118 protein-coding genes (1 of these 118 cut by a window edge) are annotated in these 109,915 nt (G+C 68.2%); 50 read left to right on the top strand and 68 right to left on the bottom strand.

Going from position 1 to position 109,915, the window contains the following annotated elements:
* From EYR15_RS14235 to EYR15_RS14225, 3 genes are all read left to right on the top strand, one after another.
* A protein-coding gene (locus EYR15_RS14235) for an LLM class flavin-dependent oxidoreductase (protein WP_131004225.1) crosses the window boundary here: on the top strand, window positions 1–393 show its 3' portion. 624 nt of this gene lie to the left of the window's left edge; 393 of the gene's 1,017 nt are visible here — the last part of the coding sequence; its start codon lies off the left edge, out of view; its stop codon occupies window positions 391–393.
* A gap of 347 nt (window positions 394–740) precedes the next feature.
* Window positions 741–2,027, top strand: coding sequence for an oxalate/formate MFS antiporter (gene oxlT, locus EYR15_RS14230; protein ID WP_131004224.1), 1,287 nt, complete (start codon window positions 741–743; stop codon window positions 2,025–2,027).
* A 108-nt stretch (window positions 2,028–2,135) separates the two neighbouring features.
* A complete protein-coding gene (locus EYR15_RS14225) occupies window positions 2,136–3,449 on the top strand; it encodes an MFS transporter (RefSeq protein WP_131004223.1) in 1,314 nt (437 codons plus the stop codon).
* Between the two features lie 12 nt (window positions 3,450–3,461).
* Here the strand turns inward: EYR15_RS14225 and EYR15_RS14220 are convergent, their stop codons facing one another.
* Together EYR15_RS14220 and selD are read right to left on the bottom strand one after the other, a co-directional pair.
* Window positions 3,462–4,634 (bottom strand): amidase, encoded by a 1,173-nt coding sequence (locus EYR15_RS14220; protein WP_131004222.1) that lies wholly within the window; start codon window positions 4,632–4,634, stop codon window positions 3,462–3,464.
* A gap of 20 nt (window positions 4,635–4,654) precedes the next feature.
* Window positions 4,655–5,704 (bottom strand): selenide, water dikinase SelD, encoded by a 1,050-nt coding sequence (gene selD, locus EYR15_RS14215; RefSeq protein WP_131004221.1) that lies wholly within the window; start codon window positions 5,702–5,704, stop codon window positions 4,655–4,657.
* A gap of 91 nt (window positions 5,705–5,795) precedes the next feature.
* Between selD and EYR15_RS14210 the strand changes: the two genes are divergently transcribed.
* The 5 genes from EYR15_RS14210 to EYR15_RS17205 all read left to right on the top strand — a co-directional run bounded on the left by EYR15_RS14210 (window position 5,796) and on the right by EYR15_RS17205 (window position 8,744).
* Entirely contained in the window at window positions 5,796–6,017 is a 222-nt protein-coding gene (locus EYR15_RS14210; RefSeq protein ID WP_131004220.1) for a TOBE domain-containing protein, read from the top strand.
* Window positions 6,018–6,083: 66 nt separating this feature from the next.
* On the top strand, window positions 6,084–6,626 hold the full coding sequence (locus EYR15_RS14205) for an SspB family protein (RefSeq protein WP_131004219.1): 543 nt from the start codon (window positions 6,084–6,086) through the stop codon (window positions 6,624–6,626).
* Between the two features lie 90 nt (window positions 6,627–6,716).
* Window positions 6,717–8,108 carry a class II fumarate hydratase gene (gene fumC / locus EYR15_RS14200; RefSeq protein WP_131004218.1) on the top strand — a complete coding sequence of 464 codons (1,392 nt, stop codon included), beginning with the start codon at window positions 6,717–6,719 and terminating at the stop codon, window positions 8,106–8,108.
* A 64-nt stretch (window positions 8,109–8,172) separates the two neighbouring features.
* Window positions 8,173–8,364 (top strand): DUF4169 family protein, encoded by a 192-nt coding sequence (locus EYR15_RS14195; RefSeq protein WP_131004217.1) that lies wholly within the window; start codon window positions 8,173–8,175, stop codon window positions 8,362–8,364.
* A gap of 146 nt (window positions 8,365–8,510) precedes the next feature.
* Window positions 8,511–8,744 (top strand): ribbon-helix-helix domain-containing protein, encoded by a 234-nt coding sequence (locus EYR15_RS17205; RefSeq protein WP_245498334.1) that lies wholly within the window; start codon window positions 8,511–8,513, stop codon window positions 8,742–8,744.
* Here the strand turns inward: EYR15_RS17205 and EYR15_RS14185 are convergent, their stop codons facing one another.
* Window positions 8,745–12,326, bottom strand: coding sequence for an AsmA family protein (locus tag EYR15_RS14185; RefSeq protein ID WP_131004215.1), 3,582 nt, complete (start codon window positions 12,324–12,326; stop codon window positions 8,745–8,747).
* 152 nt (window positions 12,327–12,478) lie between these two features.
* Between EYR15_RS14185 and EYR15_RS14180 the strand changes: the two genes are divergently transcribed.
* The 5 genes from EYR15_RS14180 (at window position 12,479) to EYR15_RS14160 (ending at window position 18,767) form a co-directional block, all read left to right on the top strand.
* Window positions 12,479–12,955: a thioesterase family protein gene (locus EYR15_RS14180; protein WP_131004214.1), complete on the top strand. Its 477-nt coding sequence runs from the start codon at window positions 12,479–12,481 to the stop codon at window positions 12,953–12,955.
* Window positions 12,956–13,110: 155 nt separating this feature from the next.
* A complete protein-coding gene (locus EYR15_RS14175) occupies window positions 13,111–15,480 on the top strand; it encodes an ATP-dependent helicase (protein WP_131004213.1) in 2,370 nt (789 codons plus the stop codon).
* 34 nt (window positions 15,481–15,514) lie between these two features.
* Window positions 15,515–16,390, top strand: coding sequence for a 50S ribosomal protein L11 methyltransferase (locus tag EYR15_RS14170; protein ID WP_131004212.1), 876 nt, complete (start codon window positions 15,515–15,517; stop codon window positions 16,388–16,390).
* A 147-nt stretch (window positions 16,391–16,537) separates the two neighbouring features.
* Window positions 16,538–18,358, top strand: a complete 1,821-nt coding sequence (locus tag EYR15_RS14165) for an aminopeptidase P family protein (RefSeq protein WP_131004211.1) — start codon at window positions 16,538–16,540, stop codon at window positions 18,356–18,358.
* A gap of 37 nt (window positions 18,359–18,395) precedes the next feature.
* Entirely contained in the window at window positions 18,396–18,767 is a 372-nt protein-coding gene (locus EYR15_RS14160) for a DUF423 domain-containing protein (RefSeq protein WP_131004210.1), read from the top strand.
* Here the strand turns inward: EYR15_RS14160 and EYR15_RS14155 are convergent.
* Window positions 18,669–19,997 (bottom strand): AmpG family muropeptide MFS transporter, encoded by a 1,329-nt coding sequence (locus tag EYR15_RS14155; protein WP_245498330.1) that lies wholly within the window; start codon window positions 19,995–19,997, stop codon window positions 18,669–18,671. The two genes, EYR15_RS14160 and EYR15_RS14155, sit on opposite strands and share 99 nt — an antisense overlap.
* A gap of 205 nt (window positions 19,998–20,202) precedes the next feature.
* Here EYR15_RS14155 and ssuC point away from each other — a divergent pair, with 205 nt between their 5' ends.
* The 10 genes from ssuC to EYR15_RS14105 all read left to right on the top strand — a co-directional run bounded on the left by ssuC (window position 20,203) and on the right by EYR15_RS14105 (window position 29,118).
* Window positions 20,203–20,970 carry an aliphatic sulfonate ABC transporter permease SsuC gene (ssuC, locus tag EYR15_RS14150; protein WP_131004209.1) on the top strand — a complete coding sequence of 256 codons (768 nt, stop codon included), beginning with the start codon at window positions 20,203–20,205 and terminating at the stop codon, window positions 20,968–20,970.
* 12 nt (window positions 20,971–20,982) lie between these two features.
* A complete protein-coding gene (locus tag EYR15_RS14145; RefSeq protein ID WP_131004208.1) occupies window positions 20,983–21,804 on the top strand; it encodes an ATP-binding cassette domain-containing protein in 822 nt (273 codons plus the stop codon).
* Entirely contained in the window at window positions 21,801–22,349 is a 549-nt protein-coding gene (locus EYR15_RS14140; RefSeq protein ID WP_131004207.1) for an NAD(P)H-dependent oxidoreductase, read from the top strand. The genes EYR15_RS14145 and EYR15_RS14140 overlap by 4 nt, the downstream gene beginning before the upstream one ends.
* A 54-nt stretch (window positions 22,350–22,403) precedes the next feature.
* Complete coding sequence (locus EYR15_RS14135) at window positions 22,404–23,360, top strand: sulfonate ABC transporter substrate-binding protein (protein ID WP_131004206.1); 957 nt, start codon at window positions 22,404–22,406, stop codon at window positions 23,358–23,360.
* Window positions 23,357–24,535, top strand: coding sequence for an FMNH2-dependent alkanesulfonate monooxygenase (ssuD, locus tag EYR15_RS14130; RefSeq protein ID WP_131004205.1), 1,179 nt, complete (start codon window positions 23,357–23,359; stop codon window positions 24,533–24,535). Before EYR15_RS14135 ends, ssuD begins: the two co-directional genes overlap by 4 nt.
* Window positions 24,532–25,971 carry an FAD/NAD(P)-binding protein gene (locus EYR15_RS14125; RefSeq protein WP_131004204.1) on the top strand — a complete coding sequence of 480 codons (1,440 nt, stop codon included), beginning with the start codon at window positions 24,532–24,534 and terminating at the stop codon, window positions 25,969–25,971. The genes ssuD and EYR15_RS14125 overlap by 4 nt, the downstream gene beginning before the upstream one ends.
* A 176-nt stretch (window positions 25,972–26,147) precedes the next feature.
* Entirely contained in the window at window positions 26,148–27,113 is a 966-nt protein-coding gene (locus EYR15_RS14120; protein ID WP_342635548.1) for an MBL fold metallo-hydrolase, read from the top strand.
* Between the two features lie 85 nt (window positions 27,114–27,198).
* Window positions 27,199–27,975 carry an NAD kinase gene (locus EYR15_RS14115; protein ID WP_131004202.1) on the top strand — a complete coding sequence of 259 codons (777 nt, stop codon included), beginning with the start codon at window positions 27,199–27,201 and terminating at the stop codon, window positions 27,973–27,975.
* 46 nt (window positions 27,976–28,021) lie between these two features.
* Window positions 28,022–28,567, top strand: a complete 546-nt coding sequence (locus EYR15_RS14110; protein ID WP_131004201.1) for a response regulator — start codon at window positions 28,022–28,024, stop codon at window positions 28,565–28,567.
* A gap of 11 nt (window positions 28,568–28,578) precedes the next feature.
* A complete protein-coding gene (locus EYR15_RS14105) occupies window positions 28,579–29,118 on the top strand; it encodes a hypothetical protein (protein ID WP_131004200.1) in 540 nt (179 codons plus the stop codon).
* Between the two features lie 3 nt (window positions 29,119–29,121).
* Here EYR15_RS14105 and EYR15_RS14100 read toward each other — a convergent pair whose 3' ends face one another.
* Together EYR15_RS14100 and EYR15_RS14095 are read right to left on the bottom strand one after the other, a co-directional pair.
* Window positions 29,122–30,261: a DUF2336 domain-containing protein gene (locus EYR15_RS14100; protein ID WP_131004199.1), complete on the bottom strand. Its 1,140-nt coding sequence runs from the start codon at window positions 30,259–30,261 to the stop codon at window positions 29,122–29,124.
* Complete coding sequence (locus EYR15_RS14095; protein WP_205741655.1) at window positions 30,258–31,331, bottom strand: lytic transglycosylase domain-containing protein; 1,074 nt, start codon at window positions 31,329–31,331, stop codon at window positions 30,258–30,260. The genes EYR15_RS14100 and EYR15_RS14095 overlap by 4 nt, the downstream gene beginning before the upstream one ends.
* 134 nt (window positions 31,332–31,465) lie before the next feature.
* On the opposite strand from EYR15_RS14095, the gene EYR15_RS14090 reads away from it, so the two are divergent.
* Window positions 31,466–32,017 carry an aldolase/citrate lyase family protein gene (locus EYR15_RS14090; RefSeq protein WP_165455508.1) on the top strand — a complete coding sequence of 184 codons (552 nt, stop codon included), beginning with the start codon at window positions 31,466–31,468 and terminating at the stop codon, window positions 32,015–32,017.
* A gap of 3 nt (window positions 32,018–32,020) precedes the next feature.
* On the opposite strand, the gene EYR15_RS14085 is transcribed toward EYR15_RS14090, so the two are convergent.
* Window positions 32,021–32,620, bottom strand: a complete 600-nt coding sequence (locus EYR15_RS14085; RefSeq protein WP_131004197.1) for a flavin reductase family protein — start codon at window positions 32,618–32,620, stop codon at window positions 32,021–32,023.
* A 1-nt stretch (window position 32,621) separates the two neighbouring features.
* A complete protein-coding gene (locus tag EYR15_RS14080; protein ID WP_131004196.1) occupies window positions 32,622–33,191 on the bottom strand; it encodes a nitroreductase family protein in 570 nt (189 codons plus the stop codon).
* A 259-nt stretch (window positions 33,192–33,450) separates the two neighbouring features.
* Here EYR15_RS14080 and EYR15_RS14075 point away from each other — a divergent pair, with 259 nt between their 5' ends.
* Complete coding sequence (locus EYR15_RS14075) at window positions 33,451–34,548, top strand: hypothetical protein (protein WP_245498329.1); 1,098 nt, start codon at window positions 33,451–33,453, stop codon at window positions 34,546–34,548.
* 6 nt (window positions 34,549–34,554) lie between these two features.
* Here the strand turns inward: EYR15_RS14075 and hisI are convergent, their stop codons facing one another.
* Complete coding sequence (gene hisI / locus EYR15_RS14070) at window positions 34,555–35,007, bottom strand: phosphoribosyl-AMP cyclohydrolase (protein WP_131004194.1); 453 nt, start codon at window positions 35,005–35,007, stop codon at window positions 34,555–34,557.
* Window positions 35,008–35,060: 53 nt separating this feature from the next.
* Window positions 35,061–35,711, bottom strand: coding sequence for a GTP cyclohydrolase I FolE (folE, locus tag EYR15_RS14065; RefSeq protein WP_131004193.1), 651 nt, complete (start codon window positions 35,709–35,711; stop codon window positions 35,061–35,063).
* A 206-nt stretch (window positions 35,712–35,917) separates the two neighbouring features.
* Between folE and EYR15_RS14060 the strand changes: the two genes are divergently transcribed.
* Window positions 35,918–36,355: an iron-sulfur cluster assembly scaffold protein gene (locus EYR15_RS14060; protein WP_131004192.1), complete on the top strand. Its 438-nt coding sequence runs from the start codon at window positions 35,918–35,920 to the stop codon at window positions 36,353–36,355.
* Window positions 36,356–36,364: 9 nt separating this feature from the next.
* Here the strand turns inward: EYR15_RS14060 and EYR15_RS14055 are convergent, their stop codons facing one another.
* Window positions 36,365–37,078 (bottom strand): acid phosphatase, encoded by a 714-nt coding sequence (locus tag EYR15_RS14055; RefSeq protein WP_131004191.1) that lies wholly within the window; start codon window positions 37,076–37,078, stop codon window positions 36,365–36,367.
* Window positions 37,079–37,125: 47 nt separating this feature from the next.
* On the opposite strand from EYR15_RS14055, the gene yidD reads away from it, so the two are divergent.
* Window positions 37,126–37,476, top strand: coding sequence for a membrane protein insertion efficiency factor YidD (yidD, locus tag EYR15_RS14050; protein ID WP_131004190.1), 351 nt, complete (start codon window positions 37,126–37,128; stop codon window positions 37,474–37,476).
* Window positions 37,477–37,533: 57 nt separating this feature from the next.
* Complete coding sequence (gene thrS / locus EYR15_RS14045) at window positions 37,534–39,546, top strand: threonine--tRNA ligase (protein ID WP_131004189.1); 2,013 nt, start codon at window positions 37,534–37,536, stop codon at window positions 39,544–39,546.
* Window positions 39,547–39,599: 53 nt separating this feature from the next.
* On the opposite strand, the gene EYR15_RS14040 is transcribed toward thrS, so the two are convergent.
* The 3 genes from EYR15_RS14040 to EYR15_RS14030 all read right to left on the bottom strand — a co-directional run bounded on the left by EYR15_RS14040 (window position 39,600) and on the right by EYR15_RS14030 (window position 41,197).
* Window positions 39,600–39,851 carry a hypothetical protein gene (locus EYR15_RS14040; protein WP_131004188.1) on the bottom strand — a complete coding sequence of 84 codons (252 nt, stop codon included), beginning with the start codon at window positions 39,849–39,851 and terminating at the stop codon, window positions 39,600–39,602.
* Window positions 39,852–39,869: 18 nt separating this feature from the next.
* On the bottom strand, window positions 39,870–40,301 hold the full coding sequence (locus EYR15_RS14035) for a CBS domain-containing protein (RefSeq protein WP_131004187.1): 432 nt from the start codon (window positions 40,299–40,301) through the stop codon (window positions 39,870–39,872).
* A gap of 86 nt (window positions 40,302–40,387) precedes the next feature.
* Window positions 40,388–41,197, bottom strand: coding sequence for a rhomboid family intramembrane serine protease (locus EYR15_RS14030; RefSeq protein WP_131004186.1), 810 nt, complete (start codon window positions 41,195–41,197; stop codon window positions 40,388–40,390).
* Window positions 41,198–41,414: 217 nt separating this feature from the next.
* On the opposite strand from EYR15_RS14030, the gene EYR15_RS14025 reads away from it, so the two are divergent.
* The 3 genes from EYR15_RS14025 (at window position 41,415) to EYR15_RS14015 (ending at window position 43,711) form a co-directional block, all read left to right on the top strand.
* A complete protein-coding gene (locus EYR15_RS14025; RefSeq protein WP_131004185.1) occupies window positions 41,415–42,020 on the top strand; it encodes a PAS domain-containing protein in 606 nt (201 codons plus the stop codon).
* 94 nt (window positions 42,021–42,114) lie between these two features.
* On the top strand, window positions 42,115–42,714 hold the full coding sequence (locus tag EYR15_RS14020; protein WP_131004184.1) for a PilZ domain-containing protein: 600 nt from the start codon (window positions 42,115–42,117) through the stop codon (window positions 42,712–42,714).
* 361 nt (window positions 42,715–43,075) lie between these two features.
* The gene (locus EYR15_RS14015) at window positions 43,076–43,711 is read left to right on the top strand and encodes a transglutaminase-like cysteine peptidase (protein ID WP_131004183.1); all 636 of its coding nucleotides are present in this window, start codon (window positions 43,076–43,078) and stop codon (window positions 43,709–43,711) included.
* 134 nt (window positions 43,712–43,845) lie between these two features.
* On the opposite strand, the gene EYR15_RS14010 is transcribed toward EYR15_RS14015, so the two are convergent.
* The 10 genes from EYR15_RS14010 to ccmI all read right to left on the bottom strand — a co-directional run bounded on the left by EYR15_RS14010 (window position 43,846) and on the right by ccmI (window position 53,417).
* Window positions 43,846–44,376 (bottom strand): gamma carbonic anhydrase family protein, encoded by a 531-nt coding sequence (locus tag EYR15_RS14010; protein ID WP_131004182.1) that lies wholly within the window; start codon window positions 44,374–44,376, stop codon window positions 43,846–43,848.
* A gap of 24 nt (window positions 44,377–44,400) precedes the next feature.
* A complete protein-coding gene (locus EYR15_RS14005) occupies window positions 44,401–44,700 on the bottom strand; it encodes a DUF6949 family protein (protein WP_131004181.1) in 300 nt (99 codons plus the stop codon).
* An 86-nt stretch (window positions 44,701–44,786) separates the two neighbouring features.
* A complete protein-coding gene (locus EYR15_RS14000) occupies window positions 44,787–44,996 on the bottom strand; it encodes a DUF3126 family protein (RefSeq protein ID WP_131004180.1) in 210 nt (69 codons plus the stop codon).
* A gap of 128 nt (window positions 44,997–45,124) precedes the next feature.
* Window positions 45,125–46,570: a sensor histidine kinase gene (locus tag EYR15_RS13995; protein ID WP_131004179.1), complete on the bottom strand. Its 1,446-nt coding sequence runs from the start codon at window positions 46,568–46,570 to the stop codon at window positions 45,125–45,127.
* Window positions 46,554–47,246 carry a response regulator transcription factor gene (locus EYR15_RS13990; protein WP_280987321.1) on the bottom strand — a complete coding sequence of 231 codons (693 nt, stop codon included), beginning with the start codon at window positions 47,244–47,246 and terminating at the stop codon, window positions 46,554–46,556. The genes EYR15_RS13995 and EYR15_RS13990 overlap by 17 nt, the downstream gene beginning before the upstream one ends.
* Before the next feature lie 214 nt (window positions 47,247–47,460).
* Window positions 47,461–49,029, bottom strand: a complete 1,569-nt coding sequence (locus EYR15_RS13985) for a Do family serine endopeptidase (RefSeq protein WP_131004178.1) — start codon at window positions 49,027–49,029, stop codon at window positions 47,461–47,463.
* Window positions 49,030–49,182: 153 nt separating this feature from the next.
* A complete protein-coding gene (locus EYR15_RS13980; RefSeq protein ID WP_131004177.1) occupies window positions 49,183–49,737 on the bottom strand; it encodes a cytochrome c-type biogenesis protein in 555 nt (184 codons plus the stop codon).
* Between the two features lie 55 nt (window positions 49,738–49,792).
* The gene (locus EYR15_RS13975) at window positions 49,793–51,784 is read right to left on the bottom strand and encodes a heme lyase CcmF/NrfE family subunit (RefSeq protein WP_131004176.1); all 1,992 of its coding nucleotides are present in this window, start codon (window positions 51,782–51,784) and stop codon (window positions 49,793–49,795) included.
* A complete protein-coding gene (gene ccmE, locus EYR15_RS13970) occupies window positions 51,781–52,284 on the bottom strand; it encodes a cytochrome c maturation protein CcmE (RefSeq protein ID WP_131004175.1) in 504 nt (167 codons plus the stop codon). Before ccmE ends, EYR15_RS13975 begins: the two co-directional genes overlap by 4 nt.
* An 11-nt stretch (window positions 52,285–52,295) precedes the next feature.
* Complete coding sequence (gene ccmI / locus EYR15_RS13965; RefSeq protein WP_131004174.1) at window positions 52,296–53,417, bottom strand: c-type cytochrome biogenesis protein CcmI; 1,122 nt, start codon at window positions 53,415–53,417, stop codon at window positions 52,296–52,298.
* A gap of 239 nt (window positions 53,418–53,656) precedes the next feature.
* Here ccmI and EYR15_RS13960 point away from each other — a divergent pair, with 239 nt between their 5' ends.
* Both EYR15_RS13960 and EYR15_RS13955 read left to right on the top strand, forming a co-directional pair.
* Window positions 53,657–54,742 carry an NAD(P)/FAD-dependent oxidoreductase gene (locus tag EYR15_RS13960; protein WP_165455507.1) on the top strand — a complete coding sequence of 362 codons (1,086 nt, stop codon included), beginning with the start codon at window positions 53,657–53,659 and terminating at the stop codon, window positions 54,740–54,742.
* Window positions 54,739–56,412, top strand: a complete 1,674-nt coding sequence (locus EYR15_RS13955) for an FAD-dependent oxidoreductase (RefSeq protein ID WP_131004172.1) — start codon at window positions 54,739–54,741, stop codon at window positions 56,410–56,412. The genes EYR15_RS13960 and EYR15_RS13955 overlap by 4 nt, the downstream gene beginning before the upstream one ends.
* Before the next feature lie 2 nt (window positions 56,413–56,414).
* On the opposite strand, the gene EYR15_RS13950 is transcribed toward EYR15_RS13955, so the two are convergent.
* From EYR15_RS13950 to EYR15_RS13920, 7 genes are all read right to left on the bottom strand, one after another.
* Window positions 56,415–57,875 (bottom strand): ATP-binding protein, encoded by a 1,461-nt coding sequence (locus EYR15_RS13950; protein ID WP_131004171.1) that lies wholly within the window; start codon window positions 57,873–57,875, stop codon window positions 56,415–56,417.
* On the bottom strand, window positions 57,872–58,540 hold the full coding sequence (locus EYR15_RS13945; protein WP_131004170.1) for a response regulator transcription factor: 669 nt from the start codon (window positions 58,538–58,540) through the stop codon (window positions 57,872–57,874). The genes EYR15_RS13950 and EYR15_RS13945 overlap by 4 nt, the downstream gene beginning before the upstream one ends.
* Before the next feature lie 69 nt (window positions 58,541–58,609).
* Complete coding sequence (locus tag EYR15_RS13940) at window positions 58,610–58,873, bottom strand: PepSY domain-containing protein (protein ID WP_131004169.1); 264 nt, start codon at window positions 58,871–58,873, stop codon at window positions 58,610–58,612.
* Between the two features lie 258 nt (window positions 58,874–59,131).
* Window positions 59,132–59,716 (bottom strand): hypothetical protein, encoded by a 585-nt coding sequence (locus tag EYR15_RS13935; protein ID WP_131004168.1) that lies wholly within the window; start codon window positions 59,714–59,716, stop codon window positions 59,132–59,134.
* Window positions 59,717–59,737: 21 nt separating this feature from the next.
* Window positions 59,738–60,160: a hypothetical protein gene (locus EYR15_RS13930; protein WP_131004167.1), complete on the bottom strand. Its 423-nt coding sequence runs from the start codon at window positions 60,158–60,160 to the stop codon at window positions 59,738–59,740.
* Between the two features lie 3 nt (window positions 60,161–60,163).
* The gene (locus EYR15_RS13925; protein WP_131004166.1) at window positions 60,164–60,559 is read right to left on the bottom strand and encodes a hypothetical protein; all 396 of its coding nucleotides are present in this window, start codon (window positions 60,557–60,559) and stop codon (window positions 60,164–60,166) included.
* Window positions 60,560–61,010: 451 nt separating this feature from the next.
* Window positions 61,011–61,700: an NlpC/P60 family protein gene (locus EYR15_RS13920; protein WP_131004165.1), complete on the bottom strand. Its 690-nt coding sequence runs from the start codon at window positions 61,698–61,700 to the stop codon at window positions 61,011–61,013.
* 113 nt (window positions 61,701–61,813) lie between these two features.
* On the opposite strand from EYR15_RS13920, the gene EYR15_RS17010 reads away from it, so the two are divergent.
* Window positions 61,814–61,975, top strand: coding sequence for a hypothetical protein (locus tag EYR15_RS17010; protein ID WP_165455506.1), 162 nt, complete (start codon window positions 61,814–61,816; stop codon window positions 61,973–61,975).
* A 40-nt stretch (window positions 61,976–62,015) separates the two neighbouring features.
* Here the strand turns inward: EYR15_RS17010 and EYR15_RS13915 are convergent, their stop codons facing one another.
* The 16 genes from EYR15_RS13915 to EYR15_RS13840 all read right to left on the bottom strand — a co-directional run bounded on the left by EYR15_RS13915 (window position 62,016) and on the right by EYR15_RS13840 (window position 76,748).
* Window positions 62,016–63,542, bottom strand: a complete 1,527-nt coding sequence (locus EYR15_RS13915) for an SGNH/GDSL hydrolase family protein (protein ID WP_131004164.1) — start codon at window positions 63,540–63,542, stop codon at window positions 62,016–62,018.
* Between the two features lie 12 nt (window positions 63,543–63,554).
* Window positions 63,555–63,908, bottom strand: coding sequence for a hypothetical protein (locus tag EYR15_RS13910; RefSeq protein WP_131004163.1), 354 nt, complete (start codon window positions 63,906–63,908; stop codon window positions 63,555–63,557).
* A gap of 74 nt (window positions 63,909–63,982) precedes the next feature.
* Window positions 63,983–65,470, bottom strand: a complete 1,488-nt coding sequence (locus tag EYR15_RS13905; RefSeq protein ID WP_165455505.1) for a DUF2793 domain-containing protein — start codon at window positions 65,468–65,470, stop codon at window positions 63,983–63,985.
* Between the two features lie 205 nt (window positions 65,471–65,675).
* Complete coding sequence (locus EYR15_RS13900) at window positions 65,676–69,608, bottom strand: baseplate multidomain protein megatron (RefSeq protein ID WP_131004161.1); 3,933 nt, start codon at window positions 69,606–69,608, stop codon at window positions 65,676–65,678.
* A 124-nt stretch (window positions 69,609–69,732) separates the two neighbouring features.
* On the bottom strand, window positions 69,733–70,224 hold the full coding sequence (locus EYR15_RS13895; protein ID WP_245498327.1) for an NlpC/P60 family protein: 492 nt from the start codon (window positions 70,222–70,224) through the stop codon (window positions 69,733–69,735).
* On the bottom strand, window positions 70,217–71,089 hold the full coding sequence (locus EYR15_RS13890) for a DUF2163 domain-containing protein (RefSeq protein ID WP_131004159.1): 873 nt from the start codon (window positions 71,087–71,089) through the stop codon (window positions 70,217–70,219). Before EYR15_RS13890 ends, EYR15_RS13895 begins: the two co-directional genes overlap by 8 nt.
* A 40-nt stretch (window positions 71,090–71,129) precedes the next feature.
* Complete coding sequence (locus EYR15_RS13885) at window positions 71,130–71,753, bottom strand: DUF2460 domain-containing protein (protein ID WP_131004158.1); 624 nt, start codon at window positions 71,751–71,753, stop codon at window positions 71,130–71,132.
* Between the two features lie 120 nt (window positions 71,754–71,873).
* Complete coding sequence (locus tag EYR15_RS13880) at window positions 71,874–72,419, bottom strand: phage tail tape measure protein (RefSeq protein WP_131004157.1); 546 nt, start codon at window positions 72,417–72,419, stop codon at window positions 71,874–71,876.
* Window positions 72,420–72,431: 12 nt separating this feature from the next.
* Entirely contained in the window at window positions 72,432–72,575 is a 144-nt protein-coding gene (locus tag EYR15_RS13875; protein WP_245498333.1) for a phage tail assembly chaperone, read from the bottom strand.
* 20 nt (window positions 72,576–72,595) lie between these two features.
* A complete protein-coding gene (locus tag EYR15_RS13870) occupies window positions 72,596–72,967 on the bottom strand; it encodes a gene transfer agent family protein (protein ID WP_131004155.1) in 372 nt (123 codons plus the stop codon).
* Window positions 72,968–73,110: 143 nt separating this feature from the next.
* Complete coding sequence (locus tag EYR15_RS13865; protein ID WP_131004154.1) at window positions 73,111–73,521, bottom strand: phage major tail protein, TP901-1 family; 411 nt, start codon at window positions 73,519–73,521, stop codon at window positions 73,111–73,113.
* A 26-nt stretch (window positions 73,522–73,547) separates the two neighbouring features.
* Window positions 73,548–73,958: a DUF3168 domain-containing protein gene (locus EYR15_RS13860; RefSeq protein WP_131004153.1), complete on the bottom strand. Its 411-nt coding sequence runs from the start codon at window positions 73,956–73,958 to the stop codon at window positions 73,548–73,550.
* Window positions 73,955–74,278 (bottom strand): head-tail adaptor protein, encoded by a 324-nt coding sequence (locus tag EYR15_RS13855; RefSeq protein ID WP_245498326.1) that lies wholly within the window; start codon window positions 74,276–74,278, stop codon window positions 73,955–73,957. The genes EYR15_RS13860 and EYR15_RS13855 overlap by 4 nt, the downstream gene beginning before the upstream one ends.
* Window positions 74,275–74,808, bottom strand: coding sequence for a head-tail connector protein (locus tag EYR15_RS13850; RefSeq protein WP_131004152.1), 534 nt, complete (start codon window positions 74,806–74,808; stop codon window positions 74,275–74,277). The genes EYR15_RS13855 and EYR15_RS13850 overlap by 4 nt, the downstream gene beginning before the upstream one ends.
* Before the next feature lie 73 nt (window positions 74,809–74,881).
* Window positions 74,882–76,150 carry a phage major capsid protein gene (locus EYR15_RS13845; RefSeq protein WP_131004151.1) on the bottom strand — a complete coding sequence of 423 codons (1,269 nt, stop codon included), beginning with the start codon at window positions 76,148–76,150 and terminating at the stop codon, window positions 74,882–74,884.
* A gap of 70 nt (window positions 76,151–76,220) precedes the next feature.
* A complete protein-coding gene (locus EYR15_RS13840; protein WP_131004150.1) occupies window positions 76,221–76,748 on the bottom strand; it encodes an HK97 family phage prohead protease in 528 nt (175 codons plus the stop codon).
* 73 nt (window positions 76,749–76,821) lie between these two features.
* Here EYR15_RS13840 and EYR15_RS13835 point away from each other — a divergent pair, with 73 nt between their 5' ends.
* Window positions 76,822–77,133 (top strand): hypothetical protein, encoded by a 312-nt coding sequence (locus EYR15_RS13835; protein WP_131004149.1) that lies wholly within the window; start codon window positions 76,822–76,824, stop codon window positions 77,131–77,133.
* A gap of 4 nt (window positions 77,134–77,137) precedes the next feature.
* Here EYR15_RS13835 and EYR15_RS13830 read toward each other — a convergent pair whose 3' ends face one another.
* From EYR15_RS13830 to EYR15_RS13800, 7 genes are all read right to left on the bottom strand, one after another.
* A complete protein-coding gene (locus tag EYR15_RS13830; protein ID WP_131004148.1) occupies window positions 77,138–78,301 on the bottom strand; it encodes a phage portal protein in 1,164 nt (387 codons plus the stop codon).
* Between the two features lie 73 nt (window positions 78,302–78,374).
* Window positions 78,375–78,539, bottom strand: a complete 165-nt coding sequence (locus EYR15_RS13825; RefSeq protein WP_131004244.1) for a type II toxin-antitoxin system HicA family toxin — start codon at window positions 78,537–78,539, stop codon at window positions 78,375–78,377.
* A gap of 26 nt (window positions 78,540–78,565) precedes the next feature.
* On the bottom strand, window positions 78,566–78,814 hold the full coding sequence (locus tag EYR15_RS13820; protein ID WP_131004147.1) for a DUF1902 domain-containing protein: 249 nt from the start codon (window positions 78,812–78,814) through the stop codon (window positions 78,566–78,568).
* A gap of 148 nt (window positions 78,815–78,962) precedes the next feature.
* Complete coding sequence (locus EYR15_RS13815; RefSeq protein WP_131004146.1) at window positions 78,963–80,282, bottom strand: DNA-packaging protein; 1,320 nt, start codon at window positions 80,280–80,282, stop codon at window positions 78,963–78,965.
* On the bottom strand, window positions 80,236–80,700 hold the full coding sequence (locus EYR15_RS13810; protein WP_131004145.1) for a hypothetical protein: 465 nt from the start codon (window positions 80,698–80,700) through the stop codon (window positions 80,236–80,238). The genes EYR15_RS13815 and EYR15_RS13810 overlap by 47 nt, the downstream gene beginning before the upstream one ends.
* Window positions 80,701–80,798: 98 nt before the next feature.
* A complete protein-coding gene (locus tag EYR15_RS13805) occupies window positions 80,799–83,039 on the bottom strand; it encodes a putative bifunctional diguanylate cyclase/phosphodiesterase (protein WP_131004144.1) in 2,241 nt (746 codons plus the stop codon).
* Window positions 83,040–83,231: 192 nt separating this feature from the next.
* The gene (locus tag EYR15_RS13800) at window positions 83,232–83,852 is read right to left on the bottom strand and encodes a DsbA family protein (RefSeq protein ID WP_131004143.1); all 621 of its coding nucleotides are present in this window, start codon (window positions 83,850–83,852) and stop codon (window positions 83,232–83,234) included.
* A 180-nt stretch (window positions 83,853–84,032) separates the two neighbouring features.
* Between EYR15_RS13800 and minC the strand changes: the two genes are divergently transcribed.
* The 5 genes from minC (at window position 84,033) to EYR15_RS13775 (ending at window position 88,448) form a co-directional block, all read left to right on the top strand.
* Window positions 84,033–84,755, top strand: coding sequence for a septum site-determining protein MinC (gene minC, locus EYR15_RS13795; RefSeq protein ID WP_131004142.1), 723 nt, complete (start codon window positions 84,033–84,035; stop codon window positions 84,753–84,755).
* Window positions 84,756–84,809: 54 nt separating this feature from the next.
* Window positions 84,810–85,625: a septum site-determining protein MinD gene (gene minD, locus EYR15_RS13790; RefSeq protein ID WP_131004141.1), complete on the top strand. Its 816-nt coding sequence runs from the start codon at window positions 84,810–84,812 to the stop codon at window positions 85,623–85,625.
* On the top strand, window positions 85,622–85,891 hold the full coding sequence (gene minE / locus EYR15_RS13785; RefSeq protein WP_131004140.1) for a cell division topological specificity factor MinE: 270 nt from the start codon (window positions 85,622–85,624) through the stop codon (window positions 85,889–85,891). The genes minD and minE overlap by 4 nt, the downstream gene beginning before the upstream one ends.
* A 177-nt stretch (window positions 85,892–86,068) precedes the next feature.
* Window positions 86,069–88,207 (top strand): histidine kinase dimerization/phosphoacceptor domain -containing protein, encoded by a 2,139-nt coding sequence (locus EYR15_RS13780; RefSeq protein WP_131004139.1) that lies wholly within the window; start codon window positions 86,069–86,071, stop codon window positions 88,205–88,207.
* Between the two features lie 88 nt (window positions 88,208–88,295).
* Window positions 88,296–88,448 carry a DUF3309 family protein gene (locus EYR15_RS13775; protein ID WP_131004138.1) on the top strand — a complete coding sequence of 51 codons (153 nt, stop codon included), beginning with the start codon at window positions 88,296–88,298 and terminating at the stop codon, window positions 88,446–88,448.
* 7 nt (window positions 88,449–88,455) lie between these two features.
* Here EYR15_RS13775 and EYR15_RS13770 read toward each other — a convergent pair whose 3' ends face one another.
* Both EYR15_RS13770 and EYR15_RS13765 read right to left on the bottom strand, forming a co-directional pair.
* Window positions 88,456–88,875: a DUF2147 domain-containing protein gene (locus EYR15_RS13770; protein ID WP_131004137.1), complete on the bottom strand. Its 420-nt coding sequence runs from the start codon at window positions 88,873–88,875 to the stop codon at window positions 88,456–88,458.
* 57 nt (window positions 88,876–88,932) lie between these two features.
* Window positions 88,933–89,262, bottom strand: coding sequence for a hypothetical protein (locus EYR15_RS13765; protein ID WP_131004136.1), 330 nt, complete (start codon window positions 89,260–89,262; stop codon window positions 88,933–88,935).
* 78 nt (window positions 89,263–89,340) lie between these two features.
* Between EYR15_RS13765 and EYR15_RS13760 the strand changes: the two genes are divergently transcribed.
* Window positions 89,341–89,556, top strand: coding sequence for a SlyX family protein (locus EYR15_RS13760; protein WP_131004135.1), 216 nt, complete (start codon window positions 89,341–89,343; stop codon window positions 89,554–89,556).
* A 202-nt stretch (window positions 89,557–89,758) separates the two neighbouring features.
* Entirely contained in the window at window positions 89,759–90,070 is a 312-nt protein-coding gene (locus EYR15_RS13755; RefSeq protein WP_131004134.1) for a hypothetical protein, read from the top strand.
* A 66-nt stretch (window positions 90,071–90,136) separates the two neighbouring features.
* Here the strand turns inward: EYR15_RS13755 and EYR15_RS13750 are convergent, their stop codons facing one another.
* Window positions 90,137–92,065: a DEAD/DEAH box helicase gene (locus EYR15_RS13750; RefSeq protein WP_131004243.1), complete on the bottom strand. Its 1,929-nt coding sequence runs from the start codon at window positions 92,063–92,065 to the stop codon at window positions 90,137–90,139.
* Window positions 92,066–92,270: 205 nt separating this feature from the next.
* On the bottom strand, window positions 92,271–93,101 hold the full coding sequence (locus EYR15_RS13745; protein WP_165455504.1) for a LytTR family DNA-binding domain-containing protein: 831 nt from the start codon (window positions 93,099–93,101) through the stop codon (window positions 92,271–92,273).
* 133 nt (window positions 93,102–93,234) lie between these two features.
* Between EYR15_RS13745 and EYR15_RS13740 the strand changes: the two genes are divergently transcribed.
* Window positions 93,235–94,047 carry a MipA/OmpV family protein gene (locus tag EYR15_RS13740; protein ID WP_165455503.1) on the top strand — a complete coding sequence of 271 codons (813 nt, stop codon included), beginning with the start codon at window positions 93,235–93,237 and terminating at the stop codon, window positions 94,045–94,047.
* A gap of 148 nt (window positions 94,048–94,195) precedes the next feature.
* On the opposite strand, the gene EYR15_RS13735 is transcribed toward EYR15_RS13740, so the two are convergent.
* The 5 genes from EYR15_RS13735 to EYR15_RS13715 form a co-directional block, all read right to left on the bottom strand.
* Window positions 94,196–94,795 carry a hypothetical protein gene (locus EYR15_RS13735; RefSeq protein WP_131004131.1) on the bottom strand — a complete coding sequence of 200 codons (600 nt, stop codon included), beginning with the start codon at window positions 94,793–94,795 and terminating at the stop codon, window positions 94,196–94,198.
* 53 nt (window positions 94,796–94,848) lie between these two features.
* Window positions 94,849–95,607 carry a hypothetical protein gene (locus EYR15_RS13730; protein WP_131004130.1) on the bottom strand — a complete coding sequence of 253 codons (759 nt, stop codon included), beginning with the start codon at window positions 95,605–95,607 and terminating at the stop codon, window positions 94,849–94,851.
* Window positions 95,608–95,629: 22 nt separating this feature from the next.
* Window positions 95,630–96,214: a Swt1 family HEPN domain-containing protein gene (locus EYR15_RS13725; protein WP_131004129.1), complete on the bottom strand. Its 585-nt coding sequence runs from the start codon at window positions 96,212–96,214 to the stop codon at window positions 95,630–95,632.
* Between the two features lie 3 nt (window positions 96,215–96,217).
* Window positions 96,218–96,898, bottom strand: a complete 681-nt coding sequence (locus EYR15_RS13720; protein ID WP_131004128.1) for a DUF5343 domain-containing protein — start codon at window positions 96,896–96,898, stop codon at window positions 96,218–96,220.
* Between the two features lie 146 nt (window positions 96,899–97,044).
* The gene (locus EYR15_RS13715; protein ID WP_131004127.1) at window positions 97,045–97,518 is read right to left on the bottom strand and encodes a YcgN family cysteine cluster protein; all 474 of its coding nucleotides are present in this window, start codon (window positions 97,516–97,518) and stop codon (window positions 97,045–97,047) included.
* 594 nt (window positions 97,519–98,112) lie between these two features.
* Here EYR15_RS13715 and EYR15_RS13710 point away from each other — a divergent pair.
* From EYR15_RS13710 to EYR15_RS13700, 3 genes are read left to right on the top strand one after another with little or no spacing between them, the layout of a single operon-like run.
* Complete coding sequence (locus tag EYR15_RS13710) at window positions 98,113–100,227, top strand: transglycosylase domain-containing protein (protein ID WP_131004242.1); 2,115 nt, start codon at window positions 98,113–98,115, stop codon at window positions 100,225–100,227.
* Window positions 100,227–100,805: a DUF1214 domain-containing protein gene (locus tag EYR15_RS13705; protein ID WP_131004126.1), complete on the top strand. Its 579-nt coding sequence runs from the start codon at window positions 100,227–100,229 to the stop codon at window positions 100,803–100,805. Before EYR15_RS13710 ends, EYR15_RS13705 begins: the two co-directional genes overlap by 1 nt.
* Window positions 100,802–101,365 (top strand): DUF1254 domain-containing protein, encoded by a 564-nt coding sequence (locus EYR15_RS13700; RefSeq protein WP_131004125.1) that lies wholly within the window; start codon window positions 100,802–100,804, stop codon window positions 101,363–101,365. The genes EYR15_RS13705 and EYR15_RS13700 overlap by 4 nt, the downstream gene beginning before the upstream one ends.
* A 6-nt stretch (window positions 101,366–101,371) precedes the next feature.
* On the opposite strand, the gene EYR15_RS13695 is transcribed toward EYR15_RS13700, so the two are convergent.
* Window positions 101,372–102,157 carry a hypothetical protein gene (locus tag EYR15_RS13695; protein WP_131004124.1) on the bottom strand — a complete coding sequence of 262 codons (786 nt, stop codon included), beginning with the start codon at window positions 102,155–102,157 and terminating at the stop codon, window positions 101,372–101,374.
* 457 nt (window positions 102,158–102,614) lie between these two features.
* On the opposite strand from EYR15_RS13695, the gene EYR15_RS13690 reads away from it, so the two are divergent.
* The 3 genes from EYR15_RS13690 (at window position 102,615) to EYR15_RS13680 (ending at window position 105,882) form a co-directional block, all read left to right on the top strand.
* Entirely contained in the window at window positions 102,615–103,730 is a 1,116-nt protein-coding gene (locus EYR15_RS13690) for a DUF2336 domain-containing protein (protein ID WP_131004123.1), read from the top strand.
* Window positions 103,731–103,838: 108 nt separating this feature from the next.
* Window positions 103,839–104,843 carry a flagellar motor protein MotA gene (locus EYR15_RS13685; RefSeq protein WP_205741654.1) on the top strand — a complete coding sequence of 335 codons (1,005 nt, stop codon included), beginning with the start codon at window positions 103,839–103,841 and terminating at the stop codon, window positions 104,841–104,843.
* Window positions 104,844–104,859: 16 nt separating this feature from the next.
* Window positions 104,860–105,882: a peptidoglycan -binding protein gene (locus tag EYR15_RS13680; protein WP_131004122.1), complete on the top strand. Its 1,023-nt coding sequence runs from the start codon at window positions 104,860–104,862 to the stop codon at window positions 105,880–105,882.
* 31 nt (window positions 105,883–105,913) lie between these two features.
* Here EYR15_RS13680 and EYR15_RS13675 read toward each other — a convergent pair whose 3' ends face one another.
* Window positions 105,914–106,324, bottom strand: a complete 411-nt coding sequence (locus EYR15_RS13675) for a GNAT family N-acetyltransferase (RefSeq protein ID WP_131004121.1) — start codon at window positions 106,322–106,324, stop codon at window positions 105,914–105,916.
* Window positions 106,325–106,329: 5 nt separating this feature from the next.
* On the bottom strand, window positions 106,330–108,156 hold the full coding sequence (locus EYR15_RS13670; RefSeq protein WP_131004120.1) for an ABC transporter transmembrane domain-containing protein: 1,827 nt from the start codon (window positions 108,154–108,156) through the stop codon (window positions 106,330–106,332).
* Between the two features lie 213 nt (window positions 108,157–108,369).
* On the opposite strand from EYR15_RS13670, the gene rpmE reads away from it, so the two are divergent.
* A complete protein-coding gene (rpmE, locus tag EYR15_RS13665) occupies window positions 108,370–108,600 on the top strand; it encodes a 50S ribosomal protein L31 (protein ID WP_131004119.1) in 231 nt (76 codons plus the stop codon).
* A 125-nt stretch (window positions 108,601–108,725) separates the two neighbouring features.
* Here rpmE and rcdA read toward each other — a convergent pair whose 3' ends face one another.
* Together rcdA and EYR15_RS13655 are read right to left on the bottom strand one after the other, a co-directional pair.
* Window positions 108,726–109,250 carry a protease adaptor protein RcdA gene (gene rcdA / locus EYR15_RS13660; RefSeq protein ID WP_131004118.1) on the bottom strand — a complete coding sequence of 175 codons (525 nt, stop codon included), beginning with the start codon at window positions 109,248–109,250 and terminating at the stop codon, window positions 108,726–108,728.
* A gap of 313 nt (window positions 109,251–109,563) precedes the next feature.
* The gene (locus tag EYR15_RS13655) at window positions 109,564–109,764 is read right to left on the bottom strand and encodes a DUF1192 domain-containing protein (RefSeq protein WP_131004117.1); all 201 of its coding nucleotides are present in this window, start codon (window positions 109,762–109,764) and stop codon (window positions 109,564–109,566) included.
* Between the last annotated feature and the right edge of the window lie 151 nt (window positions 109,765–109,915).

Here is a 109,915-nt window from a genome sequence, read left to right as displayed (position 1 = left end):
AAGAAGGACGAGACCGGCGAGCCCTTCCATGTGCAGCAGGCCAAGCAGATCCGGCTCTATCGCGATGCTTGGCGAGAAGCGGGACATGCGCGGACCCCGCGCGTTTCGGTCTCGCGCTCGATCTTCGCGATCATGAACGATGAGGACCGGGCCTATTTCGGGCGCAGCGACGGCGACGATCAGGTCGGAATCATCGACAATATGCGCGCGATCTTCGGCCGGTCCTATGCGGCCGAGCCCGACAAGCTCGTGGACGAGCTTAAGGCCGACGAAGCGATCGCCGAGGCCGACACGCTGCTCCTCACAGTCCCGAACCAGCTCGGCGTCGCGTACAACGCGCATGTGATCGAGGCCATCGTGAAGCATGTCGCGCCTGCGCTCGCGTGGCGCTGAGGAACCCGCGAACGCATAGCGTCACGATCGGTCGAGAGCCTGGTCGGCTCACGAGCGCGGCGCGGCGGCTCGCTGCGTCCTCGCTCCCAGACCGAGAACTTTGCTCTAGCTCCTCCAAGAGCGCGTCAGCACGAGGACGAGAGCGCCGTGGAAGCAATTGCGGCTAACCTACTGTCTCTTCTCGCAGATCGATAATGGACGCCGGTCAAGTAGCACGCCTGCTTAGCCGCCTGTTCGCATAGCTTGGCCACTCCGCTCCGCGCCACTGGTATCTTGCATGCCAGAAGCGCCGGTGCATTAATCCCGGGATCAGCGACCGACAGAGATCGCGATAAAGGGGTATAGGGATGGAAACTCAGGACGCTTCCGGCGCCAAATGGCGGCAGCTCGCCTTAGGCGTGGTCTGCATGGCGATGATCGCTAATCTTCAGTACGGCTGGACTCTCTTCGTCGACCCGATCGACCAGAAGTACCATTGGGGCCGGGCGGCAATTCAGATCGCATTCACGGTGTTCGTCGCGACCGAGACCTGGCTGGTTCCGATCGAGGCCTATTTCGTCGACCGTTACGGCCCGCGCATTGTCGTGGCGTTCGGCGGCGTGATGATCGCGCTGGCGTGGGTCATCGACGCCAACGCAAGCTCGCTGTGGATGCTGTATCTCGCGGCCGCGATCGCCGGCATCGGCGCGGGCTCGGTTTACGGCACCTGCGTCGGCAACGCGCTGAAATGGTTCCCTGATCGCCGCGGCCTCGCAGCCGGCGCGACCGCGGCCGGCTTTGGCGCCGGCGCCGCGCTCACTGTCGTTCCGATTGCGAAGATGATCGCGTCCAGCGGCTATGAAACGGCATTCCTGACTTTCGGCCTGATCCAGGGCGGCGTGGTCTTCTTGCTCGCCTTCTTCCTGCGCAAGCCGAGCGTTGCGATGCCGATGCTGCGCAAGAGCCTGAAACTGCCTCAGAGCAAGGTCGACCGCCGTCCCGCGGAGGCGATCCGCGCCCCAGTTTTCTGGGTGATGTATGCGATGTTCGTGATGGTCGCGTCCGGCGGCCTGATGGCGGCGGCGCAGATCGCGCCGATCGCCCACGACTTCAAAGTCGCCGACGTGCCGGTGAGCATGTTCGGCCTTCAGATGGCGGCGCTCACCTTCGCCATCTCGCTGGACCGCATTCTCGATGGCGTCGGCCGGCCGTTCTTCGGCTTCGTCTCCGACAATATCGGCCGCGAAAACACGATGTTCCTGGCTTTCTCGATCGCCGCCATCGCAGTCATCCTGCTCCTGACCTTCGGGCACAATCCGATCGTCTTCGTGCTCGCCTCCGCGCTCTATTTCGGCGTGTTCGGCGAGATCTACAGCCTGTTTCCCGCCACCTGCGGCGACACGTTCGGCTCGAAGTTCGCGGCGACCAACGCCGGGCTGCTCTACACCGCCAAAGGCACGGCCGCCTTCCTGGTGCCCGTCGCCAGCATGATCTCGGCGGCCTATGGCTGGTCGGCGGTCTTCTCGCTCATCATCGGACTGAACCTCTGTGCGGCGGCGCTGGCCATCTTCGTGCTGAAGCCGATCCGCACGCGCTATCTCGAGGCTGGGATCGCCGCGGAGCCATCGACGAGCGCGGCCGCGATCATGCGCTGAAGCATGCCGATGTCGGCTCCGGACGCATAGCGCCGGCGCCGTCCTGCGGATAAATCAACGCCGTCGCGGCTATCGTCGCGGCGGCGTTTCGTTTCAGGACGCTCGCTGATGGCTCAAGCTGACCTGCATCCGCTCGCTTCCGCTGGTCTTCCCGACGCGCTCGCGCGGCGTGGGATCCACTATGGCTGGGTGGTCGCGCCGGTCACCTTCCTCGCGATGCTCGTCACCGCTGGCGCCGTCGGCGCGCCGGGGGTCCTGATTGCGCCGCTCGAACGCGAGTTCGGCTGGGAGACCGCCGACATCTCGGCCGCTCTTGCGGTGCGCCTCGTGCTGTTCGGCTTGATGGGACCGTTCGCCGCCGCCTTCATGAACCGCTTCGGCGTGCGGCGCGTCGCGACGGTCGCGCTGACGATGATCGCGCTGGGCGTGTTCGGCTCACTCTGGATGACCGCGCTCTGGCAGCTGTTCCTGCTTTGGGGGATCGTTGTGGGCCTCGGCACCGGACTCACCGCGATGGTGCTCGGCGCGACGGTCGCGACGCGCTGGTTCAAGGCGCGACGGGGGCTCGTTCTCGGCTTGCTGACCGCCAGCACGGCCACGGGCCAGCTCGTCTTCCTGCCGCTGCTGGCGGCGTTGACCGACAGCGTCGGCTGGCGCGGTGCGCTTGTGCTGGTGCTCGCCATGTTGCTCGCTGGCGCGCTCGCGATGCTGTTTCTGATGCGCGATCATCCTGCCGACGTCGGGCTGCCGGTCTATGGCGACGCCGCCGTCACCCTTCCGCCAGCGCGGCCGGCGAGCTTCGGCGCGATGCTCGCCTCCCCGCTCCTAGCCTTGGCCGAAGCCTCGCACACTGCCACGTTCTGGGTGCTGTTCGGCACCTTCTTCGTCTGCGGCGCGAGCACCAACGGACTCGTGCAGACGCACTTCATCTCGCTGTGCGGTGATTTCGGCATGGCGCCGGTGGCGGCTGCGAGCGTGCTCGCGATGATCGGCGTGTTCGACTTCGCCGGCACCGTTGGTTCCGGCTGGCTCTCCGACCGCTACGACAGCCGCTGGCTGCTGTTCTGGTATTACGGGCTGCGCGGGCTTTCGCTGCTCTATCTGCCGTTCACCGATTTCAGCTTCTACGGCCTCTCGATCTTCGCAATGTTCTATGGGCTGGATTGGGTCGCGACCGTCCCGCCGACGGTGAAACTCGCCGCGGACAGGTTCGGCGATCGCGCCAATCTCGTGTTCGGCTGGATCTTCGCCGGGCATCAGCTCGGCGCGGCCACCGCCGCCTATGGAGCGGGTCTCAGTCGCACGCTTCTGGAAAGCTATCTGCCGGCGTTCTTCGTAGCCGGCGCGCTCTGCCTGTTCGCGGCCGCGGCTGCGCTCGCAATCAACAAACACGCGCCAGCCACAATTCCGGCGGCCGCCTAGCTATCCCGTCCGTCAGCGTCCGATGGCGACAGCGAGGTCGAGCAGCGCCTCGTCGCGACCGCGCGCGGCGAGCAGCGAAATCCCGACCGGGCAGCTTTCAAAGACGCCGAGCGGCAGGGAGATCTGCGGCATGCCCGCGTGGCCCGCCGGCGAAAGCATCTCGAGCGCCTTGGCGCGGAAAAGGTTGAGCTCCGGCTCGGGCGTGCCGCGCAACGGCGCTATCCCCGGCGTCGTCGGCAGCACGAGGACGACGTCCTCCGAAACGAGATCCTCCATCCGCGAACGGATCTCGGCGCGCGCCCCTTGTGCGGCTCCGATCTCCTCCGGCGTGAGCTTCGAAGCCGCCTCGAAGCGCTCCTTCACGCCCGGTCCGAATCGCGGCTGGACCCGCGCGACCCATTCGCCATGGGTCGCCCAGGCCTCGCTCGACTGGATGATCCGGAACACGTCGCGCCAAGCGGACGCCCGCTCGCCTGCGATCACGACCTTTTCGACATTTCCGAACAGCGCGGAAATTCTGGCGACGGCCGGCGCCAGCGCTTCGCCGACGCCCGGCTCGACCTTCGCGAACAAATCCTCGGCGATCAGCAGCTTCCGCGGCGCGCTTTGCTCGCGATAGTTCGGGAGCATGACGCGGCCGATCGTGCGGAACAGCTCCGCCTCGCGCGCGAACCAGCCGACGACGTCGTAGCTCGGCGCGAGCGCAACCGCGCCGTCGATCGGGACGCGACCGTGCGTCGGACGAAGACCGTAGAGCCCGCAATAGCTCGCAGGCAGGCGGATCGAGCCGCCGGTGTCGCTGCCGATCGCGAAATCGACGAGCCCGGCGGCCGTCGCGGCGGCGGAGCCGGAGGACGATCCGCCGGGGATGCGCCCGGGCGCCGCGACGTTTTCGGGGGCGCCGTAATGCGCGTTCTCGCCGTTCAGGCTCCAGGCGATTTCGTCGGTGTGGGTCTTGCCGACCAGCCGGGCGCCCGCGTCCAGCAGACGCTGCGCGATGGGCGCTGTAGCGGTTGCCGCTTCGTGGCTCGTGAGCCAGTCCGGATTGCCGGCGCCGGTCCGCACGCCCTCAAGATCGAACAGATCCTTCAGGCCGAAGCTCAGGCCCGCGAGCGGACCATCAGGAGCGCCCGATCGCTCGACAAGGCCGTGGGCTACGAACGCGCGAACGGCGTCGTCGATCATGAATGCGTCTCCGAATGAAGTCAGATGCGGACGGCGACGGCCGGCGCGCCGTCGTCGAGCTTGCCGATGATCGCCGCTTGCGAGAAGCCCGCGTCGTGGCAGAGCCGGAGAATCGCGTCGGCGGCTTGCGGCTCGACCGCGATCAGCAGGCCGCCTGACGTCTGCGGGTCGCATAGCAGACCGCGCAGCGTCGCTGGCGCGTCCTCGGGGATCGAGACGGCCTCGCCGTAGCTCGCCCAGTTCCGGGTCGCCGCGCCTGTCGAGAAACCCGCGTTCGCGAGCGCCAGCGCGCCGTCGAGCAGCGGCACGGACGAAGCGTCGAGCCGGGCGGCAAGGTTCGATCCGCGGCATATCTCGAGAAGATGACCGAGCAGACCGAAGCCCGTGATGTCGGTCATCGCATGAACCTCCGGGCGCTCCGAAAGCTCGGCGCCGATGGCGTTGAGCCTGGTCGTCGAGGCGATCATCGCGGCGTAGGCGTCGGCGCCGAGCGCATCCTTCTTCATCGCGGCTGAAAAGACGCCCACCCCGAGGCCCTTCGTCAGGATCAGCCGGTCGCCGGCTTTGGCGCTCGCATTTCGCAGCGCCTTGTCCGGGTGGACGATGCCGATCGCGACGAGACCGTAGATCGGTTCCGGCGAGTCGATGGAGTGGCCGCCGACCACCGGCACGCCCGCGGCCGCGCAAGCCGCGGCGCCGCCGGCCAGAATGTCCTGGACCGTCTCGACCGGCATTACGGAGACAGGCATGCCCACCAGCGCCAGGGCGAAGAGCGGCTTACCGCCCATGGCGTAGACGTCGGAGAGCGCGTTGGTCGCGGCGATCCGGCCGAAATCAAACGGATCGTCGACGATCGGCGTGAAGAAGTCGGTTGTCGCGACGATCGCCTGGCTGTCGTTCAGCCGATAGACGGCGGCGTCGTCGGAGGTCTCCGTTCCGACCAGAAGATCGGCGCATGGGATCGGCTGCGGCATCTTCTTCAGGATGTCCCGCAGCACGGAAGGCGCGAGCTTGCAGCCGCAGCCTCCGCCATGAGCCATCGCCGTCAGCCGCGTCGGACGATCGTCCATCGCATCGTTTCTCCCTGGGCGTCCGTACGCCATTATCGTCGGGCGCGTATCTGCGCCATATTATCGGGCCGAAGCCAATCGGGAGGCCGGGATGAAACACAATGCGCGGAACGACATTCCCGCCGAAGTGGTGGAGATCAAGAAGGGCGGCGTGATGGCCCAGGTCACCGTCCGGCTGAAGGGCACGGACTACCGGATGTCGTCGGTCATGACGCTGGATTCGCTAGAGGATCTCGGTGTGACGGAAGGCTCCACAGTGCGCGTTGTCGCCAAGGCGGTGAACGTTCTGCTGGTCGCCGATGACGCCGGCTAGAAGAAGTCGGGCCGCGACGAGCCGTCACCGTGTTTTCCCGGCCGCGAATCCTACTATGTACCGCCCATGAACACGCCGCCGCCAACGCCGCCGTCGCAGGATTTCATCCGCTACGATCTTCTGACCCAGAAGGCGTTGCGCGGCGTGGTGCACGACGTGCTCGTCATGGTCGCCCGCGACGGCGCGCCCGGCGATCACCACTTTTACATCTCGTTCCGCACGACGGACCAGGATGTCGGCCTGTCCTCCAGGCTTCGGCAGAAATATCCGGCCGAGATGACCATCGTGCTCCAGCACCAGTTCTGGGACCTCGAAGTCTCCGACGAGGGCTTCGAGGTCGGCCTTTCCTTTCAGAACGTGCCGGAAAAGCTGGTCGTGCCGTTCACGTCGATCACCGGCTTTTTCGATCCGTCCGTCCAGTTCGGGCTCAAATTCGACAACCCGGATGCGGTCGAGGCGACCGAAGGCGAGGAAGCAACGATCGAGACCTTCCCGATCCCCGAAGCGTCCGACGCCTCTGAACCGGCAGAGACGCCGGACCCGGTGGATGGCGGCGGCTCCGAAGGCGGCGCTCAGGTCGTCAGCCTGGACAAATTTCGCAAGAAGTAGGGCTGCCTCCGCCCCGTGACGCGGGGCAAGAACGCGTGCTAGCAAGCCGGGCCGCATGGCGCGCCTGTCTCAGACCGCGAGAGCCCTGACATGACCGCGACCCGCACGGAAACCGACAGCTTCGGCGCCCTCGAGGTGCCAGCCGACCGCTATTGGGGCGCGCAGACCCAGCGTTCGCTGCAGAACTTCAAGATCGGCGGCGAGACCATGCCGAAGCCGCTGATCCGCGCGCTCGGCATCATCAAGCAGTCGGCGGCGCAGGCGAACAAGGATCTCGGCGTGCTCAAGCCCGAGCTGGCCGACCCGATCGCCGCAGCCGCTCAAGCCGTGATCGACGGCGAGCTCGACGACCACTTCCCGCTCGTCGTCTGGCAGACGGGTTCTGGCACCCAGTCGAACATGAACGCGAACGAAGTCGTATCGAACCTCGCGATCGAGACGCTCGGCGGCGAGATGGGCTCCAAGAAGCCGATCCATCCGAACGATCACGTCAACATGAGCCAGTCGTCGAACGACACCTTTCCGACCGCGATGCATATCGCCGCCGCCGAAGAGATCGTGAACCGGCTGATCCCCGCGCTCGAACATCTCGAGAAAGCGCTCGACGACAAGGCCAAGGCCTTCGAGCACATCATCAAGATCGGCCGCACGCATACTCAGGACGCGACGCCGCTGACGCTCGGCCAGGAGTTTTCCGGCTACGTCGCCCAGGTTCACTTCGGCGTCGTGCGAGTCAAAGAAGGGCTGCAGCACCTCTTCCCGCTTGCGCAGGGCGGCACGGCGGTCGGCACAGGGATCAACGCCAAGGTCGGATTCGCCGAGGGCTTCGCCGCGAGGGTCGCCGAGATCACCGGCCTTCCCTTCGTCACCGCGCCGAACAAGTTCGAGGCGCTCGCGGCCCACGACGCCTATGTCTATGCGCACGGCGCGCTGAATGCGGTGGCGACCGGCCTGTTCAAGATCGCGAACGACATCCGCCTGCTCGGCTCCGGCCCGCGCTCGGGCCTCGGCGAATTGAAGCTGCCGGAGAACGAGCCGGGCTCTTCGATCATGCCGGGCAAGGTCAATCCGACGCAATGCGAGGCGCTGACGATGGTCTGCGCCCAGGTGTTCGGGAACCAGGCGACCGTCACCTTTGCGGGAAGCCAGGGCCATTTCGAGCTCAACGTCTACAAGCCGGTGCTGGCCTACGCGATGCTGCAGTCGATCCGGCTGATCGCGGACGCGGCCGTCAGCTTTGCTGACAATTGCGTGGTCGGCATCGAGGCCGATGAAACGCGCATCGCCGACCTGATGAGCCGTTCGCTGATGCTGGTCACCGCGCTCGCGCCGACGATCGGCTACGACAACGCCACCAAGGTCGCGAAAACCGCTCACAAGAACGGCACGACTCTGCGCGAGGAGGCGGTCAAACTCGGCTTCGTCACCGCCGAGGAATTTGACCGCGTCGTTCGTCCGGAGCAGATGATCACTCCGGGCTGAGCGACGGGCGCGACATATCGTCGGCCGCTCGATTTTTACGGCGCAGGCGTGTATGACCGAGCTCATGGACGAGATCGTCAATCTCCGCCGGGCGCGCAAAGAGCGCGTGCGGGCGGCGTCGGAAAAGCAGGCGGCGGACAACCGCCTCGCTTTCGGCGTCTCGAAAAAGGACAAGCGTGCAGAGGCTGCCCGTCGCGCCCTCGAGGAGCGGCGGTTGGACGGACATTGTCGCGATAGCGGGGGCAACGCGAAATGATCAACACTGGAATAGAGATCGACGTCGCTGGCGCGACGTCCGAAGGGACTTTGCTGACCGTACCGTCGCAAGGCGCGGAAGGTGTGGTCGTTCAGGGAATCCTTGGAGGACGCGCGACCGGAGCAGCGGCCGAGCCGACGCCCGACATCGTCAAGCGTTCGATCGTGGTGGCCGGTCACAAGACCAGCGTCAGCCTCGAGGATGCTTTCTGGACGGCGCTCAAGGACATCGCGAAAGAGCGGCGGCAGTCGTTACGCGGGCTCGTGGCGGAGATCGATTCCGGCCGACGCGGCGGCAATCTGTCGTCCGCCGTGCGTCTTTTCGTGCTCGACCATTACCGCAGCAAGGCGGGAGCCGCGCTCAGCGTCTCCGGGATCTGATCAGCGCGACAGCGGGCTGATCACCATCGGTAGCGGGAGCGCGGGCTCCGGCCGCGTTTGAGGCGCATCGCCCCTCACGGCCGGAGGGACGCTCTGCGGCTGATCCGGCTTCGAGGCGGGTTGTGGCAGGGCGTCGAGCAGCGCCTTCGTCTCCGCCTCCTGTTTCCTGCGCTCGGCGTCCGCCCTCTTCTCGGCCTCCGCGCGCTTGCGCGCCTCCTCGGCCTTTGCGGCTCGGGCGGCATCCGCCTTTTCGCGCGCGATACGGGCGCGATCGCGCATCTCCGCCTCCATGGCCTCGATGCGCTTGGTCTCCCGCTCGACGGCTCGCACCGACAGCCAATTCACGAGTCCGGTGGCGTCGACGCGCCGCCGCGGGCCGGACAGCGGGCCCTCGAAGGAGACGCCGACCTGCGGCGCGTCGCGAGAGGGCGCGGCGAGCATGAGATCGGCGTCGAGCCAGAGCCGCGGCAGGTCGAGCGTCGCGCCGCCATCGAGCCGCGCCACGCTGCTTTCGGCCTTCAGCGCGCCAGACCGCAGCGATCCGGCGGCGATGGTGAAGGGCAGCGTCGCCCGCGCCAGAGGAAGATCGCCGGAGCCGAGCCCGCGCTCGACCGCCTCGGCGATTCGCGATGCATCGAGCGCGAGCCCCGCCTCGACCTGAGGCTCGATCCGGGCGATCGCCGCGGGGTCGAAGCCAGCGATCGCGCCTTTCGCGATCGTGGCCGAGCCAGCGCCGTTCAGCGACGCGATGAGCCCGGCGATGCTGCGACCCGTTGCCTGCGCCTGCAACGCGATCTCGATCTCCCCTTTCAGCGGCGACGGCGCGCCGACGACCTGCTCGGCGCGCGCGCCCTTGAGGGCGACGTCGAGGGTGACCGAAGCGTCGGCGTTCTGCCGGCCGACCGACGCGACGCCGGTCAGACGCCCGCCTTCGACGTCAGCTGAGAGATTTTCGAGAGCGAGGCCATTGGGCTTGGCGACAAGCGCGAACCTGACGTCGCGGGCGATTCGGTTCGCGGTCAGATCGGCTTCGCCGAGCGCCATGTTCACTCGGCCCGTCAGCCCACGAAGCGGCGAAGGACCGAAGGCGGCGGACGGCCACAGCGATCTGCGGTCCGCCGACTGGCCAAGCGCATCGGGCCCGAAGGCAAGCGCCGCGAGTTCGGAGAGCGAACCGCGGTCGAACGACAGGTCGCCGGAGAAGCCCTTGCGCGCGTCGGCGGGAACCGAGAGCGCGCCCGCGACCCTGCGCCCGCTGATCGTGCCCGAGATCGCGTCGAGGCGCGTTTCGTCGCCATCGGTCTTGAGCTTCGCGGTAAGCGCAGCAGGCGTCGGCGGCAGAACTCCCGGCGTCACGCGGCCGATCGCTTCCGCAAAAATCACGAGGTCGTCGCCCTTCAGGGTGACAACGCCATCGGCCCGCGCGCCGGCGTCAGCCGCATAGGCCATGTCGCCCTGGAAGCCGAGATCGAGGCCGAGCGCGGTCATGCGCGTCTTCCCCGCCATGCCTTTGGCTGGAGAACCACGCAGCGAGATCGAGAGTGAGCCGCCCGGCGCCGCGGCGAGCGGGCTGACCGAAAATCCCGCGAGCGTGGCGAGCCGCGCGCCATCCGGCGTCGCGAGGGTCGCTTGCAAAGCCGCATCTGCGTTGAGGGAAATCTCGGCGGAGGACGCCGCGAGATCGAGCGTCCCGCCCGCCGCGTCTCCCTTGACGGCGAGCTTCGCCCCGCCGGAATCCGTCGTGAGTTCGATCGCCAAGCGGAAGGGCGCGAGGGCCTCGCCGCGCGTCTCGATCCCTGCGGCGACCGCCTCCGATGCGCCGACGGCTCGGACGAGGGCTGCGAGCGGAGCCGCGCTCTTCGCCGCAGCCGACAGCTTGAGTTCGCCGTCGCCAGCGCCATCGCCGAGCGCCAGACGGCCTGCGCCGGAGACCGATGCGCCTTCGGCGTCCGCAACGTTCAGGCGCTTCAGCGTAAGGGCGCGCGAGTCGACGAGCCCCTCCAGCGCGACGCCCGACATCCCTACTCCGCCGAAGACGAGCGAACGCGCGTCGAGCGTGAGCGCCAGGTCGAAGTCGCCGCCCTTGAGGCCGTCGAAGACCGCGCGATCGATCCCGAGCGCGTCGAGGTCGAGACGATCGGAGGCGAGCGCCGCCTCGATCGCCGGGCGCCCTCGAGTATCCTCCGCAGACCGCCATGCAAGCCGCCCTCGCGAGCCGGCCCCGTCGACGGTGAGATCTGCGTTGTCGATCGTCACGGCGTCGATCCGCGCGGTGACGTCGCCCTTCAGCGAGATGCGGCGTGCAGGGCCCGCGGCGACGCGGGCTCCGCCGGCGATCCAACGGCGCAGTCCTGCGAAGTCCGCGACGTCTAGATCGACGGGCCCGGCAAACCCTGGCCCTCCTCCGCCGAAGGCTACGGCTCCGGAGAGGCTGGCCTTTGCTCCGCCGGGCAACGCCGCGGAGAGCCGCTCGATCCGCCAGCCGTCCTTTCGAGCTAGCAGGACGGCGGAGACGTCCTGCGCGAGATCGCCGCCGATCACGATCGCTCCGAGATCGATCGCCAGTCGCCCGCCGAAGGGAGGTCGCGTCAGACCCGCAAGGCGGGGGCCAAGCGTCGCAATGCGGCCGCCCGGCGTCGGCTCGGACGACTCGGCGAGACGATCGATATCGACCTGGCGGCCTTCGAGCGCGAGATCGAAGCTCGGGGCGCCACCGAGCAGCAGCGCCCCCCTTCCGGACAGCCGCGCGGCGCGATCGTCGGGCCCGTAAACGATGTCGAGCGTTTCGATCGCGAGCCGACGGGCGTCGCCTTTGAGGGCGGCCGTCGCGCGCCATGGATCGCTGCCCTGAGGGTCCCGGCCGGCGGGCCGCACGATCGCGACCGCCCCGTCGAAGGTCGGCCGCGGACCAGAGGTGAGCGCGCCGTCGAGCGTGACCGTCTCCGGGCGACCCTCCGCTGCGACCTCGAGCTTGAACCGCAGCGAACCGCCGGCCTCGACGCGGGATGTCGACAGGCGAAGCGCCGAGCGCGCGCCCGAGAGACTGCCGGCGCCGTCGAAGCGAAGCGGACCGTTGAGCGATGCGGCCTCGGCGACGCCCGAAATGTCGTGGAGTTGGTAGCGTCCCGACGGCGCTGAGATGACGATCGCGCCGCCCTCGATCTCCGCACGGTCGAACGAGATGCGGTCGGCGTCCCCTGCCGCACGCTTGGCGGTGAACGGCGTCGCCACGGCGCCGTCGGCGTTGATCTCGATCTCGAGCTTCGGGCGGCGCAGGAGCAGGCGCTCGGCCTTGAACTCGCCCTTCAACAGCGCCGCGAAGGCGAGTTCGATCTCGACCTCGTCGACCGCGAGCCGACGCTTGCCGTCGCCCGCCGACAATCCGTGGAACCGGGCATAGGGTGTCGGCAGCAGTCGAACCTCGACGTCGCCAGCGACCTTGGCCGGCGCGCCGATCAGCCTGCCCGCCTCGCGCGCGAAGTCATCGCGATAGGCGCTCCAGTCCACGAAGAGCGGACCGATGAGCGCAGCAAAAAGCGCAAGGACGAGAGCAAGACCGAGCCCGGTCAGGGTGTTGTTCACGAGTTCAGCCGGCCATCACTTCGGCGGACAGGCCCGTCGCCCGCCGCGCCCCGTCACTATACGGTCGCACGCCCGGAGCGGAATCATCTTCTCCGATAAGCGTATCGCGGCCTCGCGCCATTCGAGAGCCGCCTCCATCGGGAGCCTGCCGATTGAACGACGCTGTTTTCGTCTCGCCGCCTCTCCCGATCGAGCCTGCGTTCCTCGACCATAACGGCCACGTCAACATGGCCTACCACCTCGTGCTCGCCGACCGCGCGCTCGAGATGGCGTTCGTCCCGATCAAGGGCGCGGACTATGTCGATGGGCGCGGCATGACGACCTTCGCCGGCGACGTCCACATCCGCTACCTCCGCGAGATGACGATCGATGACGAAATCCGCGGCCGCGTGATGCTGGTGGAAAGCGACGCAAAGCGCGTGATCTGGGCCGTGGAGTTGGTGCGTAGCGACGGCGCTCTTGTCAGCTCGATCGAGGGCAATGCGCTTTCGGTATCGGTCGAGACGCGGAAGGTCACGCCATTTCCCGACGACGTCCGCGCGCGGATCGAAGAGACGGTCGCACGTTGTCGACCGGCGGCCGCGGCGCTCGACTGGCTTGGCCGTCGCGTCTCGATGAGCAAGAGCTGAGAGAGCGCCGAGCGATCCACCGTCGTTGACCGACTGATGGGCCGCTCGGGGCCCCTACGCTCGCAATTCGGCGGCAGCGGCGCCATTTTGGGGCCGCGCGAGTCGCGGCTCCCCGGACGCCCGCCGCGCGGAAAGCTTCTGGAGCGCCCGAACTCTTGATCGACTACAGCGACCCCTTCGACCACGACGTTCCCGCTCCACGGCCCGGCGGCATCGCCGCGCGCGCTTCGGCCGCCCTGCGCAAAGCCGACGCCGATTACCTCGCTGGGCTGAACCCTGAGCAGCGCGAGGCGGTCGAGACGCTCGACGGGCCGCTGCTGGTGCTCGCCGGCGCCGGCACAGGCAAGACGCGCGTGCTGACGACGCGGATCGCCCACATCCTCGCGCTGGGCAAAGCGCGGCCTTTCGAGATCCTCGCCGTCACCTTCACCAATAAGGCCGCGCGCGAGATGCGCGAACGCGTCGGCAAGCTGCTGGGGCAGGCGGCCGAGGGCATGCAGTGGCTCGGCACCTTCCATTCGATCGGCACGCGCATCCTGCGCCGACACGCCGAGCTCGCGGGCCTCCATTCGAACTTCACGATCCTCGACACCGACGACCAGATCCGCCTGATCAAGCAGGTGCTGGCGGCGGAAAACATCGACGACAAGCGCTGGCCGGCGCGCCAGCTGGCGTTCGCGATCGACGGCTGGAAGAACCGCGCGCTCTCTCCGAAAGAGGTGCCGGTCGGCGAGGCGCAGAGCTTCGCGGCCGGCCGCGGCGCGGAGCTCTACGCGATGTATCAGGCGCGGCTCCGCCAGCTGAACGCGGTCGACTTCGGCGATCTTCTACTGGAGCCTATCCGGCTTTTCCGCGAGCACAAGGACGTGCTGGAGCAGTATCACCGTCGCTTCCGCTACATGCTGGTCGACGAGTATCAGGACACCAACACCGCGCAGTATCTCTGGCTGCGGCTGCTCGCGCAGGGCTCGAAGAACCTCGCCTGCGTCGGCGACGACGACCAGTCGATCTATGGCTGGCGCGGCGCCGAGGTCGAGAACATCCTGAAGTTCGACCGCGACTTCCCCGGCGCGAAGATCGTGCGGCTGGAGCGCAACTACCGCTCGACCGGCCATATCCTCAACGCCGCCTCGCATCTGATCGCGAAGAACGAAGGCCGGCTGGGCAAGACCTTGAGGCCCCAGACCGAGCTCGGCGAGAAGGTCACGGTCGCAGGCAGCTGGGATTCCGGCGAGGAGGCGCGCGCGATCGGCGACGAGATCGAGGCGCTGCATTCCAAGGGCCACAAGCTCGACGAGATCGCCATTCTGGTGCGCGCCTCTTTCCAGATGCGCGAGTTCGAAGAGCGCTTCATCACGCTTGGCCTGAACTACCGCGTCGTCGGCGGCCCGCGCTTCTACGAGCGCGCGGAGATCCGCGACGCGATGGCTTATCTGCGCGTGATCGCGAGCCCGGCCGACGCGCTCGCCTTCGAGCGTATCGTCAACACGCCGAAGCGCGGCCTTGGCGACGTGACGGTGAAGCTCATCATAGAGCGCGCTCGCGCGGATAGCGTCACGCTCCCTGAAGCCGCCCGCAGGCTGTGCGACGCCGGCGAGATAAAGGCCAAGGCGCGCCAAGCGCTGAAAGACCTCGTGCTCTCCTTCGACCGCTGGACCGGCCTCATCGACAAAATGCGGCACACCGAGCTCGCCGAAATGGTGCTCGAAGAGAGCGGCTACACGGACATGTGGGCGAAGGACCGCACGGCGGAGGCGCAAGGGCGGCTGGAGAACCTCAAGGAGCTCGTGCGCTCCATGGAGCAGTTCGAGAACTTGCGGGGCTTCCTCGAACACGTCTCTCTGGTGATGGACGTTGACGGCGCCCGCGGCGAGGACGCGGTGACAATCATGACGCTGCACGCGGCGAAGGGGCTGGAATACGACACGGTGTTTCTGCCCGGATGGGAGGAAGGCCTGTTTCCCCACCAGCGCTCGCTCGACGAAAGCGGCCGCGCAGGCCTCGAGGAAGAGCGGCGGCTGGCCTATGTCGGCCTCACGCGCGCGCGCCGGCGCGCCAAGGTCTGGTTCGCGTCGAACCGCCGCATTCACGGCATGTGGCAGTCCTCGATCCCCTCGCGCTTCCTCGACGAGCTTCCTGAGCCTGACGTCGACGTGATCGAGGCTCCGGCGAGCTACGGCGGCGGATCTTTTGGCGGCATGGGCGGATCCTACGGCGCGAGCCGCTTCGACCAGCAGAAACCGTTCAACTCGACCTACGACACGCCGGGCTGGCGGCGCGCGCAGGAAAACCGCGCGCACGCCACCGCGGGCCCCGGCGCGAGAAGCGGCGGGCCGATGACGATCGAGGGCGAACTCGTCGCGTCATCGACTGCGAAGTCCGCCGGCTTCGGCCGAGGCGCGCGCGTATTCCACCAGAAGTTCGGCAACGGGACGGTGGTTGAGGTCGACGGCAACAAGCTGACCGTCGCCTTCGACAAGGCGGGCCACAAGCGGGTGCTGGACGGCTTCGTGCAGGCGGCGTAAGCGGGCCGCCTGTCAGCCGATCCGGAATGCGCTCGTGACCCAGACCCCCGTCATCCGCCTCCATCTCGACGAGGCCACCGCAAAGCGCGTGGTCGACGTGCTGGAGGACGCGTTTCCCTTCGGCGAGACCTCGATCTCGGCCTTTGAGACGGGCAAGGACGCGTGGTCGGTCGAGGTCTACGGATCGCCCGAGCTCTCGACCGACGAACTCGCCGCCGCCATGCGCGAGGCGCTGGGACCGGAAAGCGCAGGGCTTCGGCTGGAGCCTGGCGCGATCGACGAGGCGGATTGGGTGGCGAAGAGCCTCGCCGGCCTTGACCCCGTGCCCGCAGGCCGCTTCGTGGTCCATGGCGCGCATGACCGCGACAAGATCCCAGCCGACGTCATCGGCATCGAGATCGAGGCCGCGCTCGCCTTCGGCACCGGACATCACGGCACGACCCGCGGCTGCCTGCTCGCGATCGACGAGTTGATATCCAAGCGGCGGTTCGAGCGCGTGCTCGATCTCGGCTCCGGCACGGGCGTGCTCGCGATCGCGATCGGCCTTGCGCAGCAGGGCCCGGTGCTCGCGACCGATATCGACGAGGTCTCCGCTCGCATCGCGCAGGAAAACGCGGAGGCGAACGGCGCGGGCGAATTCGTGCAATCGATTCACGCGACCAGCTTCGACCATCCGATCTTCGCGGAGCGCGGGCCGTTCGACCTGATCGTCGCGAACATTCTTGCAGGACCGCTGGTCGAGCTCTCCGGCGACGTGAAGGCCCATCTCGCGCCCGACGGCGCGGTCATCCTCTCCGGCCTCATGAACGAGGAAGAGGACCGGGTTGTCGCCGCCTACGCCGCGCAGGGGCTGAAGGTCGTCGACGCCAAGCGCCTGGAAGGTTGGTCGACGCTGACGCTGGCGGGGTGAGGAGGCTAAACTCCGTGCTTACGTCCCGGCCTTGAGCCGGGCCCAGAGCGAATGTTCGTGCTGAGCGCCGCGGACAATCCTGCTAACCCTTCTGCTTCTCGGTTCCGGCTCAACGCCGGGGCGCGAGCGACGAGGTCGATCGCTACGATGTTCGAAGCGCGTTTTCAGTCATTCGATGAAACCGCCGATCCGTCCCAGGGCGCTCCGCGCCTCGCAGCACTTCGGGCGGCGCTGAAGACGCAGGGCCTCGACGGCTTCCTGCTGCCGCGCGCCGACGAGCATCAGAACGAGTATCTGCCGCCGTCCGCAGAACGGCTCGCCTGGCTGACCGGGTTCACGGGCTCGTTCGGCTTCGTCGTGGTTCTCGCTGAAGAGGCTGCGGTTTTCGTCGACGGCCGGTACACCGTGCAGGCTCGCGCGCAGATCGACCCGGCGGTTTTCGCGACGGTCAACGTGATCGACAAATCGCCATCGGAATGGCTGAAGGCGCATGCGCGCGAGGGCGAGCGCATCGGCTACGACCCACGTCTCCACACCGTCGAGGGGTTCGAGCGCTTCGCAAAAGCGGCTGAAGCCGCGGGCGCCGAACTGGTCGCGCTTGACGAGAACCCGATCGACGCGCTGTGGACCGATCGCCCCGCCCCGCCTCTCGCTCCGGTCGTGCTCCATGACGACGCTTTGGCGGGCGAGAGCGCGGCGTCGAAGCTCGCGCGCGTCCAGGCGGAACTCGCGAAAGCGAAGGCCGACGCGCTGCTGATCACCGACGCTCATTGCCTGGCCTGGACCTTCAACATCCGCGGCGGCGACGTCGCGCATACGCCGCTCCCGCTCGGCTTCGCGATCGTTCCCGCGGAGGGGCGCTCGTTCGTATTCATGGATGGCCGCAAGCTCTCGAACGTCGTGCGAAACGCCTTGTCCGAGACAGCGGAGATTGCGGAGCCTGGCGCCCTCACCGCGGCGCTCGCCACGCTTGGCGAGGCAGAAGTGACGGTGAGGCTGGACCCAGCCGCCGCCGCGATCTCCTTCGCCCGCGCGCTGGAGGAATCGGGCGCGACCATCCAGTTGGGTCCGGATCCGATCGCGAAGCTGAAAGCGCGGAAGAACGAGGCCGAGATCGCCGGGGCGCGTGCCGCTCATCTGCGCGACGGCGCCGCGCTTTGCCGCTTCCTGTGCTGGCTCGACGCGGAAGCGCCGAAAGGCGCGCTCGACGAGATCGGCGCGGCCGAGGCGCTCGAAACCTTTCGCCGTGAGACGGGCAAGCTCAAGGATGTGTCCTTCCCTTCGATCTCCGCCGCCGGCCCCAACGCCGCTTTGCCGCATTACCGCGTCACGACGGCAACCAACCGCAAGCTCACGCCCGGCCTGTTTCTCATCGATTCCGGCGCGCAATACGAAGACGGCACGACCGACGTGACCCGCACCGTCTTGGTCGGCGAAGCGACGCCGGAGATGCGCGACCGTTTTACGCGCGTGTTGCGGGGTCATATCGCGATCTCGACTGCCGTCTTTCCGAAGGGCGTCAGCGGCGCGCAGATCGACGGCTTCGCACGGCGTCCGCTCTGGGAGGCCGGCGCGGATTTCGACCACGGGACCGGCCACGGCGTCGGCTCCTATCTCTCGGTGCACGAAGGTCCCCAGCGCATTTCGAAGCTTGGGACCGTTGCGCTCGAGCCCGGCATGATCCTGTCAAACGAGCCCGGCTATTACCGCGAGGGCGCCTTCGGCATCCGCACCGAGACGCTGGTGCTGGTCGAGCGGCGCGCGATTCCGGGGGCGGAGCGTGAGATGTACGGCTTCGAGACGCTGACGCTCGCGCCGATCGACCGCCGGGCGATCGAGGTCGGCATGCTTACGGCCGATGAGCGGGCGTGGCTTGACCGCTATCACGCGCGGGTGCTGGCGGAGATCGGACCGTTGGCGGACGCCGACACGCGCGTCTGGCTGGAGGCCGCATGTGCGCCGCTCTGAGGCTGACATCGACGTTCTGCGTGCAGGACCGATCCATATGACCCTTCGCTCCCCTCGCCTCCTCCTCGCGATCGCAGGCCTCTACGGCGCCGCAGGCGTGGCCGCGGGCGCCGTCGCGGCGCACAGGGTCGACGACCCGCGTCTGCTCACCGCCTCGACCTTTTTGATGATCCACGCCGCGGCGCTCGCAGGCCTTTCGGCCGCCATCCCTGCGCTCGGCCTCGGACGGATCGCGTCGGTCGCCTGCTGGGGCCTCGCAATCGGGACGCTGATGTTCTGCGGCGACCTGCTGCTCAGGGTTTGGCTCGGCTCAAGCCCCCTGCCCGTCGCCCCCTTCGGCGGCTCGCTCATGATCTTGAGCTGGCTGGCGCTGATCGCCGGCGCCCTCATCCCGCATCGCAAGGCATAACAACAGGGCAGGAAGACCCGAGATGAAGGTCAGCACGAAGTACAGCTGAAAGCCTGTCGCGCTCGCGACGAACCCCGAGCCGCCGGCGAGCAGATGGCCGGGGAGCGCGTAGATCGAGCTCAGCACGGCATACCGCGTCGCGGAGAATTCCGAAGCGGCGAGCTTAGACATGAAAGCGATCAGCGCCGTCCCCGCGATCGCCGAGGCGACGTTGTCGAAGCCGATCGTGGCTGTGAGCCAGGCGATGCTGTGCCCGGCGCTCGCGAGCGCGCTGTAGAACAGGTTCGTGGCCGCGGAGGCGATGATGCCGATGATCAGCACCGTCTTCGGCCTCAGCCGCGTGAGCAGGAAGCCGCCGAGGAAAGCGCCTGCGATCCCGAGCACGACGCCGAACACCTTGGTGACGTTGGCGATCTCGACGTTGGTGAAGCCGAGGTCCTTGTAGAGCGGCGACGACATGACGTTCGCGAGCTGGTCCGGCACCCGGTAAAGGCCAATCATCGCGAGCGTCGCGATCGGCGTCGTCTTGACCAGCGCGACGAGGTCCTTGACCGGCGCGGCGAGCGCCCCCTCGCGCGCGGCGGCGTCGTTGGGCTCACCGTCGCGCGGGGTCTTTGGAACCAGCGTCGCAGTGACGAGCGCCACAACCGCCATAATAGCGGCCATCGTGGAATAGGCGCCGACCCATCCAAAGCCCTGGGCGATGTAGAGCGCGCCGGCGCCGGCGGTCAGCATGGCGAGCCGGTAGCCGAGCTGATAAGCCGCGACGAGCAGGCCCTGCTCTTCCGTCCCGGCGACCTCCACGCGCCAGCCGTCGACGGCCGCGTCCTGGCTCGCCGAGGCCCCCGCGGTGAGGAAACAGGCGAGCGCCGCGAGCGTCAGGTTCGCGGCCGGGTCGCCGAACGCCATCAGCGCGAGGCCCACAGTCACGCCGGTCTGCGCGAGCAGGATCCAGGCTCTGCGTCGGCCGACAAGGCGCCCGAAAAATCCGAGCGCGTACGCGTCCATCAAGGGCGCGACGAGGAACTTCAAGCTGTACGCGATGCTCGCCCAGGAGAGGAGCCCGATCACCTGCAGGCTGACCCCTGCTTCCCTCAGCCAGAACGCGAACGTGCCGCCGACCAGCAGCAGCGGCAGGCCGGAGGCGTAGCCCAGCATCCCGCTCGCCAGCCGCTTCGCCGTGATCGAAGCCCCCGCGACTTGAGGGCCGGGCTGCGAGACATCCGACACGCCAGACTCCGCGATTGAGCAGCCGGCTGTCCCGGCCCCTTCACGCTTGGCGGATTCGGAGGCCGCGCGCCAGCACGTGACGGGATGTTGACATCAGTCTATAGAATAGATGTATTAATGATCTCCGCGGCGGCAGCCGTTCGATCGCTCGACCCCCGAGCGCGCGGGCGGCTCCGCCGCGGAAACGTAAATCCGCGGAGACGACATGCGGCTCGAACTGAAATCGGTTCTGCCTTTCCTGATCCCCGCCGGGCTTATCGTGCTGTGGCAGGTGCTGGCGAGCGCGGGCGAGATCTCGCAATCGGTTCTGCCGGCGCCGACCCAGGTGGTGGCCGCCGGCTGGCGGCTCGCGCTGTCCGGCGAGCTGTGGGCGAACATCTGGATCAGCACGTGGCGGGCGCTCACCGGCCTCGCGATCGGCGGCGGCATCGGCTTCGCCCTTGGTCTTGCGAACGGCGCCTCGAAGCTCTCGGAGCGGCTGACCGACCCGAGCCTGCAGATGATCCGCACCATCCCGCATCTCGCGATGATCCCGCTCGTCATCCTCTGGTTCGGGATCGACGAGACCGCGAAGATCTTTCTCGTCGCGCTCGGCGTCTTCTTCCCGATCTACCTCAACACGCTGCACGGGGTCCGCACCGTCGACGACCAGTTGGTCGAGATGGGCCGCGCCTATGGCATGTCGCCCGCGACCTTGTTCGCCAAGGTGGTGCTGCCGGGCGCCCTGCCCTCGATCTTCGTCGGTCTGCGTTACGCGCTCGGCATCATGTGGCTCACGCTGATCGTCGCCGAGACGATCTCGGCCTCCTCAGGCCTCGGCTACATGGCGATGAACGCGCGCGAGTTCATGCTGGTCGACGTCGTTGTCCTCGCGATCCTGATCTACGCGGCTCTCGGCAAGCTCGCGGATTCCGGCGCGAAGCTGCTGGAGCGCGCCACGCTGTCCTGGCACCCGGCCTACGTTTCCCGCTGAAAGACAAAGACCATGACAGACCATGCCCTGTCGGGCTTCGCCTTTTCGCCGAGCGCGGCGTCGGCGGTTCGCACGGTCCATGCCCGCGGCGGCGCGCCGGTCGCCCTGCGCGGGCTCGCCAAATCGTTCGGCGCGAAGCCCGTCCTGAGCGGCATCGACCTCGAAATTCCTGCCGGCCAGTTCTTGGCGGTCGTCGGCCGCAGCGGCTGCGGCAAGAGCACGCTGCTGCGCACGATCGTCGGCCTCGAAAGCCCGAGCGCGGGCGTTGTCGCGGCCGCACGGGGCGACGAGGCGCGCATCATGTTCCAGGAGCCGCGGCTGCTGCCCTGGGCGCGAATCGTCGACAACGTCCGCGTCGGCGTACCCGGTGGCAAGACCAAGGCCGACGCTCGTGAGGCAGCGCGGGCCGCGCTCGCCGAGGTCGGGCTCGCCGATCGAGCCGGCGAGTGGCCGTCCGTGCTGTCAGGCGGGCAGAAGCAGCGCGTGGCGCTCGCCCGTGCGCTCGTCAGCCGCCCGCGGCTGCTCGCGCTCGACGAGCCGCTCGGCGCGCTCGACGCGCTGACCCGCATCGAGATGCAGGCGCTGCTCGAACGCGTCTGGCGTGAACAGGGCTTTACCGCCGTTCTCGTAACCCACGACGTCTCCGAGGCGCTGGCGCTCGCCGACCGCGTCATCCTCATCGAGAATGGGGCGATCGCCCTCGACATCGCCGTCGACCTGCCCCGCCCGCGACGGCGAGGCTCGCCTGAGATCGCGCGCCTCGAAGGCGCGATCCTCGATCAGCTTTTCGGAAACGGGGCATCGGAAGACGCGCTTAAGGAGTCCGTCGCGTGAGCCAGCGCAAGATCGTCGCCGTCACCGGTAGCCTGTCGAGGCCCTCCGGCACGCGTCGGCTCGTCGAGGACGTCGCCCGCCGAATTCAGAGCCGAAGCGCCGCCAGCCTGACCATCGTCGACGTCGCCGAACTGGCCGCCGACCTCGGCCTCACTTACGCCCGCCCGGCCGTCAGCCCGACACTGGAGAACGCGCTGCTCGCGATCGAGAACGCCGACCTGATCGTCGCCGGATCGCCGATCTACAAGGGCTCCTACTCTGGGTTCTTCAAGCACCTGATCGACCTCGTGGACTACCGCGCGCTGACCGGCTGCCCGGTCGCGCTGCTCGCGACCGGGGGCAGCGACCGTCACGCGCTCGCGGTGGAGCACCAGATGCGTCCGCTGTTCGCCTCCTTCGACGCTGCGACCCTGCCGACCGCCGTCTTCGTGGTCGACCGCGACATCGTCGACGGCCGCGTCACGAACGAGACCGTGCTCGCCCGGCTCGACCGCCTCGTCGGCGAAGCTGCGACAGCGCTCGAGCGGCGCGTCCACGCCGCCTGATCAATCGAATTTGCAAATAAACCGGCCGCGCGCCGCTCTAGGGGACCGACATCAATGACCGGCAACGCCTTCGCCCGACCCACAAGACTTCTCGCGGCGGCGCTATTCATCGCCGGCCTCGGCGCTGCGACCGCGGCTGACGCCGCCGACCGCACGATCAGGATCGGCTATCAGAAATACGGCGCGCTGATCCTGCTCAAGGGCAAGGGCACGCTCGAAGCGAAGCTGAAGCCGCTCGGCGTCGACGTGAGATGGGCGGAGTTCCAGTTCGGCCCGCCGCTGCTCGAAGCGATCAACGCCGGCGCGGTCGACTTCGGCACGACCGGGGAAGCGCCGCCGATCTTCGCGCAGGTCGCCAACCCCAAGCTCGTCTATGTCGCGAACGATCCGCCCTCGGCCAAGGGCGAGGCCGTGCTCGTTCCGGCGAACAGCCCGATCAAGTCGCTCGCCGACCTCAAGGGCAAGACCATCGCCGTCGCTAAGGGCTCGAACTCCCACTATTTGCTGGTCAAGGCGCTCGAGAAGGGCGGCGTGTCCTATAGCGACATCAAGCCAGCCTATCTCGCGCCGTCCGACGCACGCGCCGCGTTCCAGAACGGCTCGGTCGACGCGTGGTCCGTATGGGACCCCTATTATGCCGCGGCGGAGGTCGCTGGCGCGCGTGTGCTGACCGACGGCGAAGGCCTGGTCACGAACTATCAGTTCCTGCTGTCCGACCGGAGCTATGTCGAGAAGAACGCCGACATCATCCGCGTCCTGCTGACTGAGCTTCGCAGCGTGGAGGACTGGGTGACCAAGGATCCGAAGGCCGCCGCCGCCGAGCTGTCGCCGGCCGTGGGGATTCCCGCGCCGCTGCTCGAGAAGGCGCTCGCCCGCGCGAGCCTCGGCGTCGGCCCCGTCACCAAAGAGGTCGCGGCTCAGCAGCAGAAGGTCGCCGACACCTTCCTCGAGCTAAAGCTCATCCCGAAGCCGATCACCGTGTCCGACGCGCTAGCGGAGGTGTCCCAGTGACCGATCAGTCTATCGCAGCCGAGAAGGCGAACGTCCTCTGGTTCCTGCCGACGCATGGCGACGGCAGCTATCTCGGCACGACCAAGGGCGGCCGCGCCGTCGACCTGCCTTATCTCCAGCAGGTCGCTCAGGCGGCCGACAGGCTCGGCTATTACGGCGTTCTGCTGCCGACCGGCCGCTCCTGCGAAGACAGCTGGGTGGTCGCATCCGCGCTTGCGCCGCTGACGCAGCGGCTGCGCTATCTTGTGGCCGTCCGGCCGGGACTGCAGTCCCCGACGCTCGCAGCCCGTATGACCGCGACCCTCGACCGGATTTCCGGCGGGCGGCTGCTGATCAACGTGGTCACCGGCGGCGATCCTGCGGAGAACGCCGGCGACGGCATTTTCCTCGACCACGACCAGCGCTACGCCGTGACGCGCGAGTTCCTCGACGTCTACAAGCGCCTGCTCGCCGGCGAGACCGTGCATTATGAAGGCGAGCACATCCGGATCGAGGACGGTCGCCTGCTGTTCCCCTCGCATCAGGAGAACGGCCCGCCGCTCTACTTTGGCGGCTCGTCGCCAGCCGCGAGCGAGGTCGCGGCCAACACGATCGACAAGTACCTCACTTGGGGCGAACCGCCGGCCGCCGTCGCCGAGAAGCTCGCCGGGGTGCGCGCTCTCGCCGAAGCCGCAGGCCGAAAGGTGAGCTTCGGCATACGTCTGCACGTCATCGTTCGCGAGACGAACGAGGAGGCTTGGGCCGCCGCCGACAAGCTGATCAGCCATCTCGACGACGAGACCATCGCCGCGGCGCAGAAGGTCTATGCCCGCATGGATTCGGTCGGCCAGCAACGCATGGCCGCGCTCCATGGCGGACGGCGCGACAAGCTCGAGGTGAGCCCCAATCTCTGGGCGGGCGTGGGGCTCGTCCGCGGCGGCGCCGGCACGGCGCTCGTCGGCGACCCGGAAACGGTCGCGGCCCGGATGAAGGAGTACATGGAAGTCGGCGTCGACACCTTCATCCTGTCCGGCTACCCGCACCTCGAGGAGGCCTATCGGTTCGCCGAGCTCGTCTTCCCACTGCTGCCGCTGAGCGAGACGACGCAGGTCCAGGCGACGACCGTGAACATGGGCCCGTTCGGCGAGACGATCGCGAACGACGCCCGCCCGGCGCTGAGGGTCGCCCAGTCGTGAACGCGCCCGCCGGCCCCTTCCGCGACGGACGCCGCGAGGATAGCGCGAAGACCATCGCGATCGTCGGCGGCGGGTTCACCGGGGCCGCGGTCGCGCATCAGATCGCGCGCCGGGCGCCTGGCCAGTTCCGGATCGTCGTCATCGAACCGCGCACACAGATCGGCGGCGGCGTCGCCTATTCGACGCTCGAACCCGCCCAGCGCATCAACGTGCCGGCCTCACGCATGAGCCTCGTGCAGTCCGACCCCTGCAATTTCGACCGCTGGCTCCGGGCTGACGGCGTGTTGCGGGACGATCCTGCGGCTCTGCTGCCCGACGGGCGCGCATTTCCGGCCAGGGCGGTGTTCGGCCGCTACGTCGCCGAGACGCTGGAGCCGTTTCTGCTCTCCGGCGAGATCGAGCACCTTTGCACGCGGGTCGTGGACATCCTGCCCGGCGCTGACGGACGCACGACGGTCGAGCTCGCCGACGGCTCGACGGTCGTCGCAGACTATGTCGCGCTTGCGGCCACCCATCCGGCCCCGACTCTACCCCCGGCCCTAAAGGAGATCGCGGACGATCCGCGCCTGCTGCGGGATACTCAGGCTCATTCGGTCTTTGACGCCGTTCAGCCCGATGCGCGCGTTCTGATCGTCGGCACCGGCCTCACCATGGCGGATATCGTGGCTTCGCTCGATGCGCGCGGCCATCGGGGACCGATCATCGCGGTCTCGCGGCGGGGCTTGCTCTCGCGCGGGCACACCGATGTCGCAGGTGAATTCGGGACCTTCGTCGAGCCCCCGAGCAAGACGGCGCTCTCGCTGCTGCGCCGCATCCGCATGACGGTCGTCGCCGCCGCGGCCGAAAAGCGTCCCTGGCAGCACGTGCTCGACGTCGTGCGCAATCAGGGTCCGCAGATCTGGGCGGCCCTGCCGAAGCGCGAACGGGCGAAGCTCGTGAAGCGTCTCCGTCCGTTCTGGGACGTCCACCGCTTCCGCGTCGCGCCGCAGATCGAGGCCGTCGTCGAGCGGCGGATCGAAGACGGCAGCCTGACCGTGCTGGTCGGCGAGCCGATTTCAGCTCACGGCGGTGAGGACGGGATCGAAGTCGCGCTCAGGCTTCGGCGCGGCGGCGTTCGCGTGGAACGCTTCGACATCGTGGCGCTCGCCACCGGCCCAGCGCATCGCGCGCTGGTGGAGGACGATCCGCTGGTCTCCAGGCTCGCGAAAGCCGGTCTCGTCGGTCTGGATCCGTTCGGCCTCGGCCTGGCGGTGGACGAGCGCAGCCGGGCGATCGGCGCCGATGGCCGGCCTTCTCCGACGCTGTGGGTCGCAGGGCCGCTCGCCCGCGGAACCGTCGGGGAGCTCATGGGATTGCCGGAAGTCGCGCGTCACGCGGAGGCGGTCGCCGGCGATATCGTGAAGAGCCACGTCTTCGGCTTCGATCACGCCTCCTGACGCTCCAAAACCCTGTCCCGATCCGCCCGCCGCGCCATAACGTGGCGCGCTGCGCGGCTGTCGCGGCGTCACGCATGATTGAGCCGCGGACGATCCAGATCGATTGCCCGCGCCGCCCGGCTGGCCTATCCCGTCGTCGTCGGACGAGGACGGAGACTGACGAGACGATGAACGCCATGTCCCGCCGAACCATCCTCGCAGCAGCCGCGGGAGCAGCCGCAGGCGCCGGCGTCACCCGCCCGGCCAAGGCGGCGGCGCCCGCCGCCGGGCGGCAGGCTCCAGGCGTCTATCGCTACACAGTCGGCGAGATCGAGGTGACGGCGTTGACCGACGGCGTCGCGATGCGGCCGCTTGAGGCGGGCTTCGTAAAGAACGCGCCGCTCGATGCCGTGAAGCAGGCGCTTTCCGACGTCTTCCTCGCCGAGGACGGCAAGCTGCCGATCCCCTTCACGCCGCTGATCGTCAACACCGGGTCGCGCATCATCCTGATCGACGCCGGCACCGGCGGCTTCATGGCGCCCACGGCCGGCCAGTTGATGGAGAACCTGTCGGCCGCAGGCGTTGACCCCCGCGCGGTCGACACCGTCCTCGTCTCGCATTTTCACTCCGACCACATCGGCGGCATTCGCTTCAAGGATGGCGCGCTGGCCTTCCCGAACGCCGAGGTGGTCGTGCCGGAAGCCGAATGGGCGTTCTGGATGGATGACGGCCAGATGAGCCGCGCTGCGGAGAGCGCCCTACCCGTCTTCAAGATGGCGCGGCGCGTCTTCTCGCCGATCGCGAAGGAGGTCCGGCGGTACGGCCCCAATGCGGAGATCGCGCCTGGCATCACCGCGATCGCGGCGCCGGGGCACACGCCAGGGCATACGGCTTTCCGGCTGTCCTCCAATGGCGAGCAGCTGATCGTCTGGTCGGACACAACCAACCACCCGGCTCTGTTCGTCCGCAATCCGGGCTGGCACGCGGTCTTCGACATGGATCCGGAGCTGGCGGAGGCCACCCGCCGGAGGATGCTCGACATGGTCGCCGTCGACCGATTGCTGGTGGCCGGCTACCACTTCCCCTTCCCCGCCGTCGGCCATATCGCGCGGCGCGGCTCGGGCTTCGAGTTCGTCCCCGCCATGTGGAATCCGGCCCTCTGAGCCTCAGGCGCGTGTTAGATGGACGCGGCGGCGCAAGCGCGTGTAAAGCACGCGGCGCTGCAGGCCGCGGCGGGCGGATGGTGGAATGAGCGGAACACGGTTCAAGCGCGTCGCCTTCGTCGCGAGCGCGGCTGACGACGCGGTCGCTGCGCGCGCCGAGCTTGTCGCCCGCTATGGCGACGCGCCGCTTTCTGGCGCGGACGTCGTCGTGGCGCTTGGCGGCGACGGCATGATGCTGCAGACGCTCCACGACGTGATGGGCCTCAGCCTGCCGATTTACGGCATGAACCGCGGCTCCGTCGGCTTCCTGATGAACGAGTATCGCGCCGACGAACTGATCGAGCGCCTGCACGCCGCCGAACGCACGGTGATCCATCCGCTTACGATGCGCGCCCGCGACCGGGACGGGCGCGTTCACGTCGCCAAGGCCATCAACGAGGTCCAACTCTGGCGCCAGACCTTCCAGGCCGCCAAGCTGCGCATCGAGGTGGACGGCACCGTGAGGCTGCCGGAGCTCGCCTGCGACGGCGTGCTCGTCGCGACGCCGACAGGCTCGACCGCCTACAACCTCTCCGCCCACGGCCCGCTTCTGCCGCTGGCTAGTCCGCTGCTCGCTTTGACGCCGATCTCGCCCTTCCGCCCGCGCCGCTGGCGCGGCGCGCTGCTGCCGGATCGCGCAGCCGTCGCGATCGACGTGCTGGAATATGAGAAGCGGCCTGTCGCGGCGGTAGCCGACAACACCGAGTTCCGCGACGTGCGCCGCGTCGAGATCGCGCTGGACCGAAAAACTTCCCTCACGATGCTGCACGATCCGGGGCATGGGCTGGACGAGCGCATTCTCGCCGAACAGTTCGGCTGGTGAGCGCGCAAACGGCCCGTTAACGACGTTCCATCATCCTGTCCCAAGGATGATGCGCGTCGACTTCTCAAAGCTCCGATTCCTGGTGGTGGACGACAACGCGCATATGCGCCGCATCGTCCGCACCCTTCTGCACGGCTTCGGCGCGCGCGAGGTCTACGAGGCGGAAGACGGAGCCGCCGGGCTCGAGATGTTTACGACCCATCTGCCCGACATCATCATCGTGGACTGGTCGATGCCGATCTTCGACGGGATCGAGCTCACCAGCATGATCCGCCGGCCGGACAGCGCCGTGAACCCATTCGTGCCGATCATCATGCTCACCGGCCATTCCGAGAAGAGCAAGGTGATGCGCGCTCGCGACGCCGGCGTGACCGAGTTTCTGTGCAAGCCGATCTCCGCGAAGTCGCTGCACCAGCGGCTGCTGAACTGCGTGCTGAACCCGCGGGCCTTCATCAAGACGAGGGACTATTTCGGTCCCGACAGACGCCGGAACATCAACGCCGTCTATGCGGGTCCGGAGCGTCGCCAGTCTGAAACAGGGATCGTCGCCGATTCCGGGTCGCTGCGGCTGCGCGACGGCGCGGTATCGTAAGAGTGGCAAGAATGTCTGGACCTAAAGAGCCCCTGACGCGTGAAAGCCTGGAGCCTGTTCCCATCCAGGTCTTTGACGATCATATGGTGCTGCGTCCGCCGAACAGGCTGAAGGAGCGCTCCGCTAAGCGCGCGCGCACGGATGACGGCGGCGACCGCACAGTGATCTCGCGCGCGGAAAATGCGCTCAAGCTCCTTTCGCAGGAGTTCGACGCGTGGATGACCAAAGAGCTCGACCGGCTGGAGGAGGCGCGCCGCACGCTCGCCTCCGCGCCGTCTGACGCCGCCGCGGACCGCTTCTACCGTTCGGCGCATGATCTGCGTGGCCAGGCGGCGACCTTCGGGTTCCCGATCGCCGGCCTGATCGCCGACGGCCTCTGCATCGTTCTCGAGCGTAAGTCGGAGATCTCCGATCCGACGCCACTGATCGACTTCCACGTCGAGTCGATCCGCGCCGTGGTCCGACAGAACGTGCGGGAGCCTGACGACAGCATCGGCCTCGCGCTCGTGGACCGGCTCGCGGTCATGCGCGAGCGAGCTCTGCCGGCCTGACTCTCAGGCCGCTCGGGAGAAGGGCGGGGCCGGGATCGCTCGCCGCGCCTCCTCGCGCGCGGCCTCCGCGGAAAACCTGCGCAGCAGCGCGAACAGCGGCTGCGCCTCGAGGTCGGTTCCCTCGCAGGCGGTCAGCGCCCGCTCCACCATCCGCCGCGACAGCTCGGAGCGCCCGCTCTCGTCGTCGACGAAGCCGATCTCGCGCGCCGCGGAAAGCGCGGCGCGGAACACAGGCAGGGCGCTCGCGGGGAACCCGGCGTCGCGGTAGAGCGCTTCGAAGCCGCGTCCCTCGAAGGCGCGGACGAAGCCGGCGACGCGCTTCGGATCCTGGCCGGACAGCGCGGAGAGCGATGCCTCGAACAGGCTCTGGCGGCCCGACAGCAAGGCGCGCAGAGCAAGGCTCGGCGAGAACTCGCCGCGATTGGCGAGGTGCAGGACGAAGTCGCGCGCATCTCTCGCTTCGGCCGCGATGACGATCGCGCCGCGGTCGCACGCATCCTCGGCGGCGCGGCACGCCCGATCGGCGCCAAGCCAGCCGCGCTCTGCGACGAAGCTCGACAGCGACAGCGCGAACGCGCGCATCACGGTCTGCCGCAGTTCTGGGGTTAGGTCGTCGCGCGCCAGAAGCGCGTTCCGCACGCCCGCGTCGCCGCCATGGCGCTCGGCGATGCGCTGCACCGTGAACAGCGTAAGGGTCGCGCCGCCATTGCGCATCAGCGCCTCGCAGGCTGAGGCGGAGCCGATTTCGCCGAGCGCGGCGGCGACCGGCGCCGATACGCGCGCCCGGCTGGCGATCGCGCATTGCGCATTTGCGCCGCCGAGCGCCGCAAGGTCGACGAGTTCGAAATCGGCGAGCACCGGCGAGCGAGTGAGCACCGGCAGCGCGATCTCGGCGACGTCCTGCGCAAGCGCCAGGATGATCGGGTGGGGAGCATTGGCCGACGACGCGAAGGTCCGGGCGATGACGAGCCGAACCTCGAACGCAGGATCGTCGAGGCAGCGCAGCAGCGCTTCCCCGAGATCGCGCCGCACCGGCTGCTCGAGCCCGCCATGGAGATAGGAGCGCGCCAGCGCGCCTGCAGCCTCCGCCCGCAGATGCGCGGGGGCGCTCGCCGCCCATTCGAGGTAGCGTTCGACGATCATCGGCGGGCGGTCCGGGTTGTCGTGAAATCGGGCGAGGAGGAGACGTCAGGCAGGCGAAGCTCCGCCTTGCGGAAGGTAGCGGCCTCGATCGGCGATGCGTCTGCGTTCGTGACCGTCGTGGCCCTGTCGGCGCGCCGGGTGGTGGCCGCAACGCTGGCATGCGCGGTCTGCGCCTGGGCGACGGCGCTCCTCGGCCGCGTGAATTCGGCCGTCGTCGCAGCCGCGACCGTCGGCGACGTCGCGGCGGAGGCGACGCCGTTCGGAGCGTCCTGGCCGAAAGCGGACCAGGTCTCGGAGACGTAGTTCGCGACCGGCGACCTTCGTCCCGTCTTGAACAGCGAGTGGAAGGGCTCGGAATCGTTTTCGACGCCGTTGTTGAAGCGGACGGCGTCCGCCTCCTCCTGCACCGCCTGAAGGGCAAGCGTGGTCGTCGCCGCGGTGGCCGAGTTGACGGCGGCGGCGGCCTCATGGGCCGAGGTGATCTTGCTATAGACCTCTGAGGCGCTGAGCGCCCTGCCCCGGTCGTAGAAGATCGCGCGGTTGGCGGCGGCCTGCGCCGGGAAGGCGCGCGCGGCGCTCGCCTCCGGCGCGGCGTAAGCCAGCGAGACCAGCTCGACCGCGCCCTTCGCGCCGAGGAAATGCGCGGCGTAGAGCTCTCCGCTCGTCGCCTCGCGTCCGAGCGCGGACTGCAGCTTCTCAGCGTTGTTCTTGGTGAAGGCGCCGGCGAGCATCGCGGAGGCCGTCGGGTCGTCGCGGAGCGCCAGCAGTTCGGCGCGGCGCTTCGGATCGGCGACGACATACTTGCCGGAGGACGTGCGCGTCACGTCGGCCGCCTCGTCGGCGAAGCCGAGCGACGGACCGTCCTCCTTGAGCACCTGAAGCCAGGTCTGGTCTACGAACTGGAACAGGCCGCGGGCCGAGGAGGTCGGAGCCTTGGCCGTCGCGTTGAGGGAGGATTCGCGCTTGGCCGTCTGGAGCAGATAGTCGAAGCTGGCGCCAGTCGCCTCCGCCGCGCTTTTGAGCGCCGCGGTGACACGGCTTCCAGCGTCCGCCGGGGTGATCAACTGCATGCCAAGACGCTCTTCGCCGTGGCCGACTTCTGGGCGACCTCACCGAATTTTGGCGTGCTTATGGTAAACGGCGCGTTAATGCTTTGGGCGACAGGATGATCCCGGCCTTTCTTGGCGCGACGCCGATCATCTCCATGAACGAGCCCGTAGCCGACTGCGCGGGCGCTCCGCTTCTCTACGTCGACCGAGCGGTGGAGCTCGGCCGGGCCACGGCAACTCCGCTCGCCGGACTCATCATCGGCGGATGCGTCGGCGCGGCCGATGTTCAGCGCTTCGGGGCCTCGCTCGCCGTGATCGAAGCCCGCACGGGACTGGAGGACGGGGCGCTTCGCATCGTTGCGGAGATCGCCTCAGGGGTTGGCCTTCTCGCGGTCTCGTCGCTCGCCGGCTGTTCGCCCCGCCTCGACGCCATAGGCTGGAACGGAGAGGCCTTCGCGCGAGACATCGGCGCGCGGCTCGCACGAACCGCCGACGGCGCGTGGATCGCCCCCTGCGCGACCGCCCGCAGCCTTACGCTTGCGGCGGCCGCCGCGGCGGGCGTTCCCGCGATCGACGCGCTGTTCTCCAGCGCCGACGCGGCGGCGCTTCGGCGCGAAGCGGAAGAGGCGCGCCGCGACGGCTTCACGGCCAAGTTCTCGGATGGCTCCGAGCAGGCGCGCGTGCTGAGAGACGTCTTCGGCGGGTGAGGCCTACTGGCCGGGCCGGTTCATCTCGAAGGTCTCGAACACGGCGGCGTAGTTGCGATAGCCGCAGCGCGCGAGCGCGCCGGCGCTCCCGGTGTCGAACAGTCCGTCGACCAGGAATTCCTCGTCGATGTGGACGCCGACGACCTGCCCGGTCACGACGAAGCGGTCGAGCCTCATGCCGTCGAGTCCGATAAGCTCGGTGACGTTCAGCACCTTGCATTCAAGCGTCGCCGGGGCCGCCGCTACGCGGGGCGCGCCAACGATCCTGCACGGCGCCATCTCCAGCCCGGCCGCCTCGAACTCGCTCTCGCCGCGCGGCAAAGGGGCCGCGCTCGCGTTCATCGCGTCCTTGAGGGCGACGCTTGCGAAGTTGCAGACGAACTCGCCCGTGAGCGCCGCGAAGGAGACGGAGTCCTTCCGGCCTTCAGACGAGAACATCACGCAAGGCGGATCGGCGCAGACGCCGTTGAAGAAGCTGTAGGGAGCGAGATTGACGCGGCCTTGCCCGTCATGAGTCGAGATCCAGCCGATGGGCCGCGGGGCGACGATGGCCTTGAAGGGATCATGAGGCAGGCCATGGCCGCGCGCGGGCTCGTAGAACATCTTATGCGCTCCAGCGCGTGACGATGTCCTCAAGCGCCGGGCGCGGGCGATCGGGCCAGCGCTCGGTCGGCGTTCCTATGTGGATGAAGCCGGCCAGCCGCTCGCCCTGCTCGAGGCCGAGAACCTCCAGCGCGCGCTTCTCGTAAGCCGCCCAGCCCGTAATCCACTGCGCGCCATAACCGAGCGCGTTTGCGGCGATGGACAGGTTCATGCAGACCGCGCCCGCCGAGAGCACCTGCTCCCATTCCGGAATTTTTACGTGGGGAGCCGCGCGGCTGACGACCGCGACGACCAGCGCGGACTGAGAGAACGCGGTCGCCTGTTGCTCGATCTTCGCGGCCGGCATGTCCGGGCCGACGGCCTTCATCACCTCGGCGAGGCGCTGCCCCAGCGTCGCTCGCGCCTCGCCTTCGATCACGATGAAACGCCAGGGAGCCAGCTTGCCGTGGTCGGGCACTCGGGCGGCCACCGTCAGCATGCGGTCGAGCTCCTCCCGGCTCGGGGCCGGCTCCGCGAGCGCATTGGCGGGGACCGAGCGGCGCGCGGCGAGAAGGTCTAGAGCGTCGGGCATGAAGGCTGCTCCGTTCGGGCCAAGGATTGCGGCCTGTTTTAGCCTGCCCCCGCTCAACGCGCGAGGCGGCGTCGAGACTTCGGGCCCGCAGCGATTTGCCCGGGGATGTCGCTCAATGACGCGCTTGCCAGCGCGCCGCGGGGGTGGCATCGCTCGAAGCATGGGTCGCCCGAACCATACTGCCCGCGGTCTCGCCGCGGCGCTCGTCGCTGTGCTCGCCCTCCTCCCGGGGCACGCGTCCGCGCAGGCGGGCCCGGGCGTGGGCGCCATCGGAGGCGGAGGCCGCTCGGGCCCCGGCGCCCGGCCGGAACGCGGCCCAGTCGGCGGCATGATCTCGGGCCGCATGACCATCATCGGCCCTTCGCCAACGGTCAGCGGCGGCGCCGCAGGCCTGCCCTTTGGCGGCCGCCAGCCCGACGCGATGTTCGCGCCAGATCGGATGGATCGGTTCAATCCCGCGCTCGACGGCATCAAGCTGCCGAAATTCGATCACGCCGCGCCGATCCAGTCCGTCGCCCCGGCCGAGGCCCCAGTCGCTCCCACACCTGCGGCGCCGCCGGTCGAGGCTGCCCTCCCTTCGGCCGCGCTTCCTTTGCCGCTTCCCAAGGAGCCGCTGCAGCTTTCCGCCGTCTTTGGCGAGAAGGACGCCGCCAAGGTGCCGGGCGGCGTGCAGTGGCGCATCTTCACCGACCAGCCGGATTCGAACGGCGAGCATCTGCTGGTCGCGGAATCCGTCGAGGCGGCGCCGAAATTCGAACTCGACCCCGGCAACTACATCGTCCACGCAGTCTACGGCCTCGTGAGCACGGCGAAGTTCGTCACCATCGCGCCTTCGCGTCCGAGCACGCAGCGCCTCGTGCTCGACGCCGGCGGCCTGCGCCTCAACGCCTTCGTCGGCGACCGGAGGATGCCGGCCGACGAGATCTCGTTCACGCTGTCGCGCGACATCGGCGGCGTGGCGGAGAAGGTGGCGGAGAAAGTAAAGCCCGGCGAGCTGCTGCGCGTGCCGGCGGGCGCCTATCATGTCATCTCGAGCCTAGGCGACGCCAACGCCAACATCGAGGTCGACCTGCAGGTGACCGCGGGGAAGCTCACCGACGCGCAGGTGCACCACAAGGCTGCGGGCGTGACGCTGAAGCTCGTGAACGCGCCGGGCAGCGAGGAGCTTGCAGACACGTCCTGGACGATCCTGACGCCAGGCGGCGACGTCATCCGGGATTCGATCGGCGCGTTGCCGAAGACCATGCTGGCGGAAGGCGACTACACCGCCATCGCCCGCCATGACGGCCGGACGTTCCAGCGGAATTTCGCGATCAAGACAGGGGTCGACGCGACCGTCGAGGTCATGACGCAGTAGCGCCGGCTAGCCACCGTATGTCTTTGCTGGATCGAACAGCCTGACGTCGTCCACGACTGCGAGCGTCTCGCCCAGCGCGCCCTCACCCGTTTTCACGGCGCGGTAGAAGCAGGATTTGCGGCCGGTGTGACAGGCGGCGCCGGTTCCCGCGACGTCGACGCTCAGCCACAGCGCGTCCTGGTCGCAATCGACGCGCATCTCGACGATCGCCATCTCGTGGCCGCTGGTCTCTCCCTTGCGCCAGATCTTGCCACGAGAGCGCGACCAGAAGTGCGCGAAGCCCGTCTTGATCGTCGCCTTCAGCGCGTCGGCGTTCATGTAGGCGAACATCAGCACGCCGCCCGCTTTGGCGTCGGTGACGATGGCGGCGATCAGGCCGTCGCGGTCGAATTTTGGCGTGAAGGCGAGCCCCTCTTCCAGCGCCTCATGGGCGCCGGGCTCAGGAAACGAGAAGCTCATGGAAGGACCCTCGGAAGATCGGCCGCGAGCGGCCGGTCCGCCGCGGAAGGGATTTAGCGCGACACGCTGCGGACGAGCGAGATGAAGCGGGCCTGTTCGGCCGGGTCGTCCTGGAATAGGCCGGTGAACTGCGTCGTGACCGTCGAGACGCCCTGCTTCTGGATGCCGCGCATCGACATGCACATGTGCTCGCCTTCGATCATCACGGCGACCCCACGCGGGTTGAGGTTCTCGTCGATGGCGGCGACGACCTGCGCCGTCAGCGTCTCCTGGGTCTGCAGGCGCTTGGCGTAGGTATCGATCACGCGAGCGATCTTCGACAGGCCGACCACGCCGTTCGACGGGAAGTAGGCGACATGCGCCTTGCCGAAGAATGGCACCATATGGTGCTCGCAGTGCGAGAAATACGGGATGTCGCGCAGCACGACCATGTCGTCGTAACCCTGCACATCCTCGAACACGCGCTCAAGGTCCTTCGCCGCGTTCTGGGAATAGCCCGAGAACAGCTCCGCATAGGCTTTCACCACGCGTTTCGGCGTGTCGAGAAGGCCTTCGCGCTGCGGGTTGTCGCCGGCCCACGCGATGAGCGTGCGCACGGCGGCCTCCGCCTCTTCGCGGGTCGGACGGCGCGCGGCCGCAGCCGCGGCCGGCTTCGGCGCGGGGATGGGCACGCGGGCGTAAGGGTGCTGAACGACAGCGTCCATGGACTTCCTCTTCGCGAAGCCGACGGGGCTCCAAACGCGCGACGGCGAAGCTCTCGATCCGGCCCCAAACTGAAGCGACGACCGGCTTCAAAGTTCGGCCGGGGAAGATGGCGAGCGACGACGTCGACGCTTATATAATGGACGACGGCCTTCTAACAATCGATGCGATGACATCAAGCGTCGGATCGGGCCTTACGGATAACGCGATGATCGATGACATCTACAACAGACGGATCCTCGAGCTCGCCGCCGACATTCCGCGGCTCGGCCGGCTTGCCCAGCCGGACGCCAGCGCGACCGCCCATTCCAAGCTCTGCGGCTCGACCGTGACAATCGATCTGGCGGTCGAGGACGGCGTCGTCACCGACTTCGCCCATGAAGTGCGCGCCTGCGCGCTTGGCCAGGCGTCGTCCTCGATCATGGGCCGCACTGTCGTCGGCCGCACCGCCGCCGAACTTCGGGAGATCAGGGACGCGATGCGCAGGATGCTGAAGGAGAACGGGCCGGCGCCGGAGGGCGTCTGGTCGGAGCTCGCGGCGCTCGAGCCGGTGCGCGACTACAAAGCCCGCCACGCCTCGACCCTGCTGACCTTTGACGCCGTCGTCGACGCGCTCGATCAGATCGAGGCGAAGCGGGCGGCGTAAGGCTTGGCCTTACTGCGTGGCGTTCAGCTTGAGGACCGTGCGCAGTTCGGCCTTGGCGGCTTCGAGATCGGTATTGAAGGCAGGGTTCTCCAGCTCCTTCTGCGCGATCAGAGATCCGGCGATCGTACCCGCGGCGATGTCGGTCGGATAATGGACGCCTGCGACGATGCGGTCGTCGGCATACTCGTCGGCGCGGGCGAATATCTCGATCCGCTTTTCCGGGACCATCGCCGCGAGCACGATTGCGTTCAGCCGCGCCCAGGTTGTGTGCCCGCTCGGATAGGCGGCGTTCTTCGGCAACGGCAGCAGCGCCTGAAGCGACAGCGCGGCGGCCGCAGGGCGCGGCCGGTTGTAATAGGCTTTGATCGCTTCCGTCGGCTTGCCGGAATCCCGCTTCACCTTATCGAAGAAGGCGGTGGTCACGGGCAGCTTTTCGGGCGTGAAGTCCGGCCCCATCACCACGCCCGCAAGGCGGAAGATGGTCATCTCGTTGTCGGCCTTCGCCCGATCGGATGTCTCCGGCGTGCGCGCCTTCTCGTAAGCGAACACAGCCGCGATATCCGCCTTGTCCTCCGACGAGCCCGCGATTGGAGGCGGCGGCAGCAACGCGACGAGATCGACGTCTCCGCTCCTGACATAGGCGCCGTCCGGCTTCGGATCGGCGCTCACGGGTCCCGCGAGAAGGATCCCGACGAGCGAAAAGGCGACGAGGAAAGCGCGCATGGCTTCAGGTCCGGATAATGAGCGGCCGGCATGTTAGGACCTTTCCCATGACACCCCGATGGCGCGATCTTGCGAGAACCGCCCTGCGCGCCCCGGCGGCGACGGCGCTCCGCATTCCGATCTTCGCCTATCGCTATTCGCTCTCGATGTTCATGGGCCGGCGCTGCCGCTATCTGCCGACCTGTTCGGAATATGCCGACGAGGCGATCGCGCGGCACGGCGCCTGGGCGGGAGGCTGGATGGCGGCCGGCCGCATCTGCCGGTGCCATCCCTGGAGCGGATCGGGCTACGACCCGCCGCCCTCGGAATTGCCATCGCGGGCATCGTGGTCTAGGCCGTGGCGCTACGCGAAACGGGCCAATTCGCCCGTCTGCGAGGTCGCCGAACCGGCCGACTGATCATCACCTGAAGCGCTTACCTGCATTCGTAGGCAGAGATTGAGCGGAGAGACCACGATGCCCGTTCTGACTTTTCCCGATGGCGCCCAGAAGGATTACCCGTTCGGGACGACCGGCGCCGAAATCGCCGGCGCGATCGCGAAGTCGCTGCTGAAGCGCACCGTCGCCATGGCGCTCGATGGCGTGGTCGTCGACCTCGCGGACCAGATCCAGGCCGACGCCCGCATTGAATTCCTCGATCGAAACGATCCCCGCGCGCTCGAGCTGATCCGGCATGATTGCGCGCATGTGCTGGCGGAGGCCGTGCAGACGCTGTGGCCGCAGACGCAGGTCACCATTGGGCCGGTGATCGAGAACGGCTTCTATTACGACTTCGCGCGCGAGGAGCCCTTCTCGACGGACGACCTTTCCGCGATCGAGGCCGAGATGCGCCGCATCATCGCCCGCGACAAGCCGTTCACGAAGGACGTGTGGTCGCGCGATCGCGCGAAGGACTTCTTCAAATCGAAGGGCGAGTTGTTCAAGGTCGAGCTGGTCGACGCGATCCCTGAAGACCAGACGCTTAAGATGTACGCGCAGGGCGACTGGATCGACCTCTGCCGCGGCCCGCACATGACCTCGACCGGCAAGGTCGGCGACGCCTTCAAGCTGATGAAGGTGGCGGGCGCCTATTGGCGCGGCGACAGCAACAACCCGATGCTCCAGCGCATCTACGGCACGGCCTTTCCCGACCGCGCCGGCCTCGACGCCTACCTCCACATGCTGGAAGAGGCCGAGAAGCGCGACCATCGCAGGCTGGGGCGCGAGATGGACCTCTTCCACTTCCAGGAGGAAGGCCCCGGCGCCGTGTTCTGGCACCCCAAGGGCTGGACGCTGTTCCAGACGCTGATCGCCTACAGCAGGCGCAAGGTGAACAAGGTCGGCTTCGTCGAGGTCAACACGCCCCAGATCCTCGATCATTCGCTGTGGCAGACCTCCGGCCACTGGGAATGGTACCGCGAGAATATGTTCGTCACCGAGACCGAGGACGAGCGCGTCTTCGCGATCAAGCCGATGAACTGCCCCGGCCATGTGCAGATCTTTAAGCACGGTCTGCGCAGCTATCGCGAACTGCCGATCCGCATGGGTGAATTTGGTATCGTCCACCGCTACGAGCCGTCAGGCGCGCTGCACGGCATGATGCGCGTGCGCGCCTTCACGCAGGACGACGCGCACATCTTCTGCACCGACGAGCAGTTCATGGCGGAGACGCTCGCGCTGAACGAGCTGATCCTCGGCATGTACGCCGATTTCGGCTTCGACCGGATCGTGCTCAAGCTCTCCACGCGCCCCGAAAAGCGCGTCGGTTCGGACGCGCTGTGGGACCGCGCCGAGCAGGTGATGGGAGACGCCCTGAAGGAGATCGCGTCCCGTTACGGGAACCGCGTGACGACCGCAGTGAACCCCGGCGAAGGCGCGTTCTACGGCCCGAAGTTCGAATACGTCCTGCGCGACGCCATCGGCCGCGACTGGCAGTGCGGGACGATCCAGGTGGACTTCAACCTGCCCGAGCGGTTCGGCGCATTCTTCATCGGCGCGGACGGCGAGAAGCATCACCCCGTCATGATCCACCGCGCGATCTTCGGCTCGCTCGAGCGCTTCACCGGCATCCTGATCGAGCATTATGCCGGCCACTTCCCGCTCTGGCTCGCGCCGGTTCAGGCGGTGGTGACGACGATCACCTCCGAGGCCGACGATTACGCGATGGAGGTCGCGGCGGAGTTGCGCGCGGCGGGCCTGCGGGTTGAGCTCGATCTCCGCAACGAGAAGATCAACTACAAGGTCCGCGAGCACTCGCTGGCGAAGGTCCCGGCGCTGGTCGTCGTCGGCAAGAAGGAGGCCGAGACCCGCGCTGTCTCTGTGCGCCGCCTCGGCAGCCAGGGGCAGACGGGAATGTCGCTCGCCGAATGTATCGCATCGCTCACCGATGAGGCGACGCCGCCGGACGTCCGGCAGGCAGCCGGCGAAACCGCGACGACGCCGGCGCAGGGCCGCCTGCCCGAGACGGCCGGAGAGCTGCTGGATCTCTAAGGCATTCTCCATCCTCCTCACGCTTTCACGTGGGGACGGTGGCCGCGGCGCTTTCAGAAGAGCCAGCTGACAAAGACGCCGCCGGCGATCAGCACGGCCCAGATGACGAGGGCGACCAAGAGAATCAAATCTCCTCCGATCAAGATCGTCCCGTCAGCACGGCGACCGACACCCATGCAGTTGATCGTTCCTTCCTTGTCAGTTGGGCGTTCGACATCGACTGCGCCGAACGTGACGGTCGGAACAATCAGCCGCGCTGTCCAGTATCCCGGCCACGCCAGAACAAACTGGAGCAGATCGTCCACTGCCCTTGTCGCGGACGCTCACGCCGTCGCGATATAGTCCCGCATCGCCGAGGCTTCCGCCTCGATCTGGTCCATGCGGTACTTCACGACGTCGCCGATCGAGATCATCCCGGCGAGACGATCCCCGTCCATGATCGGGACGTGACGGAACTTGCCGCGGGTCATGCGGTCCATGATCTCGTCCACAGTGTCCTCGAAGCCTGCGGTCACGACCTCCCGCGTCATGAAAGCGGAGGCCGGCTCGTCGAGCGCGCCGCAGCCATGGGAGGCCAGCGCGCGCACGACATCCCGCTCGGTGAGGATCCCCGCGACGCCGCCGGCGCTGTCGTCGACCACCACGGCGCCGATGCTCTTCTCGGCGAGCGTGCGCACCACGTCCGAGACGAGCGTCTCGGGCGTCACGGTGACGACGCTGCTGCCCTTGCTGGAAAGAATCGCTTTGACGCGCATCTCCTGTCCTCCCTGTCCGCCGGCCCGATGAGGCCGCGACGTTTCCTGGTCAGGGTGCGGGACGGTGTCGGCGTGTCGCTCTTGTTCTACGGCCGGCCCGCGGCCCCGGTTTCGCCATCATGCGGGGGTTCGCCGCCGGGTGGCAAGACGTCGAAAGTCTCTTGCGACGAAGGGCGGACAGGCCGCTTCACGGGATCAAGCAGGGCGAACAGCACGAGGCCTGCCACGAAACCGCCGATATGCGCCTCCCACGCGACCGTCGCGTCGCCGATGCCGATCGCCATCTGCCCGAGGCCGAACAGAGCGTTCACGCCGAACCAGACGAGGAAGAACGCGAGCGCCTGAGGCCTGCGCAGCGTCGTCGTCAGCGGTTCGGCTGGCGCTAGGAAGGCTTGGCGCCCGCGCGCCCGGAACACGCCGAGCGGCCCTCCGGTCTCGAAGATGAACCGGGCGGCGCCCGCCATGTGGCCCGAGATCGCGGCCGATGCGCCGACGACCGGGATCGCCGTCCCCCAATGGATCGCGAGATGGGTCGCGGCCCCTGCCGCGGCCGTCAACACCGAGAACACCACGAAGCGCCACGCGCCGAACCGCCAGGCGAGCGCGCTGCCAAAGGCGAGCAGCGAAATGCCGTTCACGATGAGATGGGTGAAGTTGCCATGCAGGAAGGCGTAGGTGACGAAGGTCCAGACCTTGGCGCCGGCCCCGCCCAGAAGCTCGTCGGCGTAAGGAAAGTTCGGGTCGTACCGTCCCGGGATGAAGGCGAAGCGCAGCAGCAGCGCGAGGTCCTGGTCCTCAGTGAGGAACAGCCGCGCGACATGCACGACGACCAGCGCCGCGAGCGTCCAGAGGACGATCTGCGGGGCGTTGAAGGCCGGCTCTCTTTCAGGCTGCACGGGCTGTCGCCGTTCCTTGGGTCTTCAGGTCGGGGCTTCGCAACGGCCAGGTCGACGGAGCTCCAGTGCTCGCGGAAACTTCCGGCGATTGCAAGGCGGGGGCGAGCGCCACGTGGCACGCGTCATGCTGAACAAGATGTGAATCATCTCCGGAGGCGTAGGCGCGTGCCAGATCGGCACAAGCGACGCCCTCGGCAACCAGCCAAAGCGAGCCCTCATGAAATCCGCCGCGACAAAGGAGCTCTTCGGTTATTGGAACCGGCTGAGGGGGGCCCGCGCGGCGCCTGAGCGCGCCGACGTGGACCCTGCCGAGATCCGCTCGATCCTCGGCGACACCTTCATCCTCGCCGCCGACGTCGCCGAGGGCTTTCCCTTCCGGCTCGCCGGCTCCGGCGTCTGCTCCGTTGCGGGACGCGAGTTGAAGAACGAGCCGTTCCTCGATCTCTGGCGTGGACCGGACCGCGCAACGCTGCTCGGGTCGCTCGCGACCGTCTCCGACGACGCCGCCGTCGCAGTGGTCGGCGCTCAGGGCGTGACCGAACTGGGACGCCGCATCGACCTGGAGATCGCCCTGCTGCCGCTCCGCCATCGCGGACAGACCCACTCGCGCATCCTCGGCTCGATGACGCCGGTCGAGACGCCCTATTGGCTTGGCGTGTGCGAAATCACGCGCTTCGAGCTGACGTCGCTGAGGATGATCTGGCCGAGCGGACGCCGCCGCCCGCTGATGGATCCGAACGAGGCCGCCATTCCCGAGATCGGCGTCATCGCCGGGATCGGTCGAAAGATCGGACGCTTCATGGTGTTCGACGGAGGGCGGTGAACGGGAACTTATACGAGCCATTAACCGAGACGGCCTAGGGTCCGCTAAGCGTCCCTCCACGGATGCGCCTGGCCGGTCACGGAAAGCGTTCCTGATGTTCTCGCTCAAGATGCCGCTTTCGGACGAGCGTCGCCGCCACCAGCGGGTGAAGGTGGCGCTTCTCGGCCGTTACATGCTGTCGTCGCACCGCGAGTATCCCTGCCAGTCACTCGACATGTCGCCTGGCGGACTGTCGCTGATCGCGCCGGTCCCCGCAGCGGACGGCGAACGCGTCGTGGTCTATCTCGACCATATCGGCCGCGTCGAAGGCAACATGGTCCGTTCCATCCCGAACGGGTTCGCGATGACGGTCGGGGCGACCATCCGCAAGCGCGACAAGCTGGCGGCCCAGCTGACCTGGCTCGCCAACCGCGGCGTGCTCGGCCTCCCCGAGGACCGCCGGCACGAGCGCGTCGCGCCGAAGAACGCGCGCTCGGTGCTAGTCACCGAGGACGGCGTCGAGCACGAGTGCCGCATCCTCGACGTCTCGCTTTCCGGCGCCGCCCTCAACATCGCGCTCGATCTGCCGATCGGCACGCCCGTCACGCTTGGGCGCAGCCAGGCCCGCGTGGTGCGTCACTTCGAGAAGGGCCTCGCGATCGAGTTCAGCCGGCCGCAGAATCTCGACGCGCTGAACGAACAGTTCGGCGGCTGATCCTCCAGCCTGCTTCGTCCGATTAAAAGCGCCGCCCTCCGGGGCGGCGTTTTTCGTTTCCGGCCCCGAGACGCCGCAGAAACCTCCGCCGTCTGAACGGCCATTCAGCGATATGGTTGACGCTTCGTAAAACGACCCCCCGGAAACCGGGGGCGCGTTAACGTTTAGCCCACCAAGTCCGCCCCTCATTTTCTTGAGCAGACTTCGCTTGGTAAACGGAATGCATCCGCATTCGTCACCAAGACCTTGCCTATTCATTGCCGAAATACAAACATCGTACCTAAAACAGCGCGCATCTACTTATCGGGGCTTCAAAAGGAATATGAGACTTTGCATCCCGGGACAGGACGGGGACTGCAACATGCTCGAAGTGATCAAGAACAAAGCTCTTTACATCTTGGTGGGACTTGTCACCGCGGGATTCACCATCTGCACCGAGGCGAAATCTCAGACGCTTCATGTCGCGATGGCGACCTCGATGCAGGTCGAGGGCTCGAGCAAGGCCCCGATGGGCTGGGTCGAGTTCTGCGAGGAGAACGCGGCGGACTGCGACGCGAAGCCCGAAAAGCCGGTGAAAGTGCGCCTCACCGCGGCCAAGCTCGCTCAGCTCGACGCGATCAACCGCGGCGTCAACGCCGCGATCCAGCCGGTCACCGACCAAGATCTCTATGGCGTCGAAGAGAAGTGGACCTACCCGACCGACAAGGGCGACTGCGAGGACTACGTGCTGCTGAAGCGCCGTATGTTGATGGAAGCCGGCTGGCCGCGTCAGGCGCTGCTCATCACCGTGGTGCGCGACCTCAAGGGCGACGGCCACGCCATCCTCAGCGTCGTCACTGACCGCGGCGACTATGCCCTCGACAACCAGGTCGATGACGTCAAGCCCTGGTTCGAGACTGGCTACACCTTCATCAAGCGCCAGAGCCAGAACGACCAGAACCGCTGGGTCCTGCTTGGCGACGGGGTCGGTCCGGTGGGCGTCGCCGCAGCGCCGTAAAGCGCCACAAAGTTTCACGAACGCCGCGGCCGATCACGTCCCCACCCCGCCCCAGATCGACCGCAGCCAGAGGCCGGCTTCTCGCCCAGAAGCCGGCCTCGCCTTTTCTGAGCCCATTCCGACGAGGGCGACGATCAATCGATCCGCTTCATCTCTTCGCGGAAGCGGCGACCGTTCGCGACGTAGCGGGCCGCGCCGCCGAGCTGGCGGACCTCGAACTCCGGTCCCAGCGTCTTCACGGCGCGCGCGGGCGAGCCGATGATCATCGAGAAGTCCGGGAACTCCTTGCCCTCGGTCACCAGCGCGCCGGCGCCGACGAGGCAGTGGTTGCCGATCTTTGCGCCGTTGAGGATCGTCGCGCCCATCCCGATCAGCGTGCCGTCGCCGATCGTGCAGCCATGGACGATGGCGCCATGGCCGATGGAGCTGTCCTCGCCCATGACAAGCGGGAAACCGGGGTCGGTGTGCAGCACGCAGCCGTCCTGGACGTTCGAACGCGCGCCGATCGTGATGGACTCGTTGTCGCCGCGCAGGACGGAGCCGAACCAGACGCTCGCGTCCTCGCGCAGCACGACGTCGCCGACCACGACGGCGCTGTCCGCCACGTAATAGCGGCCGTTCGCGGGAAGCGTCGGGCTGACCGCCCCTAGCGAATAGATCCCCATCTCAATCCCCTAAGACGCTGTTGGCTACCCGACGACTGCGTTCAGCGCCGCCGATCCGATGACGAGGCTCCAGAGGCCGAAGACCACGGTGCCGACGCACACGGCCCATGCCGGGCGCTTCACGCCCGACAGCAGCAGGTTGCGGGCGATGATATAGGACCCGCCGATCGTGACCACCGGGACCGCGGCGACCGCGGTCACATCAGGTTCCCGGAGCAGCCGGAAGCTCGCCCGGCGTTCGGTCAGCGCCTCGAAGGCCGAGGCGGCCGCGCCCGAAATGGCGAAGCCGAGCGCGATCGTCAGAAATCCGGTGAGGATGTGCATGGGACCGCGGCTCCGTCGCGCAGCGGCAGGCCGCGCTTAACGAAATCTTTACCGCAAGAAGCGGGCCGTCCCATTATGGCGCAGGATCACTCGAGGTCGGTTTCGAGGATCGCCATCTGGAAATTGTAGGAGAGATCGCCGTCCTCGTCGTCGCGGAACACCACGCCGATGAACTCCTCGCCGAGATAGACCTCGGCGGAGTCGTCCTTACGCGGCCGGGCGACGACGCGGAACGTCTGATTCTGAAACAGCTTGCGCAGATAGCTCTGCACGCGCTCGAGCTCGCGTTTGTCCAACGTCCGTCTCCTGCGTGGGTGGCCGAGAGGATCAAGGGAAGCGCTTATCGGCGGCCCGTCCGATCCGTTCTCGAGACTGGTGGACCGACGGAGTGCCATGCGGGGCGGGCCGAAGCAAGCCGCGGGCGCTACTCGGCGGCGAGCGGCTCAGCCGGCGGAAGCCGCTTCGTCTCGGCGGGCGCGAGCACCGCCTGCGCGGCTCTCGGCAAGGTGACGACGGCGCGCAATCCCGGCGCGTTGTCCTCAAGCGCGAGCGACCCGCCATAGAGGCGGGAGACGGCCGCGGCGAGCGCCAAGCCTAGACCCGAGCCCGGCTGGGACCGTGACGTGTCGAGCCGAACGAAGCGCTCCATGGCGCGATGGCGATCTTCGGGGGGGATGCCGGGGCCGCGGTCGGCGACGATCAGGCGCGCTTCCCCGCCATCGGCGGTGGCGGCGACATGGACCTCGCCTCCGCCGTCAGGCGCGCCATAGTTCAGCGCGTTCTCGACAAGGTTCGCCGCGAGCTGACCGATCAGTTCGCGATTGCCCAGCACCGGAACCGCTTGCGGCGCATGCGCCGTCAGCCGGGCGCCACGCTCGTCGGCCAGCGGCTCGTAGAGCTCGGCGACGCCGCGGGCGATCTCCGCGAGGTCCACCTCCGCGAGCTGCCCTCGGGCGCCGCCGGACTCGGCGCGCGCGATCAGCAGCAGCGCGTTGAAGATGCGGATCATGCCGTCGGACTCGGCGATGACCTGCTCCATGGCGGTCTGCCAGTCCTCCTCGCTCCGCGCGTCGCGCAAGGCGGCTTCCGCCCGGTTCCTGAGCCGCGTCAGCGGGGTTTTCAGATCATGAGCGATGTTGTCGGAGACCTCCTTGAGGCCCGCCATCAATTCGTTGATGCGGTCGAGCATCGCGTTGGTCGCCTGCGCCAGCCGGTCGAACTCGTCGTCGGAGCCCGTGACCACGAGACGTCCCGAGAGATCGCCCGCCATGATGGTGCGGCTGGTCTCGGTCATGGCGTCGAGGCGCTTCAGCACTCGGCGCGCGACGAAAACGCCGCCTGCGAGCCCGAGCACGATGACGAGCGCGAGCGACCATTGCACGGCGTTCGCGATCACGCCCGAAAGCCGCTCGCGCTCCTCGGTGTCGCGGCCGACCATCAGGCGGTAGCCGCCCGGCAACAGAAAGACGCGCACGACAGCCGGGTAAGGCGCGGTCGCGGTCTCACCGGTGCGCTGATACGGAATCTCGCGCTCGCCGGCTTCCGCCAGCGACGCGGCGGGCGCGGCGACGACGTTGCCGGCCAGCACCTCACCGGAATAAGTCGTCAGCAGATAGAGGGTGCCGCTCGGAGATCTGTTGGAGCGCTCGTCGACCACCGCGACGAGCTTGCGGATGCCGCCTTGGCGGTACTGCTCGGCGAGGCCGGTGATCTCGGCGTTGACAGTCGCGTTGAGCTGGCCCGCGAGCAGGGCGTTCGCATGCCACGCGACGTAGCCGAGCACGACCATCGAAAGTGCGGCGAACACCGTGAGATAGGCGAGCGCCAGCTTGAACGCGGTTGTTCGGAGGAGCTTACCGAGCGCCGTCACGGATCATGTATCCCGCGCCGCGCACGGTGTGCAGCAGCGGCTTGTCGAAGCCCTTGTCGATCTTCGAGCGCAGGCGGGAGACATGGACGTCGATCACGTTGGTCTGGGGGTCGAAATGATAGTCCCAGACGTTCTCGAGCAACATGGTGCGCGTCACGACCTGTCCGGCGTTGCGCATGAGGTATTCGAGGAGCCGGAATTCGCGCGGCTGCAGCGGAATGTCCTGCCCGCCGCGGGTCACCGTGTGAGATAGCCGGTCGAGCTCGAGTTCGCCAATCCGGTAGACCGTCTCCGTCGCCGCGGGCCCGCCACGCCGCGACAGCGCCTCGACGCGCGCGAGCAGTTCGGCGAAGGCGTAAGGCTTGGTGAGATAGTCGTCGCCGCCGGCGCGCAGGCCCTGCACGCGGTCATCGACTTGGCCCAGCGCCGACAGGATCAACACAGGGGTCTTCGCGCCCTCAGCCCGCAGGCGGCCGATCAGCGAGAGCCCATCGAGCTTTGGCAGCATGCGGTCGACAACCAGCACGTCATAGGTCTGGCCGGTCGCCAGTTCGTAGGCGTCGACGCCGTCCGCCGCGTGGTCGGCGACGTGGCCGGCCTCGGCGAACGCCTTGACGACATAAGCCGCGGCTTCGCGGTCGTCCTCGACGATCAGGAGCTTCATCGCCGAGGTCATGACGCGGCTCTCGTCGGGCTGCAAGGAGATCGTGGGCGGATGGCCGCCGAACCATGAACGCGGTCCTTACGAGGGCGAGGGGAAGTACCTCGCGAGGGCCGGTCCAGAAGCGCAGAGCGGCGGACGGATCGGGGGAAACCGTCCGCCGCTCGCATGACGGGTCCTGAGCGTCGCGGGGGGTCGACGCGTGATCAGGACCCGGACGGCGAAGGGCTCAGCCCTTGCCGATCTCAATCGGAACGAAGCGGGTGGCGTCGTTCCGTTTGACGAGGAGCAGGACGGACTTCTTGCCCGCTTTCTGCGCCTCGTCGAGAGAGGCCGTCACGTCGGAGACGCTCGACACCGTCTTGCCTCCCACGCGCATAATGACGTCGCCCTGCTCGAGCTTGCCGGCCGCGGCGCCATCTTCTTCGACTTCCGTCACGACGAGGCCCTGATCGCCCGCGCCCGCCATCTTCGAGGCCGGAGTGACCGCGATGCCGAGCTTGACCTTGGAGGAGCCCGACTCGTCCTGGTCTCCCTGATCGAGCGACGCCTGCTTTGCTTCTTCCGGCAGCGTGCCGAGCTTCAGCGACTTCGTCTCTTCCTTGCCGTCCCGCCAGATCGTCAGCGTGACCGCCTTGCCCGGATCCATCGAGGCGATCTTGCGCGAGAGCGCGCGGGCGTTCTCGATCTCCTCGCCGTCGACCTTGAGGATCGCGTCTCCGGACTTCAGGCCGGCCTGCTCGCCCGGCGTGCCCTTCTGGGCTTCCGCCACCAGCGCGCCCTGAGCCTTCGGCAGGCCGAGGCTCTCGGCGATGTCGTCGGTGACGGGCTGGATCTGCACGCCGATATAGCCACGCGCGATCGAGTTGCCGGACTTCAACTTGTCGACGATCGTCTTCGCGACTTCAGACGGGATCGAGAAAGCGATGCCGACATTGCCGCCCGAGGGCGAGTAGATCGCGGTGTTCACTCCGACGACTTCGCCTTTCAGGTTGAAGGTCGGGCCGCCGGAATTGCCGCGGTTCACCGCCGCGTCGATCTGAAGGAAGTCGTCATAGGGGCCGGAATTGATGTCGCGACCACGGGCCGAGACGATGCCGGCCGTGACCGAGCCGCCGAGGCCGAAGGGATTGCCGACCGCGATGACCCAGTCGCCCACGCGCGGCCCGGCGTCGTCGCCGAACTTCACGAAGGGGAAGTCCTTACGGTCGCTGACGACCTTGAGGAGCGCAAGATCAGTCCGCGCGTCGGTGCCGACGACCTTCGCCTTGTAGGTCGTGTTGTCGTCGGGGGCGAGTTCGACTTCCTTGGCGCCCTGCACGACGTGATTGTTGGTCACGACGTAGCCGTCGGCGGAGATGAAGAAGCCGGAGCCCTGCGCCATGCCGAGATGCGGCTTCGGCTTCTGCGCGCCCGGGCCGCCCTGGCCCTTCTGGCCGAAGAAACGCTTCAGGAACGGCTTAAGCTCGTCCGGGATCTGGTCCATGTTCGGACCCTGACCGCCGCCCGGGCCGGTCGCGTCGGACTCATCGTCGGTCGCGATGTTCTTCACGCGGACGCTGACGACGGCGGGTTTCACCCGGTCGACGACATCGGCGAAACTCGGCAGCGCCGGGCCCGCCTGAGGCTGGATCGCCGAAGGCGCTTCTGCGAAGGCCGGGCTCACCGAAGACACGACCGCCTGGCCGCCAAGCGCGCCGGCGACCCCAAGCGCGATCGCGGAGGCGATGACTGTCTTGCGACCCCGGCCGAGGAAGCCGTCTCGTCTATCGGACGGCTGATTGCGAACGATCGTCATTGCGATTGTGTCTCCGATCGGAAATTTGCGTTCGCCGGATATGGGCGTTCGAAGCGAAGATTCACGCATTTCGCCTTACGCGCTGCTGTCGAACGCATGAAATCTTCGTAAGACGCTCGCCGCCTTGTGAGAAACGGAAGGCTTGCGCGGAGATCAGGAAGGCCGGCTGGCTTCCGCCTCGCGCGCCAGCAGCGCCTCGAGCCGGGCTTGCTCGTCATCCGTCAGGCCATCGAGCGACCGTCCCGCACGACGCGCGCGAAACGCCCAGACGGCATAGCCCAAAAGACCCGCGACGAGCAGAAACGGCGCGAAGCCCCAAAGCAGCAGCGTTTCGAGGCGAAAACGAGGCCTGAGAAGAACGAAGTCGCCATAGCGCGCGACGAGGAAGTCCAGCACGGCTTCGTCGCTGTCGCCGGCTTTCACCCGTTCGCGGACCAGCAGACGGAGATCCTTGGCGAGAGGAGCGTCGGAATCGTCGATCGACTGGTTCTGGCAGACCATGCAGCGCAGCTCGGCGCCGAGATCGCGCGCACGGGCTTCGAGCGCGGGATCGGCCAGTTGCTCGCCGGGGTTCACGGCGAAGGCGGGCGTGCTCGCGAAGGCCAGAAGACAGACGAGGCCGAGACGCGCTGCATGCTTCGAGGCGGCCCTGCGGGCCTCCTCAGCATGAAGACCGCGAAGGACGGCGAAAGCAGGACTTTTCCTCATGCTGAGGAGCCCGCGTGAGCGGGCGTCTCGAAGCACGCAGACGCTGTCCACCTCGTCATTCCGCCGGCTGCAACTGCGGCGGCGCTGCGCGGACAGACGCCTTGCGCGGCGCGCCGACGCGCAGGCGTCGATCTGCGAGCGACAATCCGCCGCCGAGCGCCATGACGATCGCGCCAAGCCAGATCAGGACGACGAGCGGCTTGTAGGTCACCCGGAAGCCCGTCGCGCCGTCGGTGCGCTCCTCCGCCATCGAGGCATAGAGCTGCGACAGGCCGAAGGTGGCGATGGAGGATTCCGACAGGTCCATCTTGCGCGCGAGATAAAGCCTGCGCGCCGGCTCGACCGTCGTGACGCTCTCGCCATCCTTGCGCACGTCGATCATCGCGACCGTCGAGCGATAGTTCGGGCCGTCGCGCTTCTCGAGATCGCGGAAGGCCAACTCGTAGCCGGCGATCTTCATCGTCTCGCCGGGGCGGATCGCCGTCACCGTCTCGCTCGCCCATGCGGTCGCTCCGATGACGCCGAGCAGCGTCACGCCCATGCCGGCATGAGCGAGCGCGCCGCCCCAGGCGGAGGTCGGAAGGCCCCTCGCCCGCCGCAAGCTGTCGCCGAGCGGGATGCCGAACAGCTTCAGGCGGCCCTGGATCTCGGCGAAAGCGCCGACGATCGTGAACAGCGCAAGCCCGACGCCGACCGGCGCGAGCGTCGGACCGCCACGCACGAAGCCTGCGACCAGCGCGGTCGCAACGATCGCGACGCCAAGCGCCGTGATCATGCCCTGGGCGGCCCTCAGCGCGTCGCCGCGCTTCCACGCGAGCAGCGGAGCGAACGGCATCACCAGCATGACCGGCAGCATGATCGGCCCGAAGGTCATGTTGAAGAAGGGCGGCCCGACCGAGATCTTCTCGCCGGTCGCCGCTTCGAGCGCGAGCGGGTAGAGCGTGCCGATGAACACCGCCGCGCAGGCCGCGGTCAAAAAGATGTTGTTCAGCACCAACGCGCCTTCGCGGCTCACCGGCGCGAACAGGCCACCCTGTTTCAACGCCGGCGCGCGGATGGCGTAAAGCGCGAGGCTGCCGCCGACGAACAGCGTGAGGATGATCAGGATCGCGACGCCGCGCGCCGGATCGACGGCGAAGGCGTGGACCGAGGTCAGCACGCCGGAGCGCACGAGGAAGGTGCCGAGCAGCGAAAGCGCAAAGGTCAGCAGCGCGAGCAGGATCGTCCAGACCTTGAGCGCCTCACGCTTCTCCATCACGACCGCGGAATGCAGCAGCGCGGTGCCGGAGAGCCACGGCATCAGCGACGCATTCTCGACGGGATCCCAGAACCAGAAGCCGCCCCAGCCGAGCTCGTAATAGGCCCAGTACGAGCCCATCGCGATGCCGAGCGTCAGGAAGCACCACGCCATCAGCGTCCATGGCCGCACCCAGCGCGCCCAGGCGGCGTCGACCTTGCCCTCTATCAGCGCGGCGACGGCGAAGGAGAACGCCATCGAGAAGCCGACATAGCCGAGGTAGAGCAGCGGCGGATGGATCGCGAGACCTGGATCCTGCAGCAGCGGGTTGAGGTCCTGCCCTTCGAGCGGCGCCGGCGAGACCCGGGCGAACGGGTTCGACGTGATCAGCACGAAAGCTAGGAAAGCGGTGGAGATCATCGCCTGGACGCTGAGCACGTCCGCCTTCAGGCGGTCCGGCAGATTACGGCCGAACACCGCCACCAGCGCCCCGAACAGCACGAGGATCAGCACCCAGAGGAGCAACGAGCCCTCGTGGTTCCCCCAGACGCCCGAGATCTTGTAGATCAGCGGCTTTGCCGAATGAGAGTTCTCGATGACGTTCAGAAGCGAGAAATCGGAGGTCACGTAGGCATGGGTCAGCGCGGCGAACGCGATCGCGACCAGCACGAACTGGCTGACCGCGAGCGGGCTCGCCAGCCCCATCAGGGCCGCGTCGCGGGCGCGGGCGCCCCACATCGGCAGCACGGATTGCAGAATGGCGAGAGCGAGCGCGAGGACGAGCGCGTAATGGCCTGTTTCCGCGATCATTTCGGCGCTGCTCCCGCACCTTCCGGCCGCCACTCGCCTTGCGCCTTCAGCCGGTCGGCGACGTCCTTCGGCATGTAATTTTCGTCGTGCTTGGCGAGCACGGAATCCGCCTTGAACACGCCGTCCTGGCCGACGGAGCCTTCCGCGACTACGCCTTGGCCCTCGCGGAACAGATCCGGCAGCATCCCGGTATAAGCCACTGCGAGATCATTCTTTCGGTCGGTCACGACGAAATGGGTGACAGTCCCTTCGTGGACCACCGAGCCCTGCTTCACCAGCCCGCCGAGTCTGAGCCGGGCGCCAGGCGCCTCGCCGCGCTCCGCAATCTCGGTCGGGGTGCGGAAGAACACCAGCGTGTCGCGGAAGGCGTTGAGGATCAGCGCCACGGCGGCGGCCAGCACCAGGCCGATCACGGCGAAGATCATCATGCGCCGGCGCTTGCGGGCGCTCGCCCTGCGCCGCGGCGAGGGAAAGGCTGGTGAGGAGGCGTCAAGCGTCATCGCGATACCCTTTACGCGCCGCGACCTTCAAGACCAAGTCCAAGGCCGAGCGCGTCGATCCGCGCCTTCGCACGCCCATCCTCGCCGAACTTCTCGCGCGCCCCGGAGAGCGCCGCCTTCGCGGCCGCTGCGTCTCCGAGCGCGGCGCGGGCGCTCGCCAGTCTCAGCCATTCGCCGAGATCGCCGCCGTTGGCCTTGAGCCGGTCGCCGAGACCGTCGACCATGGTGCGGATCATCGCCATGCGCTCCTCAGGCGTCTTCTGGCGATCCTCAGGCCTCACGGTCGGCATCGGCAACGGGGGAACGCTCGCGACCCGCTCAAGCTCGCGGCGGACCGCGTTCAGATACGGCGCGTCGGCCGGCGCGGTTTGGAGGATCGGACGCAGGCGCTCCAGCGCGCGCTTGGGGTCGCCGTCCTGTTGGGCGGCGCGGGCGAGGTAGATCGCGCCCTTGATCGCCGGCTTGTCAGAGTTGACCGACGCCTCGAACGCAGCGCGCGCATCAGCCGTCACAACGCCGTCAGCAGCCGCAAACAGCGCCTCGCCATAGTCGGCCATACGCTCTGGCGTATTTCCGGAGATGCGGATGATGTTGCGATATGCCTCGGCTGCGTCTGCCGCGCGTCCGGTTGCGAGGTAGACGGGAGCGATGACGGTCCACCCCTGGGCGTCATCCGGGTTCTTCGCCAGCGCGGCTTCGACCCGTTCGACGAGGTCCGCGACCTGCGGATTCTGCGGCTGCGAGTCGAGGCGACCGGCGAGCGGAAGATCGGGCATTTCGGGTCGGCCGAGCGCCGCGTAGGAGCCGAGAGCGATCAGCGGCGCGCCGACAAGCGCCGCGATCGCAGCGACCCGGCGACGCCGGTCAGCGCCGGCTGACGAGACGCCCTCGGCGTCGGCGGCTTCGGACGCCGCGAGCAGGCGCCGCGCCACTTCGGCGCGGGCGGCTTCGGCCTCGCGCTCGTCGATCAGCCCCCGGGCGCGGTCGCGCGAGATCTCGTCGAGTTGGTCTCGGTAGACGGCGACGTCCGCCGCAGCGGCCCGTTCGGCGCCATGGCGACGCGCCAGAGCGCCCAGCACGACGAACACCGCCGCGCCGGTCATGATGGCGACCGTCACCCATAGAGCCGTCATTGGACTCGCTTCCTTCCCGCCCCTGACATAGAGACGTTCCAGCCTGCCGAGAAGAGACACGCAGTCGCGCCGCGCAAGCTATGCATGTGTAGGGATTGCGACATGACGTTGCGGTCCGGCGCGCTACCTTCGACCGTCCCTCCATCCGAGCCTGTGACAGAAGTCTGAACTTGCTCCGCCGCGCGCTCTCCTCCGTGCTCGCACGTCCGCCCTCTCCCGCCCGGTCGCACGCCGCTTCCGTGGGGCAAAGCCCCGCCGAAGCCTACGACATCGTCATCGTAGGCGGCGGCGTGCGGGCGCTCGCGATCGCGCTCGGCTGCGCAAGCCGCGGGCCGGTCGCGCTGTTCGCGGAGGGGGAGATCGCCGCGGCGGCTGACGAGCGCGCCTGGCCGGTGGTGCGGTCCGCCCATAGCGACCTCAACCGCCTCGCGGCAGAGGCGCGCGCGCCGAAGCGGCTGAAGCGGCTGGTGGGGCGGCTGCCGGGCCCGGTCGCGCGCGATGCGGCCGGCGTTCTCGCCCTCGCCTCTTCCCAGTATGACGTCGAGGCGCTCACCGCGGCGGCAGGAGCCGCGAAGGCTGCCGGCGTTGCGGCATGGATGGTCCCGCCGCTCGAGGTCTCGGCGTTGAGCCCACCGCTCGGCGCGGGGCGCGACGTCGGCGCCGCGCTCTACGAACCCGGCGCGCTGACGGTCGACGCCGACGCGCTCGCCTTCGCGCTCGCCGACGCCGCCGCCCAGCAGGGCGCGGCCCTGTTCGCGGGCGCGCCGGTCGAACGGCTCGAGCGCGATGACTTGGGCGTCGCAGGGGTGATCGTCGGCGGACGGCTGATCGCGGCGCGTCGTGTGATGCTCGCCGACGATTTCGCCGCCATTCGCCTCGTTCGGGAGAATAGGGGTCGGCTGTCGCTGAAGCGGGAGGAGCGCCAGATCATCGTCGCGGAACCCGGCGGTCCGTCGCTCGGGCCGGCGCTGCTGGTCGGCGACCTCACTTTGTCGCGCGATATCGACGGAGCGATCACGCTGTCCGGGCCGTTCAGCGGAAACGAACTCGCGCGGCGCGCGGTGGAGGCCGCGCCGTCGCTGTCGCGTCTCGTCATGGCGTCGGAAGAACCGGTGACGGTCTGGACCGGCGTCGACGGTCGGGCGCAGGTCGGCGCGGCAGACATTCCCGGCCTCTGGCTGTCGCTGGGCTTCGGCCGCGACGCGCTGTCGGGCGCCGTCTCGACGTGGCGCGACGCGGTCCGGATGCTCGCGGACAAGCCGGCGGACCTCGCGCTGGCGCCGTTCGCGCCGACAAGACGGCCGACGCGGGAGGTTGCGCGATGAGCGGACCGTTCCGTCTGCCGCCGTCCGCCGGCGCCCGCTTCGGAACGCGGATCGATCGCGACGAGCCGGTCGGCTTCCGCTTCGCCGGACGCGCGCTGTCGGGCCTCTACGGCGACACGCTGGCGAGCGCGCTGCTGGCGTCGGGAGCGCCGCGCTGGGCGACGAGCCCGACGCTCGGCCGCCCACGCGCGCTCGCGGCGCTCGGGCTCGAGGACCACGTGCCCGTGATGATCGAGGACGATTCCGGCGACTGGGCCGCAATCTCCGGCGACGAGATCGTGATCCGCGAAGGCATGGCGGCGCGACCCGTACGGCTCGCTCCGAAGACTTCCGTGCGCGGCATGATCCGTGGCGTCGCGATCGAGCGGCTGCGCCGCGTTCTGCCCCTGCCCCGCATGAGGCTCCCGGCGCCTCGCCCGCTCCCGTCTACGATCGAGGAAACCTGCGACGTCGTCGTGATCGGCTCCGGCGCCGCGGGCGTCGCCGCCGTCACCGCGCTTCGCCGCACAGGGCTTCACGTCGTGATCGTCGAGGCGTCGCGCCGCCCCTGCGGAACCTCGGATCTGTTCGACGCCGTGGTCGCGGAGCGCGCGCTCGGCGACTGGACGGCGCGGGCGGCCGCCGCGTTCGCGGATCGAGACGCGCTGCGCCTGGGCGCGACTGTGATCGACATCGAGCCCGGCCCGGCGGTCGTCGCAATCGAGCGGTCGGATCCGCGCCGGCCTGGCGAGGTCGTCGTGCGCCGCATCTCCGCCGGCGCCGTCGTGCTCGCGACCGGTTTTCGCGAGCGCCCGCTGGTGTTCCGCGACAATGACCGGCCTGGGATCATCGGCTCCCAGGCTGCGCGCGCGCTGCTCCGCCGACACGCCGTCGCGCCGGGCGAGAAGGTCGTCGTCGCGACGCTCTCGGACGACGGCTACCGCACGGCGGTCGATCTGAAGGAAGCGGGCGTTTCGGTCGAGATGACCCTCGACGCCCGCGACGCCCCGCAAGGAGGGATCGTCGACGAGGCGAAGGCGCTCGGCCTGCCTCTGGCGTTTTCGAGCGTCGTCACGGGCGTCGACTATGACGAGGGCGCCGGCCGCATCACCGGCGTCCGGGCCGCCAATCGCCTGGGGGACGGCGCCGCCGCTGCGGCGCGCTCGATCGAGGCTGACGCGCTCGTCGTCGCCGGGGGGTTCGCTGCCCGAGACGAACTCGCGCGACGCTCAGGGCTTCGGCCGGAACATGGGCTGTTTACCGCGTTCGCCGGATCGGGCGTCGCGGACGCGATCGCGAGCGGCTGGCGCGCCGGACTGGCGGCGGCCAACCATCTCTTCGCAGCGACCGAAGACCAGCAGCCCGTGGTCGACGCGCTCTCCGACGAAGCGGATGGCCCGGTCGCCGCCTATCTCGCCCGGCTCGGCGCGGAGGATGCGGACTCCGCTTTCGTCGACTTCGGCGCCGAAATCACAGCGTCCGATATCGGCTCCGCGGTCGCGCTGGGCGCGGACGGGCCGGAAGCGCTGTCCCGTCTGCTCGGGCTGGGCTCCGGGCTGGATTGCGGGCGGTTCTCGGCGGACCTGCCGTCCCACGCCTTCGCCGCCGCCGGCGCCCGCGGCGCGCCCGCTCCTCTGAAGACGGCCCGGCTGACGCTCGGCCTTCTGGCGGCGCGCGCGACGCTCAGGTGAGATTACGCCGCCGGGAGCTCCAACTGGCAGCGCAGGCCGCCGGTCGGGGAGCGGTCTAGGGCCAGACGACCGCCATACATCGCGGCGAGGTCGTTCACGATCGCGAGCCCAAGGCCTGAGCCCGGCTTGGTCTCGTCTAGCCTGCGGCCGCGTCGCATGACCTCCTCGCGCTCATCGGCTCCGAGGCCGGGACCGTCGTCATCAACCACCACGCGGAAGGTCTCCCGAGCGCCGGCCGCCGGCTTGCCGGCCGTCTCGGCCACGATCGCGACCCGGCCGCCCGCCCATTTAAAGGCGTTGTCGACAAGATTGCCGACCATCTCCTCGAGGTCCTGCTTCTCGCCGCGAAACCGGAGGTCATCGCCGCAGGCGAGCTCCACGGCGATGTCGCGGCCGCGATAGACCTTCTCCATCGTACGCGCGAGCGCCTCCAGCGCGGGCCTCACCTCCGCAGCCTCGCCGGCGAAGGCGACGCCAGCCGAAAGCCGCGCGCGCTCGAGATGGTGGTCGACCTGGCGGCGCATGATCTGCGCCTGCTCCCGCACCTTCTCGGCGAACGGGTCGGCGCTGACATTCGCCTCGTTCGCGATCACCGAGAGCGGCGTCTTCAGCCCATGCGCAAGATTGCCGACATGGGTGCGCGCGCGCTCCACGATCTCCCGGTTCGAGTCGAGCAGCGCATTGAGCTCGCCCGCGAGCGGCGCGATCTCGCGTGGAAAGGCGCCGCCGAGGCGGGACCGGCGACCGGCGCGGATGTCGGCGAGCTGGGCGCGGATCCGTCGCAGCGGCCTGAGACCGAAGCCGACCTGGAACCAGGTGGTCGCGATCAAACCCGCGAACAAAGCAAGGAAGCTCACCAGCAAAGCGGCGTTGAAGTCGGAGACGTCCCGATCGATCTCGCCGGCGGCTGCGCCGATCGCGATCGCGTAGCGGCCGTCCTGGCCAAGATCGATCGTCCGCTCGACCATGCGCAGCCGCTGCCCGTCGGGTCCCTTGGCGTAGCCTTCGCGCGTGCCGACAATGGTTTCCGGGACGCCGACATCGGCAAGACGCGGCAGTTGCTCCTCGAACAGGGATTTGGAGGTGGTCGCCTCAGGCGGATCGCGGTCGATCCTAGTGATCTGCCAGTACCAGCCCGAGAGCGGGAGGTCGAAGCGCGGCTCGCCGAAGGAGCCCGGATCCTTTCGACCGAAAGCGCCGTCGGCGACTGCGCCGACCAGCGTCTTGAGATAGACGTGCAGCCGCTGGTCGAACCCTCGCTCGACGGAGCGGGTGTAATAGGACGACAGCGTCACGCCGCCGATCAGCAGTACGGCGCCGGCCCAAAGCGCAGCGGAAACGAAGAGGCGGGCCGCGACTGACGCACCGTGGCGGGAGCCCTCCGGCGCCGGTTTCTCCGCTGCGGCCCGCCCCTCGCGGGAGAGGCCAAGCGCGGCCGGAGCGAGGTCGGCGTCCGCGCTCACGCGATCTCCGGGGGCGCCAACAGATAGCCGAGGCCGCGCACGGTCTGGATCACGTCCGGGCCGAGCTTCTTGCGAAGTCGGCCCACGAACACTTCGATCGTGTTCGAGTCTCGGTCGAAATCCTGATCGTAGAGATGCTCGACGAGCTCGGTCCGCGACACGACGCGGCCCTGATGGTGCATCATGTAGGCGAGCAGCCGGTATTCGTGCGAGGTCAGCCGTATCGCGTTGCCGTCGATGGTGACCCGTCCGGCGCGGGTGTCGAGCCTAACAGGGCCGCACAACAGTTCACTCGAGGCGTGGCCGCTCGCGCGACGCAGAAGCGCGCGGACCCGGGCGAGAATCTCCTCCATGTGGAAAGGCTTAGCGACATAGTCGTCGGCGCCGGCGTCGAAGCCCTGCACCTTGTCCGACCAGCGGTCTCGCGCGGTCAGGATCAGGACCGGCGTCGAGCGCCCGTCCCGTCGCCATTGCTCGAGCACGCTGATCCCGTCCTTCTTCGGCAGGCCGAGATCGAGCACGATGGCGTCATAGGGTTCGGTGTCGCCGAGAAAGTGGCCTTCCTCGCCGTCGAGCGCGCGGTCGACGGCGTAGCCGGCCTCCTCGAGCGCAGTCGCGATCTGCCGGTTCAGGTCGGGATCGTCTTCGACGACGAGAAGGCGCATGGGGACTGAAAACTCCGATGTGACGCCGCAGTGTGGCAGAGGCCCAGGTCGAGGGCGAGAGCGCTAGCGCTAGCGGACGCCGAGAAGCGCTCCGTCTGAGGCCGAGACGCGGACGCGCCCGACCCGCCCATCGTCTGCGAGCAGCGTGAGCTCGTAGGCGACGCGGCCGTCATAGGTGCAGAGCCGGTAGTCGATGACCTCGCCGGGCCATGCGTCGCGCGCTGTGCGGAGGGCCTGCGCGAGCGTGACCGCGCGCTTCTCGGCGATCGCGCGTCGCGCTTCGCGGCCATTGAGGCAGTCCACCCCGCCGGACGGATCGGCGCGCCTCGCCATGTCGCGCGCGCGCTTGAGGCCCCCTTCGTCGTCGTTGGGCTGCCGTGGCGCCTCACTCTTCTGAGGCGGCGGCGGCCCATCCTCTGCGGCCGCAGCAACGCTTCCCCAGAGAACGAGGAGCGCGCCTAAAGCCGCTGCGCTGGGCCGCTTCATGGCCACTTCTACTGCCCTTCCGCTTGAACGGCTGATGAACGCCCGGAGGCCGCGCCGCCGGTCGCGGAAAGTAAGGCCGATCCGGGCGCTGGCCAGAGCCTATGGTCATCCCCGCACTTTCGCGCAATCGGCTGAAAGCGGCAGCCGGTCAATCTGGCGTTGAAGCCCCTCGACGGCCTGCTCGCTCGCGCGCCGCCGCTCGTCCAGTTCGGAGCGGGAGGGAAGCGACGTCAGCGCCTCGCGCGCCTGCCCTTCGACCGATTTGATCGCGGCGCTGAGGCCTGCAAAGCGCGCGTCGACGTCCTGCCGCAGAACCAGCCGGTTGTTTTCGTATGTCGCCTTGAAGTCGACGAAGGTCGCGAGCGGCGTCGACTGGGCCTCGAGCCGCGTCTGGTCGCGCTCGACGCGATGAAGCGCGTCGTCAATCGGAGCCTTGGCGAGTTGGCCGCCCGCGATCACGATCGCGAGCACCACGCCCATTGCGGACACGATCGTCGCCCAAGGCGTGCGCGAGCGCTCGTCGAGCTTCGACGCCAGCCCGGCGAGCTGCGCCGAGACGTCGCCGATGCGGCCGGTGAACAGCTGGTTGAGGTCCTGGACTCCGCGCTCGAGGCCGTACACCCGCTGTTCGAGCGCCGCGAGCTTGGCGTCGTCATGCGCGTAGACGGACTGTGCATGGGATCCGGTCATCGGACGGGCCTCACTGAGCGATTAGGTCTCGAGGACCTTCGCGGCGGCCGCGGTGCCGGCGATCGGGCGCGTGGTGGTCACGCGGCCATGGAGAGCCAGGATCGCGCCGGCGATCGCGGTGACCTGCGAGACGATCTCCGCGGCTTCGCCGTCCGTGATCTCGAAGCCGAGCCGCTGGCCTGCGAAGATTACGAGGCTCGGCGCCAGCGCAAGGAGGCCGCCCCAAAGCGCCTGCGACCTGTACCAGGCGATGGGCTCGGCCCGGACGGACGCGATCGCGTCCTGTACGGAGGGCATCGCGACAGCTTTCTCGATGGCTCCGGAAGCAAGATTCGTCGCGGCGTCGGCGCGGACGACGGCGCCGGAGATCGCGACGTCGCGAATGGTGGCGGCGACGGTGGAGGTCGCCGCGGCGACAAGCGCGGCCGTGATGGCTTTCGACATGGCTCAGGCTTCCCGCTTCGTCGCGCCGCGCGCGGACTTGAACTCTTGAACGGCCTGATCGAGCCGGGCGACGGCGGCCGTCCACCCGGCGACGGTCCGCAGCTCGGGCGGGTTGGCGCAGGTCTGCGAGGCGAGGTCGACCGCCCAATCGGCTGTGGCGAGATCCTCGTCGCTCAGCTTCACGAAGAGCCGCGCGAGGCCCCAACCCGCCATCGCGAGACGGGAATACTCGCAAGCCTGCTCGAAGGTCGCTTCGGCCTTCTCCTGCGCGGTGGGTCGGGCCGTGACCGTCGGCGACGGCGGCGCTGCGACAAGGTCGGTCCTGGGCGTCGCTCCCGAGCAGGCGGCGAGCGAAACCGCGAGCAGGCCCGCATGGGCCGCTCGTGAGAGCAGGTTCATGACAATCTCCGAGATCGGAAGATGCGCGGCAGCCGGCCGGCGCGGGATCTGGCGGGCATACCCGGTGACGGCTTCGCTGCGGCGCAGCGAAGAGCGATCACGCGGCGGAGGCGATTCGACGCAGGACGCGTTCAGGGGTCCCGAATGCCGCGATCAGGCAGATTTCGAGGTAATTTCCTCAGGCTTGTTCAACATGTTACCTGGCATACCAAGGCGGGATGAGGCCCTGGCTTTGGCGGAGGCATGCTTGAAGGTCGATGAGCTTTCAGAACAGGCGATCCGGCGTCGGATCAGCAGGGCGAGCGTAACGATCTCGCAGCAGCAGCAACTGATTGCGCAGCTTAAGAAGGACGGATTGCCGGTCCTTCACGCCGAGCACTACATGGGACGGCTGCAGGAACGATTGGCCTCGCTGAAGACGACGCTGCCAGAACCGACGACCTATGTCGGATCACGCTTCGTCGTGGGTGAGGTCGCCGACCGCCGGGCCCATCGCCGCGACGGAGATCGCCCCGGCGGTTCTCGGCCAGCGACATCCGAGCAGGCGGCTCTTCGCGATCCGGCTGACCGAGATCGTGTTTCCCTGGTTGCCGCCGAGGACTGACAGATAGGTCGCGTCCTGCCCGACCATGAAGCCGACATGGCCTTGTGAGCCGGCCTTCGATCCGCGCCAGAACACGGCCACCGCGCCCACGACCGGCTTCGGACAGACGACGCCGAAGCTCATCCAGTTGCGCGCCAGATAGGGATTTGCGGGCACGGGCTCTTCGGGCAGCCCGAGGCGGATACAGGTCTCGACGAAGTCGCCGCACCATGGATATACGGCCGGGTCGCCGATGGTATGGCCATCGGACTTCAACCAGGCCTTTAGCGCTGCGCTGTTCAGGCTCTCGTGGAGGCCGAGCTTGCGCCGGCCTTCGAGCACCCACACCGGTTCGCCCGGCTTGAGCGGTGTCGCGTCTGGCGTCTGCCTGTTGAGCGCCGCGATCGTCTTTGGGCCGGCGACGCCGTCGGGATCGAGCCCGACCGACCTCTGAAACGCGATGACGGCTGCGCGCGTCCGCGGTCCCCACGCGCCGTCGAGCGCGCCTGGATTATGGCCGAGCGCAAGCAGCCGCTGCTGGATGTCCAGCACGGTCATGGAGATCTCCTGAGGTAAGAGGCCACGGCCTGACGTGGCTTTTCCGAAGCTCGATGCGGAAACCGTTTGTTCCCGCGGCCGTTCAGGTCACGCGTTCAAACTGGGAGAAGGTCATGACCGCCAGCGGACTGGTCATGGGCGCGGTCAGCCTGATCGTGCTGATCGGCGGCGTCGTCGCGTTGCAGGTCTGGTGGCGTCAACACCGGGCGAAAGAGACGCCGGTCGAGAGGCGCATCGAAGATCGCGAGATCGATCGAGAGACCAACGTCTGGTAGAGGCTGAGCGGGTTCCTGCTTCGTCTGAGCCCGATCGGACTCAGCTCGCCATCGGCGTCACGGGCCTCGTGAGCAGATCCTCGACATGGATCCCTGTCGTCGCCGTTTTCGCCGTCGCGAGGCGGACGCCGCTGAAGCCCGCGGCGGCGATGTCAGCGTCGGTCACGGTGATGAGCTGCGCTCCGTCGACCCATAGCGAGATCGCGCCGCCGACCATGCGAAGCATCAGACGGCGCGCGATCCCCGCCGTCATGGGCGACGCCGGAGACGTCGCGCCGAGTTGGGTCGAGACGCCGCCGACCGTCTTGTACAGCTGCCAGCCGGTCCCCTGCAGGTAGCGCGCCCAGTAACGGGAGTCCGCGCCCGTGACGACGCCGCGGCCGAAGATCCCGACGTTCTCTCCGGCAAGGCTGGAGAGACAGTAGAGCGTCGCGATGACCTCGTAATCCGCCGATCCCGGCTGGCCGGACGCCGCATAGACTGAGGAAAGCGCGGTATTGTAGAGGCGGTTCGCGGCGATCTGAGGCGCAGGCGTTCCCGGCGTGTAGCCGAAGGCGAGCGTCCACGACGCGCCGATCTCGCCGGCGCGCGCCGTCAGGCTGTCGCCGTCGGCGCCCGAAAAGCTGTCATAGACACAGGCGGTCCGCACCTGAAGCCTGGCGTCGGCGACCGCCTGCATGATGACGTCGTGGCCCGCGTCGTTCGGATGGATGGCGTCCGCATCCATGATCGCGACGCCGTTCGCCGCAGCCGACTGCATCGCGGCGAAGCTGTCGGCGAGATAGCAGCCGAACTCTCGGGCGAGGTCCTTTGCGGCTTTGACGTACGTCTCGTAGCCGGAACGCGTCTGCGCGGTGAACCCCGTGGTCCCGTTTGAAAAGCCGGCGTCGGGCATCCAGTGCGGGGTGACTATGACGATGCGGTTGGCGGGGTAGCCGCCATTGACGAGGCCGGTCAGCATCTCGCGATAGTCGTTGATGTAGTTCGCGACGTTCATGGTCGCCGGCGCAGCCGTGTAGCGCGCGTCGTTCAGGCCGCCTGCGATGATCGCCAGAGCCTTTTTGGACGCCCCGGTCATCTGCGCGGCGTAGCGGTCGCGCATGTTGTCGGCGCGCGGCGAGCCGCCGCTGTCGGCAGAGTTCTGCAGGACCGTTCCGTTGACGCCCGCATTGGTCGCGGTCGCGCCGAGCAGCGCCGCGACCTTGCTGACCCAGCTGTTGGCGGGCGCGGAGGCGGCGACGCCCGCGGTGATGCTGTCGCCCATCGCGACCAGCGTCGTCACCGAAGCAGGCAGGCCGACGCCGCCCGGCACGACGCAGGAGGTGTCGGCGCTCGCCGCCGCGCTGACGACCTGGCCGCCATTGGGCGCCGCCGGAAGGAAGCCCCGCCATGCGCCTGAGCCGTCCGCCGTGACGGTCAGCGCGACAGCGCCGTCGACGCTGACGACGACGGTCGCATAGGCCGGCGCCGAGCCTTTGACGATCTTCGTCGCCGGATCGACGCTCGAGATGCGCGCCGTCATGAGGCCAATCTGCGCGGCGGACGGTCTCGTGTTGAACAGGCTCATGGGTCCCCCCTTTCAACGCGCGAAGTTGAGCGCGACCTTGCAGGCCGCAGGAGCGACGAGCACGATATGCGTCGCGCCGTCCGGAATGCGGCGGACGTCGGGGCAGAGCTCGCCCGTATCGGTCGCCGTCGTGGCGGAGGGGATCGCGAGCGTCGTGCCCGCGCCGCCGTACCACGCCCAGAACTCGGACCCGTCGCCTGCGAAGGCGACGTAGTTCGCGCGGCCCGCGCCGCCGCTCGGCACCGCGACGGCCTGGCGCACGCCGGCGGCCAATACCGCGACCGTCGGCCGATCGTCGGAGAACTCCGGCGCCTGCGCGCCACGATGCGAGGACTGCGGATAAGTCGCTTCGAAGAACGAGCGCATGGAGACCTCCGGACGTGACGAAGCCGCCCGGAGGCGGCCTGAGGATGGAATTTGGGAGTTTTGAACAGCGCGCCTCAGCGCATCGAGATGATCCAGGCTTCGCCACGCGCGCCATCGCCGCCGCGGCCTGAACTGCGGCCGTTGCGGCTCGCGCCTCCTCCTCCGCCGCCGCCGCCGGGTATCGCACCGCTGCCGCCGGCGCCGCCGTTGACTGCGTGGCCACCCGCTCCGCCGCCGCCGGAGCAGCCCGCGAGCAGAGTGTGGGCGAGGCCTGCATAGGAAGCGCCGGCCACGCCGGAGGCGCCCGCGGTCGCGCCGCCGTCGGCGGCGACCGGCGCGCCGACGCTGTTGAAGGCGGACCCGCTTGCTCCCCCTGCGCCAGCGGCGTCGGCGGCCGTCAGCCCGCCGCCTCCACCGCCGGGGCCGCTCGCGCGGCCGTATCCGTTCTGCCCGGAGCCGCCGGCGCCCGTGCTCCCCGATCCGCCCGAGGCGGTGGTGGAAGGCGGCGCGTCTCGGTAGCCGGAATGCGTTCCGCCGGACACGGACGATGTCGTCCCTCCAAGGCCGATCGCCGAGGACAACGGCGCGGCCTTCGCGTAAGAGCCGAAGGCCGTGTCTCCACCGGGCGCGCCGGGCTGGCCGTCAGCGTTCGCGCTGGTCTGAGCCGCGCCGCCCGTCCCCCCGGCGCCGATCGTGACCGCGACCGTGGCCGAGAGATCGGCCGCCGAAAACTCCACTTCGACCGCCTGGCCCGTCGCGCCGCCCGAGCCGCCGCCGGCCGCGGCGCCCGCGGCTCTCAGCGCGCCCGAACCGCCGCCGGCGCCGCCGGAGATCAGGATCGCCCGGACACGCCGCGCCCAGGCCGGCTTCGTCCAGACGCCGGACGCCGCAAACTTGTCGACCTGAATGGAGGGCGTCTGCCCCATGTCGACGACGCCAGTGGCGGGATCGACGCTGAGCGCCGTGGTCCAGCTCGCACCGTCGGCGGAAACCTTGAGGCTGAACGCGTCGGAGCCTGCGAGCCCGAACTCCGCGCGGCCGGAGAACGCGCGCTGGAACAGCACGCTCGCCGTGTCGGCCGCGCTCGCCTTGTTGAGCTTCACCTGCACGCCGGCCCCGGCATGGTTGAACAAGGCCGCGGGCGATGTAACGGCGAGCCGGTTGGTGGCGTCCGCCGTCGCGGCGATCCCGAGTTGGCCGAGATTGTCGAGCGAGGCGAGCGCCCCCAACGCGCCGACCCATGCGCCGCCGACAAAGACCAGCAACACGCCCTCGGCCGCGACGTAAGCAAGCCAGCCCGGCTTCGGCTCCACGAAGATCCAGGTTCCGTCGAGGAACGCCGCGATCTCGCTCGCATGGTCCGCCCACGCGCCTATCGGCGCGGCGCCGACGATGTGGCGATCGCCCTCGGCCGGCGTCGACGGCGGCGCGGTCAGCGTCCGGTCCAGCACGCCGAGTTGCACCAGCGCGTCCAGCCGGCGGAACGTCTCATTGACGGTGACATGCTTCTGCGCCTGCGCGGGCGCGAGGAAGCTGAGACCGAGATGCGGGCTCTGGGACATGAAAAGGCTCCGGTATCGAAAACATGCGCGTCGGACGCAGAGCGTCATCCCGGACGGCCAAAGGCCGAGCCGGGATCGCGATCAGGACGGGACGCAGGCTCGTCGCCTCGGGACAAGACGTCATCCTCGGGCTCGACCGGAGGATCCACGTTCCAGCGACGATCCCGGCTCTCCGCTTCGCTACGGCCGGGACGACGAGCCGGGCCTAAAGCGCGATTTCGGCGCTTGCCGGCAGACCCAGACCCGCCTCTGCGGACAGCTGGCGGACGGTAAAGGCGAGGCTGGCAGGCAGGCCGCCGAAGTCCTCTTGCTGCGCGACGTGCGCATACACGTATCGCGGGGACGGTGTCTCCGCTGTCCTCACGAGCGCGCCGTCCGAGAGGATCGAAATCTCGTAGGCCTCGGTCTCCTCGCCGAGCCTGACCTCGCGGATGTCGAAATCGTCGCCGCCGATGCGCGTGCGCCGAGTCCATTCCAGCGTCACGTCGCCGGTCCCCGCGTCACGTTGGGCGGTGAGCCGCACCGGCGCATAGGGCAGCAGCCCGCGCCCGCCGATAGGAACAGCCGTTTCGACATAGGTCGCGTCGTTCCGCGGCTTGGTCGCCGGTCCCGCCCGCCATGTGACGAGCCGCCCGAGCGCCCCTGAGCCGAGCCCGGCCGGCGGCGTCCGCTGGTCGATGAGCACGAAGGCGGCGCCCTCGTCCGCGCCGATCGCGTCCTCGGTCCCCGCCTGCCCGCGCAGCAGTCCGGTGAGCCGCCATCGACCGGCGCCGACCAGTTCAGCGTCGAGGAACTGCAGCACCTCCCAGGCCCCCGACGCCCCGCGCACGGCGGCGACGTTGCCGCCGGCGAGCACCGCTTCTTCGGCCCGGCTTTCGAGCACACGGTCCGGGCCGATCTCCACTTCGAGCGCGTTCGTGCGATCGAAGCGCCCGCTCGGATGCGCGCCCAGCGGCGCGGTCAACCGGCCGATCGTCGCCGGCGAGGCCAGAACCTGGTCGAGCAGGAAGCTCTCCACGTTTTCCGAGCGGTAGACCGCGACGGGCGTCCAGGGCTTGCCGTAAGCCGCGAGACGTGGCGCGTGGGCCGGCTCGTCGCCGGTCAGCAGCGGCAGGTCGAGAACCTCGAAGACAGGCGCCGCCGCGCGCGCCGGATCGCCCGGCGGCCTGCGCTCGGCGACGACGCGCTCCACCTCTCGCGCGTCCGGGTCGGCGCGCGTCGCTTTCACGGGCCGAGCGAACTCCTCCCCGACGGAGTCGAGCCGCATCAGCATGGTGCGGCCATGGGCGGAGAAACGCACGAGGTCGCCCGGCTCGAGCGCAAGTCGGCTCGGCGGCAGCGCCCATTCGCCCCGCTCGCGCGCGACGGAGGCCTCGATCAGCATGCCGTCTGCGAGCGCCTGCGCCTCGTCGGCGTCGAGCGCGAGCGCCAGCGAGACCTCCGCCACCGCTTTGCCCTCGCCCGCCAGCCGCCGGGCGTCGACCGCGCTTTGGCGGTAATCCGCGTCAGGGTCGAGGTAGCGCAGCTTCAGGATCCGCGGCACTTCGGACGCCTGCGCGCGGGTGAGCCGGAACGCCGGCTTGCTCTCGCCGAGATCGGCCAGATCCTCGCGTACGAGCTCCGCAACCGGCGTCTCCCGCCGGTTCGAGAAACGAATGGCGTCGGCGCGGGCCAGCGCCGTCGCGCCATAGGCGTCGAGTAGCGGCTCGATCGCCTCGCGCGCGCTCATCACCCGGTCCGGCGCGTAGCCGCGCACAAGGCCTTCGAGATCATCGAGGTCGAGCGGGACGCTCAAGCCGCCCGCGATGTCAGCGACGAGGTCGCGGAGGCTCGCGAGGCCAAGGCGTCCAGTGAGCCAGTGGCCGAGCCGCCAGTTGTCGGCGTCCTTCCAGACGTCGCTGCGGGCGGGGAACACCGCGTGCGGGCGCGCGTCCCAGGTCCAGAGATAGATGCGCGCGACGTCGATCATCGGGGCCGACGTCAACGCCGAAACCGGATTGTTCTCAGGGTCAGCCCAGTGCGTCAGCTGCGCGGTCAGCGCCGCGCGCTGGCCGACATCGTCGCGGCGGCCGCTGGAGAAATGAGGCAGCCCGCTCTCGGATGATTTCGCATCGACGAACACGTTCGGCTGGTTCGCCCCACGGTCGACGGCCGGGCAGCCGAGCTCGCAGAACCAGATCGGCTTGGACTGCGGAACCCACTGCGTCGGCGTCTCCGCGCGAGCGCCGCCCGGCCGATCGTGATGCGCGTTGGCCCACCAACCGACGAAATCCTTGGCTCGGAAGAGCCAATGTTCGCCATGGGCGGTGTCGACGATCGGCGTGCGGATTTGCGCGTCGCGCGCAGCGGGGCTGGCGTAGAACCAATCATAGCCTTCGCCGCCCTCGATGTTGGCGTCGAGATAAGAAAGGTCGTTTACGCCCCGCCAACCGGCGAGCGCGTCGAGATGGCCCGCCCCGTCCCGCCAGTCCGCGAGCGACGCGTAATTGTCGATCCCGACGAAATCGATGTTCGCGTCCGCCCAGAGCGGATCGAGATGAAAGATGACGTCGTTCGAGTTGTCGTCCGGCCGGTGATTGGCGTATTCGGTCCAATCCGCGGCGTAGCCGATCTTCACATTTGGCCCGACGATCGCGCGGACGTCCGCAGCGAGGTCTTTCAGCGCCGCAACCGCGGGATAGCCGCCGCCGGCGGCGCGCAGCCGCGTCAGGCCGACCATCTCCGAGCCGATCAGGAAGGCGTCCGCGCCGGCATGTCTGGCGATCGTCGCCATGTGCAGCACGAAGCGGCGGTAGGACCACTCCTCCGGCCCGTCATAACCCACGCGGCGCTCGTCGCCGCTCCAGTCGAAATGGTTCGACGCGGCGGTTCCGAAGAACGCCGCGACTTGCGCGTCGATCGCCGCTGTCCGGTCGGGCGATCCCGGCTGCCCCGGCGCAGGATGGCAGACGATGCGCCCGCGCCAGGGATAGGCCGCCTGCTCCGCCCCGCCATAGGGGTCCGGCAGCGCGTTGCCCGGCGCGATGTCCATCAGCAGGAACGGGTTCAGCATCACCTCGAGCCCGCGATCCTTCATTTCGCGGATCGCGTCATAGACCGCACGGTCGGCCGGCGCGCCGCCGAGCGCGGGCGCGCCGTCGCGCCGGCTTACGAGATCCGCCTCGTCGCGCGTCAGGCCGCCGACGCGCCAAGCGTAGGGTCGCGTGTTCTTGTCCCGGATCTCGACCTCGGGCCGGATCTCACAATGGCCGGCGCGCAGGTCCGTCCCGTGCCAGGCGACGACCAGCGAGACATGGCCGGCGTTCGGCGCCAGCGCCTCGAGATCATCGAGCGCGACCAGCATGTCCGCCCCGGCGCCCGCGACATGCGCGTTCTCCGCCTCCCAGGCGCCGAAGCCGACGGACCGCTCTACAACGTCTGTCGCGTAGGCAAATTCGGATGAGCCGGGGATCATCGTGACCGCGGTGACGAGGTCCTCCAGCTGCGGCTCGACGGACGGAGGCCGGCGGATGACCTCCACCGTGATCTGCGGCACGCGGTTGCCGAACGCCTCCAGCGGCAGCTCCTCGAAGACGAGGTAGGCGAGGCCGCGATAGGCGGGCGCGAAATCGGCGCCCTCGACCGCGACGATCTTCGGGTCCGGCAGCTGGTCCTCGGCTCCGCGGTGGAGGCGGATCTCATAGTCGCCCTTGGCCAGAGGCTCTCCGTCGGCCCAAATCCGGCCGATCTCCTCGACCACGCCTTCGCAAAGACCGACGGCAAAGCTCGCGGAATAGCTGTAGGTCGTCGTCTTGACCTTCTGCCCGCCCCCGCCGCCTTTGCCACCGGAGGTTTCGGTGTCGGACGTCTCGCGGAAACGGCTCGCCCAGATCACCTGGCCGCCGATGCGCATGCGGCCATAGACGCGCATGACCGGCGCGCCCTCGGTCGAGGCGGTGATGCGCAGGTCCGACAGCCGCGGCCCGCTCTGCTTCGTAGTCTGCGCGAGCAACGACTGGTCGAGCGCGGCGCCGGCGAGCCCGCCCACCGCGCTGCCTATCGCAGCGCCCGAAAGCGTCGCGCCGAAGAGCGTGATCCCGCCCGGCAACGCCGCCCCGCCCACCGCGGCGCCGACAGCTGTAAGGGCGAGTACGGCCATGGGGAGTGCGCCTTCAAGGTTGATCTGTCGCGCGTGCTTCGAGACGCCTGGGACTTCGCCCCAAAGCTCCTCAGCACGAGGAGCATCGAGAACCTCAAACGGTCCTCATGCTGAGGAGCCCGCGTCAGCGGGCGTCTCGAAGCACGCAGGCGGTCTCAGCGGCTGGAAACCGGAAGCGCCCGACGATCCGCCGCTCCCACGCCTCCGGGATCGGCGTCTCGGTCACGGCATGGCCGTCATAGGCGTGCACCATCATCCGCGCGCCCGTCGCGATCCCGGCGTGTTTCGCCGGGCCGCCACGCGCGACGCGGAACAGCAGCACGTCGCCAGGTTCGATCGGCCCCGCCTCCTGCCGGACCAGCCAGCGCAAAGCGGCGTCCAGCATCGGCTCGCCGGCGCCATCCTCGGCCCAGGAACGGGCGTAAGGCGGCAGGTCTTCCGGCTCCGGTCCGATCAGCGCGCGCCAGACGCCGCGGATGACGCCGAGGCAATCGGCGCCCGCGCCGCGCAAGGACGCGCGATGCCGGTAGGGCGTGCCGATCCATGTTTGCGCTTCGCTGACGACCAAGGCGCCGTCGAGCGTTGCAGGCCGCTCCTCACACAAAGCGTTAACCAAGCCGGCCTCCGTCATTGTCGCCGCTGGAGCGCGCCGGAGCGCCGAGCCAGTCATTGCCGGGCATGTCAGGAAAACCGCGGAAGTTCAGGCGGTTGCCAAAGCGGCCTCGACAGGTGGCGAAGCTCTTGTCGCAGCCCGCGGTGACGACGAAGCCGTCGCCGGCCGCGATCGGCATGGCGGCCGTTTCGGCGAGCTCCGCCTCGGCCTCCACATGGCGGCGAAGCTCCCCGGCCGCGCCGGCGTTGGCGCCGCTGGTCCAGACGATCCGTCCCAGTGCGAAGCTCGACCCGCGCCCGGCAAGCGCCGTGGAGACGAAGCCACGCGAGCCGCGAACCTCCGTCACCACCCCTTCGACGCGATGCTGGGGCAGCGTCAGATCGACCTTGCACCTGGCGTCGCCAAGATCCGCGTCGCAGGCGCGCTGGTAGACCCGGCCGCGGGGTTGCGCCAGTGCGTGGGTCAGGCTGCGAAGCTCGGCGGAAAAGGCCGCGCTTTCGCGCGCGACTTCCCCCAGCGCGCCGGAAAACAGCAGCAAGCGGTTTTCCGGCGCCGACCAGTCCACAAGGTAAAGCGCGACGGAGGCGCCGTCATAGGCGCCGCGGGCGAGATCGGCTTCGGTGAGCCCGGAGTCGTCGAGCGCGCCGACCACATCGAGGCCGGAAACCGCGAGCCCGAGCGCGCTTTCGGCCGCGGACGCCGTCATGCCCGTCGCGGCGCGATAGGTCACGCCATCGAAGGCGAGGTCTTCGTCGTGGTCGGTGAAGCCCAGCGTCGCCCCATCCCGCCGCGTCAGCCGCCAGCAGCGGGCGAGCGTGGTGACGCCGGAGGCGAGCGAGGCCGCGAGAGCAGGAGGGATGTCGCGCATGTCATGTCTCGTCTAAAGGTCGCGCTTTAGAGAGCGACGGCTACGCCAGCCTGATCTCCACAAGCGGCACGGAGGGCACCGAGCCGGCCTCGAACGCCGCGAGGTCGACCTCCAGCCGGTCCGTGTCGAACCGCACAGGCGTGTCGAAGCGGAAGCCCGCGGTCACGAGCGCAGCCGGCGGGGGCGCCGCGTCAAGCAGCGCCGCGCCGTCAGGCTGGAGCGCGAACGCGGTCTCGACGCCCGCGACAGCGATCCGCAGCGTGCCCGCGACAGGCTTTAGGATCGGCCGGACGTAAGGGTCATACGCGGCGCCGTATGTTTTCGTGAGCGCGAACCGCCGCGTCATCCCGTCGCCTGTTCCGAGACGCTGGTCGAGCGCGGTGATCTGGGTCCCGGGCGGCGCGGAGGAATGATCGAGCGGGTCCTGGAAACGAAATCCGACGAGCCGCCCGCGCCGCTCCTCGAAGAACGCCAGCACGGCCGAAAGCTGGACGAGCGTGCGCACGCCGAGCCCGGCGTCCCACCGCCGGCGCGAATGCGCCCAGACGGCGTTGCGCTCTTCGAAGCCGGAGCCGAGCGTCGCGATCTCCGTCCGCCGCTCCGGCCCACCCTTCGCGCCGCGCGCAATGTCGGTCGGGAAGCGGATGTCGTGGAAGGGGGTCATCAAGAAGCTCCGTCATCACGGCCGAGCAAAGCGAGAGCCGGGATCGTCAGCAGAAAGAGGCGCATTCGCGGAGGACGATCCCGGATCGGCCTTGCGGCCGTCCGGGATGACGGCTTGGCTTCACAACCCCCGCCGCCCACGCGCCACCGCGCGGGCGAGGGCTGCCGACACCTGGGTCTCCGAACGGCGGAACCCCTCGACGTCGGGCGTCGCGATGTTGATCGTGATCGGCCCGTGGCCTGAACCGCCGCCGGCCACGCCGAGCCGTCCGTCCGCGCCGCGGGCGAGCGGCAGCACGGCCTCCGGGCCAGCTTCGCCGGCGAGAGCCAGCCCCGCGCCGCCGGAAAGCACGGTAGGTGCGCCGAGCACGCCGCCTTTCGCGAAGGGCGTGACGCCGCCCAGAAGTCCTTTGGTCAGATTGCCGAACAGCCCGCCGAGCGCGGTTTCGACAGGTTTGAGCGCGGCCGACAGCGCGATCTCGGACAACCGGCTCCCGAGCCCGCGCAGCACGTCGCTCAGAGAGCGGCCCTTGACCACGCCGCCTTCGAGCGCGTCGCCGATCGCCCGGCCGAAGCCGCGCGACAGCCGCTCCGCCTCGGACAGCTCGCGGCGGAACCCGCTCATGTCGACCGAGACGCTCAAGCCGATCGGGTCCTGTACGGCCATGTCCAAAACTCCTCAGTCGGGAAAGCGCGCCATCAGGCGTTCGAGTTCGGTTTTCCGGAGCGGCGCGCCGGCGGGGCTGCGTCCGCGCACGCCGTCGAGCGCCGCCGCCATCTCCCGCGGCGTCGCGCGCCAGAAGGCGTCCGGCGCGAGCTTCAGGACGCCGAGCCCGAAGGCAGTTAACGCGTCCCAGGGAAAGGGGTTTTGGGGTCCTCCCCCGCCTCCCCGCCCGATGCCTCTCCGCCGCCGAACGTGACCTGCAGCAGCTCGGCGACCGCTGCGACGAAGCCCGCCGCGCCGTCTTCATGCGTCATCCGCGCGACGTCGGCCTCGGAGGCGTCGTCGCCCGCGCCGCGAAGACCCGCCGCGAGGATGGTCGTGGCGTCGCGGGCGGACAGCCGGCCGCTCTCGAGGCGTTCGGCGAGGGCCGTGAGGTCGTCGACCCCGAAGGCTGATTCGAGCTCGGCCAGCGCGCCGAGCGTCAGCACCAAGCGGCGGGGCCGACCGTCGAACACGGCCTCGACCTCGCCGCGGCGTCGGTTCGCGGGCATGGGGGAAATCCTTCAAAACGAGGCGTCATCCCGGCCGTAGCCGAAGGCGAAGAGCCGGGATCGTGCGACGGACAGGGCGCTCGATCCTGGGCGCGATCCCGGCTCGACGCGGCTCTGCCGCCTCGTCCGGGATGACGGCGACGTCAGATCGCGGTGAAGCTCAGCGCGCCGGCGCTTTCGAGCGCGAGGTCGTAGGCGACCTCGCCGGCATGGTCGCCCTTGAACTCCAGCCCCGTGATCTGAAACGGGCCCTGGATGCGGCCGAAATCCGGCACCACGATCTGGAAGTCGGCGATCGCGCCGTCGAAGGCGAGGCCGCGCATCAGCGCGTCGGAGGCCTCGTCGCGGAACACGCCCGCCCCCGCCACGCTCGCCTTCTTGGCGCCGGCGCCGGCGAGGAGCTCGCGCCAGCGCCCGGCGCTTTCGGAATGGGTGACGTCCACCGGCTCGGAATTGATCGAGAACGAGCGGGATTTGAGCCCCGCCACGGTGACGAACCCTCCCGCGCCGTCGGCGACCTTCACGAGCAGGTCCTTGCCCTTCTGGATGGCCATCGTTTTCTCGCTGTTGGTGGTGCGTGCTATTCAGCCGGCTCCGTGACCGCCCGAAAGGTGACGGTCGCGCGTCTCAGCCCGTCTTCGGCGATCTTGGCGGCCTCGGTCGCGATCCAGTCGAACGACGCGACCCGGTGCCCCGTAAGCGCGAGCGCCGGGCCGTCGGCTGCGCGGGCGAGACGGTCGGCCGCCTTCAGCGCTTCCGATAAGCCCCCCTCGCGCGACCAGATCTCGACCGCGAGCTCGTGTTCTTCAGCCGGCGCGAGATCGCCGGAAAGGTCGCGCGCCACCGCGACGCCCAGCGCCACGTAAGGCGGCGCGGCGCCGCGCGGCGGCTCGTCGTAGATCCGCGGGCCGCCAAGCAAGGCGGAAAGCGCGGCGTCTCCGATCAGCCGCTGGCGAAGCGCAATGCGGAGAGCGAGCGAGGCGGCGCTCATGCCGAAAACTCCTCGCAGAGCAGTTCCTCGAAGCGGCCGTCGGAATCGAGCGGGCGGACCGAGAGCACGGCGAAAGCCTGGTCCCGCCAGCGCAGCCGGAAGCCTCCGCCGAGGTCGCCGCGCGCGCGGATCGTCACGCGCCACAGCGTTCTTAAGCCGAGCGCCCGCCCCTTCTCCTGCTGGTCGGAAGAGACCGGCTCTACCTCGGCGAAGGTCTCGGCGAGCGCCGCAAAGCCCCGGACGAAGCCGCCGACGCCGTCCTCGATATCGGCCGGACGGTCGATCGCGACGCGCCGGCGCAACGCTCCCGGCCCGCTCACAGCGCAAGGTCCCGATAGGGCGCGACGAGCGAGGCGACGTCCGCGGGCGTCTCGCCTCGCGCCTCGCGCCGCTCGAAGAAGTCGGCGGTGAGCCGGCGGATCGCGAGCTTCAACGATTCCGGCACGTCCTCCGGATCGCCATAGCCGACGGCGAGATCCGCCTCGACCATGCGGCCGGCGGGGGCGGCTGCGAGGATCGTCAGCCGCTCCGCGCCCGAGTCGAACCGCCACTGCTCGGGCGACAGCGTGGTCCAGCCGCCGTCCGCGCGCTGAAGGCGCACCGCCTCCACCTCGCGCACCGGCCGCGGCTTCAGCGCGATCGAACCGCCACCGCAGGGAAAAGCCGCGGAGAACCGCCAGCGCTGCGCGACGAGCACCCGTCGGGTGAGCGCCTCGACCTGCCGCGCAGCGGCCGCGACCAGGCTCGCCACCAGCTCGTCCTCGGCGTCGTGCTCGAGGCGCAGATAGGCCTTCGCCTGGCCGAGCGAGATCGGCTCGGCCGCAGGCGCGGTCAAGATTTGGGCGGGCATGACGATGTCCTGGGAAGGATGAGGCGCGAGTGATCCCTCCCCCCGCGTCAGCGTGGGGAGGGATGAGAGCCGTTCAGCTCGTCGCGAACTTCAGCGTCTTGATGGCGTCGAAGTCCTGCACGCCGCCGCCCACCCGCTTGGTCGTGTAGAACAGCACGTAGGGTTTCGCCGTGAACGGATCGCGCAGGATGCGCACGCCGATCCGGTCGACCACGAGATAGCCGCGGCGGAAGTCGCCGAAGGCGATGGCGTGGGCGTCGGCCGCAATGTCCGGCATCGCCTCGGCCTCGGCGATCGGAAAGCCCATCAGCGTCGCGGTCGCGCCTGCGGTCGCAGGCGGCTCCCAGAGATAGCGGCCGTCGGCGTCCTTCAGTTTGCGGATCGCAGCCTGGCTGCGCCGGTTCATCACGAAGGTCGCGTTGCGGCGATAGCCCGAGCGCAGCGCATAGACGAGGTCGAGCAGCGCGTCCGAGGGCGTGGCCGCGGCGAAGGCGCCGGCGGCGCCGGTCGGCACGTAGCCGATCTTGCCCCAGGTCCAGCTGCTGTTCGCGACCTTGGGCGGCGTCAAAAACCCTTGAGGCCGCGTGGTCCCGTCGCCGGTGACGAAGGCGACGCTCTCCTGCTCGGCGAAGGCGGTCTCGACCTCCTCGGCGATCCAGCGGTCGAGATCGACCGCCGCGTCGTCGAGCAGCGTCTGCGTCGCCGCCGGCATCGCGAACAGCTCCATCGCGGGGAAGGCGAGCTCGTCGAGATTGGGCGTTGCGGATTGGACCCGCGCCGCGGTCTCCGCGGCCCAACCGGCGGCGAAGCCGTCGGTCGCGAACGGCTTGCGGAAGACGGAGGTCGTCACCTGCTGGACCGAAGCGATGGCGCGGATCGGCGAGACCTCGGCGAGGCGCCGGCCGATCTCACGCTCGGTCGCCTCCGGCACGAGGTAGCCGCCCTGAGCGTCGGTGACGGCGGCGAGCGCCTTCGATTCCAGGCTCTTCAGCGAGGACACCTCGCCGCGCCGGACATAAACGTCGAACGCCGCCTTGTGCTCGCGCGGCGCGGCATGGTCGTGACCGTCGGCCGCCTGAAGCGCAGGGCGACGCGCCTTGGTCGTCAACTCGGCCAGCGTCTTCTGCTGGCGGTCGAGCGCGTCGTCCAGTCGGGCGAGCTTCTCGCTCGTCACGGCGTCCGGCATCCGCGCCTCGATCTCGGCGAGACGCTCGTCATTGACCTCCTTGAAGGCCTCGAAGGAGCGCATGAAGTCGTCGAAGGCGGTCACCACCTCGAGGCTCGAAGGCGCCGCCTCCGCCGCCTTGGTCTCGGGAGAGCGCATGGTCGCGAGTTCGGTCATGGATTGGAGCCTCTGGGGATGAAGCCGCCGAGGCGGCGGGGAAGATGGAGCGCCGGGTAGGCGGCTCAGCTCAGAGCCGGGAGGCGGGCGCGACGGTTCTTGAGGAGAACTGCCGCTTCACGTTCGCCACCCGTGCGTCGGGCAGCATCGGGAAGGTGACGACCGAGATCTCCCAAAGGTCGATCTCGATCAGCCTTCGGACCCCGCCGGCCGCTCGCGCGGAGCGCACCGCGCGAAAGCCGATGGACAGGCCGTCAAGTCCGCCTTGCCTGAGCAGCGCGTGCACCTCCCGGGCGCGGGCGACGGCGAGGTTCAGCCGGCCGAAGACCCGCAGGCCGCGGACATCCTCGGAGATCGACGTCCAGGCGCCGATCGGCTCTGCGGGGTCGTGTTGGAACAGGAACCGCACCCCGCGCGCCCCGCGCCGCGCGAGGGAAGCCGCGAACGCGCCGCGCTCCACCCGGTCGCGGCCGAGATCGACCACGCCGAACAGGCTGGCGTACCCCTCGACCGTGCCGTCGGCGGAGACTGCGGGCGCGACGGGCAGGCGCTTCAATTCGGGCGCGAGCGTTCGCGCCCGCAGATGCGGGTTGGGCATGATCTCGCTGTCCGTGAGCGTTATGAAGCGGGTCCGCCTATCCGGCGGAACGAAGCGTCGGCGACGAAGACAGATGAAGAAGACGGCCGCCCTGCTAGCCCTGCTCGCCACGCCGGCGTTTGCGGCCGAACCTGCGCTGCTCCGCGAGCGGATCGGCAATCTCGGCCTGTTCGCGGGCTATGTCGTCGCCTGCGGCCTCGCCACCGAAGACGAAGCGTCGGCGATGGTGGCGAAACTGAGCGAAGGCCTCGGCGCGCCGTTCGATGCGGAACAGGCGGAGGTGCTTCAGAAGGCCCGCGCCGCAGCGAAAAAGGTCAATTGCGACGACGGCCCTTTGCGCGACGCCGTCAGAAAAGGCTGGCGGAACTACCAGGAGGCGAAGTGAACGCTCACCCGACACGCGGCTGGTAGCCGACCGCGGCGCGCTTTTCGTCCTCCTCGAGAAAGTCGGCGTCCGTCACGCGCCGCCACAGCGCCTCGCGCTCGGTCGAGAGGGCCTCGATGGCGTCGAGATCGGGCGTCAGCGTCAGCTCGGCGTCCCAGGCTGGGCCGAGCCAGCCGGCGAGCGAGCGCGCGACGCGCGTCAGCAGCGGGATGACCGTCTGGCGCCAAAGCGCGCGGTTCGCCTCGGCGTAGTTCGCATAAGTCGCGTCGCCAGGGATGCCCAGCAGCATCGGCGGCACGCCGAAGACCAGAGCGATGTCGCGCGCCGCGGCGTTCTTGGCCTGCAGGAAGTCCATCTCCTGCGGCGTCAGCGCCATCGGCCGCCAGTCCAGTCCGCCGTCGAGCAGCAGCGGGCGTCCGGCGTTCGCGGCGCCGGAGAACTGCGCCTCAAGCTCGGTCTTCAGCCGCTCGACCTGGTCGTCGGAGAGCCCCTGCCCTTCCGGCCCCTTGTAGACCAGCGCCCCGGAGGGCCGCGCGGCGTTGTCCAATAGCGCCTTGTTCCAGGCCGAGGCCGCGTTGTGCAGGTCGATCGCAGCCGCCGCCGGCTCCAGCGGGCTCAGGCCATAATGATCGTCGAGCGGGTGGTGCAGCGTGATATGCAGGATCGGCGGGACCGGCTCGGCGCGCTGGTCGTAGCGCGCGACCTCCGCCCCGCAGCGGTATTCGTAAGCCTCCGGCCAGCCGTCGGCGCCTGCAATCAGCCGCATGCGGTCCGGCCGCAGCGCATGGAGCTCGCGCGGCTCGCCGTCGACCACGACCGCCTCGAGATAGGCATCGCCCGAGACCAGCAGGTTTGCGACCACGGTCTCGATCAGGCCAGGCCGGCCGAGCCTGCCGTCGGGCCGCGCGAGAAGCGCGATCAGCGGGTGAGCCTCGTGCTCGCTGTCGCCCTCGGTCAGCACCAGCGGCACAGAGCTAGCGGCCTCCGCCACCATGCGCACGGCGCGGTGGACGATCGGGTTCTTCTGATAGCCCTCCCGGGCGAGACTCACCGGATCCCGCGCGCTCCAGACCGCCGCGCCCCCGCCGGACAACGCGATCAGCGCGCCCAGCGCGGACGACTTCCGCGTCGGCGCAGACCGGAAGAAGCGAGACAGAAGCGAGGCCATGCGCGGTCTCCGCGAGGACATGAAAAAGCCGGGCGCGAGGGCCCGGCTGGATTTGCGTGTTCGAGGGACGCGCTCAGAACGCCTTCGGCAGCCCGGCGTCCTTCAGGATCTTGTTCGCCGTATGCCGCGACTGGATGTTCACGGGGACCGTGAACGTTCGTCCGCTGATCGGGCTCGACCAGATGTCGTGATCGCCCTTGCCATGGCGCAGGAAGACGCAGCCAGCGGCCGCGAGCATGTCGCGGATCGCGCGACCAAAACCATTCACGCCGCGAGGTCGAACGTCAGCCGGGTGCTAGCGTGAGCGATCACTTCGATCGCGACGTCGCCGGTGCGAAACGGACCGTCGCCGTCGCTTTCGAGCAAATCGTGAATCGCCGGCGGCAGCTTCTCGACGAGTTCCTCGACCGACGCGGCTTCGAGATTGAGGCCGGGGATGTCGCTCGTCTCGACGAACCACACGCCCGCTTCCGCGTCATATGCGGCTTTCACCACGATGAGTCCGCTACTCATGCGCGACGCTCCGGCGTTTCGTCCGTGACCGACATGCTGACCATTGAGGCTTTTACTAACCGTTAAGGAGCGATCCGAACAGCGACCCGCTCTTCTCAAATAGGCGAGCGACTGGTTCAGCGAGAAAATAGGCAAACCGCGGGCCACCTCACAACGCCAGCACCCGCGGGCCCCTGCCCTTCGCGGACAACATGAGGTGCGTGACCGCCCACACCAGGGCGTCGACGCGATCGGGGGAGCGGCCGTTCGAGAGGCCGTCGAGCCCGAAGACGGCCATCTCGTCCTCGAGTTCGGGATAAGCGCCGACATGGCGCACGCGGCCTTGTGCGTAGAGCGCCGCCACCGGCTCCGCCCTCAGCCATTTTCCGCGCGTCGCCCGCACCGCGATCACAGGGATCTCGGCGTCGGCCTGAGCGATCACGGCGCGCACCATGTCGCCGCCCTGGTTGACCTCGGCGACCAGCGCGTCGGCCTCGAGCCTCCGCCACAAGGCGACGGCGCGCGAGGCCCAGACATCCGGCCGCGAGGCGTGCAGCGTCTCATCCGCAAGCACATAGGCGCGGCCGTCCGCGCCCAGCCCAACCGCCACGATCCCGCAGGCGTCCGAGCGCACGCCACCGGCCGGGGGATCGACTGCGACGACGATGCGCGTGAGCTCCGGCGGGACGAGGATCTTTGCGCGCTCGATCGTCTCACGGGTCCAAAGAGCGTCCTCGCGATCCTCGAGCAACTCGCCGTCGAGCTCCTGCCGGCCGAGCCGCGTCCCGGCATAGGTCCCGACGACCGCCTGCAGAAAGCTCGGCGCGAGGTTCGGAGCGTTGGCGCTGGTCGCGGCTCGCGTCACCGTGGTGCGGGGGTCAGCGAGGAGCCGCTTGATCAGCGGCGCCGCGCGCGGCGTCGTGGTGGCCACCTGCCGAGGGTCGCGGCCGAGGCGCAGTCCAAACTGCAGCATGTCCCAGGTCTCCTCCGCCCGCCGCCATTTGCCGATCTCGTCCGACCAGGCGGCGTCGAACTGCGGCCCGCGCAGGGCTTCCGGGTCTTCCGCCGAAAACCCCTGCGCGATCGCTCCGTTCGGCCAGACCAGCCGCTTACGGCTCGCCTCCCAGCTTGGCCGCTCGTCCGGCGCATGCACGGCGAGCAGGCCGGAGACGCCGTCGATCATCACTTCGCGCAGGTCCGCATAGGTCTCGGCGACGAGCGCGATGCGCCCGGCGGGACGTCCTGAGAAACACGCGCCGCGGCCCAACGCTGCGGCGCGCACCCATTCGGCGCCGGCGCGAGTCTTGCCGGCCCCGCGGCCGCCGAGCAGCAGCCAGGTCGTCCAGTCGCCGCCGGGCGGCAGCTGGTCGTCCCGGCCCCAGACGGCCCATTCGTTCGTTAGGAATGAACTCTCATACGCGACAAGCGTATGGAGAAACGGTTCAACCGTTTTCGCGCCGCAGCTTCTCAAGACGGTCCGCAAGCGCATCGCGGAGGGCGTCAAGATCGGCGGGAGCGACATCCTCGTCCTCAGGCTTCACGCGGCTGCGGCGAGCCGCGTCCTCGTCATATTTCTGCAGTTCGATGAGCGTCCGCACGAGGGTCGAAAGCGTTCGAGCCGCGCTGTCGGCGCCACCGAGAGCGCCAGCCTTTTCAAGCACGCCTTCGACCGCCTCGATTTCTCGCTCGACACGCGCGCGGATGCGACGAACCGTCTGCGCCCGCTTTCCTTTTTCGAAACGGATCCAGCCGTCCTTCTTCGCCATGCGCGTCAGCGAGGCCGGCAGGATTCCGACGCGCGCCGCTATGTCGACCTGGGGAATCTCGGATGTCTCGAACAGGCGCCGGGCCTCCTCGCGGCGGGCGGCGTCGATCCGCGGGGCGGCTCGTTTCGGCGTAGGCGTCATGACAGCCTCCTCGTCCGCCTTCGAGCCAGGCGGCCGGTGCGTGACGCAATTTCGGAGCATGGGATAACCCTACCCGAACAGCGTCACGCTGTCAATGACTATTTTCCTAGATTGACGGACCGGATCGGCGGAGCCGGCGGCGGGACTGGCCGAGCTGCGCTCGGATCCTCCGCCTTCAGCAGAGCGGTGATCGACTCCGGCGCCTGCGGCCGGGCGAGATAGAAGCCCTGCAGTTCGTTGCAGCGGTCGAGCTGGAGCAGCGCCAGCTGCTCGCGGGTCTCCACGCCCTCGGCGGTGACTGAGAGGCCAAGCGCGCGGCCAAGCCCGAGTATCGCCTGCACGATCGCCCGCGCGTCGCCGTTCGTCCCAAGATCGGCCACGAAGCCCCGGTCGATCTTGATCGCGTCGAAGGGAAAGTTGCGGAGATAGCCGAGCGAGGAGAAGCCGGTGCCGAAATCGTCCATGGAGAGCCGGACGCCGAGCGTCTTCAGGTCGAGCAGCATGTTCCGGGCGCGGGCGGCGTCCTCGAGCAGGACGCCCTCGGTAAGCTCGATCTCCAGGCGCTCCGGAGCAAGTCCGCTTTCCGCGAGCGCCGCAGAGGTCGCTTCGACGAGACCGCCGCCGCGCACCTGCACGGCGGAGACGTTGACCGACACCCCGATCTCCGGCCACGCGACGGCCTGCTTGCAGGCCGTGCGCATGGCCCAGTCGCCGATCCGGAGGATCAGCCCGCATTCCTCGGCGAGCGGCACAAATTCGCCTGGGCTGACGAGGCCCCGAACCGGGTGGCGCCAGCGGAGCAGCGCCTCCACGCGCTTCATGCGCAGCGTCTGGGCGTCGTAGCGCGGCTGGTAGTCGAGGTAGAGCTCGCCGCGCTCCAGCGCGTTCCAGAGCTCGCCCTCGAGCGCGCGGCGGCTGCGCGTCCGCTCGCTCATCTCGTCCTGATAGAAGCAGTAGACGCCGCGTCCGCTTTCCTTCGCCCGATAGAGCGCGAGGTCCGCCCTGCGCAGCAGCTCCTCGACATCGAGATCGCGCGCCGGCCCATGGACGACGCCGATCGAAAGCCCGATGCGGGCCTCGCCGCCGGTATGCCTGATGGGCTCCGAGATGTCCTTGATGAGCAGTTCGCAGAGCTGTTCTATCCGCCCGCGGTCGGTCTCGGCGACCACAGCCGCGAACTCGTCCCCGCCCACGCGCGCGATCAGGTTGCAGGGGCCCACCCGGCTCGTCAGCCGCCGCGCAACCGCCCTCAACACCTGATCGCCGGCGGCGTGGCCATGCGCGTCGTTGACCGGCTTGAACCGGTCGAGGTCGAGGAACAGCATCGCGAATTCCGCGCCGGACTGTCCCCGCACTGTCTCGACATGACGCGCGAGCATCGCCCGGTTGGGCAGCCCCGTGGTCGGATCGTGCAGCGCCTGCCTCTCCGCGTCCCTGTAGGCCTGTTCGAGCTTTTTCGCGCTGGAGGCGACGAAGCGTTCGGCCCGGCTCGACATGCGCAGGATGAGACCGAAGGCGATAAGGAGCGCGGAGACTCCGCCGATCAGGCTCGGCAGCGCGGTCGCCATGAAGCGCGCGCCCGGTTGGTCCGGGCTCCAGCGCAGCACGAAGCCTTCTTCCGTGCCGGTGACGACGAGGCGCTTGCGCGGCGAGGCGGCGCGGTCGTCAGCCGTACGCGCGACCCTGAGGTCCCCGACGAAGCGGTCGGAGCCGAGCTTGGCGAGATAAGTCGGCGACAGCTGCTCCGCGAAGATGATGACGCTGGCGGGCCCGGGGATGGGCATGACGGTCGGATCGCCGCCGACCGACAGCACGCCGGCCGCGACCAGAGCCGGATCGCCGCCGACCATCGCTACGCCTGTCTTTACGGCTGTCTTGTTCGTCGTGCCGGCCAATCGCGCCTGGCGGGCGAGACCGAGCAGGTCTCCGCCCATCGCCTTGAACGCCGATAGGGGTTCGCGCAATTCGCCGTTGATGACGGCGTAGCGCGGAACGTCGTCGGGTCCGATGACGAAGACATGGTTGAAGCCGAGCCGACGGCTCAGCGTCTCGCCCATATTGGCCTGCCGGTAGGCCCAGTCTTCGCTGAAGGCGACGTGAAGGTGGCGATAGGCTTCGCCCCAGTCAGCGTAATCCTCGAGAGTGCGCGCGAGCAGCGACCAGCGGTCCTGGATCGCCGCCTCGACCATCGCCTGGGAGCGGTGCTCCGCAAAGGCGTCCTGCTCGTCCGCCGTCTTCATCAGGAAGCCGATCGCGAGCAGCACCGCGACCAGAACCACGCCGATCAGCGGGTAGAGGCCACGTCGACTGAACGCATTCGGGGGAGCGTCAGGCTGCATGAGGGCGCCATGCCGGTTGGATCAGGCGTTATTTGACCGTTGAAATCTGAACATTCGGTATGGAAAACATCGTTTTCGCGGCTGGTTGGCGGCGTCGGTCATGCGCCTGCCAAACCGCTCCTGACGTCACTCGCCATCCCGCGCGGGGTGAAGGCGCTGTCTGGCGGCGAGCCCCGCTCTGGCGACCGGCCGTCAGCTCTTCGCCCGCGCCCGCGCCTGGGCCACCGCGTCGCGGAACGTTTCGTAATCAAGGGCGGCCTCGATCTTGAGGGGACCGATGAGATAAACGGGCGTGCCGCGGAATTGCATGCCCTTGGCCTGCGCGTCGTTGCGCTTGAGCGCCGCCACGATGTCGGCGTCATGGGTCGTGGCGTCGACCTGCAGCCTCGTCATGTCGATGCCGGCTCTCTTGGCGGCATCGAGCATCGTCGCCTGCGGGATCTTGGCGCCCTTCAGCGCCATGAGTGCTCTGTGGGCCGTCTCGTACTTGCCCTGATAGGCGGCCGCGAGCGCGATCTTTGCGCCGGCGACCGAGCTCTCCGCGAGGATCGGCCATTCCTTGTAGACGAGGCGGATCTTGCCGTCGGTCTTCACGAGCTTGTCGAGCGCCGGCGCCGAGCGCTTGCAGAAGCCGCAATTGTAATCGAGGTAGGCGACGATCGTGACGTCGCCCTTGGGATTCCCCCCGATCGGCGCCGCGGGATCGCCGACGATCATCTCGCGCGAAAGGGCCGGGTCCTCCGCATGGGCGGATCCTGCGAACGCCAGCCCGAAGGCGAGGATCAGCAGGCGGGCGGATCGGCTGAGCGACATCACTGATCTCCGGAGGGCACTGGCGGCGTAGGCCGATCGGAGCGCGCAGGCAAGCGCGCAAGGCGGCCGGGCGCGCCGCTCGGCATAATTTGCCGGGGCTTTAACGGGCCGTTAACCAAGCGGGGGTCAACTCGGTCGACGCAACGCTTCGTTAACCACCTAAGTCTTGGGACGCCATCCGTGTCGTCAGCCGCCCTTCAGATCGTCCCGAAGTCCCAAGCCGCGGCGGCGCAGAAGCGCCGCCCTATCCGCTTCCGCGGCAGGTCCTTCATGGCGCTCGTGCTCGCGCCGGAGCCGCCGGCGGACGACTGGCTGCTCGAGCTCGACGAGCTGACCGCGCGCTCCCCCGGCTTCTTCGGCGGCCGGCCTGTGGTGCTCGACGTCTCGGCGCTGAAGCCTTCCGCCCGCGCGCTCGGCCTGCTGCTGACCGAGCTCGAAGCGCGCGGCGTCCGCACCATCGGCGTCGAAGGCTGCGATCCGAAGACGCTCGAAGGCCCCTACGCCAGGCTCGCCATGCCGATCGGCGGCCGCGCCGCGGGCGAGCTGTCCGCGCCGGAAGCCCCCGCGCCCAAGGCGACATCGCTCGTCATCGACCAGCCGGTGCGCTCCGGCCAGACCATCTCCTTCCCGCATGGCGACGTGACGATCTGCGGCTCGGTCGCGTCCGGCGCAGAAGTCGTCGCTGCAGGCTCGATCCACGTCTACGGCGCGCTGCGGGGCCGCGCGATCGCGGGCGCCGGCGGCGACGGCAAGGCGCGCATCTTCTGCCGCAAGCTCGACGCCGAGCTGCTGGCGATCGACGGCGTCTACATGACCACCGACGACCTCGACAAAGGCCTCCGGGGCAATCCCGCACGGATCTGGCTCGAGGGCGAAAAGCTGAGCGTCGCGGCGCTCGACTGAACCGACACACTGCGCGGCGACGCGTTCTAATCGTTCTTCTGGGGAGAGATTGAGATGGCTGAAGTTCTGGTCGTCACGTCGGGCAAGGGAGGCGTCGGCAAGACGACGTCGACCGCAGCCCTTGGCGCGGCTTTGGCGCAGACTGGCCAGAACGTCGTGGTCATCGACTTCGACGTCGGCCTGCGCAACCTCGACCTCGTCATGGGCGCCGAGCGCCGCGTGGTCTACGACCTCATCAACGTCGTGCAGGGCGACGCCAACCTCAACCAGGCGCTGATCCGCGACAAGCGGGTGGACACGCTGTCGCTGCTGCCGGCGAGCCAGACCCGCGACAAGGACGCGCTGACCGCCGAAGGCGTCGAGCGGGTCATCAACGACCTCAAGGGTCGCTTCGACTGGATCATCTGCGACTCGCCTGCCGGCATCGAACGCGGCGCCTATTTCGCAATGCGCCACGCCGACCTCGCCGTGATCGTCACCAATCCGGAAGTCTCCTCCGTCCGCGACAGCGACCGCATCATCGGCCTGCTGGACTCCAAGACCGAGAAGGCCGAGCGCGGCGAGCAGATGGAGAAGCTGCTGCTTCTCACCCGCTACGATCCCGTGCGCGCCGAGCGCGGCGACATGCTCAAGGTCGACGACGTGCTCGAGATCCTGTCGATCCCGCTGCTCGGCATCATCCCGGAAAGCCCGGAAGTGCTGAAGGCGTCGAATCTCGGTTCGCCTGTCACGCTGGCGAACCCGATTTCCGCGCCGGCGCGGGCCTATCTAGACGCCGCCCGCCGGCTGCGCGGCGAGACCATCCCGATGACCGTCCCGAGCGAGCGCAAAAGCTTCCTTGGGGGCCTGTTCGGCCGGAGGGCGGCATGAGCGTTCTGAAGTTCTTCTCCCGGCGCAGTTCGGCGCCTGCGGCGCGCGAACGCCTGCAGCTCCTGCTCGCGCATGAGCGGGCGGTGTTCGGCCGCACGGACCTCGTCGCCCAACTCAAGGACGAAATCCTGGCGGTGATCGCGAGGCACATCTCGATCCATCCCGACAACGTGCGCATCAAGACCGACACGCGCGACACGCTGGCGACGCTCGAGGTCGACATCGAGATCCGCACGCCGAACGGCGGGCTGAAGCTCGCGGGCTGACGCCCTCTGCCGTTCGGGCGCTGATCAACCGCCCGAAAATCCTGAAAAAGCCTCGTCCCTCTCGGGCGAGGCTTTTTTTCGTCGCGATGACGCGCAGCCGCTGGACGGATGATCTAGCGGAGCGCGAGGTCGTAAGATACCGTTCGAGAACAGGGGATCGCGGGGACTTCGGCCGGGTTGGATACGCTCAATACACAGTTCTGCGACCGCGAGCCGATCCACATCCCCGGCGCGATCCAGCCGCATGGCGTGCTCCTCGTCGCCGATCCGGAGAGCCTGACCGTCGTCGCCGCAGCCGGAGATGTCGACGGCATGCTCGGCGTCAGCGATTTCGTGGGACGCCCGCTCCAGGACTTCACGTCAGCCTCGATCGCCGCCAACGTCCGCGGTCTCGCGGCCGACGGACCGGGATATGTCGGCGTCGCGACCGGCGAGCGCGGCTCGTTCGACGTCAGCGCTCATACGGCGGACGGCAAGCTGATCATCGAGCTCGAGCCCGCGCCGGCCGACCGCGGCCCTCCCGGCATCATGATGACGGACCTCGAGCGGGCGTCCGTGCAGTTCGACGCCGCGGAAACCTTCGATGAACTATGCGCCCGCGCGGCCGCCGAGTTCCGCAGGCTCACCGGCTACGACCGCGTGATGATCTACCGCTTCCTCGACGACGATTCCGGGTCGGTCGTGGCCGAGGACAAGCGCCAAGACCTGCGCTCGTTCCTCAACCACCGCTTTCCCGCGAGCGACATCCCGAGGCAGGCGCGCGCGCTCTATCTGCGCAACCTGATCCGCGTCATCCCCGACATCGACTACGAGCCCGCGCCGATCCGTCCCGAAGGGTCCGACCTCGACCTCAGCGACGCATCGCTCCGCAGCGTCTCGCCGATCCATCTGCAATATCTGCGGAACATGGGCGTCGCGGCTTCAGCCTCGGTCTCGATCGTGCGCGATGGCGTGTTGTGGGGGCTCGTCGCCTGCCACAACGAGACGGCGAAGCATATTCCCTACGACGTGCGCAGCGCGTGCAGGGCGCTCGGCGGCGCCTTCGCGCGACAGATCCGCGTCAAGGACGACACCGACGCGTTCCGCGAACGCGTGCGGCTGCGCAGCTTCCAGGATGATCTCGTCGGCCTGCTGTCGCGCGAAGGTTCGCTCGACGGCGCGATCTCCAACCATGTCGACGAGATCCGCCACGCCTTCGGGGGCGACGGCGTCGCCGTCCTGCGCGCGGGCGATCTGCTGACGAACGGTCGCTGCCCGCCCGAGGCGGACATCCGCAGGATCGCCGAATGGGCCCTGCCGCGCAGCGCGCAGTCCGTCTTCGCCACGGATCGGTTCAGCGAAGTCTGGCCGGAGGCGGAAGGCTGGCGGACCCACGCCTCCGGTCTGCTCGCCGTCACGCTGTCGACGGCCGAGCCCTGGATCGTCCTGTGGTTCCGGGCGGAGGAGGTCGAGATCGTCGAATGGGCGGGAAACCCCCACAAGGCGGCGTCCCTCCAGCCTGGCGAAACCCTGGCGCCGCGGGCGTCGTTCGAAGCGTGGCGCGAGCAGGTGCGCAACCGCTCCCGCCGTTGGACGGGACCGGAGATCGAAGCCGCGGGCCGCCTGAGGGCGGCGGTCATCGAGGTCTGGCAGGCGCGCCGCCTGCGCGATCTCAACAGGCGCCTGCTCACGACGATCGATGAGAAGGACCTGCTGATTCAGCAGAAGGAATTTCTTGTCGGCGAGGTCAATCACCGCGTTCAGAACAGCCTGCAACTGGTCTCGAGCTTTCTTGCGCTCCAGGCGCGCGGCTCCAACCAGCCGGAGCTTTCGACCGCGCTCGAGGAGGCGCGCCGGCGTCTTTCGGCCGTCGCGCTAGTCCATCGTCGGCTTTACCGGGCCGACCAGGTGCAGGCCGTCGACGCGGCGCGCTATCTCGAAGAACTTTCGGCTGACATATCCTCGTCGCTCGGCGCCGACTGGTCGCGGAAGATCACGCTCAACGTCGCGCCGGTGCTGCTACCGACAGACCGCGCCATCAGCCTCGGCCTGGTCCTGACCGAGCTCATCATCAACGCCACCAAATACGCTTATGAGGGCCAGGCCGGTCCGCTCTCGATCACCCTGGTCGAGGATCGCGCGAACTTCCGGCTGACGGTGGCCGATCAGGGCGTCGGACGCCCCTCCTCCGGCGGCCGTCGCGGCTTCGGCTCGCGGATGATCGACGCGCTGGTGCGGCAGCTCGGCGGCGAGTTGAGCTACGAGGACAATCGCCCGGGGTTGAAGGTCATCCTGTCCGCGCCGTCGTCGAACAACGGAACCTCGACCCTGCCTTGAACGCTCCCCTCGTTCGGCGCGCGGCCTTGTGGAACCCTCCCCGATAGATGAAGGTTTAGCCTCTCACGAAACCGAGAGAGGCCGGGCCGTGTCGACCATTCTGCTCATCATTCTGGTTCTGATCATCATCGGCGTCGTGCCGATCTGGCCGCATTCTCGCGGCTTCGGATATGGACCGAGCGGCATCCTCGGCGTCATCCTCATCGTGCTGCTGATCCTGCTGCTAACGGGCCGGCTTTGAGCCGGCGTCACTCGACGCGCTTCAGCACCTGCGTCTTGCAAATAAAGCCGACGACGCAGCCGCGCAGCTTCAGCGTGTCTGCGTCGTCGGCTTCTATTTTGCCTGCATAGGAACGGCCGTCATCCGGGTTGTAGAAGGTCCCGCTCCAGCCCTCGCCATCAGCCTTCATCTCGGTCAGCAACGACACCCCGACGACAGGTCGGCTTCTGAGCGCGGGGTCGGGATTGCGCTTGTCGAGCTTCGGCCGGCCTTGTTTGTCGTTGGGCTTCTTGAGAGAGGCTAAGGTCGCGCACGGCGCGCCGCGGCAATCAGAGATTCGGATGTCCGCCTTGCCCGATGCCGTCCGCCACACGCCGACCGGCACGTTGGCGGCATAGGCCGAAGTGGACAGGCCGAGAGCGAGCGAGATCGCTACAAGCCGCATCATGAGTCTTCTCCGTCGAACGTTTTCCTCCACTTAAGGGCTGCGCCCGCAAAGAGAAGTCTACTGCGAGCGCCAGCTCAGCCCGAACAGGCCATAGCGGACCTTGCGGGGCGCGGCGGGCGCTCCGACGCTCTCGCCGCCGGCGCCGGCTTGCGCGCTCGGGGCCGCGGCTCCCGAACTCTGGCCGCCGGACGATCCCTGCACCGCCGCCGCCGGCGCGCCATCCTCCATGGGCCCCTGCCCGACCGGCACCTCGAGCGACTTGCCCTGCTGAGCGGCGGCCGCCGCCGAATAGCCGGTGATGGTGCGCGGCGTCACCGGATCGGCTGCCGCTTCGACGGTGAAGAGCGTAAGCACGCCGAGGGTGAGCGCGGATGCGACGGGCGACATAAGACGGCTCCGTGTGGGGTTCGCGGTTTCAAGCTCGCGCGGCGCCATGCTAACCGCTGACGCGCGCGAGGGAAGCTCATGACCGATGAGATCGAACGTCTTGCACGACGCTTGGACGCTCTCGAGGAGCGCGTCGCCTATCAGGACGAGACCATCGAAGCGCTCAATCGCACGGTGACCGAACAGTGGGCGACGATCGATCGCCTGAAGCGCGAGGCGACCAACCTCGCCGAGAGGCTCGACGAAGCCGTCTCCGGTTCCGAGCCCGTCGACCGGCCCCCGCCGCATTACTGACGGTCGGCGCCGCCTCACGCGCGGCGGCTCTTGAGGCGGCCCAGGGACTGCGCGCCGTTCAAAGGGCCGCTCCGCTCCCTCTCAGGACCATGTCGACGCCGATCTCATGATTTAGAATTAGAATGATTGAAAAGTCTGCGGAGCGCCTCACGTTCCCGTGAGCCATCGGACAAGAAGCCGAGGCGACAGGGAGGAAAGAACGATGAGCAAGCCGGAAAACGACGCCGCCACGGCGCACGACAGCATGAATGCGGAGACGACAAGCGGCGTGTCGCGCCGCGCATTGGTCGCGGGTTTCGCCGCGGCGAGCGTGGGCGTGGCGTGCCTGGCCATGTCGCGCCCGGCGCGGGCGCAGACCAAGATGAGCCAGGCCGACGCGAAGTATCAGGACAGCCCGAAGGGCTCGGAGAAGTGCGCCGGCTGCGGCCTGTTCGCAGCGCCGGACGCCTGCAACGCCGTCGACGGCAAGATCAGCCCGGAAGGCTGGTGCCAGCTTTATTCGCCCAAGGCCTGAACAGCCGGACGTTCATCGCAACGCGCCCGGCGGCTTCCGCCGGGCGTTTTCGTGAGCGCTTTTCGTTCAGGAACGGCCTTCGCGACGCGCCGGGGCGCGCTTCGCCTTTTCCGCAGAACGCGGCGCCGACCGCTTCGCGCCGTCATTGTGCGGCGGCCGCGACTTGGCGGGCCGGTGTTTCGCCGCCCACGGCTTTACGCCTGCCGGCGTCTCCTGGCCGAAGCGCGGCTCTGCCGGCTTGAAGTCGGGCCTCGCCTGACGCGGCTTGTCGCGCCACGGTTTGGGCGACCAGCCCTCGGTCGCCTCAGCGCGCGGAGGCCGCGGCGCGGCGGGCTTTTGCTCACGCGCCGGCTTGTAGGCTTCCTTGGCCCCCTGCGCCGCAGGCGCCTCGGAGCGGGTGAACAGGACTTCGCCCTTGCCCGCGCCCAGCGCGGCGTCCGCAAAACGCTCGGCTGCCTCGACGGCGATCGCGACCTTGCTGTCCTTGTCGAAGATCCGGATCGCGCCAACCTCGTCGCGATTGACGCCGCCGCGACGGCAGATCATCGGCAGCAGCCATTTGGGATCGGCGTTCTGGGCGCGCCCGACATTGAGCCGAAACCACACGGCGGCGCCGAACTCATCGCGGCGGCGCGGCGGAGCTGCTTCGCGCGGTCCGCGATCGGCCTCGCGTGCGCCATTCCTGTCCGGGCGTCGTTCGCGGGGAGCGGACCACTCGCCGGGATCTTCCACGAAATGCGGCTCAGGCAGGCGGGCGGCGTGCAGCCTGAGCAGGGCGACGGCGACGGCCTCAGCGCCCTTGGCCTCGATCAGTTCGCGGGCGCGGGCGAGTTCCTGCTCGCCGGCGGGAGATGACATCGCGGGATCGTTGGCGAGCCGCTCGCGGTCCAGCATGCGGATCTCATCCGCCGAGGGCGCCGCGCTCCAGACGGGCGTGATCCCGGCGTCCTGCATCAGCAGCTCGGCCTTGCGGCGGCGCGAGGCCGGCGCGAGCAGCACGCTCACGCCCTTGCGGCCCGCGCGGCCGGTGCGGCCCGAGCGATGCTGGAACACTTCGGCGTCGTGCGGCAGGTCGGCGTGGATCACCAGCTCGACATTGGCGAGGTCGATGCCGCGCGCGGCGACGTCGGTCGCGACGCACACGCGGGCGCGGCCGTCGCGGATTTCTTCCAGCGCGCGATTGCGCTCGTTCTGGCTGAGCTCGCCGGACAGCACGACCGCGGAGAAGCCGCGCTTGGCGAGCGTCATGTGCAGCCGACGCACCGCCTCGCGGGTCGAGCAGAACACGATTGCGGCGGCGGCGTCCTGCTGGCGCAGCACGTTGACGACGGCGGCGTCGGTCCCCCGCGGCATGACGCGGATCGCGCGATGCTCGATGTCGGCGTGCGCGCCCTCCTCGCCCGCAGCCTCGACGCGCAGCGCGTCGCGCTGGAAGCGCCTGGCGATCGCGACGATCGCGGCCGGCACGGTCGCGGAGAACAGCAGCGTGCGGCGCTCCGAAGGCGTGGTCTCCAGGATGAATTCAAGGTCCTCGCGGAAGCCGAGATCCAGCATCTCGTCGGCTTCGTCGAGCACGACGGCCTTCAACCCTGAGACGTCGAGCGCGTTGCGCTCGATATGGTCCTTCAGACGGCCAGGCGTGCCGACGACGATGTGGGCGCCGGCGTCGAGCCTGCGGCGCTCGGCGCGCGGGTCCATGCCGCCGACGCAGGCGACGATGCGTCCGCCGGCCTCGCCGAACAGCCAGGCGAATTCGCGCTCGACCTGCATCGCGAGCTCGCGCGTCGGCGCGACGACCAGCGCAAGCGGCTGGCCGGGCGCTCCGAAGCGCTCGGCCGACCCGAGCAGCGTGTCGCCGAGCGCGAGGCCATAGGCCACCGTCTTGCCGGAGCCGGTCTGCGCGGAGACCAGCAAGTCGCGGCCGCTCTCGGCGGAGATCACGGCGTCCTGCACGGCGGTCAGCGTATCGTAGCCGCGGAGGCTGAGCGCCCGCATGAGCGGCGAGGCGTTATGAGCCGAGTTGTCTTGAGCGGAGAGCAAGGGCGAGCTTCTCATGGCGCGAGGAAGAGCCGGCGGGGCAAAGGCTGCGCCCGCGAAAAGCGTTACTCGGCTCAAGGAACGCCGCTCCATACCCCGAAACGGCCGCGAACGCCAATGATGGCGCGGAGAGGCAGGCCTGCGCCCAAGGGATAGGCCGACGTTAAGGCGCCGCCTCAGTCACTGCCGCGAGATGCCGCTGCGAGACCGGCGCCGTCACGCCGTTGCTCAAGGAGAGCTGGCCCGTTCGCCCCACCCGGTCGAAAGACTTGATGGCGTCGTTCGCGACCCACCACGAGCGATGGATCTGCATGCCGGAAATCGGCTCCGCTTCCGACATCGCGTCGCTCAGGCGCATCAGCAGAAGCGCCGATCCGCGGTCGGTGTGAACGCGGACATAGTGATCCTCCATCTGCAGGCAGATCAGGCGTCCGCGAAGCTCCAGGGGAAGACGCGCGATCAGCCGGCTCGCCTGCGGCGGCTCAGGCTGAACGGCCTCAAAGCGCTCGGCCGGCGACTCGAGGGCCAAAGCCGCGTCCTCAGCCGCCGGCGCGAAGGCGGGCGCGCGGCCCGTGGCCGGCGTCAGCGCGCCCTTGGTGATGAGCGTCACCACGCAGCCCACCAGCGCGGTGCGCCAATAAAGCTCCACCACCTCCGACACGCTGGCCTCCCAGCCCGTCAGGGCGTGCGCGGCGGGCCCCGCGATCAGGACCATCGGCGCGGAGGTGAGCGCGATCAGCATGGCCCTCTGGAGCCATGGCCCGGCGCGGCGGTAGAACGCCCGCTTGTCGAGCGCCGCCTCGATCAGGCTCGCGAGCACGTACCAGCAGGCCAGCAGCCCGGCCCAGAAGCCGAGCCTTGCGAGAAACGCCTGTTCGTAGGTGCGGTACGGGCCGAAGAACGCGAAGATCAGCCCGAGGCCGAGCGCGAGGCAGATCTCCGCGGACCGCTCGCGCAGCCATGCGTCCAGCTGAAAATCTGCGAATTCACGCATCGCGAACGCGCCCCCCGAGCCGCGACACGTACAAATCCCGAAGATTCTGGCGCAATTGCGAAGGCGCGGTCGCGTCCCTCGCCGCGGCGCGGCATTCCTTGCCCCCATGTCGTGCAGCGCTCAAGGGGATCGCGTGGCTTCGCTCAGGAACTTCATGCTCGCCGCCATCGCGGCCTCGGCGTCGACGACGCAAGCGCTCGCGGCGGATGCGCCCGCCGACGCCAACGAGCGGGTGGTCTCGGTCTTCGTCGCGCTCGGCGGCGCGATCGTGCCGGAATATGCCGGCTCGAAGCACTACAAGGCCGCGCCCTTCGGCGTCGCCAACATCGACTGGCGGGACCTGCAGCTGCAGATCCGCGGCCCCGAGGCGCGGCTCGACCTCTCCGGCGACAACCCCTGGAGCTTCGGCCCGGTGGTCAAATATCGCGGCGACCGCGACGACGACGTCAAAGGTCCCGTCCAGCATCTGCCCAAGCTCGACGGCTCGCTCGATGTCGGCGGCTTCGTCGGCTATGCCTTCAAGGGCGGCGGCGAGCATGGCCAGGGCGATCTCGGCCTGAAGCTCACCGCGCTGCAGGGCGTCGCCGGCGAGAATGACGGCCTCTCCGTCAAGGGCGAGGTCTCCTACGCCGCCCTCCGCTGGGGCCCGCTCTACGCCGATCTCGACGCCGGCGTCACCTATGGAAACCGCAAGTTCAACGACACTTATTTCGGCGTGACGGAAAGCGGCGCCGCGCGCTCGGGCCTCAGGCGATACCGGGCGGGTTCCGGCCTCTCCGACGTCGGCGCGGGGCTGACGCTCGGCTACCAGATCGACGAGCAATGGGGCGTCCTGGCCCGCGCCTCCGTCACCCATTACGTCGGCGAGGCCGCCGACAGCCCGATCGTGAAGGACGGCGCCAGGACGTCCGGCCTGCTCGGCCTCGGCGTCACCTACCGCTACTGAATCGAGCCGATCGACGTCGCATTCCCGCGTCCCCAAGCGGCGACGTTTGTGCTCGTGACGGGCCGCAGTCCGTCTGCGGCCCGTCGATCCTTACGCGCGTTTGCGCCGGGCGCCCCGACAGGCATGCATCCTTGACCGAACGCCTCGCTCACCCCTCCCCGGAAGCCCGCGGCGCCGCATCCTCATAAGCGGCGTCCCCCTCAAACTGCGCGCGCAGCCGCTCCAGCCGGTCGGCGAGCATGTTCCTCATGGCGTCGAGGTCCTCCGGCTCTGCGCCGGGTCGGTCGTCATTCCTGCTCGCGAGCGCGAGCTTCGCCTTCTCGTTGCGGGCGCGCGCGATTTCGGTGAGCGCCTGCGCCAGCCGATAGAGCGTGCGCGCGCCGCGCTCGCTGTCGATCGTGCTGTAGGCCGCGACCGCGACCCGCTCCCGCATGGCCTCCAGCGCCGCGATCTGGCCCAAAATGGCGTCCTCCGCCCGGTCCTCCGCCGCCAGCCTGTGGTCGATCACCTCGCGCCCCAGCGTCCGAAGCGCCTCGTCCCGGGCGCCGGCAGCTTCGAGCGCCGCGGCGTCCACCTCCGCCACCCGAAGCCGCCGCCGTCGCCAGCCCCACGCCTTCACGCGCCGGAAGAAGGTGTTGTCCCCGATCCCGAGGATTTTGGCGATGTCCTTCGGGCTGAGGTTCGTCTCCTCATAAAGGGTTCTGGCCCGGGCGATCTCGTCGTCGGTATGGGAGATGAGAGCGGGCATCGTCGCCTCCGGTTACAGGGACCGGGGATGATGCGGGAAATGAGGGCGAATGTCTAGGACTTTTTTCCTTTTGGCCGTAAATAGACCGCCTGTGCAGGGGCCCGTTGCTTGTGCGGATGCCGCCCTATCGAATTATCGTATTCGCTAACGATTTTTCGGTCTAAGAACTCTGCCACCACTATGACCGGCGCCACAAGACTTATCAGCTCATCAGGAGTGAGAACTATTTTATCACCGATCTTAAACGACAGCTTTTTGAGTTTTTTCGCAGCCGCATCATCTATAATCCCGGCACGGTGCGCGAGTACGTTGCGAAGAGTATATATCTCATCCAATGAACCTAAGCTGTCGTTGATAGTTTTAATGCCGGATCCGGTTAAATCCGAGAACTGATTTACGCGGCTTACTAGACCGCGCACCTTAGAGACGTCGCCATAAAGCTTATCTCCGCGCTGCGTCCTCACTCTAGATTTTTGATCAAAATATTTGCTACGGTTCTCTATATAGAGATCCAAAAACCTGCTGAAATACAATTCGAAACTTGCCGATATTATGACGACGCGGTTTGTAATTATCGATGTACGATACAGATGAGTCCGACCCAAGAACTCATCTTTGGTAAAATTTTTGAGCCGAGAAGAAAGAGCCGGGGCATAAAAGAAATCGCTTAGAGCTCTTTTCTTATCAATCACAGGATAAGATGAAAAAATTGTAGCTTCCGAAATCGAAACACAAAGCAACTCTACCCACATCGAGTGGCATGAATCACCCCATACAGATTTCAGATCTTTCAGAGCTTCAGATGCCACCATGTGGTTTCCTAATCTAACTCGTTCAGGCCATCAGATTATACCAGTCGCGAACTGTGAGCTTTAGTCGGACAACCTCATCTTCCGTAAGAAGCCCGCAGTGAGCGATAGGACCTCGCGCTAGGTTTAACTTCTTGATAACGCGCTGAACTCCATTTACGCTCGTATTAGCAAATATCCCGGCGAACGCATTCCAGTTCATTTTGATTATTTCGCCAAGTTCGCCAAAATTCGTATAATCTATTTCTCGGTCTGATCGGGCAATTAGCCCCTCATCGGCCTCTCTGTCGATATTCTTCTTCACGCTGTCTTGTACAAACTGCGGAACGCAGGTGCCCCACCAAGCCTCCCCACCCCCCTCTTCTAGAGTTTCCGAAACGAGGTTCCTTATATCATTCTCCAGAATATAGAATATCTGGTAGAACTCCGCCATTCTTGACGCGTTTCTCCGTATGGAAGCGTCAACTTGCTCTAGATGACCCGTCACGAGCTTGTCTGTTGCAAGCTCGATGTCGCTTCTCGATGAGGCAATCGCAGGATCCTGCATTGCCTGTCTTATCTGAGCGTTAGTTGCTGCTGCCTTAAGCAAAAAAAGCTCGACATCGCCCATTTTTCACCCAAGCAAGTTTGCGCGAAGACTCTGGAAAATAAGATTGTACACGTTTATATTCGTTGATTCAGGAAGAACTATATTTATATTATTTATTAAGCCTAGGCTTCCATGAGATATTCGTGCGGAGTAATCTTGTTGTTCTAAAGATTCTTTCGCTGTTGCGCCTGCCTCGTCCCGGAACTCGCTTGAATTATTACCTGCGTTAAAATCTCTTACAACTTTGAATGTCGACCAGATGTAGTTTACATATTGGTCGCCCTTCGTTAATCCCGTGACCGCGACAATTTGGTCCTTCACGTCATTCTCACTTGCCTTGAATATATATTCGTTTCGTTGAAAAAGTTCTCCGAACGCATTCTTTAAACCGGAGAACGCTGCAGAAGACCGAGCGCCCTCCGTTCGAAACGACGTATACAGTTGGGTCGGAACACCATCTGACGTTAGAAAACCCATCTTTTTCAGTAGGGGAGGCACGTAACGCGACGATCCGCCAGACACCCCGAGAACAGTATCCATGAAATTATTCGTGAAACGCTCCGGCTCACCTGCCGTTATTATACCCTCCAGCGTCTTCTTAAAGACACCTGGAGCTGGTGTATACGGAAGGTTACCCTTTATAACTTTCTTCACTTTAGGATTCTGCTTAACGTCTGCGTCCTTGTCGTTTTTGTTTTCGCTCATTGTGCCCCCCCTTCGCTGCCAAGACGTACATTACATAATTCTATGATCCAGTAGAGATCACCACCGATTCTTGTAGACGGCAACTAGGTAGGTCTTCTGTTCAATCGAAGTCCGAAGGTCCGACTCAACCCTTTTGCAATTAGAGCCTACCCCCGCTTCACCCACCGCCCCGGCCAGCTTACGATCCGGTCTTCGATCTCCTCCAGCGGCACTTCCGTCTCGTCGCCGAACACCCGTCCGCGCACCGAGACGCCCGCCTCGTGGACCGTGTCGGGGCTGCCTGAGACCAGCGGGTGCCACCAGGCGAGGTCTTTTCTGTCGCGGACGAGGCGGTAGCCGCAGGTGAGCGGGAGCCAGCCGAGGTCCTGGACCTCCTGCGGCGTCAGGCGGACGCAGTCCGGCACGTGGGCCTTGCGGTTCTCGTAGTCCTTGCAGCGGCAGGAGCCGCAATCGAGCAGGCGGCAGGAGACGTCGGTGTAGTAGACGCGCTCGGTCTCCTCGTCCTGCAGCTTGAGCAGGCAGCAGCGGCCGCAGCCGTCGCACAGGCTCTCCCATTCGCTCGGCGACATCTCGCTGAGCGTCTTGGTCTTCCAGAAGGGTTTTGGGGCCTCGCCGTCCATCGGCTTTCGCGTCGCCCGAAATGGCGGTTGACGCAAGGGATTTGGCGCGTGCCCGGCGCCCGCGGCGGGCATGGCCGTGTTCGGAAGCGCCGCCCCGCGCCATCACCCTCCGTCGTCATGCCCGTCTTTGGGCCTCCATGACTTTTTCCGTCCGGCGCCCACGTTCTTCGATCAAGTCGCGGATCCCCTTTCGAGGCATGACGAGGCATGCGCCGCCTTCGCATCATGCGGCGCGCCGCCGCGCCCTTAACCTTCCCACAAGTCCCTCCGCCGGACCCTTGCATGGGGGCCGTGGAAGGGGTCATGTGCTCACCTTGAGGGGCCCTTGGCGGGTACGCGCGGAGTTTTGTTTTGGGGGGCTGGCGCCAAGCGTTTCTACCGAAGGCCCGGGCCGCCATCCTTGGCGTCGAGGCCTTTGTCGCGCGCGTCTCCGCGACCGCCGGACCGCGCGCCTACGCGCTCGCCGACCGCGCGCTGACGGCCGCGGAACAGGCCAAGGCGAAGCGGCGCGAGGCGCGGCTCGCGAGAGAACGCGGGGCGCCGCCGCTCGCCGCGCCGCAGGCTGCGCCCAAACGCGAGCGGAAGCCCTTCAGCCTGAAGCACGCGCTGCTGGCGTTCGACAGCTGGCTCGATCATTCCTTCTGGCGCTTGGGGCCGACGGCTTCGCGAAAGTGGGACTCCGTCTGCGCGGCGTTTGACGGGTTTCGCGCGCGCGGCTGGCGGCGGGTCGCAGCGGAGCTTTTCGGCGAGACGCTGACGCTCGGCGTCGCGGGCTCGGTGCTGGTGCTGGCGCTGGCCGTGCCCGCCTTCCGCGAGACCGGGCCGGACTGGCTGACGCGCGCCGACCTCTCCGTGACCTTCCTCGACCGCCACGGCGTCGAGATCGGCAAGCGCGGCGTGATGCAGAACGACGGCATCCCGCTGAAGGATTATCCCGACCACCTGATCAAGGCCGCGCTCGCGACCGAGGACCGGCGCTTCTACCAGCACTTCGGCATCGACGTCGCCGGCACGCTGCGCGCCATCGTCACCAACGCCAAGGCGAACGGCGTGCGGCAGGGCGGCTCGTCGATCACCCAGCAGCTCGCGAAGAACATCTTTCTCACAAACGAGCGCTCGATCGAGCGCAAGATCCGGGAGGCGTTCCTCGCTCTGTGGCTGGAGCACCACCTGACCAAGGACGAGATCCTGAAGCTTTACCTCGACCGCGCCTATATGGGCGGCGGCGCGTTCGGGGTGGACGCGGCTGCGCATTTCTACTTCGCGAAATCGGCGCGCGACGTGACGCTGGCCGAAAGCGCGATGCTGGCGGGCCTGTTCAAGGCGCCCAGCAAATACGCGCCGCACAACAACCTCGCGGCGGCGCGCGCCCGGGCGGACCAGGTGCTGACCAACCTCGTCGACTCCGGCTTCATGACCGAAGGCCAGGTGCAGGCGGCGCGCTTCAACCCGGCGACGCCGACGCCGGTCGCCCAGATCTCGAGCCCGGACTACTACCTCGACTGGGCCTATGGGGAGGTGCGCGGCCGCGCGGCCGAAGGCGCGTTCGGCGGCCAGCGCGTGCTGGTGGTGCGGACCGCGATCGATCCCGCGTTGCAGCGCCACGCCGAGGGCGCGATCGAGCAGATGCTGCGGCAGTACGGCGACCAGTACGACGTCGACCAGGCGGCGGCGGTGATCATGGAGCCGGGCGGCGCGGTGCGCGCGATGGTTGGCGGTAGGGATTACGGGCAGAGCCAGTTCAACCGCGCGGTGGACGCGCTGCGGCAGCCAGGCTCGTCGTTCAAGACCTATGTCTACGCCGCATCGTTTGCGAGCGGGAAGTATACGCCGGACAGCGTGATCGTCGACGGGCCGTTCTGCGTGGGAAACTGGTGCCCGCGCAACTATGGAAGACGCTTCGCCGGCAAGGTTCAGCTGACGACGGCTTACGCGAAGTCGATCAATACGGTGCCTGTGCGTCTGGCGGCAAGCATAGGCCAGCGCCCGATCATCGATCTCGCGCACAGGATGGGCATCCGCAGCAAGCTCGTCCCCGGCCGCGCCTTCGCGCTTGGCGTCGAGGAGGTTTCGGTGCTCGACCACACCTCAGCCTACGCCACAATCGCCAACGCCGGCCGCAAGGCGACGCCTTACGCTGCGATCGAGGTGGCGGATTCGAAGGGCGACGTCATCTGGCGCCACGACCGCAACGTGAAGCCGCCGGAGCAGGTTCTCGGCCCCTATGTCGTGGCCGACATGGCGAAGATCATGCTGGCGGTTACCGAGCAAGGCACCGGCGGGCGCGCGCGGCTCGACGGCTATCAGGTCTGCGGCAAGACCGGCACGTCGCAATCCTATCGCGACGCCTGGTTCGTCGGCTTCACGGGGTCGTTCGTCGGCGGCGTCTGGTTCGGCAATGACGACTTCACGACGACACGCGAAATGACCGGCGGCTCGCTGCCAGCCATGACGTGGAAGGAGATCATGACCTTCGCGCATCAGGGCCTTGCGCCGCGGCCGATTCCTGGCCTGCCGCGTCCTGGCGGGGGCGACGTCGCGGCAGCCGCGGCGCCGACGGATGACGGGGGAACCGGCGTGTTTCAGTCGCGCAACCTCACCGATGGCGGCGCGCGCGTGCTCGGCGCGATCGTCTCCGACGTCGCCGCCGCGGCAGCCCCCGGCCGGGCGTCGCTCAACGCCTCCAGCGGATCGGTCGCGGCGCGCTGATGCGTCTGGTTCTCTGGGTCCTCGCGGTATTCGCGCTTGCGGCGTCGATCGGCCTTGGCGCGACGTGGTGGACCGTCGCGAACGGCCTGCCGGCCACGGGCCTCGTCATCGGACCGTGGCGGAGCGAGCCGGACGTTGGCACGCTCTCCGCCGATCCCTATGAGCGCGCCGGGGCCGCGCGACGCGGCGAGGCGCCGCTTTCGATCGGCGATGGCCTCGCCTTCATGGCCGCGACCGACGATGAGGGTCGCCCGCTCGAGGCCGCCTGCGACTATGCGCTTGAAGGCGCCCTCCCCCCGGCGCGGCTCTGGACAATCGCCGCGTTCGATCCGCAGGGACGGCGGCTCTCGAAGCCAGGCGAGGAGCCGGCGCTCACCAGCGCAAACGCCGCACGCACGGTGGGAGCGCCTCTGGCGCTCACCCTGTCGCGCGAGCCGGCCCCGGGAAATTGGATGCAGCTTCACGGCGCAGGCGCGTTCCGGCTTCGCCTCACGTTCTACGACACTGCGCTCGGCTCCGCTCTCCAACGGGAGATTCCGGGCGTTCTGCTCTCGATCAAACGAGGGCTCTGCCGATGATGCAGCTTATCTACGGCCTCGCGCTTGCTCTCGCGCTCGGCGGCCTGACGCATGTCTCGACTTTGCTCGCCGTACCGCAGCTCGCGCGCGAGGGCGCCTACGACAGGCTGGGCTCCTTGTCCGCCGACGGGCGCTTCGTCGTGCTTCCGGATGAAGCGCCCGACGCGGACATCTTGCCCTTCCGCGACCCGGCCTTCGTCACGGCCGCCTGCCGCTATGATCTCTCGGCCGGAGCGGTCACGATCAAGGCCGCGCTGCCCGGAACCTATGGCGCGCTCTCCGTCCACGACCGTTACGGCCAGCCCTTCTATGCGCTCACCGATAAGGCGGCGGCGAGTGGGGCGGTCGAGGTCACCGTGCTCAGCGCCGAGGACGTCGCAGCTGCCGAAGTCGAGGACGCGCCAGAGGGGCGGCCGGCGCTGCGCATCGTCTCGCCGACCAAGACCGGTTTCGTGCTCGTTCGCCTGTTCGCAACCGCGGAGAGCGCACGGCCGGGCCTGCGGGAGGCCGCCGCGACGGCGAGCTGCGCGCGCGCCGCGAGCCGGACGCTCAGCCCCTGATCGTCCTCAGCCTTTGAAGACGCCGCGGGGGGCGAGCGGGCGAAGGCTGCCAAGCACCGCGGCGAATTGGTCGATCGCGGCCCCCGCCTCCAGCGCGAGCCGGTCCGGCGTCTCCAGCGTCAGTCGTTCGAGCGCGTAGCGGTAGGCCGCCAGCCGCTCCTCGAAGCTGTCGCGGACCCAGGCGATGAACAGACCGTTCTCCGCGATGCGCTGCTCGCCCTTGCCGCGCTCGTCCGGCCTGACATCCGGCATCAGATCGAGCGCCCTGCCCCGCACGCGGTCCCCTTCGGCGACCTTGGCCGCCGCCCGGAAGAACGGCTCGACGCGCCGGGTGTCGTCGACCACGTCGTCGATCAGCCGCTCGTAGCGCGACCGACTGGAGGCGTAGTCGATCGAAATAAGGGTGCGGACGTAGTTCGCCTTGTCGAGACGCAACCGGTTGACAGGCAGGATGCGGGTGCGCTTGAGCTCGGCCAGCACGCGACCGCGCCGTTGCTCGTCGAGCGGCGGCATCACCACGCCCCAGGCGAGATCGCGCATCGCGACCTCGTCGTCCGTCATGCGGTAGGTCGAGACCGGCTCGCTCCGCGCTCGCGCCGCCGCATCGCCGGCGACGGGGAGCGCGAGGTCGTCGATCACGTTCGGCTTCGGTCGGCCGAAATCGCCCGTCTGGGGGATGCAGCCCGTTAGAAGCGCAAGCACCGCCACCGCGAAAATGGCCGCCGCTCTGCCATCACGACCTTCACCTCCGCTAGGCGGCGAAGACGCCGCCCGCGCGGAGGCTTCGCTCACGATGAGCTCGGAACGCCACCCGGCGCCAAGCCAGCGCCACGCGATGAGCCTTCTCCGGCGGGGCGCTCATAGCGCACGCCGGTGAAGAACAGGATGTCGGCGCTTTGCGGACGGTCGGCGGCCGGCCGCCGTTGCGGCTGACGCGACGCCGGACGCGGCGCGGTCTGGAATGCGAGCACAAGGCCCATGTCGTCCTCCCCCTCGAAGGGTCAGGTTCGCCTATGGCCCTGGGCGTCGTCGCCCAAGCGGGCCTTCTGTTCAGATTGAAGGGTCCCCTTGGTTAACGAGGAGTTACCGACTGCAGGTTGGCCGCCTGGGAAGCCATTTCGTTGCGGCTGAGCCACACGACGCACGGGCCGAAAGCTCTGAATTAACGCTTCGCTAACCATGATCTTCCTACCGTCGCGCAACTCGATGGCGTCTCCGGTCGCCCCGTCACGCCAGCATCGGACATGCGATGAGTGAGGATCTGCTGCCGGTCGAGACGCTCGAGAGCCTATCCCGTCAGGAAGGCGTCGATGTCCGGCCGATCCTGCTGCGCGTACTGACCGACCTGTTCATCCAGAAAGCGCACCACGCGCCGGAGGAAATCGTTCGTTACGAGGAGCTGACTCTCCAATTGCTCGACGTCGTCGACGCCGAGACCCGTGAAATCGTCGCGACGAAGCTCGCCGGCGACATGCGCACGCCGCCTTCGATCATCGAGCGCCTGCTCTCCGACATGATCTCGGTCAGCGCGCCCGTGATCGCGCGCTATCCCGGCCTCTCGCGCAAGACCGCGATGAACATCGCTCTCGATGGCTCCACCGCGGCCGTCGTCGCGGTCGCGTCCCGGCCCGACATCGACGCCGATCTTTCCCGCATCCTCGCCAGCCACGATGAAGACATCGTGGCTGAGACGCTCGTCGCAAACCCTGCGGCGGCGCTTGGAGAGACGACGCTGCCCGCGCTCGTCACCCGTTCCTTACGGTCGCCGACGCTTGCGGTCGCGTTGCTGGGCCGCGAGGACATCGACTACGCGGCGCTCGCCCCTCTTTATCTTCACGCGGTTCGGGAACGCCGTGCGGCGATCCGGGAGGCGCTCGGCGCTCGCCATCGCGCCGGCGTCTCCCGCTCGCACGATTTCGTAGACGCGAGCGCAGTCGAGATCGCCGCTGCGAGCGGCAGCGGCAAAGCTGTCGCCGATGCGCTGGCCGAAGCGCTCGGCCTTCGGCCCGCCGACGCCGGCTGGCTTGCGACCGAGCCGAGCGGTGAAGCTTTCGTCATGCTGCTCAGGGCGGCCGGCCTCCAGAGCGAAGCGATCGCTCGTGCGATCCTCGTCTGCCAGCCCGAGATCGCGCGCTCCGTGCCGCGCTTCTTCGACCTCGTCGAGATCGCCGAGGCGACGCCGCGCGCCGTTGCAGCCGACATCGTGGCCGCGCTGGTCGGCGCCGAGGCGCCGGCCGTTACGACGCCTCGACACCAGCCGCTCTTCGAGCCGATGGGTGTGAAGGAGCGTGGCGGCGCAGCCCGAGCCGTAAACCGCACGCGCAGGGTCTTCGCGAAGCCCAACGAAGGCCAGCAGCGCAGCTGAAGCTCGAGCGGCTCAGTATCGGTCCTTGGTGTCGCAGTGAGGCACTTTCTCAGGCCTCGAAAGCGTGGTGTATCTTCCGTCAGACACGCTTTCGAACCGGCCGGCGCAATGTCACTTTCCGAGCTCGATCCCTACAAGATGTCGTCGCCGCGGGTGTTCCTGCTGCGGATGCTGATCTTTCTCGCGCTCGCCGGCTTCGTGGCGCTGATCCTCAATCAACAAATCGCGCGCGCCTTCGTCTCCAATCCCGGCCTCAACGGGCTGATCTTCGCCGTTCTCGTCATCGGCGTGCTGCTGACGTTCCGGCAGGTGATCCGTCTCTTCCCCGAGGTGCGTTGGGTCAACGCCTTCCGCATGTCGGAACCCGGCCTCGCGCTGCGCGAACAACCGAAGCTCCTCGCGCCCATGGCCTCGCTGCTCGGCGACCGCATCGGCGTCGCGCCGATCGGGCCGGCGCTAATGAGCTCGATCCTTGATTCGATCGGCACCCGCCTCGACGAGGCGCGCGAGATCGGCCGCTATCTCACCGGCCTGCTCGTCTTTCTCGGCCTGCTCGGCACCTTCTGGGGCCTGCTGGAGACGGTCGGGTCAATCTCGAACGTTATCTCCTCGCTCGGAGGCGGCGGCAGCCAGGACACCTCCGTTCTGTTCGAGGAGTTGAAGTCGGGCCTTGCAGGGCCGCTGGCCGGCATGGGCACCTCGTTCTCCGCATCGCTGTTCGGCCTCGCGGGCTCGCTGATCCTCGGCTTCCTCGACCTTCAGGCCGGGCAGGCGCAGAACCGCTTTCACAACGAGCTCGAGGACTGGTTGGCGGCGGTCGCGGCCGCGAGCTCCGATCTCGACGAGGTCTCGCCGTCGCGGAGCTTCCGCGGCGAGGCCACGCCGCAGCTTGCGGCGGCGATGGACCGGCTCGCGACCGTCATGTCGGATTCCGGCACAAAGACCGCGAACCAGGCCACCTCCCATCTTGCGGAAGGCATCCAGGGTCTCGTGAAGCACATGCGCTCCGAGCAGCAGATGATCCGGGACTGGGTCGAGGCGCAGGCGAGCCAGCAGGCTGAGATGAGGGCCCTGCTCGAACGCGTGCTGGAGAGCCGCGAGAGGACCTCGTGAGAGCGGAGCGCGCGCTATGGCGCTGAGCGCTCGCAGGCGCTACCGCCCGGTCGACTATTGGCCGGGCTTCGTCGACGCGCTGTCGACGCTGCTGCTGGTCATCATCTTCCTGCTCACGGTCTTCATGATCGCGCAGTTCCTGCTCGGCCGCGAGGTCACCGGCAAGGACACCGCGCTCGAACGGCTGAACGCCCAGATCTCGCAGCTGACGGAACTTCTGGCCCTTGAGCGCGCGGGCTCGCGCTCGTCGAAGGACGAACTCGCCGGCCTGCAGGCGAGCCTGACCGCCGCCGAACGCGAACGCGACCGGCTGCGCAGCGACGCCGCGAGCGGCGCCGATCGGGCGCGCGCCGAAGGCGGCCGCGCGGAGGCGCTGACCGCCCAGCTCGACCAGGAGAAGGAGGCGACCGGCCGGGCGCTGACTCAGGTAGAATTGCTCAACCAGCAGATCGCTGCGCTGCGCCGCCAGATCGGCGCGCTTGAGGACGCGCTGAATGCCTCCGAAAGCCGCGACCGCGAGAGCCAAGCCAAGATCGCCGACCTCGGATCCCGTCTCAACGTGGCCCTTGCCCAGCGCGTGCAAGAGCTTTCCCGCTATCGCTCCGACTTCTTCGGCCGCTTGCGCGAGATCCTAGCCGATCGGCCGGACGTCCGTGTCGTCGGCGACCGCTTCGTGTTCCAGTCCGAAGTGCTGTTCGCTGCCGGCCAAGGCGAACTCAACGACGCCGCTAAGCCCGAGCTCGACAAGATCGCCGCCGCCCTCAACGAACTCGCGGCGGAGATCCCGCCGGACATCAATTGGGTGATGCGCGTCGACGGCCACACTGACATCCGCCCGACGCGAAACGCCTTCCCGTCGAACTGGGCGCTGTCATCGGCCCGCGCCATTGCGGTGGTGCAGTATCTGATCACCAAGGGCATACCGCCGAACCGCCTCGTCGCAGCAGGCTTCGGCGAATTCCAGCCGCTCGACACCGCCCAGACCGAGGACGCCTTCCGCCGCAACCGCCGGATCGAGCTGAAGCTCACCGAGCGTTGAGCTGACGAAGCATCGGCTCGGGCCGAGGCAGCTAGGACAGCGTCTTCCTCAAGAACACCCGCTCCACCCCTTCCGGATGGTCGGGGATCGCGCCGAAGGCCTCGTAGCCGAGCTTTTCGTAGAAGCCGCGCATCGGCGTGAAGCAATCGACCCACAGGCCGCGACAGCCGAGCTTGCGGGCTTCGTCCTCGGCCCGCGCCATCAGTTTGGCGCCCAGCCCCTGCCCCCGCGCCTCCTCCGGGACCACCAGCAGCTCGACATAGAGCCAGCCGAAGCTCGCCTTCGCCCACAGGCCGCCCTGCGTCTCCCCGGCGTCGCGTAGAAGGATGGCGATCTGCCGAAAGCCCGAGGGTCCGACGGTCGCTTCGTTGAAGGCCACGAGCGGCCGGACGATGGCGTCACGATCGGACTGAGAAGGAGGATCGACGACGAGGATCTCCACGCCGTTCAGCCCAGCACCGCTCCAAGCCGCCTCGGCGTCTCCCCGGCGGGTCCGAACTGAAGCTCGGCCAAGCGGGCGTAGAGGCCGCGCCGCGCGACCAGCTCAGCGTGCGTCCCCTCCTCCACGATGCGGCCGGCGTCGACGACCACGATGCGGTCGGCCGCGAGCACGGTTGCTAGGCGATGGGCGATGACGAGCGTCGTGCGGCCCCGCCGCGTGGTGGCGAGCGCCTCCTGCACCAGCGTCTCGCTTTCGGCGTCGAGCGCGGAAGTCGCCTCGTCGAGCAGCAGAACGGAGGCGTCACGCAACAGCGCGCGAGCGAGCGCTACGCGCTGGCGCTGCCCGCCCGAAAGCGTGACGCCGCGCTCGCCGACGGGCGTCTCATAACCTTGCGGAAGCGACGCTACGAAGCGGTCGGCGCCGGCGAGCCGCGCCGCGGCCTCGACCTCGGCGTCGCTCGCATCCTCGCGTCCAAGGCGGATGTTGTCCCTGACCGTGGCCGCGAATACGACGGGGTCCTGGGGCACGAGCGCGACGCGCGAACGGGCTTCTGCGACGGAAGTCTCGCGCAGATCTACCCCGTCGATCGTCACGCGGCCCGCTTGCGGGTCGTAGAAGCGTAGCGCGAGGTGGAACAGCGTGCTCTTGCCGCCGCCCGACGGGCCGACGATCGCGACAGTCTCGCCCGGGGCGACGGACAGTGTGATGCGGTCGAGCGTTCGGGACAGGGGATCGGCGTGGTAGGAGAACGACACGTTCTCAAAGGCGAGCGCACCCAATGCCGGTCGCGGCAGACTCTTCGGCGAGACAGGTTCGGGAACGGCGGCCTTGGTGTCGAGTAATTCCTGAAGCCGCTCCGCCGAGCCCGCAGCTTGGCTGATCTCACCCCAAACGTTCGAGAGCTCGCCGATCGCGGCCGCCGCGAACACGGCATAGAGCACGAACTGGCCGAGCGTGCCGGGGGTCATCCGGCCGGCGAGCACGTCGTTCGCGCCCCACCAGAGCACGGCCACGACGCTGGCGAAAACCAGGAAGATGCCGACGCCCGTCAGGATCGCGCGCGCGTTGATGGCCTGCGCCGCGGCCTCGTATGAGCCTTCGACGAGGGCGGAGAAGCGCCGCGTGATCGCCCGCTCCCCGTTGAACGCCTGCACGCCGCGCATCGCGCCCAGCGCCTCGCCGGCGAGCGCCGAGGCGCCGGCGAGCGTATCCTGCGCCGTTCGCGAGCGGCGGCGCACCGAGCGGCCGAAAGCCACCAGCGGCAGCACGATGACGGGGATCGCGACGATCACCAGCGAGAACAGTTTTGGACTCGACACCGCCATCATGATCGCGGCGCCCACGAACATAAACAGGTTGCGCAGCGCTTGGCTGGCGGCCACCCCGAAGGCGGACTTGATCTGGGTGGTGTCGGCGGTGAGCCGCGAAATCAGTTCGCCCGCCCGCGAGGCGTCGTAGAAGGCCGGCGTCAGCGTGGTCAGATGTGCGAAGACCGCCTTACGAAGGTCCGCCACGACGCGTTCGCCGAGGGTGGTGACGAACCAGTAGCGGCAGGCGCTGGCGAGCGCGAGCACGGTGACGACGGCCAGCACCGCCGCGAAATAGGAGTTCACCATGCCGGTATGGTCGGCGAGCAGGCCGAAATCGACGAGGCGGCGAACGGCGATCGGTATCGCGAGCGTCGCGCCCGCCGCGACCACCAGCGCCACGAAGGCGCCGGCGAGCTTGCCCTTGTACGCGAGCGCGTATGGCCGGAGCGCCGCCAGCGGTTTCAGCGAACGTCGTGCGGCCGCATCCGCGTCCGTCTCGGGGAGTTTACGCCGGCGCGCCATTGGCGACCTTTTTTGGTGTCGTTCCAGACAGCATGGCGGGTGGTTTATGGGCCGCGACGGGGCGGCGCAAGCCTGAGGGGCTTCAGCGGTCGCGACGACGGCCCGGCGGTTGTCTGCGCGGATGCTTTGGGTTATACGGCGCGCCCAGCATCACCCAGTTTTTGAACGCCCGCGCGTTCTCCGCGCCGCCGGCGCCTGTTCGAGAGACGACCGATGAAGGCCGACATCCATCCCGACTATCACCTGATCAAGGTCGTCATGACCGACGGCACCACCTACGAGAGCCGCTCCACCTGGGGCAAGGAAGGCGACACCCTCCAGCTCGACATCGACCCCAAGACCCATCCGGCATGGACCGGCGGCTCGGCCCAGCTAACCGACCGCGGCGGCCGCCTGTCGCGCTTCAACAAGCGCTTTGCGGGCCTTGGCGTCACGAAGCAGTAACCTGCCGCGGGCGAATACCCCTGAGGCCAGACATACGAAACCCCGGTCCTTGCGGCCGGGGTTTCTCGTTGAAGAACCTATCGCCGCGGAGTTGGCGGAAGGGCTGAAGCGCAGTCAGGACGCGGTCAGCGTCCTCCGAAGGCCTGCCGCAGCAGCGCCATCTGCCCCTCGAGCGGGTTGCCGGCGGGACGGTCCTCCTCCGGAACCCGGCCGTCGAGTTGCGCGTCGAGAACCTGAACGCGCTCCTGAAGCCGCGCGGTGCGCCCGACGAGCTCCTGCAGGCGCTCCGGCAGCCGGCCGAAAACGTCATGCGACAGCGTGGAGGAGATCGGCGTCAGCTTCACCTTCTGCTTTTCGTCGCGCGCTTCGGACGCCGACATCTCGCCTTCGTTCACCGCGCGCTGCACGAGCAGCCAGGAGGCGATCTGCATAAGGCGGGTGGTGAGGCGCATGCTTTCGGTCGCGTAGGCGATCGACTCGGGACGGCCGAGCTCGCGCGATTCGGAGCGCCCGTCGCCGTCGAGATAGGCGGCGGTCTCCTCGACTAAGCCCATGCCTTCGCGGAACAGCGAGCCGAAGCCTGCCGAGCCGACGAGGCGGGCGCCGAACGACACGGCCTCGACTTCCGACTTAACGTTGGTGTCCGTCATGTCTTGCCAACCTCCGGAACGCGACGCGAGTTCCCGCACCGTTACCGGTCCCATAGCGTCGCATCAATGAGGGGTATACGGCAAATGCCGGACCATCGGCTCACTTGTCCCCACTGTCCCTGCGAACAAGGTTACCGTACGCCGACCGAAAAAAGGCCGCCCGAACAGGGCGGCCAAGGGTCGATGACAGGGAGTCGTCAAACGGAGTGGGACAGGAACCACTCAAGTCCAGAAACCTGAACGTCATCATTCATAGACCGGAAAGGTTAATCACTGGTAAACACTCGCTCATATCGCTCCGTTTCGACCGCGTTCAGCGTTTGAAAAGCAGATCGGCGGCGCCTCGGTGGGCCGACTTGGCCTCGATCTCGCGGTTCAACCGCGCGACCTCGGCCTGAAGCGCCTCGACCCGCCCACGCAACTCGTCAACCGACAGCGCGGAGAGATCCTGCCCGACCTTGTGCGCGACCTCTCGCGTAAGCTTGAGCGGCTGTTCGTCGTCGAATGCCGTCATCGCCGTTCCTCCATGGCTCGTTCCAAGCGTGCCGCGGCGGGACGAGGACCCGTAAGACCCATCGCCCGTCCTGATGCGGGACGGGTTGCGCGGGAGGTTTGCGCCCGGCGGCATGCGGCGTTATAGCTCTCGACATCCCGTCATCGAGATT

This window comes from Hansschlegelia quercus, assembly GCF_004310425.1.
GTDB classification, from domain to species: domain Bacteria; phylum Pseudomonadota; class Alphaproteobacteria; order Rhizobiales; family Methylopilaceae; genus Methylopila; species Methylopila quercus.
This window is presented reverse-complemented; position numbering and strand designations above follow the sequence as displayed.

Coding starts and splice junctions, on each gene's coding strand:
- oxlT (WP_131004224.1), top strand. CDS start 741: ATGGAAACTCAGGACGCTTCCGGCGCCAAATGGCGGCAGCTCGCCTTA.
- EYR15_RS14225 (WP_131004223.1), top strand. CDS start 2,136: ATGGCTCAAGCTGACCTGCATCCGCTCGCTTCCGCTGGTCTTCCCGAC.
- EYR15_RS14220 (WP_131004222.1), bottom strand. CDS start 4,634: ATGATCGACGACGCCGTTCGCGCGTTCGTAGCCCACGGCCTTGTCGAG.
- selD (WP_131004221.1), bottom strand. CDS start 5,704: ATGGACGATCGTCCGACGCGGCTGACGGCGATGGCTCATGGCGGAGGC.
- EYR15_RS14210 (WP_131004220.1), top strand. CDS start 5,796: ATGAAACACAATGCGCGGAACGACATTCCCGCCGAAGTGGTGGAGATC.
- EYR15_RS14205 (WP_131004219.1), top strand. CDS start 6,084: ATGAACACGCCGCCGCCAACGCCGCCGTCGCAGGATTTCATCCGCTAC.
- fumC (WP_131004218.1), top strand. CDS start 6,717: ATGACCGCGACCCGCACGGAAACCGACAGCTTCGGCGCCCTCGAGGTG.
- EYR15_RS14195 (WP_131004217.1), top strand. CDS start 8,173: ATGGACGAGATCGTCAATCTCCGCCGGGCGCGCAAAGAGCGCGTGCGG.
- EYR15_RS14165 (WP_131004211.1), top strand. CDS start 16,538: ATGTTCGAAGCGCGTTTTCAGTCATTCGATGAAACCGCCGATCCGTCC.
- EYR15_RS14160 (WP_131004210.1), top strand. CDS start 18,396: ATGACCCTTCGCTCCCCTCGCCTCCTCCTCGCGATCGCAGGCCTCTAC.
- ssuC (WP_131004209.1), top strand. CDS start 20,203: ATGCGGCTCGAACTGAAATCGGTTCTGCCTTTCCTGATCCCCGCCGGG.
- EYR15_RS14145 (WP_131004208.1), top strand. CDS start 20,983: ATGACAGACCATGCCCTGTCGGGCTTCGCCTTTTCGCCGAGCGCGGCG.
- EYR15_RS14135 (WP_131004206.1), top strand. CDS start 22,404: ATGACCGGCAACGCCTTCGCCCGACCCACAAGACTTCTCGCGGCGGCG.
- EYR15_RS14120 (WP_342635548.1), top strand. CDS start 26,148: ATGTCCCGCCGAACCATCCTCGCAGCAGCCGCGGGAGCAGCCGCAGGC.
- EYR15_RS14115 (WP_131004202.1), top strand. CDS start 27,199: ATGAGCGGAACACGGTTCAAGCGCGTCGCCTTCGTCGCGAGCGCGGCT.
- EYR15_RS14110 (WP_131004201.1), top strand. CDS start 28,022: ATGATGCGCGTCGACTTCTCAAAGCTCCGATTCCTGGTGGTGGACGAC.
- EYR15_RS14105 (WP_131004200.1), top strand. CDS start 28,579: ATGTCTGGACCTAAAGAGCCCCTGACGCGTGAAAGCCTGGAGCCTGTT.
- EYR15_RS14100 (WP_131004199.1), bottom strand. CDS start 30,261: ATGATCGTCGAACGCTACCTCGAATGGGCGGCGAGCGCCCCCGCGCAT.
- EYR15_RS14095 (WP_205741655.1), bottom strand. CDS start 31,331: ATGCAGTTGATCACCCCGGCGGACGCTGGAAGCCGTGTCACCGCGGCG.
- EYR15_RS14090 (WP_165455508.1), top strand. CDS start 31,466: ATGAACGAGCCCGTAGCCGACTGCGCGGGCGCTCCGCTTCTCTACGTC.
- EYR15_RS14085 (WP_131004197.1), bottom strand. CDS start 32,620: ATGTTCTACGAGCCCGCGCGCGGCCATGGCCTGCCTCATGATCCCTTC.
- EYR15_RS14080 (WP_131004196.1), bottom strand. CDS start 33,191: ATGCCCGACGCTCTAGACCTTCTCGCCGCGCGCCGCTCGGTCCCCGCC.
- hisI (WP_131004194.1), bottom strand. CDS start 35,007: ATGAGCTTCTCGTTTCCTGAGCCCGGCGCCCATGAGGCGCTGGAAGAG.
- folE (WP_131004193.1), bottom strand. CDS start 35,711: ATGGACGCTGTCGTTCAGCACCCTTACGCCCGCGTGCCCATCCCCGCG.
- EYR15_RS14060 (WP_131004192.1), top strand. CDS start 35,918: ATGATCGATGACATCTACAACAGACGGATCCTCGAGCTCGCCGCCGAC.
- EYR15_RS14055 (WP_131004191.1), bottom strand. CDS start 37,078: ATGCGCGCTTTCCTCGTCGCCTTTTCGCTCGTCGGGATCCTTCTCGCG.
- yidD (WP_131004190.1), top strand. CDS start 37,126: ATGACACCCCGATGGCGCGATCTTGCGAGAACCGCCCTGCGCGCCCCG.
- thrS (WP_131004189.1), top strand. CDS start 37,534: ATGCCCGTTCTGACTTTTCCCGATGGCGCCCAGAAGGATTACCCGTTC.
- EYR15_RS14035 (WP_131004187.1), bottom strand. CDS start 40,301: ATGCGCGTCAAAGCGATTCTTTCCAGCAAGGGCAGCAGCGTCGTCACC.
- EYR15_RS14025 (WP_131004185.1), top strand. CDS start 41,415: ATGAAATCCGCCGCGACAAAGGAGCTCTTCGGTTATTGGAACCGGCTG.
- EYR15_RS14020 (WP_131004184.1), top strand. CDS start 42,115: ATGTTCTCGCTCAAGATGCCGCTTTCGGACGAGCGTCGCCGCCACCAG.
- EYR15_RS14015 (WP_131004183.1), top strand. CDS start 43,076: ATGCTCGAAGTGATCAAGAACAAAGCTCTTTACATCTTGGTGGGACTT.
- EYR15_RS14010 (WP_131004182.1), bottom strand. CDS start 44,376: ATGGGGATCTATTCGCTAGGGGCGGTCAGCCCGACGCTTCCCGCGAAC.
- EYR15_RS14005 (WP_131004181.1), bottom strand. CDS start 44,700: ATGCACATCCTCACCGGATTTCTGACGATCGCGCTCGGCTTCGCCATT.
- EYR15_RS13990 (WP_280987321.1), bottom strand. CDS start 47,246: ATGACCTCGGCGATGAAGCTCCTGATCGTCGAGGACGACCGCGAAGCC.
- EYR15_RS13985 (WP_131004178.1), bottom strand. CDS start 49,029: ATGACGATCGTTCGCAATCAGCCGTCCGATAGACGAGACGGCTTCCTC.
- EYR15_RS13980 (WP_131004177.1), bottom strand. CDS start 49,737: ATGAGGAAAAGTCCTGCTTTCGCCGTCCTTCGCGGTCTTCATGCTGAG.
- EYR15_RS13975 (WP_131004176.1), bottom strand. CDS start 51,784: ATGATCGCGGAAACAGGCCATTACGCGCTCGTCCTCGCGCTCGCTCTC.
- ccmE (WP_131004175.1), bottom strand. CDS start 52,284: ATGACGCTTGACGCCTCCTCACCAGCCTTTCCCTCGCCGCGGCGCAGG.
- ccmI (WP_131004174.1), bottom strand. CDS start 53,417: ATGACGGCTCTATGGGTGACGGTCGCCATCATGACCGGCGCGGCGGTG.
- EYR15_RS13955 (WP_131004172.1), top strand. CDS start 54,739: ATGAGCGGACCGTTCCGTCTGCCGCCGTCCGCCGGCGCCCGCTTCGGA.
- EYR15_RS13945 (WP_131004170.1), bottom strand. CDS start 58,540: ATGCGCCTTCTCGTCGTCGAAGACGATCCCGACCTGAACCGGCAGATC.
- EYR15_RS13940 (WP_131004169.1), bottom strand. CDS start 58,873: ATGGCGAGGCGCGCCGATCCGTCCGGCGGGGTGGACTGCCTCAATGGC.
- EYR15_RS13935 (WP_131004168.1), bottom strand. CDS start 59,716: ATGACCGGATCCCATGCACAGTCCGTCTACGCGCATGACGACGCCAAG.
- EYR15_RS13930 (WP_131004167.1), bottom strand. CDS start 60,160: ATGTCGAAAGCCATCACGGCCGCGCTTGTCGCCGCGGCGACCTCCACC.
- EYR15_RS13925 (WP_131004166.1), bottom strand. CDS start 60,559: ATGAACCTGCTCTCACGAGCGGCCCATGCGGGCCTGCTCGCGGTTTCG.
- EYR15_RS13920 (WP_131004165.1), bottom strand. CDS start 61,700: ATGACCGTGCTGGACATCCAGCAGCGGCTGCTTGCGCTCGGCCATAAT.
- EYR15_RS17010 (WP_165455506.1), top strand. CDS start 61,814: ATGACCGCCAGCGGACTGGTCATGGGCGCGGTCAGCCTGATCGTGCTG.
- EYR15_RS13915 (WP_131004164.1), bottom strand. CDS start 63,542: ATGAGCCTGTTCAACACGAGACCGTCCGCCGCGCAGATTGGCCTCATG.
- EYR15_RS13910 (WP_131004163.1), bottom strand. CDS start 63,908: ATGCGCTCGTTCTTCGAAGCGACTTATCCGCAGTCCTCGCATCGTGGC.
- EYR15_RS13905 (WP_165455505.1), bottom strand. CDS start 65,470: ATGTCCCAGAGCCCGCATCTCGGTCTCAGCTTCCTCGCGCCCGCGCAG.
- EYR15_RS13900 (WP_131004161.1), bottom strand. CDS start 69,608: ATGGCCGTACTCGCCCTTACAGCTGTCGGCGCCGCGGTGGGCGGGGCG.
- EYR15_RS13890 (WP_131004159.1), bottom strand. CDS start 71,089: ATGCGCGACATCCCTCCTGCTCTCGCGGCCTCGCTCGCCTCCGGCGTC.
- EYR15_RS13885 (WP_131004158.1), bottom strand. CDS start 71,753: ATGACCCCCTTCCACGACATCCGCTTCCCGACCGACATTGCGCGCGGC.
- EYR15_RS13880 (WP_131004157.1), bottom strand. CDS start 72,419: ATGGCCGTACAGGACCCGATCGGCTTGAGCGTCTCGGTCGACATGAGC.
- EYR15_RS13870 (WP_131004155.1), bottom strand. CDS start 72,967: ATGCCCGCGAACCGACGCCGCGGCGAGGTCGAGGCCGTGTTCGACGGT.
- EYR15_RS13865 (WP_131004154.1), bottom strand. CDS start 73,521: ATGGCCATCCAGAAGGGCAAGGACCTGCTCGTGAAGGTCGCCGACGGC.
- EYR15_RS13860 (WP_131004153.1), bottom strand. CDS start 73,958: ATGAGCGCCGCCTCGCTCGCTCTCCGCATTGCGCTTCGCCAGCGGCTG.
- EYR15_RS13850 (WP_131004152.1), bottom strand. CDS start 74,808: ATGCCCGCCCAAATCTTGACCGCGCCTGCGGCCGAGCCGATCTCGCTC.
- EYR15_RS13845 (WP_131004151.1), bottom strand. CDS start 76,150: ATGACCGAACTCGCGACCATGCGCTCTCCCGAGACCAAGGCGGCGGAG.
- EYR15_RS13840 (WP_131004150.1), bottom strand. CDS start 76,748: ATGCCCAACCCGCATCTGCGGGCGCGAACGCTCGCGCCCGAATTGAAG.
- EYR15_RS13835 (WP_131004149.1), top strand. CDS start 76,822: ATGAAGAAGACGGCCGCCCTGCTAGCCCTGCTCGCCACGCCGGCGTTT.
- EYR15_RS13830 (WP_131004148.1), bottom strand. CDS start 78,301: ATGGCCTCGCTTCTGTCTCGCTTCTTCCGGTCTGCGCCGACGCGGAAG.
- EYR15_RS13825 (WP_131004244.1), bottom strand. CDS start 78,539: ATGCTCGCGGCCGCTGGCTGCGTCTTCCTGCGCCATGGCAAGGGCGAT.
- EYR15_RS13820 (WP_131004147.1), bottom strand. CDS start 78,814: ATGAGTAGCGGACTCATCGTGGTGAAAGCCGCATATGACGCGGAAGCG.
- EYR15_RS13815 (WP_131004146.1), bottom strand. CDS start 80,282: ATGCGCTTGCGGACCGTCTTGAGAAGCTGCGGCGCGAAAACGGTTGAA.
- EYR15_RS13810 (WP_131004145.1), bottom strand. CDS start 80,700: ATGACGCCTACGCCGAAACGAGCCGCCCCGCGGATCGACGCCGCCCGC.
- EYR15_RS13805 (WP_131004144.1), bottom strand. CDS start 83,039: ATGCAGCCTGACGCTCCCCCGAATGCGTTCAGTCGACGTGGCCTCTAC.
- EYR15_RS13800 (WP_131004143.1), bottom strand. CDS start 83,852: ATGTCGCTCAGCCGATCCGCCCGCCTGCTGATCCTCGCCTTCGGGCTG.
- minD (WP_131004141.1), top strand. CDS start 84,810: ATGGCTGAAGTTCTGGTCGTCACGTCGGGCAAGGGAGGCGTCGGCAAG.
- minE (WP_131004140.1), top strand. CDS start 85,622: ATGAGCGTTCTGAAGTTCTTCTCCCGGCGCAGTTCGGCGCCTGCGGCG.
- EYR15_RS13770 (WP_131004137.1), bottom strand. CDS start 88,875: ATGATGCGGCTTGTAGCGATCTCGCTCGCTCTCGGCCTGTCCACTTCG.
- EYR15_RS13765 (WP_131004136.1), bottom strand. CDS start 89,262: ATGTCGCCCGTCGCATCCGCGCTCACCCTCGGCGTGCTTACGCTCTTC.
- EYR15_RS13760 (WP_131004135.1), top strand. CDS start 89,341: ATGACCGATGAGATCGAACGTCTTGCACGACGCTTGGACGCTCTCGAG.
- EYR15_RS13755 (WP_131004134.1), top strand. CDS start 89,759: ATGAGCAAGCCGGAAAACGACGCCGCCACGGCGCACGACAGCATGAAT.
- EYR15_RS13750 (WP_131004243.1), bottom strand. CDS start 92,065: ATGCGGGCGCTCAGCCTCCGCGGCTACGATACGCTGACCGCCGTGCAG.
- EYR15_RS13745 (WP_165455504.1), bottom strand. CDS start 93,101: ATGCGTGAATTCGCAGATTTTCAGCTGGACGCATGGCTGCGCGAGCGG.
- EYR15_RS13735 (WP_131004131.1), bottom strand. CDS start 94,795: ATGCCCGCTCTCATCTCCCATACCGACGACGAGATCGCCCGGGCCAGA.
- EYR15_RS13730 (WP_131004130.1), bottom strand. CDS start 95,607: ATGGTGGCATCTGAAGCTCTGAAAGATCTGAAATCTGTATGGGGTGAT.
- EYR15_RS13725 (WP_131004129.1), bottom strand. CDS start 96,214: ATGGGCGATGTCGAGCTTTTTTTGCTTAAGGCAGCAGCAACTAACGCT.
- EYR15_RS13720 (WP_131004128.1), bottom strand. CDS start 96,898: ATGAGCGAAAACAAAAACGACAAGGACGCAGACGTTAAGCAGAATCCT.
- EYR15_RS13715 (WP_131004127.1), bottom strand. CDS start 97,518: ATGGACGGCGAGGCCCCAAAACCCTTCTGGAAGACCAAGACGCTCAGC.
- EYR15_RS13705 (WP_131004126.1), top strand. CDS start 100,227: ATGCGTCTGGTTCTCTGGGTCCTCGCGGTATTCGCGCTTGCGGCGTCG.
- EYR15_RS13700 (WP_131004125.1), top strand. CDS start 100,802: ATGATGCAGCTTATCTACGGCCTCGCGCTTGCTCTCGCGCTCGGCGGC.
- EYR15_RS13690 (WP_131004123.1), top strand. CDS start 102,615: ATGAGTGAGGATCTGCTGCCGGTCGAGACGCTCGAGAGCCTATCCCGT.
- EYR15_RS13685 (WP_205741654.1), top strand. CDS start 103,839: ATGTCACTTTCCGAGCTCGATCCCTACAAGATGTCGTCGCCGCGGGTG.
- EYR15_RS13680 (WP_131004122.1), top strand. CDS start 104,860: ATGGCGCTGAGCGCTCGCAGGCGCTACCGCCCGGTCGACTATTGGCCG.
- EYR15_RS13670 (WP_131004120.1), bottom strand. CDS start 108,156: ATGGCGCGCCGGCGTAAACTCCCCGAGACGGACGCGGATGCGGCCGCA.
- rpmE (WP_131004119.1), top strand. CDS start 108,370: ATGAAGGCCGACATCCATCCCGACTATCACCTGATCAAGGTCGTCATG.
- rcdA (WP_131004118.1), bottom strand. CDS start 109,250: ATGACGGACACCAACGTTAAGTCGGAAGTCGAGGCCGTGTCGTTCGGC.
- EYR15_RS13655 (WP_131004117.1), bottom strand. CDS start 109,764: ATGACGGCATTCGACGACGAACAGCCGCTCAAGCTTACGCGAGAGGTC.